We start from the raw sequence: 112,710 nt of genomic DNA, 5'->3' as shown, positions 1-112,710 counted from the left end.
ACCGAACCAATGGCCAACACGCGCCATTGCGGAATCGCGACCACCGGGCCTTCGAAGTTGAACTTCTGCTGGCGCGCGGCGTTGAACACGCCCCAGTAGGCGCCGACGGAACCTTCGTCGCTGGCTTTCCACGGCTGGTCAAACGCTTCGATCACGAAGTAGTTGAAGCCCTGGCGGTTGAGCTTGTTGACCAGGGTTCGCAGGTAGATCGCCTGGTCTGCCGGTGAGGCGTCGGCGCCACCGCGCATGCGGCCGTTGCTCGGCCAGCCCACTTCGGACAGCAGCAGCGGCTTTTTCGGGAACATTTTTTTCAGGTCGCGGGCACGGTCCAGAACGAACTGCTGTGCCTTGTCCACCGGGATAAATTCCCAATACGGGAGGACGTGCGCGGCGATCAGGTCGACGTGCTTGGCCAGTTCGGGGTGCTCTTCCCAGACGTGCCACTGTTCGGACGTGGTGACCGGTACTTTGACGGCGGCACGCACACGGTCGAGCAACACGCTGAGTTCGGCGGCGGTGATTTCCTTGCGGAAAATCGCTTCGTTGCCGACTACCACACGAACCACGCTGCGCGAGGAGTTGGCGATTTCAATGGCGCGGGTAATTTCCCGTTCGTTGCGCTCCTGGTCCGGGCTGATCCAGATCCCCAGGGTCACTCGCAAGCCGAACTCTTCCGCCAGTTTCGGGATGTTTTGCAGGGTGCCATCGACCGAGTAGATGCGGATGTTGTCCGTCAGCTTGCTCATGATCTCCAGGTCGCGACGCATTTGATCGTCGGTCGGATACTGGTCTTTCTGCGGGAACTGGCCCTGCTGGAATGGCGAGTACGAGAAGCCGGAGATCTGTTCAGGCCAGTTGGGGGCGGTGACCGGGCGGTTGATCAGCGCCCAGAAGCCGGTAAACAAGGCAGCGATGGCGAGCACCACGACCAGGTTGAGTCCAAATTTACGCGATGACATAGTTATTTCGGGTTCCAAAGACTGTGGAACGAAGGAACGGTTGGCGGTCGCCAAGGGGCGCGCATCCTACACCGGGCATTCTCTGGTCGTACAGCGGACAGGGAATTGCCGGACATTGGGCAATCCAAGTCGGTTTAAGTTCTTTCGTTAGAGCGTGTAAGGCAAATCTTTGTTCGACGTGGTTTTCGTGGATGTTGCCCGTTCATAGCGCAATGATGCTCTTGGGCGCCGACAGCCCTATAATGCGCGCCGGTTTTTGGGGTAATGGTCATGAGTACAGAAGATCCGCGGTTTGCTGGCATCGCCCGTTTGTATGGCATCGAAGGCCTTGAGCGCCTGAAAGCGGCCCATGTGGCGATCGTCGGCGTCGGTGGCGTCGGTTCCTGGGCGGCGGAAGCCATGGCTCGTTGTGGTGTGGGCGAGATTTCGTTGTTCGACCTCGATGACGTCTGCGTCAGCAACGCCAACCGCCAGTTGCACGCGCTGGACAGCACGGTGGGCAAGCCCAAGGTCGAGGTGATGGCCGAGCGTCTGCGCGGGATCAACCCGGACTGTACGGTGCACGCGGTGCCGGACTTCGTTACCCGCGACACCATGGCCGAGTACATCACGCCGAACATCGACTGCGTGATCGACTGCATCGACAGCGTCAACGCCAAGGCCGCGCTGATCGCCTGGTGCAAGCGCCGCAAGATCCAGATCATCACCACCGGCGGCGCGGGCGGGCAGATTGACCCGACGTTGATCCAGGTCTGCGACCTCAATCGCACGTTCAACGATCCGTTGGCGTCGAAAGTGCGTTCTACGCTGCGCCGCGACTACGGCTTCTCACGCACCGTGACCCGCCACTACAGCGTGCCGTGCGTGTTTTCCACCGAGCAACTGCGCTACCCGAAACCGGATGGCAGCATTTGCCTGCAGAAGAGTTTTGTCGGTGATGGGGTGAAGCTCGACTGTGCCGGCGGGTTTGGCGCGGTGATGATGGTGACGGCGACGTTTGGCATGGTCGCAGCGACCAAGGCTGTGGACAAGATTGTGGCGGGTGTGCGGCGGCCGGCGGAGCGGGTCAAACCGCAGGTCTGATCTGTAAGGCTGATGGCCCCATCGCGAGCAGGCTCGCTCCCACATTGGAATGCGTTCCCCTGTAGGAGCGAGCCTGCTCGCGATGGGCTGCGAAGCAGCCCCTTTATTGAGCCAACTCCCGCATCCGCTGAAGCACCGCATTCAAGCCATTGCTACGAGACTCGGACAACTGCCGCCCCAGCCCCAACTGATTGAACCAGTCCGGCAAATCCACCTGCTGCAACTCGGCTGCGGACAAGCCGTTGACCCGCGCCAGCAGCAACGCCACCAACCCGCGAATCAACCGTGCATCACTGTTGGCGCTGAATTGCCAGTGGCCATCGCGCAATTCGCCCACCAGCCACACCTGGCTTTCACAGCCATGCACCCGGTTTGCATCACACATCTGCGCATCACTCAAGGCCGGCAGGCGCTCGCCCCATTGCATCAACAGGCGTGCGCGCTGTTCCCAGCCGGCCGCTTTGTGAAAGGTGTCCAGTGCCGTCACAGCATCAGCAGGCAGGTTCATCGCAATAACTCCAGCGCCTGATCCAGGGCTTCAAAGAACCGCTCCAGGTCTTCGGAGTCGTTGTACAGCGCCAACGACACCCGAATCGCTCCGGCCAGCTCAAAGCGTTTGAGCAGCGGCATCGCGCAGTGATGGCCGGCACGCACCGCGATCCCTTGTTCAGTCAGCAAATGCGCAAGATCGGAGTTATGCACACCTTCGACGGTGAAACTGGCCAGTGCCACTTGTGGTTTGCCCAACAGGCGAATGCCATTGCGCGCCTCAAGGCCCTTGAGCAGGCAGGCATGCAGCGCCGCTTCATGGGCGGACACGGCGTTCTGATCGAGCCCGGCGAGGTAATCCAGGGTCGCTCCCAGGCCGATCACACTGGCAATCGGCGGCGTCCCGGCTTCGAAACCCAACGGTGCCGGGCGAAAGCGTGCGTCGTGGTAATTGGCATCGAGCACCATTTCGCCGCCGAACTGCCAGGGACGCAGCTGTTGCAGTGCTGTATTGCGCCCGAACAGCACGCCCAGGCCATCGGGGCCGTAGAGTTTGTGGCTGGAGAACACGTAAAAATCGCAGCCCAACGCTTGCACGTCGTGACGGCCATGGACCACGCCCTGGGCGCCGTCGATCACGGTCAGGGCGTTGTGCGCCTTGGCCAGTGCCAGTAATTCAGGCAGCGGCTGCCACGCACCAATCACGTTGGACAGTTGACTGACGGCCAGCAGACGCGTGCGTGGGCCGATCAAACCGGCGGCGGCTTCAAGGTCGATCACGCCGTCGGCATCCAGCGGCAGGATCACCAGTTTCAGGTCGCGACGGTGCACCAGTTGCTGCCAGGGCAGCAGGTTGGCGTGATGCTCCAGGGCGCTGATGACAATCTCGTCGCCCGGATTGAAAAGATGTTCCAGGCCGTAGGCCAGGAGATTCAGCGCGGACGTCGCGCCGTGGGTAAAGATGATCTGCCCGCAATCACCAGCATTGAGCCATTGTGCGACTTTGCGGCGGCTGTCCTCGAACGCCTGGGTGGCGTGGGCGCCGGGCAAATGCTGCGCCCGATGCACGTTGGCCGCGCCGTTGGCGTAGTAGTGCGCCAGGGCATCCAGCAGGGCTTGAGGTTTTTGCGTGGTGGCGGCGTTGTCCAGATAGGTCTGGTCTTGCCGTTGCAGGGCGGCGATGGCCGGAAAATCGGCACGCCATGGAGAGAGAATCATCATGTTGTTCGGCCCTGGTGAACATGGGCGGGCGTACGCCAGACCCCTGTAGGAGCGAGCTTGCTCGCGATGGACGTGAACGAAAACGCGCATTATCTGAATAACCGCGTTGCCCTTACGTTTTTCGCGAGCAAGCTCGCTCCTACACAGGTGATCGTGTAACGCTTAGTTGTGAGCGTGCAGCGCTTCGTTCAGTTCGATGGCCGATTTGTGGGTTTTGCATTCCACGGCACCGGTCTCCGAATTGCGACGGAACAGCAGGTCCGGCTGGCCAGCCAGTTCACGGGCCTTGACCACTTTGACCAGCTGATTGTTCTCGTCCAGCAGCGCCACTTTGGTACCAGCGGTCACGTACAGGCCCGACTCGACGGTGTTGCGGTCGCCCAACGGGATACCGATACCGGCGTTGGCGCCGATCAGGCAGCCTTCGCCAACCTTGATCACGATGTTGCCGCCGCCCGACAGGGTGCCCATGGTCGAGCAGCCGCCGCCCAGGTCCGAACCCTTGCCGACGAATACGCCAGCGGATACGCGGCCTTCGATCATGCCCGGGCCTTCGGTGCCGGCGTTGAAGTTGATGAAGCCTTCGTGCATCACGGTGGTACCTTCGCCCACGTAAGCGCCCAAGCGCAGGCGCGCAGCGTCAGCGATACGCACGCCGGCCGGAACCACGTAGTCGGTCATTTTCGGGAACTTGTCCACCGAGAACACTTCCAGCAGCTCGCCGCGCAGGCGGGCTTCGAGTTGCAGTTCGGCCAGTTCGCTCAGGTCGATCGCGCCCTGGCTGGTCCAGGCCACGTTTGGCAGCAGCGGGAAGATGCCGGCCAGGTTCAGGCCGTGCGGCTTGACCAGGCGATGGCTCAGCAGGTGCAGCTTGAGGTAGGCCTCAGGGGTGGACGACAGCTGGGCGTCTTCGGTCAGCAAGGTGGCAACCAGCGGCTTGTGGCTCTCGGCCAGGCGGGTCAGCAGGGCAGCCTGGGCAGCGTCGACGCTTTTCAGCGCTTCTGCCAGTTGCGAGGCCTGGGCGGTGCTGAACGCGATGGCCTGATTGCCTTCGGTGTAGCCCAGGATCGGTGCGATAGCGGCGAGGACTTCAGCCGATGGCTTGAGTACCGGGGCGGCGTAGAACACTTCCAGCCATGCGCCTTGACGGTTTTGAGTGCCGACGCCGAAGGCCAGGCTGAACAGGGTAGTGGACATGTGTATACCTCTAACAAAATTGAACGGGCTGCTTACTTGAGCGCGGCCGCGTAGATATCTGGCTTGAAGCCAATCAGGGTTCGGTCACCGAGATCGAGCACCGGGCGCTTGATCATCGAGGGTTGTGCGAGCATCAGTTCGATGGCTTTCGTCTGGTCGAGATCGGCTTTGCGTTCGTCGTCGAGCTTGCGAAAGGTCGTGCCTGCACGGTTCAACACCACTTCCCAACCGTGCTCGCTGCACCATTGGGTCAGGTGTTCACGGTCGATACCGACCGATTTGTAATCATGAAAGTCATAGCTGACAGCGTGTTCATCGAGCCAGGTGCGCGCCTTTTTCATGGTGTCGCAGGCTTTGATGCCGAAAAGGTGCAACGTTTTGCTTGAAACGGTCAAGGAATTGCCCCCTTTGCAGGTGCCGTAAATGTAAAGGTGACGGATTATGCCATGTGCATTGAGTTAAAACGCAAAACCTGTGGGAGCAAGCTCGCTCCCGCAGGGATTGGCGCGTTCAGGGTGCGACATAGGTGCAAGGGCCACCGGTAGTCTAAGCGGCTAATATGGCACTTCAATGCTGTCGATTGCCCGGGAATCCCGCTTTATGCAAACCGCCTACACCGTCCTGATCCTGTTGATGCTGGTCGGCGTTTCGCGCCTGATCGGACGGGTGGTTCCGCTGCCGTTGCCGTTGGTGCAGATTGCCGCCGGAGCCTTGCTTGCCTGGCCGACGCTCGGCCTGCATGTAGCCCTCGATCCCGAACTGTTCCTGTTTCTGTTCCTGCCGCCACTGTTGTTCTCCGACGGCTGGCGCATGCCCAAGCGCGAATTCTGGCACTTGCGCGGCCCGATCCTGACCCTGGCAGTGGGCCTGGTGCTGTTCACCGTGGTCGGCGCCGGGTATTTCATTCATTGGCTGCTGCCCGGTGTGCCGTTGCCGGTGGCGTTCGCCCTGGCGGCTGTGCTGTCACCGACGGATGCGGTGGCGGTGTCGGCCATTTCCCGCAATCGACTACCGACCCCGTTGATGCATATCTTGCAGGGCGAGGCGCTGATGAACGACGCATCAGGCCTGGTGACATTCAAGTTTGCCCTGGTGGCGGCGGTGACCGGCGTGTTCTCGCTGGCCAATGCCAGCCTGACGTTCGTACTGGTCGCGGTGGGTGGCCTGGCTGTCGGGGTGGCCCTGAGCTGGCTGGTCGGCCGTCTGCGGGCGTGGATGATCGCGCGGGGCTGGGATGATCCGGCGACGCATGTGGTGTTCATGTTGCTGCTGCCGTTTGCGGCCTATGTGCTGGCCGAGCGCATGGAAGTGTCGGGCATCCTGTCCGCGGTGGCGGCGGGGATGATGCAGAGCTGGCTCGACCTGCTGCCGCGCCAGACCAACACGCGCTTGCTCAATCGAAGTGTCTGGTCGCTGCTGGAGTTCGCCTTCAACGGTTTGATCTTCCTGCTGTTGGGTTTGCAGTTGCCGGACATCATCAAGGCGGTGGCAAGTCACGAAACCTCACTATGGCCGACGTTGCTGTATCGCGGGCTGGACGTGGTGGCGATTTTCCTGGTGCTGCTGGCTTTGCGGTTCGTCTGGGTGCAAAGCATCTGGCGGCTGTCCATTTTTGTGCGGCGTTGGCGTGGCAAGGCTGAGATAACCCGGGTGCCCAGCGCGCGTTCCTGTTGGTTACTGACTGTCGGCGGCGTGCGCGGGGCCGTGACGCTGGCGGGTGTGATGTCGGTGCCGATATTGATGGGCTCCGATGCATTTCCCGAACGCGACTTGCTGATCTTTATTGCTGCCGGGGTGATTCTGCTGTCGTTGATTGCGGCCTGCATCGCGCTGCCACTGTTGTTGCGTGGCATAGAAGCCAGCCCGGACGACAAGCGGCGCAATGAAGTGCGCGACGCCTGGCGCAAGACCGCCGAGGCGGCCATTCATGCGCTTGAGACAGAAGAGGTCAACCCGCAGGACGCAGCTCAATCCGCGCTGGCCGCTGAGCTCAAGGCGCGAATCATGTCCGAGTATCGGCATCAATTGGAGGTATTCAACGATTCCGCTGAGGCGCAAGCCCTGGCGTTTCAGATGGACTTGCTGGAACGGCGTTTGCGCTTGAAGGCGCTGCGGGCGCAACGCCTTGAGTTGTATAGCCTCAGTCGTCATCACCAGATTGGTGATGACGTGTTGCGTGAGGTGTTGGGGGAGCTGGATCTGAGTGAGGCCAAGCTTGGCCAGGTGAAGTAAACCTGGCTCTTACCGGCGCTGGATGAACGCGCGAATACGCTCGGCAGCCTCGACACATTCTGCCAGTGGCGCAACCAGTGCCATGCGCACACGCCCGGCTCCCGGATTGACGCCATCGACATCCCGCGACAGGTAAGAGCCCGGCACCACGGTCACATGTTCCTGCTCGAACAGGTCACGGCAGAACGCTGCGTCGTCACCGGCGACATTCGGCCACAGGTAGAAGCTGCCATCCGGACGCTGTACGTCCATGACCGGGCTGAGGATTTCCAGCACCGCATCGAACTTCTCGCGGTACAGCGCCCGATTGGCGCGCACATGCACTTCGTCATTCCACGCAGCAACGCTGGCCAGTTGGGTTTGAACCGGCATCGCGCAGCCATGGTAGGTGCGGTAGAGCAGGAAGCCCTTGAGGACGTCGGCATCACCGGCCACAAAGCCCGAGCGCAGGCCCGGCAGGTTCGAGCGCTTGGACAGGCTGTGGAACACCACGCAACGCTTGAAGTCCTTTCGACCCAGTTCCGCGCAGGCGCTGAGCAGGCCTGGTGGCGGGGTTTGTTCGTCGAAGTACAGTTCGCTGTAGCACTCATCGGCGGCAATCACGAAGTCGTATTCGTCGGCCAGGGCGATCAGCTTTTTCAAGGTTTCCACTGGAATCAAGGCGCCGGTCGGGTTGCCTGGCGAGCACAGGAACAGGATCTGGCAGCGTTTCCAGATGTCCGGCGACACGGCGTCGAAATCAGGGTTGAAGCCGTTTTCGTCCAGGCAAGGCAGGTAATGCGGCTTGGCCCCGGCGAGGAACGCCGCGCCTTCGTAGATCTGGTAGAACGGGTTCGGGCTGACCACCAGCGCGTCATCGCCACGGTTGACCACGGTCTGGGTGAAGGCGAACAGCGCCTCGCGGGTGCCGTTGACCGGCAGCACGTTGCGCGCCGGGTCGATCCAGCCCTTGGGGACATCGAAACGACGCTCGCACCAGGCCGCGATGGCTTCACGCAGCTCCGGGATACCGAGGGTGGTCGGGTACACGGCCATTTTTTCCAGATTGCTGGCCAGGGCCTCGGCGACAAAGCTTGGCGAACGGTGTTTCGGCTCGCCGATGGACAGCGCGATCGGACGCTTGTCCGGGTTCGGCGTCACGCTGCCGAGCAGGGCGCGGAGTTTCTCGAACGGGTAGGGCTGGAGCTGGGACAGAGCGTTGTTCATCGGGGGCCTCGTTCAATGTGGGAGCGGGCTTGTGGCGAGGGGGCTTGCCCCCGTTGGGCTGCGAAGCTGCCCCAAATTCTCTGATTTACCAAAGATCTTGTGAGTGCTAAGCACTTAAACGGGGGCAAGCCCCCTCGCCACAGGCGCTCCCACAGGGGGATATGTGTTGATTCAGATGCTGATGCGCGACAGTTTGATATCAGGTTCCTGGTTGACGCTCAGTTGTTCGACGATCGCGTCCTGCAGGCGGCTGCACAGCAGAGGGTCGGACAACGGCTGATTGTTGGCGTCGGTAATGAAGAACACGTCTTCCACGCGCTCGCCGAGGGTGGCGATCTTGGCGTTCTGCAACGACAGATCGAACTCCAGGAAAATCGTGCCAATCCGCGCCAGCAGGCCCGGGCGGTCGGGCGCCGTGAGTTCCAGAACCGTCACTGGGCGCTGGGCGTCGTTGTGGATCGTCACCTGTGGTGCAAAGGCGAAATGCTTGAGCTGACGCGGCACCCGACGCTGGATGATGGTCGGGTAGTCGTCCGGGTTGCGCAGGGCTTCAGTCAGGCCTTCGCGGATCTGTTTGACCCGCGCCGGATTATCGCCAATCGAGTCGCCGTCGGTGTCGAGCACGATATAGGTGTCGAGGGTGAACTGGCTGCTGGAGGTGATGACCCGGGCGTCGTGAATGTTCAGGTTGAGCTGGTCCATCGCGGCCACGGTCACGGCAAAGAAGTCGTGCTGGTCCGGGGCGTAGATGAAGATCTGTGTACCGCCTTCGAACTCGCGCTGGGTGGTTTCCTTGATCAGCACCAGTGGCCCGCCGTCGGCCGGTTGCTGGAGGATCGCGTCACTGTGCCATGCGACGTCGCCGGCGGTGTGACGCAGGAAATAGTCATCACCCAACTGCGCCCACAACTGCTCGACATCGTCCGGGTCGGTGCCGCCGCGCACCAGGATATCCAGGGCGGCGCTCTGTGTCTGGCGGATCTGCTCTTCGCGATCCACCGGGTTCTCCAGGCCGCGACGCAGGGCGCGCTTGGTCTCGGTGTAGAGCTGGCGCAGCAGGCTGGCGCGCCAGGAGTTCCACAGGGTCGGGTTGGTGGCGTTGATGTCGGAGACGGTCAGCACATACAGGTAGTCGAGGCGGGTTTCGTCGCCGACGATCTGGGCGAAATCGTGGATCACCTGCGGGTCGGACAAGTCCTTGCGCTGGGCGGTGGTCGACATCACCAGGTGGTTTTGCACCAGCCAAACGATCAGGCGGCTATCCCATGTGGGCAGTTGGTGTCGTTGGCAAAAGGCCTCGGCATCCACGGCGCCGATGTCCGAGTGATCGCCATGCCGGCCTTTGCCGATGTCGTGGTACAGGCCGGCCATGTAGATCAGCTCGGGTTTGGGCAGTTTGCCCATGGTTTTGCTGGCCAGCGGGAATTTTTCCGACACCTGGGTGTACTGCAACTTACGCAGGTGTTTGATCAGGTTCAGTGTGTGGGCATCGACCGTATAGATGTGGAACAGGTCGTGTTGCATCTGCCCGACGATGAATCCGAATTCGGGCAGATAGCGTCCAAGGATGCCGTAACGGTTCATTCGCCGCAGGTTGCGGTGGATGCCGATCTTGCATTTGAACAATTCAATAAACAGGCTGGTGTTGCGAATATCGTTACGGAAGTCGTCGTCGATCAGGTGGCGGTGTTCCCGCAGCAGACGAATGGTGTCGGCGCGCACGCCCTTGATTTCCGGCTGCTGGGCCATCAGCACGAAGATTTCGAGCATGGCGAAGGGGGTGCGGCGGAAGACGTTGTCGTTGCGTGCCTCGATGTAGCCGTCATGCAACTGGAAGCGCGAGTTGATCGGCTGCGGTGGTGATTCGTCTTCCGGTGCGAGGATGACTTCCTCGAAGTGCTGGATGATCAGGTCACTGAGCTGGGCGATGCTCATCACCACCCGATAATACTGTTGCATAAAGTTTTCGATGGCTTGCTTGGCGTCGTCGCCTTTGAAGCCCAGCAGCCCGGCAATGGTGCGCTGGTGATCGAACAGCAGTCGGTCTTCGGAGCGGCCGGCCAGCATGTGCAGGGCATAGCGAACCTTCCACAGGAACTCCTGGGAGGAGGCGAGCAGGGCGTTTTCACTCTCGACCAGGAATCCTTCGCCAGCCAGTGCCCGCAGGTTCAGGGTGCCGTACTCGCGACGGGCCACCCACAGTATCGTCTGGATATCCCGCAGGCCGCCGGGGGAGCCTTTGACGTTGGGTTCCAGGTTGTATTCGGTGTCGTTGTACTTGTGGTGGCGAGCCTTTTGTTCGGCACGCTTGGCCAGGAAGAAGTCCTTGCTCGGCCACATGTGCCCGGTGCCGGTGACGTCCAGCATGCGCTGGCGCAGATGCTCGGGGCCGGCGATGGTGCGGCTTTCCATCAGGTTGGTGACGACCGTCAGGTCGGCGCGGGCCTCGACGGCGCATTCATCGACTGAACGAACACTCTGACCGACCTCCAGGCCGATGTCCCACAACAGCGTCAGAAAACGCTCGATGGAATCGCGGAAAACCTCGTGGTCGGCGCTGTCCAGCAGGATCAGCAAATCGATATCGGAATAAGGGTGCAATTCGCCACGGCCGTAGCCACCGACCGCGACCAGCGCGATGTCGGCGTCCTCGCTCCAGCTGAACTGCTCCCAGGCCTTTTGCAGGATGTTGTCGACGAACCAGGCGCGATCCTCGATCAGTCGGCGAATGTCCCGGCCGTTGCGAAACCTCGTGTCGAGCACTTCGCGGGCCTGGCGGATCGCCTTCTTGAAGGCCGCGATCGGGCTTGCCTTCAGGGCCAGTTCAGCCTGGAACTGGCCGCGGTCGAAGAGTTCGGGATCCACCTGCGGCATCGATTGGCTTTCCTTTCTATAGGCGATGTACGGTAACGGGATCAGGCCGAAACGCGAGGGATGGTGTCATCGCTGCGCAGGGTGAAGATCTCGTAGCCGGTTTCGGTCACCAGCAGGGTGTGTTCCCACTGTGCCGAGAGCTTGCGGTCCTTGGTGATCGCGGTCCAGCCGTCACCCAGTACCTTGGTGTCGGCACGGCCCTGGTTGATCATCGGCTCGATGGTGAAGGTCATGCCAGCCTTGAGTTCCATGCCGGTGCCCGCGCGGCCGTAGTGCAGGATCTGCGGTTCTTCGTGGAATACCTTGCCGATACCATGGCCGCAGAATTCGCGAACCACCGAGAAACCGTTCTTTTCCGCGTGCTTCTGGATTATTTCGCCGATGTCGCCCAAGCGGCAGCCGGGTTTGACGATCTCGATCGCCTTGTACATGCATTCCTGGGTCACCTGGGACAGGCGTTCGGCCCAGACCGGCACGTTGCCGACGTGGAACATGCGGCTGGTGTCGCCGTGGAAACCGTCCTTGATGACGGTGACGTCGATGTTCAGGGTGTCGCCATCCTTGAGCGGCTTGTCGTTCGGGATGCCGTGGCAGACCACATGGTTGATCGAGGTGCAGATCGACTTCGGATAGCCCTTGTAGTTGAGCGGGGCAGGGATGGCTTTCTGCTCATTGACGATGTAGTCATGGCAGATCTGGTTCAGTTGATCGGTGGTAACGCCTGGCTTGACGTATTCGGCAATCATTTCCAGCACATCGGCGGCCAGTTTGCCGGCGATACGCATTTTGGCAATATCCTCGGGGGTTTTGAGGGTGACGGTCATACAGGCTCTCTCTGCGCCAGGCGGCGCTTTCTAAACGGAAAGGGCGTTTCGCGATGGATTTTCGCAGCCCTGAAAAATGCGATTCTACCAGACGATCAGTGCAAATCTGCGCCTGTGTGCATCGCTTCTCTCTATAGAATGGTGCATTCTTGGCGGATTCCAAGGGATGGAGCAAAACGCTCGCCAGGATTTCAGAATCCGGGTTCCGTTTTGCCCTGCCTTGTGGTATAAAATGCGCCGCTTTCCGGGGATGTCCCGTAAAGCCTAAATCCACACACGTGTCGACACGATGACCTGGGTGCCTTCAGCTGATGCTGCTGGTTGGTCATTGGGATACGTGGAGGCCAAACCCGACTTATTAAGGAACTATCATGTCCCAAGTCAACATGCGCGATATGCTGAAGGCCGGTGTGCACTTCGGTCACCAGACCCGTTACTGGAACCCGAAAATGGGCAAGTACATTTTCGGCGCGCGTAACAAGATTCACATCATCAACCTTGAAAAAACCCTGCCAATGTTCAACGAAGCTCTGACTTTCGTAGAGCGTCTGGCCCAGGGCAAAAACAAGATTCTGTTCGTCGGCACCAAGCGTTCCGCTGGCAAGATCGTTGCTGAAGAAGCAGCACGTTGCGGTTCGCCGTACGTCGATCACCGCTGGTTGGGCGGTATGCTGACCAACTTCAAAACCATCCGTGCTTCCATCAAGCGTCTGCGTGACCTTGAAGTTCAAGCCGAAGACGGTACTTTCGCCAAGCTGACCAAGAAAGAAGCGCTGATGCGCACTCGTGACCTGGAAAAGCTGGATCGTTCCCTGGGTGGTATCAAGGACATGGGCGGTCTGCCAGACGCTCTGTTCGTTATCGACGTTGATCACGAGCGCATCGCGATCACCGAAGCCAACAAGCTGGGCATCCCGGTTATCGGCGTAGTCGATACCAACAGCAGCCCGGAAGGCGTTGACTACATCATCCCAGGCAACGATGACGCAATCCGCGCTATCCAGCTGTACATGGGTTCGATGGCTGACGCTGTTATCCGTGGTCGCAACAATGTTGCCGGCGGCACTGTAGAGTTCGCAGCTGAAGAAACTCAGGCTGCAGCTGAGTAATTGACGCCTTGGCGTTGACTCAGTAAGCAAAAAGGGGGCTTGGCCCCCTTTTTGCCACCTCGAAAACCATTTGTCGGCGCCCACTGCTCTATCTGTAACGTGCGGCAGCTAACAAGGGTGGTTCGGGAAGAATTGATCGCCCGTTCGATCGGGTGGAATGGTTGAAAACCTATCCAAGAGGATTTTGAAATGGCAGAGATTACTGCAGCGTTGGTCAAAGAACTGCGCGAGCGTACTGGCGAAGGCATGATGGATTGCAAAAAGGCCTTGACCAAGGCTGGCGGCGACATCGAGAAAGCCATTGATGACATGCGTGCTTCGGGCGCCATCAAGGCCGCCAAGAAAGCCGGCAACGTTGCCGCTGAAGGCGCTATCGCCATCAAGGCTGACGACAAGGTAGCCGTGCTGCTGGAAGTCAACTCGCAGACCGACTTCCTGGCCCTGCAAGACGACTTCAAGAACTTCGTTGCTGCCAGCGTAGAAAAAGCCTTCGACGAAAAACTGACCGACGCAGCTCCGCTGATCGCCGCTCAGGAAACGGCTCGTGAAGCTCTGGTTGCCAAAGTAGGCGAGAACGTCAACATTCGTCGTCTGGTACGTGTAGAGGGTGACGTTGTCGGCACCTACCTGCACGGTAACAAGATCGGTGTTGCTGTTGTTCTCAAGGGCGGCGATGTTCAGCTGGCCAAAGAGATCGCCATGCACGTGGCGGCAAGCAACCCTGAATTCCTGCTGCCATCGCAGGTTTCGCCAGAAGCCATCGAGCGCGAGAAGGGCGTTTTCCTGACCCTGAACGAAGACAAGATGAAAGGCAAGCCAGCTGAAATCGTCGAGAAGATGATCGCCGGCCGCATCAGCAAGTTCCTGGCTGAAGCCAGCCTGGTTGAGCAAGCTTTCGTCATGAATCCGGAAGTCACCGTAGGTGCCCTGGCCAAGAAAGCCGGCGCTGAAATCGTTTCCTTCACTTACTTCAAAGTAGGCGAAGGCATCGAGAAGCCAGTGGACAACTTCGCAGAAGAAGTTGCTGCCCAGCTGGCTGCCGCCAAGCAATAAGACGGTTTTTGACTGTCGCCCAGAAGAGGCTGCCCGCTCACGCGCGCAGCCTCTTTTCAGATGGGGTATCAATTTTTATTTGGTTTCCCTTTGGAACTGGCTTACAAAGCCATGTTCCGATGGCGCTGAAGCAGCGCCAAGCTAGAGTGAGCGCCAGCTGTAAACAGCTCGCAAAGAATTTTTAAAATACGCCGCAGGAGAGATTCGCAATGGCTCAGCAGGGCAGTGGTTATCAGGCTCGCTATAAACGCATTCTACTCAAGCTTAGCGGCGAGGCCCTGATGGGCTCGGAAGAGTTCGGGATCGATCCGAAAGTTCTGGATCGCATGGCATTGGAAGTTGGCCAGCTGGTCGGCATCGGTGTTCAGGTCGGTCTGGTTATCGGTGGTGGCAATCTGTTCCGTGGTGAAGCGCTGAGCAAGGCTGGCATGGACCGTGTCACCGGCGACCACATGGGCATGCTGGCCACTGTGATGAACGCCCTGGCCATGCGCGACGCCCTCGAGCGCGCCAACATCTCGGCCATCGTGATGTCCGCTATTTCCATGGTTGGCGTGACCGATCACTACGATCGTCGCAAGGCAATGCGCCACTTGAATTCCAAGGACGTGGTGATTTTCGCGGCCGGTACCGGCAACCCGTTCTTTACGACGGATTCGGCAGCCTGCCTGCGTGCAATCGAAATCGATGCCGATGTCGTGCTCAAGGCGACCAAGGTCGATGGCGTCTACACCGCTGACCCGTTCAAAGACCCGCATGCCGAGAAGTTCGATCATCTGACCTACGATGAAGTGCTGGATCGCAAGCTGGGTGTGATGGATCTGACGGCCATTTGCCTGTGCCGCGACCACAAGATGCCGCTACGCGTATTTAACATGAACAAGCCCGGCGCCCTGCTGAACATCGTACATGGCGGCGCTGAAGGAACCCTGATCGAGGAAGGCCAACAATGATCAACGAAATCAAGAAAGACGCTCAAGAGCGCATGCAGAAGTCCGTGGAGTCGCTGGCGCACAACTTCGGCCGCATTCGTACTGGCCAGGCGCACCCGAGCATTCTGGAAGGCGTGATGGTGCCGTACTACGGCTCCGACACCCCGATCAAGCAAGTGGCCAACATCACCGTCAAGGACGCCCGTACCCTGCAAGTCGTTGCTTTCGAGCGCAACATGCTGGGTGCCGTCGACAAGGCGATCGGTAGCGCAGGTCTGAACCTGAACCCGACCAACCTCGGCGAGCTGCTGTTGATCTCCATGCCTGCCCTGACCGAAGAAACCCGCAAGGGCTTCACCAAGCAGGCTCGTGACGTCGCTGAAGATGCCCGTGTTGCCGTGCGCAACATCCGTCGCGATGCCAACAGCCAGCTCAAGGATCTGGTCAAGGAAAAAGAGATCAGCGAAGACGAAGAGCGTCGTGCGACTGGCGAGATCGACGATCTGACCAAGAAGTTCGTGGCTAAAATCGACGCGGACCTGGCGCAGAAAGAAAAAGACCTGATGGCCGTATAAGGGTCGCGTTTTCATGGAAAAGACCAAGCAGTCTGCACCGTCCGCGGTGCCGCGCCATGTCGCGATCATCATGGATGGTAACAATCGCTGGGCGAAAAAACGCTTTATGCCGGGTGTCGCCGGGCATAAAGCGGGCGTGGATGCGGTACGTGCCGTCATTGAAGTTTGTGCCGAGGCCAAGGTCGAAGTGCTGACTCTGTTCGCCTTTTCCAGCGAGAACTGGCAGCGTCCGGCCGATGAGGTCAGCGCTTTGATGGATCTGTTCTTCAAGGCGCTGCGTCGTGAGGCCAAGCGCCTCAACGACAACAACATCAGCCTGCGGATCATTGGGGACCGCTCGCGCTTTCATCCCGAGCTGCAGGCAGCCATGCGTGAAGCCGAGGCCATGACGGCCGGCGCCAATCGTTTTGTGCTGCAGATCGCCGCCAATTACGGCGGGCAGTGGGACATCGCGCAAGCTGCGCAGCGACTGGCACGAGAGGTCCAGGCCGGACACCTGCGTCCGGAAGACATTACGCCTGATCTGCTGCAGACCTGCCTGGCCACGGGCGACCTGCCGCTGCCGGACCTGTGTATCCGCACCGGTGGCGAGCACCGCATCAGCAATTTCCTGCTCTGGCAGCTGGCCTATGCCGAGCTGTATTTCTCCGACCTGTTCTGGCCGGACTTCAAACACGATGCCATGCGCAATGCGCTGGCCGATTACGCTTCCCGCCAGCGCCGCTTCGGTAAAACGAGCGAGCAGGTCGAGGCTGGAGCCCGGGTTTAATGCTTAAACAACGAATCATCACCGCACTGATCCTGCTACCGATTGCCCTGTGCGGGTTTTTCCTGCTCGAAGGTTCCGGTTTTGCACTGTTCATCGGGCTGGTCGTGACCCTTGGTGCCTGGGAATGGGCGCGTCTGGCGGGTTTCGCCGGTCAAGCGTTCCGCGTTGGCTATGCCGCTGTGGTCGCTTTGGCGCTGCTCCTCATGTACATCCTGCCCGGCCTCGCACCTTGGGTATTGGGTGCTTCAGTGTTGTGGTGGGCTGTGGCGACGTATCTGGTGCTGACCTATCCGCGTTCGAGCGAGCATTGGTCCACTGCGGCGACCAAATTGGTGATCGGCCTGTTGATTCTCCTGCCGGCCTGGCAAGGTCTGGTGCAGATCAAGCAACACCCGTTGGGTAACTGGCTGATCATGGCGGTGATGGTGTTGGTCTGGGGTGCCGATATTGGCGCCTACTTCTCCGGTCGTGCTTTCGGCAAGCGCAAGCTCGCACCGCAGGTCAGTCCGGGCAAAAGCTGGGAAGGCGTGTACGGTGGTCTGGCGCTGAGCCTGGTGATTACCACAATCGTTGCTCTGGTACGCGACTGGACGGTGGCCGAATTGTTCAAAGGGTTGATCGGTGCCGCGCTGATCGTGTTCATTTCGGTGGTGGGTGATCTCACTGAAAGCATGTTCAAGCGTCAATCCGGGATCAAGGACAGCAGCAATCTGCTTCCCGGTCACGGCGGCGTGCTGGATCGAATCGACAGCCTGACGGCAGCGATCCCGGTGTTTGCGGTGCTGCTGTGGATGGCGACCCCATGAGCCGCCCGCAACAGATTACCGTTCTGGGCGCGACCGGCTCGATTGGCCTGAGTACGCTCGACGTCATCGCTCGTCACCCTGATCGATATCAGGTCTTTGCCTTGACTGGCTTCACCCGCTTGAGTGAATTGCTGGCGCTCTGCGTGCGCCATGTGCCGCGATTTGCCGTAGTGCCTGAAGTCGCAGCTGCCCGCACCCTGCAGGATGATTTGCGCGCTGCGGGTCTTTCGACCCGTGTTCTGGTGGGTGAGGAAGGTTTGTGTCAGGTCGCTTCCGATCCGGAAGTCGATACAGTCATGGCGGCCATCGTCGGTGCAGCGGGATTGCGCCCGACACTGGCGGCAGTCGAGGCCGGCAAGAAGATTCTCCTGGCCAATAAAGAAGCGCTGGTCATGTCCGGTGCGCTGTTCATGCAGGCGGTGCGCAAGAGCGGTTCGGTATTGCTGCCGATCGATAGCGAGCACAACGCCATTTTCCAGTGCATGCCGCTGGATTATGCCCGTGGCCTTGAGGCAGTCGGCGTACGTCGGATTTTGCTGACGGCTTCCGGCGGTCCGTTCCGACAGACGCCAATGGCTGAGCTGGCGCATGTTTCTCCCGATCAGGCGTGTGCTCACCCGAACTGGTCCATGGGGCGAAAAATCTCCGTTGACTCGGCCAGCATGATGAACAAGGGACTTGAGTTGATCGAGGCCTGCTGGCTGTTTGATGCCAGGCCATCCCAGGTCGAGGTGGTGATTCACCCGCAAAGTGTGATCCATTCGCTGGTCGACTACGTCGATGGTTCTGTTCTGGCGCAGCTGGGTAATCCGGATATGCGCACGCCCATCGCCAATGCCCTGGCCTGGCCTGAGCGGATCGATTCTGGTGTGGCGCCGCTGGATCTGTTTGCCATTGCGCGGCTGGACTTCCAGGCGCCCGATGAAGAGCGTTTCCCTTGCCTGCGTCTGGCCCGTCAGGCGGCCGAAGCGGGTAACAGCGCGCCGGCCATGCTCAATGCGGCGAACGAAGTGGCGGTGGCAGCATTTCTCGACGAACGGGTTCGTTACCCGGAAATCGCGAGTATCATCGAAGAAGTACTGAGTCTGGAGCCCGTAGTGGCAGTGGATGATCTCGATGCAGTGTTCACGGCAGACGCGAAGGCGCGATTGCTGGCCGGACAATGGTTGAGCCGCCACGGGCGGTAAATGCTGCGGATAGTTGGCCCAGGCAGCAGCGGATAGGAATGCGGAGAAAGTAGATGAGCGCGCTCTATATGATTGTCGGCACCCTGGTCGCACTGGGTGTGCTGGTTACCTTCCACGAGTTCGGCCATTTTTGGGTCGCGCGTCGCTGTGGGGTCAAAGTACTGCGCTTCTCCGTAGGCTTCGGCATGCCTTTGCTGCGCTGGCACGACAAGCAGGGCACCGAATTTGTCGTCGCCGCCATTCCGTTGGGCGGCTACGTCAAAATGCTCGACGAGCGCGAAGGTGAAGTACCGCTCGATCAGCTTGATCAAGCCTTCAATCGTAAATCCGTTCGTCAGCGCATTGCCATCGTAGCAGCGGGGCCGATTGCCAACTTCCTGCTGGCATTCGCGTTCTTCTGGGTATTGGCGATGCTCGGCAGCGAGCAGGTGCGTCCGGTCATCGGCGCTGTCGAGTCCGGCAGTATTGCGGCCAAGGCAGGTTTGAGCCCCGGCCAGGAAATCGTGGCCATTGATGGCGAGGCAACTTCCGGCTGGGCGGCGGTGAACCTGCAGCTTGTGCGTCGCCTGGGCGAAAGCGGTTCGTTGCAGATAATGGTGCGCGAACAAGGTTCCACGGCCGATTCTCCTCGTGAACTTGCGCTGGACAAATGGCTCAAAGGGGCTGACGAGCCTGACCCTATCCATTCGTTGGGGATTCGTCCGTGGCGTCCGGCATTGCCGCCTGTCCTGGCCGAACTCGATCCAAAGGGGCCGGCTCAGGCTGCCGGCCTGAAGACCGGAGACCGGTTGCTGGCGCTCGATGGTCGTACGCTGGATGACTGGCAGCAGGTTGTCGATACCGTCCGTATGCATCCTGCTACCAAAATCATGCTGCGGGTTGAGCGCGACGGTGCTCAAATCGACGTCCCTGTGACGCTTGCCGCTCGCGGCGAGAGCAAGTCACCCAGCGGTTATTTGGGGGCTGGGGTGAAGGCGATCGACTGGCCACCGGAGATGATCCGCGAGGTCAGTTACGGGCCATTGGCAGCAATTGGCGAGGGGGCTCGACGCACCTGGACCATGAGCGTGCTGACCCTCGATTCACTGAAGAAAATGTTGTTCGGCGAGCTCTCGGTAAAAAACTTGAGTGGACCGATAACCATTGCTAAAGTGGCGGGCGCTTCGGCCCAGTCGGGTGTTGCTGATTTCCTGAATTTCCTTGCTTATCTGAGTATTAGCTTGGGCGTTCTGAATTTGTTGCCCATTCCGGTACTGGATGGGGGGCATTTGTTGTTTTATCTGATCGAGTGGGCGCGTGGTCGTCCCTTGTCAGATCGGGTGCAAGGTTGGGGGATACAGATCGGCATCAGTTTGGTGGTCGGGGTGATGTTGCTTGCTCTGGTCAATGATCTGGGTCGACTGTAACGCTTCGCTGAATTGCGAATCTGCCGCATTTTGCGGCAGTTTGTTTATTGCCAGTTGGAATAAGAAAGGACTTCATGAAACGTCTGCTGCTAACTGCGGTTCTCACCGTATTGATGATCGCCGAAGTTCACGCCGAGTCCTTCACTATCTCTGATATTCGCGTCAATGGCCTCCAGCGGGTCTCCGCGGGTAGCGTCTTTGGTGCTTTGCCGTTGAACGTCGGTGAACAGGCGGATGATCGTCGCCTGGTGGAATCCACTCGTGCGTTGTTCAAAACCGGTTTCTTTCAAGATATCCAGCTGGGCCGCGATGGCAACGTCCTGGTCATCACGGTAGTCGAGCGCCCGTCGGTCGCCAGTATCGAGATCGAAGGCAACAAGGCGATCTCTACCGAAGACCTGATGAAAGGCCTCAAGCAATCCGGTCTGGCCGAAGGCGAGATTTTCCAGCGTGCCACCCTTGAAGGTGTGCGTAACGAGCTGCAACGCCAGTACGTCGCCCAGGGTCGCTACTCGGCTACCGTCGACACCGAAGTGGTGCCACAGCCGCGTAACCGCGTCGGCCTGAAGGTCAACATCAACGAAGGCACCGTTGCGGCTATCCAGCACATCAACGTGGTGGGCAACACGGTCTTCCCTGATGAAGACCTGATCGACCTGTTCGAACTCAAGACCACCAACTGGTTGTCGTTCTTCAAGAACGACGACAAGTACGCCCGTGAAAAACTGTCCGGTGACCTGGAGCGTCTGCGTTCCTATTACCTGGATCGTGGCTATATCAACATGGATATCGCTTCGACCCAGGTCTCCATTACGCCAGACAAGAAGCACGTGTACATCACCGTCAACGTCAACGAAGGCGAGAAGTACACCGTTCGTGACGTCAAGCTCAGCGGTGACCTGAAAGTCCCTGAGGACCAGGTCAAGTCCCTGCTGCTGGTGCAAAAAGGCCAGGTGTTCTCGCGCAAGCTGATGACCACCACCTCCGAACTGATCACCCGTCGCCTGGGTAACGAAGGTTATACCTTCGCCAACGTCAACGGCGTGCCTCAACCGCACGATGAAGATCACACCGTAGACATCCTGTTCGCGGTCGATCCGGGCAAGCGTGCCTATGTGAACCGCATCAACTTCCGTGGCAACACCAAGTCCGAAGACGAAGTGCTGCGTCGTGAAATGCGTCAGATGGAAGGCGGCTGGGCTTCGACCTACCTGATCGACCAATCCAAGACCCGTCTGGAGCGTCTGGGCTTCTTCAAGGAAGTCAACGTTGAGACCCCGGCCGTGCCAGGTGTCGATGACCAGGTGGACGTCAACTACAGCGTTGAAGAACAAGCCTCCGGTTCGATTACCGCCAGCGTCGGTTTTGCCCAGAGCGCCGGTCTGATCCTTGGTGGTTCGATCACTCAGAACAACTTCCTGGGTACCGGTAACAAGGTCAGCGTCGGCTTGACCAAAAGCCAATACCAGACGCGTTACAACTTTGGTTTTGTCGACCCCTACTGGACGGCTGATGGCGTGAGCCTGGGTTACAACGCGTTCTACCGCACCACCGACTACAACGACCTCGACGTCGATGTAGCGAGCTATGCCGTGGACAGTCTGGGTGCAGGCGTGAGCGTCGGCTACCCGATCAGCGAGACTTCGCGTCTGACCTTCGGCCTGACTGCGCAAGAGGACAAGATCAAGACCGGTCAATACACCGTCGACGAAATTTTCGACTTCGTTAACCGTGAAGGCGATCAGTACCTGAACTTCAAGGCTTCGGCCGGCTGGTCCGAATCCACCCTGAACAAAGGTGTATTGGCGACCCGTGGTCATTCTCAAAGCGTGACGGCGGAAGTCACCGTACCGGGTAGCGACCTGTCGTTCTTCAAGCTCGATTACCGTGGCCAGCTGTTCCAGCCACTGAGCGAAAACTACACCATGCGCCTGCACACCGAATTGGGTTATGGCGACGGTTACGGTTCGACCGATGGCTTGCCATTCTATGAAAACTACTATGCTGGTGGTTTCAACTCGGTTCGTGGCTTCAAGGACAGTACATTGGGGCCGCGTAGTACTCCGAGCCGCGGCGTACTCAGTACTGGCAACCCGGGTACTCTTGCTGACCCGGACCAGGATCCACTGCCGTTCGGTGGTAACGTCCTGATTCAAGGTGGTGCTGAGATTCTGTTCCCGCTGCCATTCGTCAAGGATCAGCGCTCGCTGCGGACTTCGGTATTCTGGGACGTGGGTAACGTGTTCGACTCCAAGTGCACTCAGTTTTCCAACACTGACCCAACTTCGAAGTCCAATACGCAGTGTAACGATGTCAGTCTGAGCAACCTGGCCAGTTCCGTCGGTGTAGGTGTGACATGGGTCACCGCGCTGGGTCCTCTGAGCTTTGCGTTGGCCATGCCAGTAAAAGAACCGGATAACGCTGAAACCCAGGTGTTCCAATTCTCTCTTGGCCAGACGTTCTAAGCGTCTGTCCCAAAATAACGACAATGGCTTTTGTAGGAGTGCATCGTGCGTAAGTTGACTCAATTGGTTCTCCTGGCGACCGTACTGGTAGCAGGTCCGGCGTTCGCCGACATGAAAATTGCTGTTCTGAACTATCAGATGGCTTTGCTGGAGTCCGACGCGGCCAAGAAATACGCCGTGGATGCCGAGAAGAAGTTCGGTCCTCAGCTGACCAAGCTCAAGGCGCTGGAAACCAGCGCCAAGGGCATTCAGGACCGCCTGATGGCCGGTGGCGACAAAATGCAGCAGGGCGAGCGCGAGCGTCTGGAGCTTGAATTCAAGCAAAAGGCCCGTGACTTCCAGTTCCAGTCCAAGGAACTGAACGAAGCCAAAGCCGTTGCCGACCGTGAAATGCTGAAGCAGCTCAAGCCGAAACTGGACAGCGCTGTGGAAGAAGTCATCAAGAAAGGTGCTTTTGACCTGGTCTTCGAGCGTGGCGCAGTGATTGATGTCAAGCCTCAGTACGACATCACTCGCCAGGTTATCGAGCGCATGAATCAGCTGAAGTAACCCATGACCGTGACCATTAAGCTCGGCCAACTGGCCGAGTTCCTCGGCGCCACCCTACGTGGCGACCCCGAGAAAGCAATTACTGGGCTAGCCACCTTGCAGGAGGCTGGCCCAGCTCAGTTGAGCTTTCTTGCAAACCCCCAATACCGTAAGTACCTGGCAGGCAGTCAGGCTGCAGCCCTGTTGCTCAAAGCCGCTGACGCCGAAGGTCATTGCGGGGATGTGCTGGTGGTACCGGATCCGTACGCAGCCTACGCACGTGTTTCTCACCTGTTCGATCCCAAGCCCAAGGCCACAGTCGGGATTCATCCGACGGCGGTGATCGCGGCGGATGCGGTTGTCGACCCTGCGGCGAGTATCGGCGCTTTTGTGGTGATCGAAAGCGGAGCGCAGGTGGCAGCCGGTACGACTGTCGGCGCGCATTGCTTCATTGGTGCTCGCAGCGTGGTGGGTGAGGGTGGCTGGCTCGCGCCGCGGGTGACCTTGTATCACGACGTTCGCGTCGGCAAGCGGGTTGTCATTCAGTCGGGTGCAGTGCTCGGCGGCGAAGGCTTCGGCTTTGCCAATGAGAAGGGTATCTGGCAGAAAATCGCCCAGATCGGTGGTGTGCTGATCGGCGATGATGTTGAAATCGGCGTGAACACGGCTATAGATCGCGGTGCGTTGGCCGATACCGTCATCGGTAACGGCGTGAAGCTCGATAACCAGATTCAGATTGCCCACAACGTTCAAGTGGGGGATCACACCGCCATGGCGGCGTGCGTCGGGATCTCCGGCAGTACCAAAATCGGCAAGCATTGCATGCTCGCCGGTGGTGTAGGGCTGGTGGGACACATCGACATTTGTGACAACGTTTTCATTACCGGGATGACCATGGTGACCCACTCGATTACCGAGCCAGGCGCCTATTCTTCCGGTACAGCCATGCAGCCGGCTGCCGAGTGGCGCAAAAGCGCGGCACGTATTCGTCAGCTCGATGACATCGCGCGACGTCTGCGCCAGCTGGAAAAGCAAGTAGGGGAAGTGACCCCTGACGGTAATGCTTCATCAGATGGCTGATACCATTTCCATATCAAGTGTGCACAGCCGCTAGACTGCCTCCTTGATTTGCTAGAGGGGTGCGCGTCAGTCGCGCGCTCCCAATCTTTACATAGGCTTCCCCCCGAAATGATGGACATCAACGAGATTCGCGAATACCTGCCTCACCGTTACCCGTTCCTGCTGGTGGACCGTGTAGTGGAGCTGGATGTTGAAGGCAAGCGCATTCGTGCCTACAAGAATGTCAGCATCAACGAACCGTTCTTCAACGGTCACTTCCCTGCGCATCCAATCATGCCGGGCGTATTGATCATCGAGGCAATGGCTCAGGCTGCCGGGATCCTTGGTTTCAAAATGCTCGACGTGAAACCGGCCGACGGCACGCTCTATTACTTCGTCGGTTCCGACAAGCTGCGCTTCCGCCAGCCGGTATTGCCGGGCGATCAGTTGATCCTTGAAGCCAAGTTCATCAGCTGCAAGCGTCAGATCTGGAAATTCGAATGCCAGGCTTCGGTCGATGGCAAGCCTGTCTGCTCGGCTGAAATCATCTGTGCGGAACGCAAGCTATGAGTTTGATTGACCCTCGTGCAATCATCGATCCGACAGCCGTTCTGGCTGACGGCGTCGAGGTCGGCCCGTGGTCGATCGTCGGCGCAGGTGTGGAAATCGGCGAGGGGACAGTCATCGGGCCACACGTGATTCTCAAGGGCCCGACCCGAATAGGTAAGCACAATCGCATCTACCAGTTTTCCTCGGTGGGCGAAGACACACCCGACCTGAAGTACAAGGGCGAGGAAACCCGCCTGGTGATCGGTGATCACAACGTCATCCGTGAAGGCGTGACGATTCACCGTGGCACCATCCAGGACCGTTCGGAAACGACCCTGGGCGATCACAACCTAATCATGGCCTATGCCCACATCGGCCACGACAGCGTCATTGGCAACCACTGCATCCTGGTGAACAACACCGCACTGGCGGGCCATGTGCATGTGGAAGACTGGGCGATCCTCTCCGGTTTTACCCTGGTTCACCAGTATTGCCACATTGGCGCCCACAGCTTCTCAGGCATGGGTACGGCGATCGGCAAGGATGTTCCTGCGTATGTCACGGTGTTCGGTAACCCTGCCGAAGCCCGTAGCATGAACTTCGAGGGCATGCGCCGTCGGGGCTTTAGCGAAGATGCGATCCACGCGCTGCGTCGTGCCTACAAGGTGGTGTACCGCCAGGGCCTGACCGTGGAACAGGCGCTCGTCGAACTGGCCGAGCCTTCTGCGCAGTTCCCGGAAGTAGCGGTGTTCCGCGACTCCATCCAGTCTTCGACCCGCGGCATCACCCGCTAATCATGGCCAATCTGCGTATTGCGCTGGTAGCAGGTGAGGCTTCCGGTGACATTCTGGGTGCGGGTCTCATGCGCGCGCTCAAGGCTCGTCACCCTGCTGTCGAGTTCATCGGTGTTGGTGGTCCGTTGATGCAGGCTGAAGGCCTGACCCCGTATTTCCCGATGGAACGTCTGTCCGTCATGGGGCTGGTGGAAGTCCTGGGCCGCCTGCGCGAGTTGCTGGCGCGGCGCAAAAAACTGGTCGCGGACCTGATCGATGCGAAGCCTGATGTGTTCATCGGTATCGATGCGCCGGACTTCAACCTCAATATCGAACTCAAGCTGCGCCAGGCCGGGATCAAGACCGTGCATTACGTCAGCCCGTCAGTCTGGGCCTGGCGGCAGAAACGCGTGCTGAAGATTCGCGAAGGCTGCGACCTGATGCTCACGCTGTTCCCGTTCGAAGCCAGATTCTACGAAGAGAAAGGCGTGCCGGTGCGATTCGTCGGCCATACCCTGGCCGATGCCATTCCACTCCAGGCCGATCGCGCTGCTGCGCGGGCCGAACTCGGTTTGCCCGACGGGCCGCTGGTGGCGTTGATGCCCGGTAGCCGTGGCGGTGAAGTTGGCCGGCTCGGTGCGTTGTTTCTCGATACGGCCCAGCGCCTGCGGGCAATGCGTCCGGGTGTGCGGTTTGTCATGCCCTGCGCCAGTCCTCAGCGCCGGACCCAGATCGAAGAACTGTTGGCCGGTCGCGATCTGCCGCTGACCTTGCTCGATGGCAAATCTCATCTGGCCTTGGCCGCGTGCGATGCGGTGTTGATTGCCTCCGGCACCGCAACGCTTGAAGCGCTGTTGTACAAGCGACCGATGGTGGTCGCCTACCGCCTGGCGCCGCTGACGTTCTGGATTCTCAAACGCATGGTGAAAAGCCCCTACATTTCGTTGCCGAACCTGTTGGCCCAGCGTCTGTTGGTGCCCGAGCTATTGCAGGACGATGCGACGGTCGAAGCGCTGGCCCAGACCTTGTCGCCGCTGATCGACGGTGGGGAAGAGCAGACCCGCGGTTTTGACGAGATTCACCGGACCCTGCGTCTGGATGCCTCCAACCAGGCTGCGGACGCAGTGCTGAACCTGATCGGCCAAGTAAAATGAGTAAAACGAATATGCAGATGGGGCTGGATTTCACCTTGGTCGCTGAAGTCGAAGAGTTGGTTGCCGGCGTCGATGAAGTCGGTCGCGGCCCGCTCTGTGGCGCGGTGGTGACAGCGGCAGTGATCCTTGATCCGAGCCGCCCGATCCTCGGCCTGAACGACTCGAAGAAACTCACCGAAGCCCGCCGTGAAAAGCTCTACGACGAAATCTGCGAAAAAGCCCTGAGCTGGTGCATCGCTCGCGCTGAAGTCGAAGAAATCGACGAACTGAATATCCTGCACGCCACCATGCTGGCCATGCAGCGCGCGGTCGCGGGGCTGCACGTTCAGCCGAAGCTGGCGATGATTGACGGCAACCGTTGCCCGAAACTGCCGATGCGCTCCGAAGCCGTGGTCAAGGGCGATAGCAAGGTCCCCGCCATCGCTGCCGCATCGATTCTGGCCAAGGTCAGCCGTGATCGTGAAATGGCTGCGTTCGAGTTGATCTACCCGGGTTACGGCATCGGCGGGCATAAAGGCTATCCGACACCCGTTCATCTGGAAGCGCTCGCCCGTCTTGGGCCGACCCCGATTCACCGGCGTTCGTTTGCTCCGGTGCGTCTGGCGTATGAGGCGCGGGAAAGCCTGATCGAGAATTAGGGGGCGTTCTCAACTAGTTTCCCCACCGCGCCGGGCCTGCTCTTGTGCAGGGCAAGGCGCGAGAAGCGTAGTTTGGTCATTCCAAATAAGCTTCGAGCAACGCAGCCCTGCACAAGAGCAGGCCCGGCCCTTCGGGTTGTGCCTTAAAGCGGGCCAGGCTGCGTTGCAGGCCTTGGAAAGGGAGCAACCATTCCCAGCGGCCTGCGCCTTGCCTGGCCCGCTTTAAGGCGACAACGCGGTGGGGAAACTAGTTGAGAACGCCCCCTGATCGCGAGGCTGATTTTTTTTACCAAGGCCCGGTACAATCCGGGCCTTGTTGTCTTCATGTTTATAGACAGGATCACTATGCCGGCTTCATTCGTTCACCTACGCCTGCACACTGAATACTCCCTGGTCGACGGTCTGGTGCGGATCAAACCGCTGGTCAAGACCCTGGTCGGCATGAACATGCCTGCCGTAGCGGTCACCGACCAGAACAACATGTGTTCCCTGGTCAAATTCTATAAAAACGCCATGGGTGCCGGGATCAAGCCGATCTGCGGCGCCGACCTGTGGCTGTCGAACAAGGATCCGGACAACCCCCTGAGCCGGATCAGCCTGCTGGTGATGAACGCCGAAGGCTATCGCAACCTTACCGAGCTGATTTCCCGCGGCTTCATCGACGGTCAGCGTAACGGCGCGGTCATCATCGAACGCGAATGGGTTGCTGAAGCCAACTCAGGCTTGATCATGCTGTCGGCGGCCAAAGAAGGTGAGATCGGCCAGGCCATGCTCAGCGGCAACCCCGCCGAAGCCGAAACCCTGGCTCGCGAATGGATGGAAGTGTTTCCGGATCGTTTCTATCTGGAAATCCAGCGCACCAATCGCCCCAACGATGAAGAACAACTGCACGGCGCCGTGGCTCTGGCCGAGAAGCTCGGTGCGCCGCTGGTGGCGACCAACGATGTGCGCTTCATCAAGCAGGAAGACTTCGCCGCCCACGAAACCCGTGTGTGCATCGGTGAGGGCCGAGCCCTCGACGACCCGCGGCGCTCGAAGAATTACAGCGATCAGCAGTACCTCAAAAGCGCCGATGAAATGGCCGAGCTGTTCAGCGATATTCCCGAAGCGCTGGAAAACACCGTCGAAATCGCTAAGCGCTGCAACATCGAAGTGAAGCTGGGCACGCACTTCCTGCCCAACTTCCCGATCCCCGATGGCATGACCATCGACGAGTACTTCCGCAAGGTGTCCTTCGACGGTCTGGAGGAGCGGCTTAGCGTTCTGCTGCCCAAAGACACCACCGAAGACTACGAAGCCAAGCGTCAGGTCTATGTCGACCGGCTGAATTTCGAGCTGGGTATCATCATCCAGATGGGGTTCCCCGGTTACTTCCTGATCGTGATGGACTTTATTCAGTGGGCCAAGAGCAACGGCGTACCGGTGGGCCCTGGCCGTGGATCGGGTGCCGGATCGCTGGTGGCCTACGTACAGAAGATCACCGACCTCGATCCGCTGGAATATGACCTGCTGTTCGAACGATTCCTCAACCCGGAACGGGTATCCATGCCCGACTTCGACGTCGACTTCTGCATGGACGGTCGCGACCGGGTAATCGACTACGTGGCCGAGAAGTACGGCCGCAACGCCGTGAGCCAGATCATCACCTTCGGTTCCATGGCGGCAAAGGCTGTGGTCCGCGACGTGGCGCGGGTGCAGGGCAAGTCCTATGGCCTGGCGGATCGCCTGTCGAAGATGATTCCGTTCGAAGTCGGCATGACCCTGGAAAAGGCCTACGAGCAGGAAGAGATCCTGCGCGACTTCATCAAGGTCGATGAAGAGGCCGCGGAAATCTGGGAGATGGCCCGCAAGCTCGAAGGCGTTGTGCGTAACGTCGGCAAGCACGCCGGTGGTGTGGTTATCGCGCCGACCAAGCTGACCGACTTCTCGCCGATCTATTGCGACGAGGCCGGTGATGGCCTGGTAACCCAGTTCGACAAGGACGACGTCGAGGCGGCCGGCCTTGTGAAGTTCGACTTCCTCGGTCTGCGGACCCTGACGATCATTGACTGGGCGCTGAAAACCATCAACCGCGACCGCGCCAAGGTCAACGAACCGCCGCTGGATATCGCGTTCATCCCGCTGGATGACAAACCGACCTACACCTTGCTGCAAAAAGCCGAAACCACGGCGGTGTTCCAGCTTGAATCCCGGGGCATGAAGGAGCTGATCAAAAAGCTCAAGCCCGACTGCCTGGAAGACTTGATCGCACTGGTGGCACTGTTCCGTCCGGGCCCGCTGCAATCGGGCATGGTGGACGACTTCATCAACCGTAAGCACGGTCGTGCCGAGCTGGCGTATCCGCACTCGGACTACCAGTACGAAGGCCTCAAGCCGGTACTGGCACCGACTTACGGCATCATCCTGTATCAGGAACAGGTGATGCAGATTGCCCAGGTCATGGCCGGCTACACCCTCGGTGGTGCGGACATGCTGCGTCGAGCCATGGGTAAGAAAAAACCCGAGGAAATGGCCAAGCAGCGTGGCGGTTTCATTGAAGGTTGCGCCACCAACAATATCGATGCCGACCTCGCCGGTAACATTTTCGACCTGGTGGAAAAATTCGCCGGTTACGGCTTCAACAAATCCCACTCCGCCGCCTACGGCCTGGTGTCGTACCAGACCGCATGGCTGAAGGCGCACTACCCGGCGCCGTTCATGGCCGCGGTACTCTCGGCGGATATGCACAACACCGACAAGGTCGTGACCTTGATCGAAGAAGTGCGGACCATGAAGCTGCGTCTCGACGCGCCGGACGTGAACACGTCCGAATTCAAGTTCACGGTGAACGACGAAGGCCGGATCATTTACGGCCTGGGCGCCATCAAGGGCGTGGGTGAGGGCCCGGTCGAGGCGATCACCGAAGCGCGTCTGGCCGGTCCGTTCAAGGATCTGTTCGATTTTTGCGCACGGGTCGACCTCAAGCGCATCAACAAGCGCACCCTCGACGGTTTGATCCGCAGCGGTGCCCTGGATCGCCTCGGGCCGTATTTCCACGATGAGCAGAAAGCCTACCAGGCCAACATCGACCGCAATCGCGCGGTGCTGCTGACGGCCATGGAAGAAGCGATCAAGGCGGCCGAACAGACCGCGCGCACCCAGGACAGCGGTCACTCCGACCTGTTTGGCGGTCTGTTTGTCGAAGAAGACGCCGACGTCTACGCCAATCACCGCAAGGCCAAGGAGCTGACCCTCAAGGAGCGCCTGAAAGGGGAGAAAGATACCCTCGGCCTGTACCTGACCGGTCACCCGATTGACGAATACGAAGGTGAAATCCGTCGCTTCGCCCGCCAGCGCATCATCGATCTGAAACCGGCGCGTGATACCCAGACGGTTGCCGGGATGATCATCGCCTTGCGGGTGATGAAGAACAAAAAGGGCGACAAGATGGGGTTCATCACCCTCGACGACCGCTCCGGACGGATCGAGGCCTCGCTGTTTTCCGAGGCGTTCCATTCCGCGCAGTCGCTGTTGCAGACCGACGCGATGGTGGTGGTCGAAGGCGAAGTCAGCAACGACGACTTCTCCGGTGGCCTGAAATTGCGGGTCAAGCGGGTGATGAGCATGGAAGATGCGCGCACCAATCTGGCCGAAAGCCTGCGCCTGAAGTTGCATGCCAAGGACCTCAAGGGCGATCAGCTACGCTGGCTGGGTGAACTGTTGAAGCGTCACCGCGGCGCGTGCCCGGTCACCATGGACTACACCAGCCCCGATGCGAAGGCCATGTTGCAGTTCGGCGAAGGCTGGCGAATCGATCCGGCGGATGCGTTGATTCAAGCCCTGCGTGACCAGTTCGGGCGAGACAACGTCTTCCTCCAATACCGTTGACGGTCAGTGCTATCAGATTGCCCTGACCTTGACCTGAATTTTTAATCTCGACCTCAACGCGCCTGTCCCTTAAGGTAGGGCGCGAATAGACAACCGGCCGGCCCAAGAACCCTTGGGACTCGACCCAAGACGGACGCCTATGAACCCGAATTTTCTAGATTTCGAACAGCCGATCGCCGACCTGCAAGCCAAGATCGAAGAGTTGCGCTTGGTCGGTAATGACAATTCGCTGAATATCGGCGATGAGATCTCCCGCCTGCAGGACAAGAGCAAAACGCTGACCGAAGACATCTTCGGCAAGCTGACCAGCTGGCAGATCGCACGTCTGGCGCGTCACCCGAAACGTCCGTATACCCTGGACTACATCGAACATATTTTCACCGAGTTCGACGAACTGCACGGTGATCGTCACTTCTCGGACGACGCTGCCATCGTTGGCGGTATTGCCCGTCTGGACGACAAGCCGGTGATGATCATCGGTCACCAGAAAGGCCGTGAAGTGCGCGAGAAAGTTCGCCGCAACTTCGGCATGCCGCGTCCGGAAGGCTACCGCAAGGCTTGCCGCCTGATGGAAATGGCCGAACGTTTCAAAATGCCGATCCTGACCTTCATCGACACTCCGGGCGCTTACCCTGGCATCGACGCTGAAGAGCGTAACCAGAGCGAGGCGATCGCCTGGAACCTGCGTGTCATGGCCCGCCTGAAAACCCCAATCATCGCCACCGTGATCGGTGAGGGTGGTTCCGGTGGTGCGTTGGCGATCGGTGTCTGCGACCAGTTGAACATGCTGCAATACTCGACCTACGCGGTGATTTCGCCGGAAGGTTGCGCTTCGATTCTGTGGAAAACCGCCGAGAAAGCACCGGATGCCGCAGAAGCGATGGGCATCACCGCCGAGCGCCTCAAAGGCCTGGGCATCGTGGACAAGGTGATTGGCGAGCCACTGGGCGGCGCGCACCGCAACCCGGCCGCCACAGCCGCATCGATCCGTGCCGAGCTGAGCTCGCAACTGGCGATGCTGAAGAAGTTCGATAACGACGCGCTGCTCAAGCGCCGCTACGATCGGCTGATGAGCTACGGTCTCTAAGCCGAACACGCAGCGCCCATGTGGGAGCGAGCCTGCTCGCGAAAGCGGTATAACAGCCAACGATTGTGTTGAATGTTGAGCCGTCTTCGCGAGCAGGCTCGCTCCCACATTTGATTTGTGCAAGGTGATGGATATGAGACGGTCCAATATTGATCTGCCCGCCAGACTCTTGTTGAATCTTGTCTCGTGGCGCAATGCCGCCACTTGGCACATCGCCTTCTCCGGCGGCCTGGACTCCACTGTCCTGCTGCACCTTCTGGCAACACTCTCCAAAACCGAATCCCTGCCGGCGCTCAACGCCATCCATGTTCATCACGGCCTTCAGGCTGTGGCCGATGCGTGGCCGGAACATTGTCGTTCCGTGTGCGCTGCGCTGGGCGTTCCGCTGCAAGTGGTTCGTGTGCAGGTGCAACCGGGTGCCAGCCTTGAACGTGCGGCCCGGGATGCGCGGTATCACGCCTTCACTGAAGCCCTTCAGGCCAGCGAAGTGCTGCTGACGGCCCAGCACCGCGACGATCAGGCGGAAACCCTGTTGTTTCGTTTGTTGCGCGGAGCGGGCGTACGCGGATTGTCCGGGATGCCGCGTCAGCGCCCGTTGGGCAAGGGGCATTTGTTGCGGCCATTGCTTGATGTCACGCGGGCTGAACTGGAGGCTTATGCCAGTGCGCATGGCTTGAGCTGGATCGAAGATCCCTCGAACCAGGATCGGCAGTACTCGCGCAATTACCTGCGGCATCAAGTCTTGCCCGTACTGGTCCAGCGCTGGCCGCAAGCGGTGGCGACCATGGCCCGCAGTGCGGCGCATCTGACTGAAGCGCAGGGGCTGCTCGAAGAGCTGGCGGATATGGATTTGCGTGAGGCCAGCTCTGCCAGTGAGTTCGACTGGCTGGGCTTGCGATCCCTCGAGCTGGCACCGCTTGCGCAATTGTCTGATGCCCGGCAGCGCAATGCCTTGAGTCATTGGCTCGAACCGCTGACCCGCCTGCCGGATACTGACCATTGGTCGGGTTGGGATAATCTGCGCGACGCCACCGGCGATGCCTGCCCGGTATGGCGGTTGGCCGATGGCGAACTGCATCGGGCGGGCGGACGGATCTGGTGGCTGTCCGGCCGCTGGCTGCGGCCACTGCCCGGCGCCGGGGCGTGGCTGGATCCGGCGTCACCACTGTCTATCCCGGGCAACGGCGTGCTTTCGCTCACCGGGCAAATCCCCGATGGCCCGCTGCATATCCGCTATCGTGAAGGGGGAGAGGTCATGGCATTGCCAGGCCGCGGCCATCGGGACCTGAAACGTTTGCTCAATGAAAGCGCTGTACCGTCCTTCGTACGCGGCAGATTGCCGCTGCTCTACAAAGACGGGCAACTGCTGGCGGTAGCGAACCTCAAGGGGCTCGATGGCGGTGCGCTCGGCGACTGGCATTTGCATTGGCAGCCACTGAACGAAGATCAAGGTTTGAGCTGAAAGGGGCTTTCCGGTAGACTACGCTCCCTTCTTGATACAACTTCTGTGGATTCGCCTGAATTGCAGGAGTTGCCGATTACCAAGCAGTCTTTGCTGGGCGATTCCAAAAAATGTGTAGCGAGCAACGAACCGGTGTTTCATTTTCCGGTCTGTCACAACGCGGCGGTTTTTTTGAAAGGTGCACTGTGATTAATGCAGGTGATCGGGGGCTTCGGCCTTCCTTCGCTTTCCCCGGCGGCTCGGACCGCTTTAACGCAGACTTCTAGGGTTTTTCATGACGCGCTACATATTCGTCACGGGCGGTGTTGTTTCTTCATTGGGGAAAGGCATTGCATCGGCATCATTGGCGGCCATCCTGGAGGCGCGGGGACTTAAGGTCACCATGCTGAAGCTGGACCCGTACATCAACGTCGACCCGGGCACCATGAGCCCGTTCCAGCACGGTGAAGTGTTCGTCACTCACGACGGCGCCGAGACCGACCTGGACCTGGGCCACTACGAGCGGTTCATCCGCACGACCATGACCCAGAACAACAACTTCACCACCGGCCGTGTCTACGAACACGTCCTGCGCAAGGAGCGCCGTGGTGACTACCTGGGCGCAACCATCCAGGTGATCCCGCACATCACCGACGAAATCAAGCGCCGCATCATCAAGGGTGCTGGCGACGCTGACGTGGCAATGGTCGAGATCGGCGGCACCGTGGGTGACATCGAGTCGCAACCGTTCCTCGAAGCCATCCGCCAGCTGCGTTTCGAAGTCGGCGCCAAGCGCGCGATGCTGATGCACCTGACACTGGTGCCGTACATCGCCACTGCCGGCGAAACCAAGACCAAGCCAACCCAGCACTCGGTGAAGGAACTGCGTTCCATCGGCCTGCAACCGGACGTGCTGGTCTGCCGCTCCGATCACCCGATCGATATTTCCTCGCGTCGCAAGATCGCGCAGTTCACCAACGTTGAAGAACGTGCGGTGATCGCGCTGGAAGACGCCGATACCATCTACAAGATCCCGGGCATCCTGCACTCCCAGGGCCTGGACGATTTCGTCGTCGAGCGTTTCGGCCTGCAATGCGGCGGTGCCGATCTGTCCGAGTGGGAAGCCGTGGTCGACGCCAAGCTCAACCCTGAGCACGAAGTCACCATCGCCATGGTCGGCAAATACATGGAGCTGCTGGACGCCTACAAGTCGCTGATCGAAGCGATGAGTCACGCCGGCATCAGCAACCGTACCAAGGTCAACCTGCGCTACATCGATTCCGAAGACATCGAGAACCAGGGCACCGCGCTGCTGGAAGGCGTCGACGCTATCCTGGTACCAGGCGGCTTCGGTCTGCGTGGTGTTGAAGGCAAGATCACTGCCGTTCAATACGCTCGCGAAAACAAGGTTCCGTACCTGGGTATCTGCCTGGGCATGCAAGTGGCCGTTATCGAGTTCGCACGTAACGTGATGGGCTGGAAAGACGCCAACTCCACCGAGTTCGATCGTGCTAGCGGTCACCCGGTCGTGGGCCTGATCACCGAGTGGGAAGATGCCACCGGCGCAGTCGAAACCCGTACCGAAACCTCCGATCTGGGCGGCACCATGCGCCTCGGCGCTCAGGATTGTCTGCTTGAGCCAGGCTCTCTGGTGCACGATTGCTACGCCAAGGACGTGATCGTCGAGCGTCACCGTCATCGCTATGAAGTGAACAACAACCTGCTGCCGCAAATCATGGAAGCTGGTTTGAAAATCTCCGGTCGTTCCGGTGATGGCGCACTGGTTGAGGTGGTTGAAGCACCGGATCATCCATGGTTCGTCGCTTGCCAGTTCCACCCTGAGTTCACCTCGACGCCACGCGACGGTCACCCGCTGTTCAGCGGTTTCGTCAAGGCAGCGTTGACTCAACACCAGAAGAAGGCGTAACTCCGATGGCACAGAAGATCATCCGCGTCGGCGACATCGAGATTGCCAACGACAAGCCCATGGTGCTGTTCGGCGGCATGAACGTGCTGGAAAGCCGTGACATGGCCATGCAGGTTTGCGAAGAGTATGTGAAGGTCACCGAAAAGCTCGGTATCCCTTACGTGTTCAAGGCCAGTTTCGACAAGGCCAACCGGTCTTCTGTGACCTCGTATCGTGGTCCTGGCCTGGAAGAAGGCATGCGCATCTTCCAGGACATCAAGCAAGCCTTCGGCGTGCCGATCATCACCGACGTCCACGAACCTGATCAGGCCGCGGTTGTCGCTGAAGTCTGCGACATCATCCAGTTGCCGGCCTTCCTGTCGCGCCAGACCGACCTCGTGGTCGCTATGGCAAAGACCGGCGCTGTGATCAACATCAAGAAAGCCCAGTTCCTCGCACCTCATGAAATGAAACACATCCTGAGCAAATGCGTGGAAGCGGGTAACGATCAGTTGATCCTCTGCGAGCGTGGTTCGAGCTTCGGCTACAACAACCTGGTCGTCGACATGCTCGGCTTCGGCATCATGAAGCAGTTCGAATACCCGGTGTTCTTCGACGTGACCCACGCGCTGCAAATGCCTGGTGGTCGCTCCGATTCCGCCGGCGGTCGTCGCGCCCAGGTCACCGATCTGGCGAAGGCCGGCATGAGTCAGTCGCTGGCCGGCCTGTTCCTGGAAGCCCACCCGGATCCGGACAACGCCAAATGCGACGGTCCTTGCGCCCTGCGCCTGGACAAACTGGAGCCATTCCTGGCCCAGCTCAAGGCTTTGGACGAACTGGTGAAGAGTTTTCCGACGGTAGAAACCGCGTAATCCTCAATTCTCCGGTAAAGTACCGCACGATTTAACGCCCAGGCCCTCGGGCCTGAGCCTTGTCGTCTGCAAGACTGCCCGCTGCACCTCACTTGCCGACGATCAAAGATTTCCTACAGCTGCGTCGTTTTCGTCAACTTTGGAGTGTTTACAACAATGGCTAAAATCGTCGACATCAAAGGTCGTGAAGTTCTCGACTCCCGTGGCAATCCCACCGTGGAAGCGGACGTGCTTCTCGACAACGGCATCATCGGCAGTGCCTGCGCGCCGTCCGGTGCTTCCACTGGCTCGCGTGAAGCGCTCGAGCTGCGTGATGGCGACAAGAGCCGTTACCTGGGCAAGGGCGTTCTGAAGGCCGTAGGCAACATCAACGGTCCGATCCGCGACCTGTTGAAAGGCATGGACCCAAGCGACCAGAAAGCGCTCGATCTGGCAATGATCAAGCTCGACGGTACTGAAAACAAAGGTTCCCTGGGCGCCAACGCGATCCTCGCCGTTTCCCTGGCCGCGGCCAAGGCAGCAGCACAGGACCAGGACCTGCCGCTGTACGCTCACATCGCCAACCTGAACGGCACTCCGGGTGTCTACTCGATGCCGGTTCCGATGATGAACATCATCAACGGCGGCGAGCACGCCGATAACAACGTCGACATCCAGGAATTCATGGTTCAGCCGGTTGGCGCCAAGTCTTTCTCGGAAGGCCTGCGCATGGGCACCGAGATTTTCCATCACCTCAAAGCTGTGCTGAAGGCCCGTGGCCTGAGTACTGCCGTCGGTGACGAGGGTGGTTTCGCACCGAACCTGGCTTCCAACGAAGACGCTTTGAAAGTGATCTCCGAAGCCGTGGCCAACGCCGGTTACAAGCTGGGCACCGACGTGACCCTGGCACTGGACTGCGCAGCCAGCGAATTCTACGAAGACGGCAAGTACAACCTGTCCGGCGAAGGCCAGGTGTTCACCGCTGAAGGTTTCGCTGATTACCTGAAAGGCCTGACCGAGCGTTATCCGATCATCTCCATCGAAGATGGCCTGGACGAGTCCGACTGGGCTGGCTGGAAGATCCTCACCGACAAGATCGGCGAGAAGACCCAGCTGGTGGGCGACGACCTGTTCGTCACCAACACCAAGATCCTGAAAGAAGGCATCGACAAGAAGATCGCCAACTCGATCCTGATCAAGTTCAACCAGATCGGCACCCTGACCGAAACCCTGGAAGCCATCCAGATGGCCAAGGCTGCTGGTTACACTGCCGTGATCTCGCACCGCTCCGGCGAAACCGAAGATTCGACCATTGCCGACCTGGCCGTGGGCACCTCGGCTGGCCAGATCAAGACCGGCTCCCTGTGCCGTTCCGACCGCGTTTCCAAGTACAACCAACTGCTGCGTATCGAAGAGCAGTTGAACGGCAAAGCCAAGTACAACGGTCGCAGCGAGTTCCGCGGCTAAGCAGTACATGGTAAAAAAGACACCGGATTGTGTCGAAAAAATCGCTACAGCGACGTTTTTGCCACTAATCTGATGCCTTATATGCACAAGCCTGGTTCTTCCAGGCTTCGTGCTATCAGAAGCTTCACGTTTTGGCATGGCTGTCTTTTTTCACTGGATACCTGATATTCGATGCGCAGTCCCAATTGGTTGTTCCTCATCCTGCTTTTGCTGCTGGCTGGCTTGCAGTACCGCCTGTGGGTGGGAAATGGCAGCCTGGCGCAAGTGGCCGAGTTGACTCAGCAGATTGCCGATCAGCAAGCTGAGAACCAGGCCTTGCTGGAGCGCAACCGGGTGATGGACGCCGAAGTCAGTGAATTGAAAAAGGGCATGGAGACCGTTGAAGAGCGGGCTCGTCATGAGTTGGGCATGGTCAAGGACGGTGAAACCCTTTACCAGTTGGCCCAATGATTAATTCGTTACCGGCCTTCTGGGCCGTGATTCCTGCCGCGGGCGTCGGTGCCCGTATGGCCGCGGACCGTCCCAAGCAATACTTGCAACTGGGCGGGCGCACTATTCTCGAACACAGCCTTGGCTGTTTCCTTGATCATCCATGCCTGAAAGGCTTGGTGGTCAGTCTTGCTGTTGATGATCCTTATTGGCCGAACCTGGCATGTGCCAGTGATCCGCGTATTGCCCGGGTCGAGGGTGGTTCCGAACGTTCCGGGTCGGTGCTCAATGCCTTGCTGCACTTGCATGCGCAGGGCGCCGATGATGAGGATTGGGTACTGGTTCACGATGCCGCACGGCCGAACCTCAGTCGTGACGATCTGGACAAGCTGCTGGCTGAACTGGCTGACGATCCTGTTGGCGGACTGCTGGCTGTCCCGGCGCGGGATACGCTCAAGCGGGTCGATAAACACGGTCGCGTTGTCGAGACTGTGGACCGCAGTGTGATCTGGCAGGCCTACACGCCGCAGATGTTTCGCCTTGGAGCGTTGCATCGGGCTTTGGCGGACAGTCTGGTGGCGGATGCCGTTGTTACCGACGAAGCTTCGGCCATGGAGTGGGCCGGTTCGGCGCCGCGCCTGATCGAAGGGCGATCCGACAACCTCAAGGTTACGCGTCCTGAAGACCTTGAGTGGTTGAGACAGCGTTGGGCCAATCGTCACTAGAGGATCTTAAAACCTGTACTCCGGCCGTTCGGCCAACCCCTCTTTCAAGTAGTCCACCAACTTGCGCACCTTCGGCGACAGATGCCGCTGCTGCGGATACAACGCCCAAACGGCGGTATTCGGCGGTTGATGCGCCTCCAGCAACGAAATCAACGCGCCGCTATTCAAATGCTCCAGCACGTAATAGTCCGGCAACTGACACAGCCCTACGCCCTGTAGCGCTGCATCCAGTACGGCTTGCCCACTGTTGCAACGCCAGTTTCCCTGCACCCTTTGCGAAAATTCCCTCCCGTTCTGTTCCAGTTGCCAGAGGTCGGAGCTGCCGATAAGGCAGTTGTGGCGGCTCAGTTCCGACAGGCTGTGCGGGCGACCGTAGCGCTCAAGGTAGGCGGGCGATGCACAGAGAAACATACGCCGCGGTGCGAGGCGGGTGGCGACCAGCCGTGAATCCTGCAAGCGCCCGAGGCGAATCGCCAGGTCGAGGCCTTCGTGCACCAGGTCAAGCTGGCGATTTGTCAGTTCGATGTCGATACGCAGTTGCGGAAACAGCCCCATGAAGCGGGTCACCAGCGGCACGATGAAGCGCTCGCCGTAAGCCACTGCGCAGGTCATGCGCAGCATGCCCTTGGGTTCGCTGGTCAAGTCACCGACCGCACGCAGCGCTTCTTCGCGACCATCCTGCAAACGCTGGCAATGTTGCAGGAAGGTTTGTCCAGCCTCGGTCAACGCGACCCGACGGGTACTGCGGTAGAGCAGACGAGTCTGCAAACGCTCTTCCAGGCGTACGATTTGTCGACTGACGTGTGAGGAAGAAACGCCCAGCCGTTCCGCAGCAGCAGTGAACTGGCTGCATTCGGCAACGGCGACAAACTCGTCGATCCCTTCCCAGCGATTTTCGGACATCAATGATTATCCCTGTGCGGCAATAATATTTTGCATTTGCATCGATTATTCATCGTTGAGCCATGTATTACACTCCCTGTCTCGTTTTAATTCACTGGAGAGTCATCATGATCAAGTCGCGCGCCGCCGTTGCCTTCGAGGCCAAGAAGCCCCTCGAAATCGTTGAAGTCGATGTCGCCATGCCCAAGGCCGGCGAAGTCTTGCTGCGCGTGGTGGCCTCCGGTGTTTGCCATACCGATGCCTACACACTGTCTGGCGCTGATCCTGAAGGCATCTTCCCGTCGATCCTCGGCCACGAAGGTGGTGCGATTGTCGAGGCCATCGGCGAAGGCGTGACCTCCGTTGCGGTCGGTGATCATGTGATCCCGCTGTACACCCCTGAATGCCGTCAGTGCAAATTCTGCCTGTCAGGTAAAACCAACCTCTGCCAGGCGATTCGCGCGACCCAGGGCAAAGGCTTGATGCCGGACGGCACTTCGCGTTTTTCCTACAAGGGCCAGCCGATTTTCCACTACATGGGTACTTCCACTTTTTCGGAGTACACCGTGCTACCGGAAATCTCCGTGGCCAAGATTGCTAAAGAAGCGCCACTGGAAAAAGTCTGCCTGCTGGGCTGCGGTGTCACTACCGGTATCGGTGCAGTGCTCAACACCGCCAAGGTGAAACCGGGTGATACCGTGGCCATTTTCGGCCTCGGCGGCATCGGCCTGTCGGCTGTCATTGGCGCTGTCAAAGCCAAGGCTGCCCGCATCATCGCCATCGACATCAACCCGGCGAAATTCGAAATCGCAAAACAGCTGGGCGCAACCGATTGCGTGAACCCGAAAGACTTCGATCGTCCGATCCAGGAAGTCATCGTCGACATGACCGATGGCGGCGTGGACTTTTCCTTTGAGTGCATCGGCAACGTGCAACTGATGCGCGCTGCGCTGGAATGCTGCCACAAGGGCTGGGGCGAATCGGTCATCATCGGCGTTGCCGGTGCCGGTCAGGAAATCTCGACCCGTCCGTTCCAGTTGGTCACCGGCCGCGTCTGGCGCGGTTCGGCGTTCGGCGGCGTGCGCGGCCGTACCGAGTTGCCAAGCTATGTGGAAATGGCCGAGACCGGTGAGATTCCGCTGGATACCTTCATCACCCACACCATGGGCCTGGAAGATATCAACAAGGCGTTTGACCTGATGCATGAAGGAAAAAGCATCCGCTCCGTCATTCATTTCTGAGAAGCAGCTGCAAGCCACGAGCTTCAAGCGGCAAGCTGATTGAGTTGGCCTGGCGCTTGAGGTTTTGGTTTTCAGTGAGGAGTTTGCAATGAGTTTGGAAAACATCTCCTGCCAGAAAAGTTTTGGCGGCTGGCACAAGCGCTACCGCCATCGCTCGGAAGTGCTCGGTTGCGACATGGTGTTCGCCGTCTACCTGCCGCCGCAGGCGGAGCAGGGCGGCAAGTTGCCGGTGTTGTACTGGTTGTCCGGCCTGACCTGCACCGACGAGAACTTCATGCAAAAGGCCGGCGCCATGCGCATGGCCGCCGAGCTGGGGCTGATCATCGTCGCACCGGACACCAGCCCTCGCGGCGCCGATGTGCCGGGCGATCCGGATGGCGCCTGGGACTTCGGTCTCGGCGCCGGGTTTTACCTGAATGCCACTCAGGAGCCTTGGTCGCGCCACTATCGGATGCATGACTATGTCGTGCAGGAATTGCCGACATTGGTTGAAGCCCATTTCCCTGCGTCGGACAAGCGCGGCATCAGTGGTCACTCCATGGGCGGCCACGGTGCGCTGGTCTGCGCATTACGCAATCCGGGGCGCTATCTATCGGTGTCGGCGTTCTCGCCAATCAACAATCCGATGGATTGCCCGTGGGGGCAGAAAGCCTTCTCCCGCTATCTGGGAGAGGACCGTTCGAAATGGCGCGAATGGGATGCCTGCGCGTTGATTGCCGAGGCCGATGAAAAGCTGCCGCTGTTGGTCGACCAGGGTGATCGCGACGATTTCCTCGCCAACCAACTAAAGCCGGAAGCCTTGCAGCAGGCGGCCAAACTGGCAGGTCACCCGCTGACGTTGCGCCTGCAACCGGGCTATGACCACAGCTATTTCTTTATTGCCAGTTTCATCGATGAGCACTTACGGCATCACGCGCATGCTCTGGTTGGTTAATGCAGGTAGAATCACGCCCTGACAAAAATCGGGGCGTTTTTTTATGCGTATTGGCCACGGCTATGATGTGCACCGTTTCGCTGAAGGCGATTTCATCACTCTGGGCGGCGTGCGCATTGCACACAGCTTCGGGCTGCTCGCTCACTCTGACGGTGACGTCCTCTTGCACGCCTTGAGCGATGCCTTGCTCGGCGCTGCAGCGCTGGGCGACATCGGCAAGCATTTCCCGGATACCGACCCGAAATTCAAGGGCGCCGACAGCCGTGTGCTGTTGCGTCACGTCGTCGCACTGGTTCATGCCAAAGGCTGGAAAGTCGGCAACGTCGATAACACCATCGTCGCCCAGGCGCCGAAAATGGCCCCGCATATCGAATCGATGCGCGCGCTGATTGCCGCGGATCTTCAAGTAGAGTTGGATCAAGTGAACGTGAAAGCTACCACCACCGAAAAGCTCGGCTTTGTCGGTCGCGAAGAAGGCATTGCCGTGCACTCCGTTGCCTTGTTGTTGCGCGCATGAACGAACTGCAATTGCTCGGCCCGCGGGCTTACGGTGAAGCCCTCGGCACGGCGGTCCTGAAAGCGATCGCGGAAGATTTCCAGGTCGACGAAGTCCTCGACATTCCCCTCAGCGGCGAAGGCGAACACCTGTGGATCTGGGTGGAAAAGCGCGGCCTGAACACAGAAGAAGCAGCGCGACGGATTGCCAAGGCTGCCGGCGTGCCATTGCGCACCGTCAGTTATGCCGGGCTCAAGGACCGTCAGGCGTTGACTCGCCAGTGGTTCAGCGTGCAACTGCCGGGCAAGGCCGACCCTGATCTGTCAGTGGCAGAAAACGATACGCTGAAGATCCTCAAGACCGCCCGCCACAAGCGCAAACTGCAACGCGGTGCCCACTCGGCCAACGGCTTTACGTTGCGCCTTACGCAATTCGCCGGCGACAAGGCCGCGCTTGAAGAGCGTCTGCAACTGATCGCGAAACAAGGCATCCCCAATTATTTCGGTGCCCAGCGTTTCGGCCATGACGGCGGCAACGTCGTCGATGCTCGTGCCTGGGCCGCGCGCAAGGCGCTGCCGGAGCAGCGCAACGTGCGCTCGCGTCTGCTCTCCACGGCGCGCAGTTTTCTGTTCAATCAGGTGCTGGCCGCGCGTGTCACCGATGGCACCTGGCAGCGTGCCCAGGTGGGCGATCTGCTGGCGTTCACCGACAGCCGCAGCTTTTTCCCGGCAGGTGAAGCCGAGTGCAGCGACCCGCGCCTGGCGATTCTCGATCTGCACCCGACCGGTCCGCAGTGGGGCGAAGGTGACTCGCCGGCAGCGGGCGCTGTCCATGAACTGGAGCAGGCCATCGCCGCACGCGAAGCGGATTTGCGTGACTGGTTGATCAACGCCGGAATGAGCCACGAACGTCGCATCCTGCGGCTGCCCATTGGCGGGTTGACGTGGCATTATCCCGAGCCTGACATTCTGCAACTGGAATTCGTCCTGCCGGCCGGATGCTTCGCCACCGTATTGGTGCGCGAGCTTGTTGATCTGGTGCCGGTGGGGCAGACGGACAGCCCATGCGTATTCTGATTTCTAACGACGATGGGGTAACAGCACCCGGTCTCGCCGCGCTTTATGCTGCGCTGGCGGATTACACCGAGTGCGTGGTTATCGCCCCGGACCAGGACAAGAGCGGCGCCAGCAGTTCGCTGACGCTCGACCGTCCGTTGCACCCGCAAACCCTGGCCAACGGCTTTATCAGCCTCAACGGCACGCCAACCGATTGTGTGCACCTGGGCCTCAACGGCCTGCTGGAGCGCGAAGCGGACATGGTGGTTTCCGGTATCAACCTGGGCGCGAACCTGGGGGACGATGTCCTGTATTCCGGCACGGTGGCGGCGGCCCTCGAGGGGCGTTTCCTGAAACACCCTTCGTTTGCCTTTTCGCTGGTCTCACGCCAGGTAGAGAACCTTCCCACAGCTGCCCATTTCGCGCGCAAACTGGTTGAAGCCCATGCTGACTTGGATCTGCCACCGCGTACGGTACTGAATGTGAACATCCCCAATTTGCCGCTGGACCGTATCCGCGGTATCCAGCTGACTCGCCTGGGCCATCGCGCCCGGGCCGCGGCACCGATTAAAGTGGTGGATCCTCGGGGCAAGTCCGGTTACTGGATCGCGGCGGCCGGGGATGCCGAAGACGGCGGCCCGGGTACCGATTTCCATGCAGTAATGCAGGGTTATGTTTCGATCACGCCGCTGCAACTGGATCGCACCTTCAATGATGCCTTCAGAAGTCTGGACGGCTGGCTGGAGGGGCTGCGCTGATGGGTCGCGAACAAGACGATATCCTGCATCGCGGCATCGGCATGACCTCCCAGCGAACCCGGGAGCGGCTGATCCAGCGCCTTTACGAAGAAGGCATTTCCAACGCCAGGGTACTGGAGGTCATTCGCCGGACCCCGCGCCACCTGTTCGTCGACGAAGCGCTGGCACACCGCGCCTATGAAGACACCGCGCTGCCGATTGGTAACAACCAGACCATCTCCCAGCCTTATATGGTGGCGCGCATGAGCGAGCTGCTGCTGGAGGCCGGTCCCCTCGACAAGGTGCTGGAGATCGGCACCGGGTCGGGTTATCAGACGGCGGTGCTGTCGCAACTGGTCGAGCGTGTGTTCTCGGTCGAGCGCATCAAGGTTCTGCAGGATCGGGCAAAGGAACGTCTGGTCGAACTGAACCTGCGCAACGTGGTGTTCCGCTGGGGCGATGGCTGGGAAGGCTGGCCGGCACTGGCACCTTACAACGGGATTATCGTCACCGCAGTGGCGACCGACGTGCCCCAGGCACTGCTTGACCAGTTGGCGCCGGGAGGCCGAATGGTGATCCCGGTCGGGGCTGGCGAAGTCCAGCAATTGATGCTGATCGTTCGCGAGGAACAAGGTTTTTCCAGGCATGTCCTGGGGGCTGTGCGCTTCGTGCCATTGCTCAATGGGCCACTGGCCTGAGCATTTGTTTCGGCACGCTGAATTCTCTTCGATTGCCTTTGTCTTACAGCGGCATCGTTGTGTTAAACGGGATTCATCGTCAGGCAGCAAACGTGTGCGCGACACCGACTCGCTACATTAAAGGTAAAGCGTGCACGGCCCGTTATACTTGCGACAGTTCATTACCGGACTCCGGTATTTCACATTTTCAGCCACCACAGAGGGAGCGGCGGGTGAGTCTCACAGTCATTGCGCAGCGTATGAGTAAAACGAGCTTTCAGCGCCTGGTGACTGGCCTTGTCTTGAGCACGTTGCTGGTCGGTTGTTCCAGCAACAAATCCAGCGATGTTCGTGTCGTCGACCGCAACAACGCCGCACCCCAGCGTCCGGCCGTGACCACCGGACAATACGTCGTTCGGCCCAAGGACACCTTGTTCTCCATCGCCTTCCGTTACGGCTGGGACTACAAGGCCCTGGCGGCACGCAACAACATTCCTGCGCCTTACACCATCCGTCCGGGTCAGACGATTCGCTTTGATGGTCGTACCGATTCAACGTCCACGGCGGTGGTCAGTTCGTCCAGTTCAACGCCTTCGTCGTCGAGTAAAACCACGGTCATCCGTCGTTCGGCAAACGGTACGACCACCAGCACAACGACGGTTGTACCGTCCGTCGCGAGCAAGTCTGAACCCGCTCCATTGCCCCCTCCCGGACCAGCCCCGACCGGCTGGGGATGGCCATCTAATGGCATTCTTATTGGAAAATTCTCTTCAAACGGTAGTTTGAATAAAGGAATTGATATCGCCGGAGATTTGGGACAGCCTGTTTTAGCTGCGTCTGATGGGACGGTGGTATACGCCGGGAGTGGCTTAAGGGGCTACGGCGAATTAGTAATCATCAAGCACAGTGAAACCTACGTAAGCGCCTACGGACATAACCGCAGGCTGTTGGTTCGGGAGGGGCAGCAGGTCAAGGTCGGACAGACAATTGCCGAAATGGGGTCAACGGGTACAGACCGGGTGAAACTGCATTTTGAGATTCGCCGCCAAGGTAAACCTGTAGATCCGCTGCAATTCCTGCCACGTCGTTGATCGCTTACCAGCCTGTTCCGTCGCGTAGAGGGGACAGGCTCCAGCGTTGCCAGGGAGAAAGGCGCCGCTTGAGCTTGAGGTCGAACTCACCAAAGGACTATAACAATGGCTCTCAGTAAAGAAGTGCCGGAGTTTGACATCGACGATGAGGTTCTCCTGATGGAGAGCAGCATCGATACGGATTCGATGTCGAATGATGAAGGGGCGGCTCCACCTTCCGTTCGTGCCAAATCCAAACACTCCGCATCGTTGAAACAACACAAGTACATTGACTACACGCGGGCACTTGATGCCACGCAGCTGTATCTCAATGAAATTGGTTTCTCTCCCCTGCTATCACCCGAAGAAGAAGTTCATTTTGCGCGCCTGTCGCAAAGTGGCGATCCGGCCGGGCGCAAACGCATGATTGAAAGCAACCTGCGCCTGGTGGTGAAAATCGCCCGACGCTACGTCAATCGTGGGCTGTCGCTGCTGGACCTGATCGAAGAGGGCAACCTCGGCTTGATCCGGGCGGTGGAGAAGTTCGATCCGGAACGCGGCTTCCGCTTCTCGACCTACGCGACCTGGTGGATTCGCCAGACCATCGAACGCGCAATCATGAATCAGACCCGGACCATCCGGCTGCCGATCCATGTGGTCAAGGAGCTGAATGTGTACCTGCGGGCCGCGCGGGAGCTGACGCAAAAACTCGACCATGAACCCTCTCCCGAAGAAATCGCCAACCTGCTGGAAAAACCGGTGGGAGAGGTCAAGCGTATGCTCGGCCTAAATGAACGGGTTTCTTCGGTCGACGTCTCGCTGGGTCCGGATTCGGATAAAACCCTGCTCGATACCCTGACTGACGACCGTCCAACCGATCCATGCGAACTGTTGCAGGACGACGACCTGTCCCAGAGCATCGATCAATGGCTCTCGGAACTGACCGACAAGCAACGCGAAGTGGTTGTACGCCGCTTTGGCCTGCGCGGTCATGAAAGCAGCACCCTTGAAGACGTAGGCCTGGAAATCGGCCTGACCCGTGAACGAGTCAGACAGATTCAGGTGGAAGGCTTGAAGCGGCTGCGCGAGATCCTGGAAAAAAATGGTCTGTCGAGCGAGTCGCTGTTCCAATAAGGCACTCACTGCGATGGCATGAAAAACCCCGACTGGCTCGGGGTTTAATGAGATGGTCAGCCTGACCGAGAAGCCCTGCAGGTTTACGCTTGCAGGGCTTTTCTCGTTTTCGGGCGGAGGATCTCTCATGAACACGATGACACTTCTCGGTATCGACATTGGCAAACACAGTTTCCACCTGCATGGCCAGGACGCCAGAGGCCATCAGGTATTGCGCAAAAAAACCAACCGCAGCCAGTTGCTCAGCACATTGGCCCAACTGCCAGCCTGCACGGTGGTGATGGAGTCCTGCGGCGGCGCCCACTGGCTGGCTCGACAGATCGGTGCATTGGGCCACGAGGTGAAGCTGATCGCCCCGCAGTACGTCAAACCGTTCGTCAAAGGCAACAAAAACGACTTCATTGATGCCGAAGCGATTTGCGAGGCGGCGAGCCGCCCCGCGATGCGCTTCTGCTCGATCAAAACCGAAGAGCAGCAAACGCTTTCAGCCCTGCACCGTGTTCGTGATTCATTGATTGGCCATCGCACCGAGGCGACTAATCAGATCCACGGTTTTCTGTTGGAGTTCGGGATCAGCCTGCCTATTGGGGTCACTGCGTTGCACCGCGTGCCAGCGTTGCTGGATGACCCACAACACCCGGTTCCATTGCGCCTCAAGGGCCTGGTGATGCGCCTCTATTATCAAATCCAACAGCTTAATGATGAAATCAAGGACATCGAGTCCGACTTGAAGCAGCAGTTGGAAGAAGACGATGCCGCGCGTCGCTTGCAGAGTATTCCAGGCATCGGCCCGATTACTGCCAGCGCGCTGCTGGCGGATATAGGGGACGCATCGAATTATCGCAGTGGACGTGATTTCGCGGCTTCGTTGGGGTTGGTGCCGAAGCAGCATTCAACCGGCGGAAAGACAGTGCTGCTGGGGATTACAAAACGCGGCGATAAGCACATACGCCGGCTACTGGTGCAGGGTGCGCGGGCCATCATGCAACATATCGACAAGCGTGAAGACGCCCTTGGACCTTGGGTTCGAGAGCTGCTGACGCGTCGCCACTCCAATGTCGTCGCGTGCGCGCTGGCGAACAAACTGGCGCGAATCGTGTGGGCGGTACTGGCCAAAGGCGGCCAGTACGACCAACATCCGAACGCTTGAACGTACAGCTTTGCCACCGGCTTTTGCGACGTCACTGACTGATGACAGTAAACGGCAAACGGCCCGACTGAGAACCTGGCAATAAAATCAGCTTTAGAGGCTGAGGGTTTTTTCAGGACAGTCGGGAGCGGCTACTCATCGAGGGCCGAGCGTTGTTACAGCAACGCTCACAACGAGCCCGGATACATTAGCGCAAGCCAGCTTTACCGAAAACAGCCTATGGGGTTGCAGGAGATGGGCTGAGCATACATTTATTGCCTGGCCAGGAGGTCGAGTCCCCTCGGGATTTTGGTTCCGTGCTGTAAGCCTAGGCTTACTGTTGCGTAAGTGTTCGTTATTTTTACACCCTGGCAGTCGTCCATGCTGAGCGCTTTGTTACTATATCTTATTGATTTATATAGATATTTTTTATTATTAAAGACGTGTGACAGTTAGAGTTCGTACCAAGGGGCGATTGATCCCGCAGGGGAAAACTCTAATATTCAGCTTGTGTCGACGGACAGACACGTCCTTCATGGATGAAGGATATGGATATCGCAGGACGCGATTCATCAGGACGATGAAAAGGAACACAGGGAATAGGGAAAAAATGTGGGCGGGTCAAACCGCCCCTTTTTTTGCCTGCAGAAAAGCAAAAAGGCCCTTGTGGGGCCTTTTTCGCGAACGCGGGGGTAATCAGCGTTCGAGGTCTGCGATCTTGCTGCCTACAGATTTGTTGATGATGCGATCAAAGTCTTCTGCATCAGGCATCGAATCTTTCTTCTCGGTGATGTTCGGCCAGATATCGGCCAACTCAGCGTTCAGTTCGATGAAGTTCTCCATGCCGGCCGGAACCTCATCTTCGGAGAAGATAGCTACAGCAGGGCATTCAGGTTCGCACAGCGCGCAATCGATGCACTCATCCGGGTGGATCACCAGGAAATTCGGGCCTTCGTAAAAGCAGTCCACCGGACAGACTTCTACGCAGTCGGTGTACTTGCACTTGATGCAGTTGTCGGTGACGACGAAGGTCATTTCTAATTTTCTCCTCAGGCGCGGCTTGCTGCGCCCCTTCTCGTAGGGGTCGCCAGGTTCGGGAGCGATAGTCTGCTGGCCAGGCTATTAGCCAGCAGCATCCCAAACCGCGCGAGATTCTAACAGCTTGCAAGCCGCTGCGTTAGATCCGTGTCTTTAGTGTATAGAGCATTTCGAGAGCACGACGTGGCGTCATGTTGTCCAGGTCGAGCTTGGCCAAGTCATCCAGCACCGGGTGCGGCAGGCTGGCAAACAGATCGCTTTGCTGCGGAGCCGCCGGTTTGCCTTTGGCTGGTGCCGGTGTTTCATGGGGCAGGGCGGTGTCTTCCAGGCGGCTCAGATGCTCTCGAGCGCGGGTGATGACTTCGCTCGGTACGCCTGCCAGTTGCGCAACGGCCAGGCCATAACTCTGGCTGGCCGGCCCTGGCAGCACGTGGTGCAGGAACACGATGCGCTCGTTGTGCTCGGTGGCATTGAGGTGCACGTTGGCCACCAGCGGCTGTGCTTCCGGCAGGACGGTCAGTTCAAAGTAGTGGGTGGCGAACAGCGTGTATGCACGCAGATGCGCCAGGCGCTCGGCAGCGGCCCATGCCAGGGACAGACCGTCGAAGGTGCTGGTGCCGCGCCCGACTTCGTCCATCAGCACCAGGCTGCGCTCGGTGGCGTTGTGCAGGATGTTCGCGGTTTCGCTCATTTCCACCATGAAGGTCGAACGCCCGCCGGCCAGGTCATCGCTGGAGCCGATCCGGGTGAAGATGCGGTCGACCAACGACAGTTCGCAACTGGCTGCCGGCACGAAGCTGCCGATGTGGGCCAGGAGCACGATCAAGGCGGTCTGACGCATGTAGGTGGATTTACCGCCCATGTTCGGACCGGTGATCACCAGCATGCGGGTGTTGTCGTCCAGGCTCAGGTCGTTGGCCACGAACGGCGTGGTCAGCACTTGTTCGACCACCGGGTGGCGACCTTGAGTGATGCGCATGCACGGTTCACTGACGAAGCGCGGGCAGTTCAGGTCGAGGTTCAGCGCACGTTCGGCCAGGTTGCTCAAGACGTCCAGCTCGGCCAGGGCGCCGGCGGTGTCCTGCAGCGGTGGCAGCTGGCTGATCAGGTCTTCGAGCAGTGCTTCGTACAGCATCTTCTCGCGGGCCAGGGCACGGCTCTTGGCTGACAGTGCCTTGTCTTCGAACGCCTTGAGTTCCGGCGTAATGAAACGCTCGGCGCCTTTGAGCGTCTGGCGGCGAATGTAGTCGGCCGGTGCTGATTCCGCCTGCTTGCTTGGAAGCTCGATGAAGTAGCCGTGGATGCGGTTGTAACCGACCTTCAGGTGCGACAGGCCGGTGCGGGCCTTTTCCCGTGCTTCAAGGTCGATCAGGAATTGCCCGGCGTTTTCGCTCAGCGACTGCAGTTCGTCGAGTTCGCTGTCGTAGCCGGTTTTCAGCACGCCGCCATCACGAATGACGGCGGGCGGGTTGTCGATGATGGCTTTTTCCAGCAATGCCGCCAGTTCCGGGTAGGTGCTGGTGATGGTGGCGAGTTGCTGGAGATGCGGGGCTTCGAGCTCCGTCATTGCCACTTGCAATTCCGGCAGTGCGCCGAGGGCGTCACGCAAGCGGGCGAGGTCGCGGGGGCGGGCATTACGCAGGCCGATCCGCGCAAGAATTCGCTCGATGTCGCCGATTTCCTTGAGCTGCGGTTGCAGCCTTTCGAAGCGGTAACCGTCGAGCAGGCAAGTGATCGAAGTCTGACGCGCCAACAGCACCGTCAAATCGCGCAACGGGCGATTCAGCCAGCGGGTCAGCAAGCGGCTGCCCATGGCGGTCTGGCAGCGGTCCACCACCGATTGCAGGGTGTTGTCGCGCCCCCCGGCCAGGTTGGTGTCGAGCTCCAGGTTGCGACGGCTGGCGCCATCGAGCACCACGGTGTCGTCCAGGCGCTCATGACGCAGGCTGCGCAAATGAGGCAGGGCGGTGCGCTGGGTTTCCTTGGCGTAGGCCAGCAGGCAACCGGCGGAGCCGATCGCCAGGGTCAGGTTTTCGCAGCCAAAGCCCTTGAGATCCTGAGTCGAGAATTGCTGGCACAGGCTTTTGAGCGCCGAGTCGCGCTCGAAATCCCACGGCGCACGGCGACGCACACCACGGCGTTTTTCCGCCGGCAAGTCCTTGGGCCAGTCATCCGGGATCAGCAACTCCACCGGGTTGACCCGCTCCAGTTCCGCCAGCAGGTTTTCCCAACCCTTGATTTCCAGCACGCTGAAGTTGCCGCTGGTGATGTCCAGCACCGCCAGGCCGAACAGGCGCTCATCGCCCAGGACGGCGGCGATCAGGTTGTCCCGACGCTCGTCGAGCAACGCCTCGTCACTCACCGTCCCCGGCGTGATGATGCGCACGACCTGCCGCTCCACCGGCCCTTTGCTGGTGGCCGGGTCGCCGACCTGCTCGCAGATCACCACCGATTCGCCAAGCTTCACCAGCTTTGCCAGGTAACCCTCGGCGGCGTGGTAAGGAATCCCGCACATCGGAATCGCCTGGCCAGCCGACTGCCCGCGGGCCGTCAGGGTGATGTCCAGCAACTTGGCGGCCTTCTTCGCGTCTTCATAGAAGATCTCGTAGAAGTCGCCCATGCGGTAGAACATCAGCTGATCCGGGTGCTGGTTTTTCAGGCGCCAGTACTGCTGCATCATCGGGGTGTGGGAGGACAGGTCGGAGACGGCTTTATTCATCGGATTGTCGGGAAGCTCGTTGAAAGAGGTGGGGCAAAAGCGGGGCTACGGCCGGGCTTTTCCGCGATGGGCGCAAGGTTACCATGGGCGGTCTACCCAACGCAGGCGCCACGGCCGGGTGACATCTTTTACGATGCAAAAATCATGTTATGCACCGATTATGCAAATCGGCATTGTCTTCTTTGAGAAGACCAAGCACTATGCGGGTTATGCATAAACGCAACGTATCTACCGTATTAAGAGCATTGCTCGATCAGCACGGGATCTCCCCCACGGAGCTTCACCGTCGCACCGGCGTGCCTCAATCCACGCTCTCGCGCATTCTCAGCGGGAAGATCGTCGATCCTTCGGATAAACATATTTCGAAGATCGCCGAGTATTTCTCCTTGAGTACCGACCAGTTGCGTGGCCGCGCGGACGTCTCGTCTGCCGCTAATGCCGGGCGCGCTCCAGTGCATTCGGAACTCAAGGATATAAGTCTGTGGGATGACGATACCCCTGTCGATGACGACGAGGTGTCGGTCCCCTTTCTTCGCGAGGTTGAATTGGCTGCAGGATCAGGAAGATTCGTTATCGAGGAGAGCGAGCGCTCTAGCCTGCGCTTCGGCAAGCGAAGCCTGCGCCATAATGGCGTGCAGTTCGACCAGGCCAAGTGCGTGACAGTGCGGGGCAACAGCATGTTGCCGGTACTGCGCGATGGCGCCACGGTCGGGGTCAATGCCGGCAAGTGTGGCATTGGCGATATCGTTGATGGCGACCTTTATGCAATCAATCACAACGGCCAATTGCGGGTGAAGCAGCTGTATCGCCTGCCGACCGGGATTCGTTTGCGCAGCTTCAATCGTGATGAGCATCCGGACGAAGATTACACCTTTCAGGAAGTCCAGGAGGAGCCGATTGTTATCCTGGGGCATGTTTTCTGGTGGGGTATGTACGCCCGCTAACACTCCCTGCGTTCAGATAGAACCCGCTTCCCGAGCGGGTTTTTTTCGCGTGCTGAAAACATTGGATCATCTTTTCAATGCGTTAACGCATTGACTAAATATGCATTGATGCATAACCTGCTTGCCTATCTAGGCAAGAACGCGGTGTGACCGTTCACTCAAGGAGGCATGAAATGACCGCTGAGCAATATGCGTTGCTGGACATGCCTCTGTGGCTGGTCATCAGTCTGCCAATACTCGGTGGCGTTACTGGTGAAATGTGGCGTGCCGATAAAGAGGGCGTTCGTGGCTGGCTCCTTGTCCGACGCCTGAGCCTGCGATCTGGCTCCAGCATGATCTGCGGCGCCTCGGTCATCATGCTGCTGCACGCCGCCAATGTTTCCATTTGGGCTGCCTGTGCGGGTGGTTGTTTAGCGGCGATGGCCGGGACAGAAGTAGTTCTGGGGTTGTATGAGCGTTGGGTGGCCAAGCGTATGGGGGTCGGTCATGCCCCGTCCGGTGACGCCGAAGATTGATTCCCCGACAGGCCTTTTCCAGAGCCTTTGGTTCTTTACATTTTGATCGCTCCTGTTGCTTGCAAGTGCGGTCTGCTCGTGTACGGTTAACCTCATCCCGCCCGATCAGGAGATGACCGTGAACGAAATCACCCAGCTCGCCGCCGAACTCGGCAGACGCCTGCAGGTTCTCAATGCCCACGTCACCACGGCGGAGTCCTGCACCGGCGGAGGCATCGCCGAGGCAATCACCCGTATCCCCGGGAGTTCGGCCTGGTTCGAGGCCGGTTATGTCACCTACTCCAACCGGCAGAAAACCCTGCAACTGGATGTCCCGGTGGAATTGTTCACCACCGTGGGCGCGGTCAGTCGCGAGGTGGTCGAGGCCATGGTGCGGGGGGCGCAGAAGAAAAACAGCGCGTATTTCTCCGTGGCGGTCAGTGGCATCGCCGGGCCGGATGGTGGAACGGCGAACAAGCCGGTTGGCACGGTATGGCTGGCCTGGGGCGTTGGAGACCAGGTGTTCTGTGAGCGGCAGCACTTCCCGGGTAATCGCGACGACGTCCGCCGACAAACGGTGAGGGCCGCGCTAGAGGGGCTGCTGCGGTATGCCGCGGCAGAAATCTCAAATCAGGGGTAGGCGATCCGGAATCGCTGTGGAATAATACTGGCTACTTATACAGGTGTTGGCCGTCAGGCCTTATTGATTACGTGAGGACTTTAATGGACGACAACAAGAAGAAAGCCTTGGCTGCGGCCCTGGGTCAGATCGAACGTCAATTCGGCAAGGGTGCCGTAATGCGTATGGGCGATCAGGACCGTCAGGCGATCCCGGCCATCTCCACTGGCTCTCTGGGTCTGGACATTGCTCTCGGCATCGGCGGTCTGCCAAAAGGCCGTATCGTTGAAATCTACGGTCCTGAATCTTCCGGTAAAACGACGCTGACCTTGTCCGTGATCGCCCAGGCTCAAAAAGCCGGCGCGACCTGCGCATTCGTCGACGCCGAACACGCCCTCGACCCTGAGTACGCCGGCAAGCTGGGCGTCAACGTCGACGACCTGCTGGTTTCCCAGCCGGACACCGGCGAACAGGCCCTGGAAATCACCGACATGCTGGTGCGTTCCAACGCGGTTGACGTGATCATCGTCGACTCCGTGGCCGCCCTGGTGCCAAAGGCTGAAATCGAAGGCGAAATGGGTGACATGCATGTGGGCTTGCAAGCCCGTCTGATGTCCCAGGCGCTACGTAAAATCACCGGTAACATCAAGAACGCCAACTGCCTGGTGATCTTCATCAACCAGATCCGTATGAAAATCGGCGTGATGTTCGGTAGCCCGGAAACCACCACCGGTGGTAACGCACTGAAGTTCTACGCATCGGTTCGTCTGGACATCCGCCGCACTGGCGCGGTGAAAGAAGGTGATGAAGTCGTCGGTAGCGAAACCCGCGTCAAGGTTGTGAAGAACAAGGTGGCTTCGCCGTTCCGTCAGGCCGAGTTCCAGATTCTTTACGGCAAGGGCATCTACCTCAACGGTGAGATGATCGACCTGGGTGTTCTGCACGGTTTCGTCGAGAAGTCCGGTGCCTGGTATGCCTATGAAGGCACCAAGATCGGTCAGGGCAAGGCCAACTCGGCCAAGTTCCTGGCAGACAACCCGGAAGTCGCGGCAAAGCTGGAGAAGCAACTGCGTGACAAGCTGCTGTCCCCTTCGTCGGTAGCAGACGCCAAAGCTTCTGCGGTCAAAGAGACCGAAGACGACCTGGCTGACGCTGATATCTGATCGAAGCGATGACCGCCGTACTCGATACACTCGTCGCGGTGCGGCGAACTGCAATGGACCTGCTCGCACGGCGCGAGCACGGTCGTGTCGAGCTGACGCGTAAACTGCGTCAGCGCGGCGCCATTCCTGAAATGATCGAAACAGCACTCGACCGGTTGACGGAAGAGGGGTTGTTGTCCGAAAGCCGTTACCTCGAAAGTTTCGTTTCCTACCGCGCCCGTTCCGGTTATGGCCCTTTACGCATTCGTGAAGAGTTGGGCCAGCGCGGCCTGCAGCGCACCGATATTGAACTCGCCCTGCGTGAGAGCGGTTTCGACTGGCAGGAGCAATTGATCGATACCTGGCGGCGCAAGTTCTCCGGGCAATTGCCGGCAGACGCCCGGGAGCGAGCCAAGCAAGGCAGGTTCCTGGCGTATCGGGGATACTCCATGGAAATGATCAACCGCCTCTTCAGTGGTCGAGGAATGGATGATTGAACTGAAACGGCCCGCTATTTCGATAGCGGGCCGTTTTTTATGCCTCATGAAACCTTTGACGGTTCCCGGGTGCGTTGTTGTACTTGGGGTTTTGATTGTGCCCAGTTTTCCGGCAGGTTGATGTAGTCCACAAGCTCGCGCAGACGTCCATGATTGCGGGCGTTGAAGTTGAAGACTAGCCGCACCAGATGGCTGAACTCGGCTTCGTCATGTTCCTCACCACTGTAAGCGCGCTGATGGAAGTGATCGCTCAGGCACAGGTCGGCGAAAGCCTCCTGCATGTGTTCGAGTGCGTGGTCGCTGAGTGTGTGATTCATGCGAATCAGGAACTGATGCTTGAGCCAGCGACTGGAGTGGAAGTTGCTGTAGAACTGGTTGATATGCTCTACCGCTTCTTCGACGTTGTAGACCAGTTTCACCAGCTTCATGTCAGTGGGCAGGATGTAGTGGTTTTCCTCCAGTTGCTGGTGAATGAAGTCCAGTGCGCCTTGCCAGAACTTGCCGCCCGGCGCGTCGAGCAGCACCACGGGTACCAATGGGCTCTTGCCGGTCTGGATTAGCGTCAGCACTTCCAGTGCTTCATCCAGCGTACCGAAGCCACCCGGACACAGCACCAAGGCATCGGCTTCCTTGACGAAGAACAGCTTGCGGGTGAAGAAGAAGTGGAAGGGCAACAGGTTGGTCGTGCCATCGACAGTGGGGTTGGCATGCTGCTCGAAGGGCAGGGTGATGTTGAAGCCCAGGCTGTGTGTCAGGCCTGCGCCCTCATGGGCGGCGGCCATGATGCCGCCGCCGGCGCCAGTGATCACCATCATGTCCGAGCGCGCTAGCGCAGCGCCGAGTTCCCGGGCCATGCTGTAGAGCGGATGTTCCATGGGGGTACGGGCCGAGCCGAAAACAGTGACCTTGCGCCGCCCCTTGAATTGTTCGAGCACGCGGAAAGCCTGTTCCAGTTCGCGCAGGGCTTGTAGGGTGATTTTGGCATTCCAGCGATTGTGGTCTTCCTGGGCCATGCGCAGCACGGTCAGGACCATGTCGCGGTAGATCGGGATGTTCGGGCTGTTGGGTGAAATCAGCTTGAGTTGTTCTTCGACCTTGCTGATGAGGTCGTGGCCGCTTTCTTCAAAATGACGGCTCAGGAGGTCATTCGGTTGGTAAGGCATTCAACTTCTCCTTATGCACAGAACCCTCGGCCCGACAACGTAAGTCGGTGCCACGACACTTCATGTGTCGCTGTCTGCCCAGGCCCATGCCTGGGCGACCTACTTGACCCGAAAGGCATCGGATCATCCAAACAGGCTCTGTTTTCCCTTGGATAAAAGAAACGTTCGCATAACACGACAAGCGACGGCCAGCCCCTTTCCAGCCTTGAAGAAGTATAGGTGGATACCCTGAAATCTAGACCTTCACAGTGATTTGCGTTGCCTTGATCATTGCGCCACAAAGTCTTTCCTGGCAACCGCTTATTGACGATTTGCAAGGTGCTTTCACCGCTCGTCTGAACGCACGTCGCATGTGCTGCACTCTGATTTACTAAGTTACAGGTGTCACACGACAACTTTGCGTCAACGGCAAGGCGCACGGTACAAGCGGTTCAAGGATTTATCACTCAAACATGAGTGAAGTGCAGGGAGGCGGGAAACCATGGCCAAAGTCGTTCTGGAGATCGATACGCAACTGTATCGATTGCTGAAGTCATCAGCCGAGACCCATCATTTGAGTCTCGAAGAGGAGTGCTGCCGGCGTTTGCGCGGTGGCGAACGCCGTTCACATTACTTGCAGGCGCTGCTGGCAGAACTGCGCGCCGAAGATGAACAACGGCGCGCCAATACCAGGTGATTACTTTTTCTTCTTGGCCGGTTGCAGGCAATCCGATTCCTGGAAGCTTGCGGAGCCGACCGGGCGGTTGGTCTTCACCTCGGTGAAGTCGTAACGCATGATCGCGCCCTTGGCCATCAGCTTGCGAAACCCTTCGTTTCGGCAGACAGAAGCTCCCAACTGGAAGTACACGGCTTTCGGGTCTGAACGCATCTTGTCGGCGTGGCTGCTCTGCACGCTCAGATGGTTGATCAGCTGTTTGCCTTCAACGGTGTAGCCTTGATCAAGGATGTCTTCGTTGATCGCTCGAGGAGTGCCGACGCTGCTCTGGGTGGCGACGTTTTGCAGCATTTTGTTCAGTTCCGTGTCTTTCAAGGACGCAGCCTGGGCGCTGAAGGACGACGCCAGCAAAATGGCCGCGGTAGGAACGATAAGGCGCAGCATGAAACTCTCCTGGTTCAGTGATGGGGGTTGGACCCGTCACGTGGCTGTGCGTTCAGTGGCGGCGAATTATAGGGGAGGCGGGCTGGACGGTACAGGCTTGCGCCGGGCGGTCTGGTAAACTGCTGGCACTTTTTACCCTATCGAGTGTTTTTCGTGTCGATTTCCCTTCTCTGTGGGCGTTGCCCGCTATGAGTCATACCCCCGCGCGCTTTGCCTTGAATGCCGTAGCCCGCTTGCGCGATCAGCGTGAGGAGGAGGGCATCAAGCCGATTCAGGCCCGCGGCTGGCGCGCGACGCGCTGCCGTGACTGCCGGGTGATCGAGAGCCACTGCCTGTGCGCATGGCGCCCGCAGGTCGCTACCCGCTCCGGCGTGTGCCTGATCATGACCAATAAGGAAGTGTTCAAACCGAGCAACACCGGTTGGCTGATCGCCGACGTGGTACCTGACAACCATGCCTTCATCTGGTCCCGCACCGAGACCGATCCGAAGTTGCTGGCGCTGTTGTCCGACCCGCAATGGCAGCCTTACCTGGTGTTTCCGGGTGAGTACGTCGAACCTGAGCGCGTGACAAACAGCGTTGACGTCGATGGCACGAAGCGCCCGCTGTTCATTCTGCTGGATGCGACCTGGACCGAAGCGCGAAAGATCTTTCGCAAGAGCCCCTATTTCGATCGATTGCCGATCCTCAGCCTGCTGCCGGAGAAGCTCTCCCGCTACCGGTTGCGCCGCTCGACCCGCAGCGAGCATCTGTGCACCGCGGAAGTGGCGGCGCTGTGCCTCGACCTTGCAGGCGATGTCGCCGCCGCTTCGGCGCTGGACGCCTATTTCGATGTGTTCAGCCAGCATTACCTCGACGCCAAACACCAGTTGGACATGAACGTTTCGACCCCGGCGCACGCCGAGTTGATGCCCTATGTCCGGTCGGTCTCCCCATTGATGGACTGATTGTCGCGAATACTGCAATAAAGTGTACCGGCCATGCTGCTTGACCACCCCGGCTTCGCTGGGCATGCTTGGCGCCGATTAGGGTGCGGTCGGAATTTTCGACGCCGTTTTTTGCGTTGAGCGTGCCTTGTCAGTGCAGCTCCGTGGCTGTGTCTTGACTTGCTTTGGCGAGGTCCGAATTCATCGGGCGTCCCATGAAAAACAGGATCATTTGAAAAATGGCCACATACGAAATCCTGATTGCCGATGACCACCCACTTTTTCGTAGTGCCTTGCATCAAGCGCTGACCCTGGGCCTTGGCCCGGACGTCCGTCTGGTGGAAGTGGCGAGCATCGCCGAACTGGAAGTCCGCCTGACGGAAAAGTCCGACTGGGATCTGGTGCTGCTGGACCTGAACATGCCAGGGGCCTACGGTTTTTCCGGGCTGGTCCTGCTGCGCGGCCAGTACCCGCAGATTCCGGTGGTCATGGTCTCGGCCCAGGAAGAGGCGACCATCATGGTCAAGTCTCGTGAATTCGGCGCCAGTGGCTTCATTCCCAAATCCAGCGACTTGAGTGTGATCCAGAAGGCCGTGCGTGCAGTCCTTGACGGCGATGTGTTCTGGCCGCCGCAGGCGTTCGAAGCGGTCAGCGTCTCGGATGAGGCCAAGGCGGCCAGCGAAGGTCTTGCCAGCCTCACCCCGCAACAGTTCCGCGTGCTGACCATGGTCTGCGAAGGCTTGCTGAACAAGCAGATCGCCTACGAGCTGAGCGTTTCCGAGGCCACTATCAAGGCGCACGTGACCGCGATTTTCCGTAAACTGAATGTGCGGACCCGGACTCAGGCCGCGCTGCTCTTGCAACAACTTGAGTCAATTTCCAGCCATTAAAGGCTGGCAAATTCACGCTTTTTTGACTTTGGTTGAACTAGCTTTCCCACTTCTTTTTTGCCAGTTGCCCACTCTATGTCACCTTTCAAAGGCCAGACCGGCCTGAAACGTATTCTCAATGCTTCCGGTTATTCGCTGGACGGCCTGCGCGCAGCCTTCACCGGTGAAGCCGCCTTTCGGCAATTGGTGTTGCTCAACGTCATCCTGATTCCTTTGTCGTTCTTCCTGAATGTCAGCCGGGTCGAACGGGCGTTGTTGATCGCTGTATGCCTGTTGGCGTTGATCGTCGAGTTGCTCAACTCGGCGGTGGAAGCGGCCATCGATCGAATTTCCCTTGAGCGGCACCCGCTGTCCAAGAATGCCAAGGACATGGGCAGTGCCGCCCAGTTCGTGGCATTGAGCATGATTGCCCTGGTGTGGGCGGTGATTCTGCTCTAAGCGATCGTCGGCAGTACGATCTCGTCGCTGCGCTGAACCCCGGCAGTGAAGGCGCGGCACAGATCGAGAAACTCGCGCATCGCCGAGGTCTGATATTTTTGTTTATGCCAGATGAAATAAAACTGTCGCGCCAGATCCAGATCCGGCGTCTCGACAGGCACCAGGCTGCCACGGCGGAATGCGTCGCGCAAAGCCAGCCTGGAAATACAGCCAATCCCCAAACCTGATTCCACCGCGCGTTTGATCGCTTCGGTGTGCTCAAGCTCGAGGCGGATGTTTAACGAAGTGCGGTGATGGCGCATGGCTTGATCGAAGGTCAATCGCGTACCTGAGCCCTGTTCGCGCAAGATCCAGGCTTCGTGGCTCAACTCGTCCATGGTGGCCGTGCCACGTTTGGCCAACGGATGCTGAGGGGCGCAAAACACCACCAGTTCGTCCTCGACCCAGCTTTGCACTTCGATGTCCGGGTGGCTGCAGTCGCCTTCGATTAGACCCAGATCAATTTCATAGTGGGCCACTTGCTGCACGATATTGGCAGTATTCTGCACGTGCAGCTTCACTTGGCTTTCCGGGTGGCGCTGCATGAAACTGCCGATCAGCAAGGTGGCCAGGTAATTGCCGATGGTCAGGGTCGCGCCCACGGCCAGCGAGCCGAAACCGGACTTGCCGTTGAGCAGGTCTTCGATTTCCTTGGCCTGGTCCAGCAGCGCCACCGCTTGCGGCAACAGCTGTTTACCGAGGGCGTTCAGGCTCAACCGTTTGCCGGCACGGTCGAACAACTGGCAGCTACACTGGCGCTCCAGTTCGGTGATCGAGGTGCTCGCCGCCGATTGCGAGAGGTTGAGCAGGCCCGCGGCACGGGACACGCTTTCCTGCTGGGCGACGGCGACGAATACTTGAAGTTGACGGAGAGTAAATCGCATATCGATATAACCGATAACCCTTATCTTAATAATCCATTTAACAGATATTGTCTCTGCCTTTAGAATGCGATGCAATTGCGCAGAGCTGGCTTTTTTGCAGAGCAGGCGCCGAACACGCGCAGACAAATCTCCAGGAGTCCCACGTACATGAGCAACATGAACCACGAGCGTGTCCTCAGTGTTCATCACTGGAACGACACTCTGTTCAGCTTCAAGTGCACCCGTGATCCGGGCCTGCGCTTCGAGAACGGTCAGTTCGTGATGATCGGCCTGCAACAGCCCAACGGCCGCCCGCTTATGCGCGCTTACTCGATTGCCAGCCCGAACTGGGAAGAGCATCTCGAGTTCTTCAGCATCAAGGTGCCTGATGGTCCGCTGACTTCGCAGTTGCAGCATCTGAAGGAAGGCGACGAGATCATCATCAGCAAGAAGCCTACCGGCACGCTGGTACTGGATGACTTGAAGCCTGGCAAACATTTGTACCTGCTCAGCACCGGTACCGGCCTGGCGCCGTTCATGAGCGTCATCCAGGACCCGGAAACCTACGAGCGTTTCGAAAAAGTGATCCTGTGCCACGGCGTGCGTTACGTCAACGAAGTCGCTTACCGCGAGTTCATCACCGAGCACCTGCCGCAGAACGAGTTCTTCGGCGACGCGCTGCGTGACAAGTTGATCTACTACCCGACCGTGACCCGTGAGCCGTTCGAGAACGAAGGTCGCCTGACCGACCTGATGCGCAGCGGCAAGCTGTTCAGCGACATCGGTCTGCCACCGATCAACCCGCAGGACGACCGCGCCATGCTGTGCGGCAGCCCGAGCATGCTCGACGAGACCAGCGAAGTGCTGAACAGCTTCGGCCTGAAGGTTTCGCCGCGGATGCGCGAGCCGGGTGATTACCTGATCGAGCGTGCGTTCGTCGAAAAGTGACCGCAGGTCACGTGTAGGAACGAGCTTGCTCGCGATGGTCGTCGACGATAACGCGTGTTTACCGGTTAAACGCGGTGTATTCGAGTTCATCGCTGGCAAGCCAGCTCCTACAGTTGCTGCGTAGCACAAAGAAAGCCCGCGTGACCTGAGAAGGTGACGCGGGCTTTCTTGTTTCCGGGGTTCAGGTTTTCGCGGGAATGACTTCCAGCACGCGGATCAGCTCCGGTGTCGGATAGTGCCAGCGCACATCGACATCCCAGAACTGCGCGCCGTACTCCCGCTCCGGTGCAGGCGTTTGATAGGCCGGGCGTGGATCTTGCGCCAGGCATTGCTCGATCAACTCGACCAAGGGCTCTGCAAGGCGCTGGGCATGCTCGTGAGCCTGTTGCAGCGCTGTGTCCATCCACTGCACGGGAATCAGCTGTGGCGCAGCGCTGGCGATGCTGTTGGTGGCTGTATCGATGATGTCGGCGTAGGGCACGTAGGGTTTGATATCGAGAATCGGCGTGCCATCCAACAGATCGATGCCCGAGATCCACAACCGGCCGGCTTCGACCTTGTCCAGTTTCACCACCGACTGCCCGATGCCATTGGGGCGGTGGGTGGCGCGGGTGGCGAACACGCCCATGGATTTATTGCCGCCGAGGCGAGGAGGGCGAACCTTCAAGCGAGGTTTTTCCTCCAGGGCCTGGTGGAACAGGAATAGCAGCCACACGTGACTGACCTGCTCCAGGCCTTGCACCGCGTCCCCTTGATCGAATGGCGCCACCAGTTCCAGCACGCCACGGGCAGCCGGGGCCAGTTGGGGTTGGCGCGGAATGGCGAACTTCTCCTTGAAGCAGGAGCGCACGAAGCCGATGGGGGAAACGCTGTAGGTCATGGTTTGGGGTCGAGGCGGAATTAAGGCCGGCATGATAACCCACACGGCCTTTGGCTCGGTGGCGCCTGTCAGTCCGTCATCGCGGGCAAGCCACGCTCCCACAGGTTTTGTGATGGACACAAATTTTGTGTGCGCTCGAGAGCCCTTTGGGAGCGGCGGTGCGGCGATCCGACTTGCTCGCGAAGGCCGCACCGCCGATTTCAGAGACTGAACCCGCCATCCAGCGGAATGATGTTCCCGGTCATATAGGCTCCAGCGGTACTTGCCAGGCTGATCGCCAGCGCCGCCATCTCCTCCTCGCGACCCCAACGCTTCATCGGGATCAGCGCCGTGTCCTGCGCCAGCGCCTGTTCATCGTTGCCGATGTGCTGGGTCATCTTGCTCGGAAACCGTCCCGGAGCGATCACGTTGACGTTGATGTGCTGGCTGACCAGTTCGCGCGCCAGAATCCTCGACAGTTGGTGCAACGCAGCCTTGCTCGGCCCGTAGGCATACGCCTGCTCGCCGAAGGAGGAAATCCCGGCCACCGATCCGATGTTGATGATCCGCGCCGGATTCGCTTCGGAGCCGGCCTTGCGCAGCAGGGGCAGGAACTGCTGGATGCAGTTGAACACCGAGGTCACGTTGAGCTGCATGACCTTCTCCCAGCCCTTGATCGGGTAGCTCTCCAGCGGTGCGCCCCAGGTGGTGCCGGCATTGTTTACCAGAATGTCCAGATGAGTGATCTGCTCGCCCAGGCGGGTGGCCAGTTGCAGGACGCCTTCTTCGGTGGCGAGGTTGGCCGCGATGGCGCGGCAGCGGCCAAGTGCACCGAGTTCGTCAGCGGTTTGCAGGCAGGCTTCGACGTCGCGGGCGCAGACGTACACGGTGGCACCCGCCTCGACATAGGCCTTGGCGATCATCTTGCCGATACCACGGGTGCCGCCGGTCACCAGGGCGGTGCGGCCTTGCAGGGAGAAGTAGGGATGCATGGCGAATCCTGAGAACTGAGGTCTTTACACCCTAGTCGTCAGCTGCCAGAAGTGGAGCCACTATTTTTGCGCGGAATGAGGGGACATATGGCCCGACCTTGAGCTGCATGCATGCAGCTCAAGGCCAGCGGGCGTTTACTGCGGGCGAACGCGCAGGGTCAGGCCCTTGAGGAAATTGCGCAGCAGCTGGTCGCCGCACGGGCGATAGTTGGTGTGGCCGAACTTGCGGAACAGTGCGCTCAGCTCAGGCTTGGACACCGGGAACTCGGCGGCCTTGAGGATCGCGTGCATGTCGTCTTCTTTCAGCTCGAACGCTACCCGCAGCTTTTTCAGGATGATGTTGTTGGTCACTGGCACTTCGATCGGCTGCGGCGGACGGCTTTCGTCCTTGCCGCGCTTGAAGATCACCAGGCCGTCGAGGAAATGCGCCATGACTTCGTCCGGGCAACGTACGAAGCCTTCCTCGTCTTCCTCTTTTTTGTCGAGGTAGGTCAGCAGGTCCGGCAGGGTCACGTCCAGGCCGCCGAGCTTGATGATCTCGATGACTTTCTTGTCGCTGATGTCGAGCATGTAGCGCACGCTGCGCAGTACGTCGTTATGAATCATGTGGGCAGTCCTGATATTCAGCTGTGGGCGTCGCGGCCAGGCGCGGCGCCGAAATGTGTGGCGGCGAGAAAAGCCTTAGAACTTCTCTTTGCCGGACAGGTAGCGCCATTGCCCCACCGGCACTTTGCCGATGGACACGCCGCCGATGCGGATGCGACGGATGGCGATGACCTTGAGGCCGACCGCCTGGCAAAGCAGGGCGATGATGCCCGGCTGCGGGTTCTTCATGGCAAAGCGCAGGCGGTTCTCGTTCTGCCAGCTGGCCTTGACCGCCGGCAACTCTTTGCCCTTGTAGGTCAGGCCGTGGTTCAAGCGGTTCAGGCCGTGGGCCACCATCTCGCCTTCAACTTCGACCACATACTCTTGCTCGATCTTGCTGGAGTCGGCGGTGAGTTTGCGCAGGATTTTCCAGTCCTGGGTGAACACCAGCAGCCCGCTGGCGTTGGCCTGCAGGTCGGTGCTGGCGGTCAGGCGCAGGAAGTGTCCGCGCAACGGGCGCTTGCCGTAACGGTGCTCTTCGCTCAGCGTCTCGGCGCCGAGGGTGGCCATGGCGGTGTCTGCGTCCATGCCGGCGGGCACGTTGAGCAGCAGGGTCACAGGTTCCGGCGCGGTGGCCTTGGCTTCGGGATCAAGCTCGACTTTCTGGGTGTCGACCTTGAATTGCGGCTCGTCGATGACCACACCGTCGACGGTGACCCAGCCGCCCTCGATGAACAGCTCAGCCTCCCGACGGGAACAGCCGACGAGTTCGATGAGGCGTTTGGAGAGACGAATCGGGTCAGTCATGTCAGGGCCGTAACAAAAAGGGGGTGGGCATTGTACCTGCCTGGCGCCGGTTAATCCCGGTTCCATTTACGCTGTTTGGCTTTTGTGGGAGCGGGCTTGCTCGCGAAAGGGCCGGCAGACCCAACATAGATGTCGACTGACACACCGCTTTCGCGAGCAAGCCCGCTCCCACATTGGTCATGTGTTGTGTCAGCCATGTTGGGCGTGTTGTTGATCCTGACGCATCCGCATGTGCAACAACGGATACGGCTGCCCCATGCCATCGACCTCCGAGCGTCCAATCACCTCGAAGCCCTGTTTGAAGTAAAAGCCGAGGGCTTGGGGGTTCTGTTCGTTGACGTCCAGCTCATTGGCGTTCAGGTGTTCCAGGGCATAGCGCAGCAATTTCTTGCCCAGGCCCTGGCCGCGATGGTCGGGGGCGATGAAGAGCATTTCGATCTTGCCGGCCGCGACGCCGGCGAACCCGGTGATGCGCTGGCTCGAATCCTTGGTGCAGATCAGCATCACCGAGTCGAGGTAGCGGGTCAGCACCAGGTTTTTCAGCAGTTCGATGTAGCTGTCCGGCAGAAAGTCGTGGGTGGCGCGTACCGAGGCCTCCCAGACCCGGGTCAGTTCTTCGTAGTCGCCGAGTTTCGGCGTGTGGATGACCGAATGCTGCCGCATGCCCGTCTGCCTCTTATGCGTTGGTTGATAGGAATCCCTCCATGTGCAAACGATAGCCGTAAAAAAGCCCCGCATCTCGTCAAGAGAGCGGGGCTTTGCGTATTTTTTGCGTTTAGATCTGTTCAGCCCACAGGTCGTATTCGTCGGCGTCAGTCACTTTACACCAGACCTTGTCGCCCGGCTTGAGGTTGCTGCCGTTGTCGATGAATACGTTGCCGTCGATTTCCGGGGCATCGAAGAAGCAGCGGCCCACCGCGCCTTGCTCGTCGACTTCATCGACCAGCACTTCGATCTCGCGGCCGATGCGCATTTGCAGGCGCGCCGAGCTGATGGCCTGCTGGTGCGCCATGAAGCGGTCCCAACGGTCCTGCTTGACGTCGTCCGGGACGACTTCCAGGTCCAGGTCATTGGCCGGTGCGCCTTCTACCGGCGAGTACTGGAAGCAGCCGACGCGGTCGAGCTGGGCTTCGGTCAGCCAGTTCAGCAGGTACTGGAAGTCTTCTTCGGTCTCGCCCGGGAAGCCGACGATGAAGGTCGAACGGATGATCAGGTCCGGGCAGATTTCGCGCCAGTTCTTGATACGGGCCAGGGTCTTGTCTTCGAAGGCCGGGCGTTTCATCGACTTCAGCACTTTCGGGCTGGCGTGCTGGAACGGGATGTCCAGGTACGGCAGGATCTTGCCGGCGGCCATCAACGGGATCAGCTCGTCAACGTGCGGGTACGGGTAAACGTAGTGCAGGCGAACCCAGACGCCGAGGGTGCTCAGGGCTTCGCAGAGTTCGGTCATGCGGGTTTTCACCGGCGCGCCGTTCCAGAAACCGGTGCGGTACTTCACGTCGACGCCATAGGCGCTGGTGTCCTGGGAGATCACCAACAGCTCTTTGACACCGGACTTGACCAGGCGCTGGGCCTCGTCGAGCACGTCGCCCACCGGACGGCTGACCAGTTTGCCGCGCATCGACGGGATGATGCAGAAGCTGCAGCTGTGGTTGCAGCCTTCGGAAATCTTCAGATAGGCATAGTGGCGCGGGGTCAGCTTGATGCCTTGTGGTGGCACCAGGTCGATCAGCGGGTTGTGGTCCTGGCGTGGCGGCACGACTTCGTGCACGGCGTTGACCACTTGCTCGTACTGCTGCGGACCGGTCACGGCCAGCACGCTCGGGTGTACGTTGCGAATGTTGCCTTCTTCGACGCCCATGCAGCCGGTCACGATGACCTTGCCGTTTTCCTTGATGGCTTCGCCGATCACTTCCAGGGACTCGGCCTTGGCCGAGTCGATGAAGCCGCACGTGTTGACTACCACGACGTCGGCGTCCTGGTAGGTGGACACCACGTCATAGCCTTCCATGCGCAGCTGGGTAAGGATGCGCTCGGAGTCGACCAGTGCTTTGGGGCAACCCAGGGATACGAAGCCAACCTTTGGATTGGCCGGCGCAGGAGTGGTGGACATGTCTAACCTCGGTATTTTGTGACGCCGCTTGCCGGGCAGGGCAAAACCGACGGACGGGCGCTTGAACTGCGCCTCTGATCAAAAAGTGCGCAATTCTAGCGATGAGTCGTTCACTTGACCAGCTTTATGCAGGGAAATACGACGAGTGCTGCGCTATGCTTCGCGCCGTTACGCTTTACTGATTTTTTACAGTCAACAAAACGTCTGTAACGTGAAGTAAAACAGCGCATGCTGCACGACAAAGCATAGTGCTTCTTTCAAAGAAGCCCGGGTCTGAGAAGTAGGAGTGGTGGATGGGTCAGGCAAGTAGTCAGGCTGCAGGTGCCGAGCATTCGGCGGTCAAGCCGATCGGCATGCTGGTCGCGGCAGTCGGGGTGGTTTATGGCGATATCGGCACCAGTCCGTTGTACACCCTCAAGGAAGTGTTTTCCGGAGGCTACGGCGTACCGGTCAACCATGACGGGGTGCTGGGGATTCTGGCACTCATTTTCTGGTCGCTGATCTGGGTCGTGTCGATCAAGTACATGATGTTTGTACTGCGCGCCGACAACCAGGGCGAAGGCGGGATCATGGCCTTGACCGCACTGGCCCGGCGGGCGGCGGCGGGGCACGCCAAGTTGCGCACGTTGCTGGTGGTCTGCGGACTGATCGGTGCGGCGTTGTTCTATGGCGACAGCATGATCACCCCGGCGATTTCCGTGCTGTCGGCGATTGAAGGCCTGGGGCTGGCCTTCGAAGGCATCGACCATTGGGTCGTGCCGCTGTCGCTGGTGGTGCTGGTCGCGCTGTTTCTGATCCAGCGTCACGGCACGGCGCGCATCGGCATTCTGTTCGGGCCGATCATGGTCACCTGGTTCCTTGTGCTGGGTGCATTGGGCGTCTATGGCATCAGCCAGCATCCAGAGGTCCTGGAAGCGATGAACCCGGTGTGGGGCGTGCGCTTCTTCATCGACCACCCGGGCATGGGCGTGACAATTCTCGGCGCTGTAGTACTGGCATTGACCGGTGCCGAAGCGCTGTACGCGGACATGGGCCACTTCGGGCGCAAGCCGATTGCTCGCGCTTGGTTTCTCCTGGTGCTGCCGGCGCTGGTGCTCAATTATTTTGGTCAAGGTGCCTTGTTGCTGGGTGACCCGGAAGCAGCCCGTAACCCGTTCTACCTGCTTGCACCCAGCTGGGCATTGATCCCGCTGGTCGGCTTGTCGACCCTGGCTACGGTGATTGCCTCGCAAGCGGTGATTTCCGGTGCGTTCTCCCTGACCCGTCAGGCGATCCAGCTCGGTTACATTCCGCGCATGCACATCCGGCACACCTCCAGTGCCGAACAGGGCCAGATCTACATCGGCGCGGTGAATTGGGCGCTGATGGTCGGCGTGGTGCTGTTGGTGCTGGGTTTCGAATCCTCCGGTGCCCTGGCCTCAGCCTACGGTGTGGCGGTGACCGGGACCATGCTGATGACCACCATCCTGGTGTCGGCCGTGATATTGCTGTTGTGGAAATGGCCACCGCTTTTCGCCGTTCCGCTGCTGCTCGGTTTTCTGCTGGTGGACGGCCTGTACTTTGCCGCCAACGTGCCGAAAATCGTCCAGGGCGGGGCTTTCCCGGTGATCGCCGGTATTGTGCTGTTTGTGTTGATGACTACCTGGAAGCGCGGCAAACAGTTGCTTGTCGAGCGCATCGATGAGGGTGGATTGCCGCTGCCGATCTTCATCAGCAGCATTGCCGTACAACCGCCCCATCGAGTTCAGGGCACCGCTGTGTTCCTGACAGCGCGGGCGGATGCCGTGCCCCATGCGTTGTTGCACAACCTGCTGCATAATCAAGTGTTGCACGAGCAAGTGGTGTTGCTGACGGTGGTGTACGAAGACATCCCGCGGGTGCCACTACAACGGCGCTTCGAGGTCGACTCCTACGGCGAAGGTTTCTTCCGCGTAATCCTGCATTTCGGATTCACCGATGAGCCGGATGTACCGCAGGCACTGAAACTGTGCCACCTCGATGAACTGGATTTCAGTCCGATGCGTACCACCTACTTCCTCAGCCGCGAGACGGTCATTGCCTCCAAGCTCGAAGGCATGGCCCGTTGGCGCGAAGGGTTGTTTGCCTTCATGTTGCAGAACGCCAACGGCAATTTGCGTTTCTTCAATCTGCCGTTAAACCGGGTGATTGAGCTGGGGACGCAGGTGGAGATGTAAACCTCATCAAAAAGCCCCCGTTGCCATTGCGGCAGCGGGGGCTTTTTTGTGGTCAATGCATTTTCTGGAGCCAGTGAAGATCCCTTGTAGGAGCGAGCCTGCTCGCGATGGCAGCGCCACATTCAACAGTGATGTTGCCTGGTCTACCGCCATCGCGAGCAAGCTCGCTCCCACAGGGGGGGCGTTGATTGGTCGAATGTAAAAAGCCCCCGCTACCGTGAGGTAACGAGGGCTTTTTTCGGCTGGCTCAGATCACTCTGTAGCAGCCGTTTCCTTCGCCTGACGTTTCTCGATCACATCCACCAGGCGCTTGGCCAGCGCCGGGTAGTTCTCGTCGAAGTGGTGGCCGCCAGGCAGCTTGATGGCTTCGCCCACCGCTGTCTTGTCGGTGCAGCCACTCTCGTCGGTTTCTTCCTCGCCGTAGATGCACACCACTTTGGCCGCTGGCAGCTTGGCCATTTCCGGGCCGGTGGCGGCTTCCTTGCCGGCGTTGCCGAGCCAGCCTTCGACTTCGATCTCGAAGCTGCCGGTACGGGCGAAGGCCAGCAGGATGATCGCGTCGACGCGTTGCTGTTCCGATTCGGCCAGGCGGTTGTAGATCGCCGGCAGTACGTCGGCGCCGAACGAGTAGCCGGTCAGGATGAAGCGCTTGGTGCCCCATTTCTGCCGGTAGTGTTGCATCAGTTCAGCCAGGTCCAGCGCGCTTTGCTCGGGGCTCTTGTGCTGCCAGTAGTAGCGCAGGGTGTCGATACCAACCACTGGGTAGCCGATCTTGGCCATCTCGCCCGCCACGTCGCGGTCGAGGTCGCGCCAGCCGCCGTCACCGGACAGGAACAGGGTCACGGTGTCCCTGGCCTGGCCTGCCGGCACTTCGACCACCGGGATCTGCAGGCCGCCAGCGGCTTTGTCGCCACCGACGAGGATCTTGCGCAGTTCGTTGTTCAGCACTTGCGGCAGGTTGATGTCGTAGTCGCTGATGCTGGTCTCGGCGTTCGGTTGATCACGCACGAAGCCGGCACTGGTGTCGTCCGGGTTGTCGTTCCACGCCGCCAGCCAGTGGCCGTGGGCGGCGCTTTTCGGCAACAGGTGCGTGCAGCCACCCTTTTCCAGGGCCAGGTCGACCGAGACGGCGTAGGCCTTGTCGTCCTTTTGCTCGGACAACCAGCGCCAGGCCAGCACGGCGCCAGGGCCGATGCCGCTGACCAGGGTCGCCGGGCCTTTGAGTTCCCGCAGACCTGATTGCAGGGCGCGGCTTTGCAGCAGGCAGTCCTTTGGCAGGATCACCTGGACAATTTGTGCCGCGCCGCTACGGCTCAGGGTGATCAATTGCTTGTCGCTGAGTTTCTGGTCTTCGTTGACCGCCACCAGCACCTGGGCGCGTGGCGTGGTGCCGGGGATGACACGGGTCATCGCCGCACCATCGGCCGGGGTCAGCAATTCGAGGGTCGGTTCCGGTGCCGGGCGTTTCAGGTACCAGTAACCGCCACCGAGAATCAGGGCCACTATCACCAGTGTGCCCAATACATACCGCAAGGAGCGTTGAATCATCAGCGTTTCACCAATCCGGTCAAGCCGCCCGCGATCAGGGCGGCGGTGTCGGCCAGCGCAACCAGCGGATCGAGTCCGGCGGGCACGGCCATATAACGGGGTTCCCAATCAGGCTGGAACTTGTCTTTGAAGCGTCGCAAGCCCTGGAAGTTGTACAGCTGCTCACCGCGGCGGAATACCATCGAGCCCAGGCGCTGGGTCAATGGCGCGCCGCGACGGGGTTGCAACCCCGACAACGGCACCATGCCCAGGCTGAAACGCGCGTATCCATGGTTTTTATAATGTTGAATCAGGCCGACCATCATGAACTCCATGGTCAGCTTCGGGGCATCCGGGTGCGCGCGCATCAGATCAAGGCTGGCCAGGTCATGGCCGTAGGTCTCGAGCAGGTTGGCGAACGCCACCGGGCGACCTTCGAAACGAATCACCGCGATGCGGAAATGCTTGAGGTAGTCATCGCTGAAGCGGCCCAGCGAGAAGCCTTTCTCCCGGACGTTCTTGCCGGTCAGCCAGGCATCGGAAATCACCTTGAGCTCATCCATCGGCGCGTGGCCCGGCTCATGGATTTCCAGGGACAGGCCGTCACGGGTGCCACGGTTCCAGGTGTAGCGCAGGTCCTTCATCTCTTTGCCCTTGGCTTCGAGATCAAAACGCTTGAGATCGACCCGGGCTTCTTCGCCGAGCTTGATCGCGGTCAGGCCGATGTCCATGTAGTACGGCAGGTTCTCGGCGCGCACTTGATAGAACACGGGACGGGCGTGGTGGATGTCGCACAGGTCGCGGAACTGCCAGATCATTTCCGCCCGTTGCTGGCCCGGGCCGATCGGGTCATACAGCGCCACCAGGCTGCGGCCGCGACGGGCGTACATCAGGAACGCTTCGTCATTGGTGTGAAACAGCAGCGCCTTGTCACCGGTCAGGGCCAGGCCGCCATCCGGTTGAGCCGATGCCATGAGGATCTTGCTGGCGCGCTCCAGTTCATCGGGCGTGGGCAGGTGAATGACCGGACGTGCAGTGCGCAGCAGCCAGGTCAGGGACACCACCACCAGCAGCACAGCGGCGCCGAGCAGCGAGCGCAGGCCGCGAGGGGCGTCGGCGTCGAGGGTGAACTGCCACCAGAGTTGGTGGCTGTAGGGAACGTCCTGATAGGCGAACAGCAGCAACCAGATCGACGCCCCGAGCACGCACAGGCTGGCCACCAGGTACAGCGGCGAGAACGGTACTTCGGTCAGGCGGCTGGGGCGATAGAACGAGCGGCGGAATACCCCGAGCAGGCTCGCCGTCAGCACCATCAGGCTGGCTTCTTCCCAGTCGAAGCCTTTGAGCAGCGAGAGCAGGGCACCGACCAGCAGCAGAATGGTGGTCAGCATCCACGCGGCCGACAGCCGGCGACGCAGTCCTTGGGCCAGCAACAGGCAAAGCACGCCGACCAGGCTGGCACCGAAGTGCGAGGCATCGACCAGTCGATGGGGGATCAGAAAGCCGATGTGTTCCAGGCGGGTATCGATTTCCGGGGTGGCGCCGGAGAACAGCAGGACAACGCCGGACAGGAATACCAGCACCGCCAGTATCGGAGCCGCCAGGCCCGAGGCCGCGCGCAACGTCTGGCGTGTCTGGAACAGGCGCTGGCCTTCATTGATCAGCAACAGCAGGCAGGCCACCAGCAAGGGCAGGACCACGTAGATCAAGCGATAGAGCAGCAGGGCGGCCGCCAATGGCGCAGCGCCAAGGGTGTCGGAAAACGCCGCCAGCAATATTGCCTCGAACACCCCGACACCGCCCGGCACATGGCTGAGTACGCCAGCGGCCAGGGCCAGCAGGTAAACCAGAAGGAACGCGCCGAAGGGTGGTGTTTCCGGCAGCAGCAGATAGAGCACGGTCGCGGCGGCCGCTACGTCCAGGGCGGTGATGATCAATTGCAGGAATGTCAGGCGACGCCCGGGCAGGCGCAAGGTGCGACGCCCGACCCTGACCAGCAGGTTGTCCGGGTATGGCTGCTCCGGCAGCCGACGACGGTAGATACCGATGGCCAGCACCGAAAACAGCACGAGCACGGCGCTCGCCACCACGCCCAGCAATGTCTCGGAGAGCCCCAGGGCGGTGGATGCGGCTGGCAGGTCGCTGAGCGTCGCCAGGGCGGCCAGCGGCGGCAGGGCGCAACCCAGCGAGAGACTGGCGAACAACGTCATGCGGGCGACTTCAGCCGCTCCCAGGCCATGACGGGCATAGAGGCGATAGCGAACCGAACCGCCCGACAACATTGAAAGACCGATGGCGTTGCCGATGGCAAAGGCCGTGAAACCACCCAGCGCCAAAGTGCGCGGTGTCAGGCTCACCCCGGCATAGCGGCTGGCCGACCATTCGTAGCCGAGCAGAATGATGAAACCCACAACGGTTGCAGCCAGTGCGCCCATCAAGGCAGGTTTGGGAACGTCAAGGATTGAGTCGTGCAGCGCGTAAAGGTCGAGCTCGCTCAACAGGTGGCGACAGGCAATCAGCGCAATCGCGAACAATAGCAGGGTGACCGCCAGGCCAATGGGTTGACGGTATTTGCTCAACCGATCAAGCAGGCGCAAGCGCTCGGCATTGATCGGTTGTGTCGCTGTGACAGTGTCTTGTGAATCAGACGAGTTGGCGCGCATCAATCACCTCTTGGATTGTGCGCGACAGGATGGAGGTATCCAGCCAAGTTACCAATCCCTGTAGAAAAAAATAATCACAAATATTAACGCCTATCACCGGGCAACGGGGACGGCGCGTCATCAGTCGTGAAGGCTTCAGCCTGCAATAGAGCATAGTCTGAACCCGGCGCATGGGTGCTTCCCAAACGACTTGCTACACAGTGACAGGTCATTGTTGCGAAAGGACTTTTTCAACAGATACAAAAAAGGCCACTCTTTCGAGTAGCCTTTTTTGATGTTTGGTTGCGGGAGCCGGATTTGAACCGACGACCTTCGGGTTATGAGCCCGACGAGCTACCAGACTGCTCCATCCCGCGTCTGTGTGGCGGCATTCTATAGAGATACGCCGGGGTGTCAACCGTTAATCCTGAAGCAGGTCAAATAAACGTTGAATCGCGTCAAACGGTCGCAGGGATGGCCTAAGTTTCGGAATCAGAACGATTTCCGATTTCGGTCTCGTTGAGCGTCCAGGCCGTGTTTCGGCGTTCGATGCTACAAAATGAGCACGCACAAAAAAGGCCACTCTTTCGAGTAGCCTTTTTTGATGTTTGGTTGCGGGAGCCGGATTTGAACCGACGACCTTCGGGTTATGAGCCCGACGAGCTACCAGACTGCTCCATCCCGCGTCTGTGTGGCTCATTCTATAGAGATGCGCTCGGGTGTCAACCTCAATTTCCGATAAAACCTCTTCCCGTTCAATCGGTTAGCGTTCAAAAGGGGAGGCCGATCGGTCTGTGAGGCAGGCAGGGCAAGGCCTGTGGGTCTATTGAAAGCAACTTTTCGATTGAAAAAACAAATTCACAATCGACTCTTCCTACGATTGGAAAAGAACATTCAGACTACTGGTGCTATATACAGGTGTCGGTGAGATACTGTTTATCCGGCACGCCATGACGCCTTTTCTTTGCCATGAACACGGCTTTGCTATGACTCAACGCAAGATCATCCACGTCGATTGTGACTGTTTCTATGCAGCCATCGAGATGCGCGACGACCCACGCCTCGCCGGTAAACCACTGGCGGTAGGTGGGTCGGCGGACCGGCGCGGGGTGATCGCCACCTGCAATTATGAGGCGCGGGCGTACGGGGTGCGTTCGGCGATGTCCTCCGGGCATGCCTTGAAGCTGTGCCCCGACCTGACCATCGTCAAGCCACGCATGGATGCCTATAGAGAAGCGTCCAGGGAAATCCACACGATCTTTCGCGATTACACCGAGATCATCGAGCCGCTCTCGCTCGATGAGGCGTACCTCGATGTGTCGGACAGTGCGCATTTCGGTGGCAGTGCAACGCGAATCGCCCAGGACATCCGGCGTCGGGTCTCCAACCAGTTGCATATCACCGTGTCGGCGGGCGTGGCGCCGAACAAGTTTCTGGCCAAGATCGCCAGTGACTGGAAAAAGCCCAATGGCCTGTTTGTCATCACTCCGGACCAGGTCGAGGACTTTGTCAGCGGTTTGCCCGTGAACAAGTTGCACGGGGTCGGCAAAGTCACCGCCGACAAGCTCGGCAAGCTGGGGATCACCGATTGCCTCCAATTGCGCGAGTGGGACAAGTTGGCGCTGGTGCGTGAGTTCGGCAGCTTTGGCGAGCGACTCTGGAGCCTTGCCCGTGGGATCGATGACCGTGTGGTGCACAACGACAGTCGTCGTCAGTCGATCAGTGTTGAAAATACCTACGACGTTGATCTGCCGGACCTGAAGAGCTGCCTGGACAAGTTGCCCGAGCTGCTGGAGACCCTGGCGGGTCGCATGGCGCGAATCGACAGCAGCTATCGTCCGGGCAAGCCATTCGTCAAAGTGAAGTTCCACGACTTCACCCAGACTACATTGGAGCAGGCCGGGGCAGGGCGGGATCTGGGGAGTTATCAGTTGATGCTGACCCAGGCCTTCAATCGCGGCGGTAAACCGGTGCGGTTGTTGGGGGTCGGTGTGCGGCTGGAGGACTTGCGGGGCGGGTTCGAGCAGATGGAGTTGTTTGAGCGGTAGCGGAAGATAGAGGTTTGGTGGTGAATGTCAGGCCGCCTTCGCGAGCAGGCTCGCGAAGGCTTCTGGCTTTTTAGTTCAGCCCCGGATTCGCCACCAGTCGCTCGCCATTCCGGGTCAGCGATTTCAGGAATTCGGTCTGCAATTCGGGATCATTGCGCGTCAGTTCGATCAGGCTCTGTTCCAGTTCGCTGGCTTCTTCTTCAAGACCCAGCTCCGACAAGCGCTTGACCCGGTGGACCCACTGATTGACTTCGTCGCCTTCGAGATCGTCATAAATCAGCCCGTGGGCCTCATAGAGCTTGCTGCGCAAGGTGCTGCTGACGGCTAGCGAGGAGTCGGTGTGTACGTCGTCCTGGGCATCCTCGACACGAATCAGCAATCGGCTCAGATGATTGATGTCATGTTCGGCGAACGGATTGTCCAACAGATTCAGGCGCAACACGCCGTTTTTGTCGGTGGTCAGTTCGAAGGTTTCCTTGCCGGCCTTGACCTCGACCGGGCGCTCGCTCCAGGGCAGGCTTGAGTACTCCGTGCGCTTGTCGCGCTGGACTTCATCAATACCGGCCAGGTTCTGCTGCGCGCGACCGTGGGACTGCGTGTTCATGAACGGGTTGAGCCCGGCGAAACCGTAGCTCAGCCAGTCCTTGGTCACGCTGTCCGGCAGATTGCCGAGGGCGAACACATTGACCACGTTGGCACCGACACCCGCCACCACGGCCACCGCGCCCAGCGGGATTTCGTAGATCTCCCGCCAGGGTTGGTACGGCGTATAGCGGTCGTAGTGACGCGTGACTTCGTATTCAGTGACTTCGAAAGTCTTCTGCTCGTGGATTTTCACCCGCCGTTGCGGCAGCTCAAGCACCTTGGGCTCACCGACATCGATCTGCAGGCTGTGATCGAGCAATTTGCGCTCGACCCGTTCCTCTTGCTCGCTGCGTTGCGACATGTGGTTGGCACAGCCGCTGACCAGCAGGGCGCCGCACAAGGCGGCACCACCGAGGCCTAAGGTGTTTCGCTTGAACATGACGTCTCTATATCTGCTATCAGCGGCGGATGCGGGCCTGAAGGAAGGACAGCACGTCGGCGACCGGTAGCGCTTGTGCGTCGGCCTCGGTACGGCTCTTGTATTCCAGGTTGCCTTCGGCCAGGCCGCGGTCGCTGACCACGATCCGGTGTGGAATGCCGATCAGTTCCATGTCTGCGAACTTGATGCCCGGGCTGGTTTTCTTGTCGCGGTCGTCCAGCAGCACTTCGAAGCCGGCAGCGGTGAGTTCCGCGTACAGCTTGTCGGTGGCTTTGCGAACCTGCTCGGTCTCGTAGCGCAGCGGCACCAGGGCAATCTGGAATGGCGCGAGGGTGTCGCTCCAGATGATCCCTTTTTCGTCGTTGTTCTGCTCGATGGCAGCCGCCACCACGCGGGACACGCCGATACCGTAGCAGCCCATTTCCAGGGTGACCGGCTTGCCGTTCTCGCCCAGCACTTCGCATTTCATCGCTTTGCTGTACTTGTTGCCCAGCTGGAAGATGTGCCCGACTTCGATGCCGCGCTTGATCTCCAGGGTGCCCTTGCCGTCCGGGCTCGGGTCGCCGGCCACGACGTTGCGCAGGTCGGCAACGGTTGGAACAGGCAGGTCGCGCTCCCAGTTCACACCGAAGTAGTGTTTGTCATCGATGTTGGCACCGATGCCGAAGTCGCTCATCAGCTCGACCGAACGGTCGATGATGATCGGCAGCGGCAGGTTCAACGGGCCGAGGGAACCGGCACCAGCGCCGATGGCGTCGCGTAGTTCGCTTTCCGATGCCATGACCAGAGGGCTGGCAACGCCTGGCTGGTTGGCAGCCTTGATTTCGTTCAGCTCATGGTCGCCACGGATGATCAGGGCAATCAGCTTGCCTTTCTCTTCAGCGTGCACCACGAGGGTCTTGATGGTTTTCTCGATCGGCAGGTTGAAGCCTTCGACCAGTTGCGCGATGGTCTTGGCGTTCGGCGTGTCGACCAGGCGCAGTTCTTCGGTCGCAGCGGCACGCGAGGTTTCGCGCGGCACGGCTTCGGCTTTTTCGATGTTGGCGGCGTAGTCGGAGCCGTTGCTGAAAACGATATCGTCTTCACCGGACTCGGCCAGCACGTGGAACTCGTGGGAACCGGCGCCGCCAATGGAGCCGTTGTCGGCTTCAACAGGGCGGAACTTCAGACCCAGGCGAGTGAACACGTTGCAGTAAGCCTGGTGCATGCGGTCGTAGGTAACCTGCAGCGAAGGCTGGTCAGCGTGGAACGAGTAGGCGTCCTTCATGATGAATTCGCGGCCGCGCATCAAGCCGAAACGTGGGCGGATTTCGTCACGGAATTTGGTCTGGATCTGGTACAGGTTGATCGGCAGCTGCTTGTAGCTGCTCAGTTCGTTGCGCATCAGATCGGTGATGACTTCTTCGTGGGTCGGGCCTGCGCAGAAGTCGCGACCGTGGCGATCCTTGAAGCGCAGCAATTCAGGGCCGTACTCTTCCCAGCGCCCGGATTCCTGCCACAGCTCAGCCGGTTGCGTGCTCGGCATCAACACTTCGAGAGAGCCGGCGGCGTTCATTTCTTCACGAACGACGGCTTCGACCTTGCGCATTACCCGCAAGCCCATCGGCAGCCAGGTGTACAGGCCCGAGGCGAGTTTACGGATCATGCCGGCGCGCAGCATCAGCTGGTGGCTGATCACGACCGCGTCGGAAGGCGTTTCTTTTTGTGTGGCGAGCAAAAATTGACTGGTGCGCATGGTTGGCCGTTATCGATTGCTGATGACGAGAAATGACGGAGCATTGTACGGGCGAGATCCGCTGGCGTACAGGCGTGCGGTCGGTAGTGTGGCAGGAGGGCGGGATTCACTCCTCCCTCCGCGACTCTTCCTGCGTAAAGAGCCTACGATTCTTCGGCGACCGGGGTCTGTACTGGTTCCGGTGTCGGAGTCGGGCCTGCGCGGCGGTTCTCCTGGAACCAGTGCAAGGCGATCAACAGCAGGGTCGGGACGCCTAGCAGGGCGGTGATCAGGAAGAAGTTGTGGTAACCGAATTTTTCCACCATGACCCCGGAGTAGCCGCCGATCAGGCGTGGCAGCAACAGCATGATCGAGCTGAGAAGGGCGTATTGGGTGGCGGAGAACTTGAGGTTGGTCAGGCTCGACAGGTAGGCGACGAACGCCGAGGTCGCCAGGCCCGAGCTGAAGTTGTCCAGGGAGATGGTCAGCACCAGCATGTTCAGGTTGGGGCCCATGTCGGCGAGCATCAGGAACAGGATGTTGGTCGCCGCGGATGCGACACCACCGATGAACAGGATCGGCAGGATGCCGAAACGCACGATCAGCAGGCCGCCCATGCCGGCACCCACCAGGGTCATGATCAGGCCGAAGATTTTGCTGACGCTGGCGATCTGGTCCTTGGTGAAGCCCTGGTCGATGTAGAACACGTTGGCCATCACGCCCATGACCGTATCGGACATCCGATAGGTAGCGATCAAGCCGAGCAGCAGAAGCGCTTGCCAGCGGTATCGCAGAATGAAGTCGTTGACCGGTGTAAGCACTGGCGCCAGGCCACGACGGCCCATGGCCGAGAGGCACAGGGCGGTGAGGGTGGTGTAGAGGATCGCGCGCAGGAAAGCGCGGTCTTCGAGCAGCAGGTCAAGCAGGCTCACGCCCTGGAACAGCACGCTGGCGAAGTCGGTGTTGTAGAGCTGGGTGAACATGGCCGGCACCGAAACCAGCAGCACGATCAGCACGAACACCGACGCCAGTTGGTGCGCGAAGCTGTAGCGCCCGGCCTGCAGTTGCGTGCGCAACGGTACTGGCGGTTCGCGCATGAACAGACTGGTCAGCAGTGCCGGGACCATCAGGGCACCGAACAGGATGTAAGTGCCAGCCCAGGCCGAATGCTTGTAGTTGAAGCCGGTGGAGCCAAAGCCTTCGGCGAAGAAGAGCGCGCCTGCGGTAGCCAGCAGCGCAGCGACCCGGTAACCGGACATGTAGCTGGCGGCGAGCGCGGCCTGGCGGTTGTCTTCGGCGATTTCCAGGCGGTAGGCGTCGACCGCGATGTCCTGCGTCGCTGATGCGAAAGCGACGATGACGGCAATGGCGATCAGCCAGGACAAATGCTTTTGCGGGTCGCAGAAACCCATCCCGATCAGGCCAAGGATGACCAGTGCCTGAGACAGCACGAGCCAGGATCGTCGTCGACCGAGTTTGCCGAGCAATGGCAGTCGCCATTGGTCGAGCAAGGGTGACCAGACCCATTTGAAGGCATACGCCAGGCCGATCAGGCTTGCATAGCCAATGGTTTCACGAGCCACGCCAGCTTCACGCAGCCAGACTGAAAGTGTCGAAAACACCAGCATGTAGGGCAGGCCGGCGGCGAAACCAAGCAGCAACAGCACGAGTGTCGAGGGGCTGGCATAAGCGGCGAGCGCGGCGCGCCAGGTTTTACGGGGCATGGGCTGGAGTCTGCCTCAAGAAATACGGAAACAAAGCGCGCACTCTAACCGCTGTGCTCTACCGGACGCCAGCCATGGCGCTGAATATCAGCACGATTGTTCAGGATACTGATGCCCTCCATGCGTAATCGTGCGCGCTGCTCATCACCCGAAGGGCTGCCCGCCGGCAGGCTGATACGCCCGTTTGCGCCTAGAACACGGTGCCAGGGCAACTTGCTGTCGCCGGGCAGTTGACTGAGGGTGCGCCCGACCCAGCGGGCGGCGCGACCCAGTCCTGCAAGCTCGGCCAGTTGGCCGTAGCTGACGACTTTGCCCTCGGGGACTTGTGCCAGTGTCAAATACAACGCCGTGCGTCGGATTTGCGCTGCGCTCTCGGGTTCATCGGTTGGATCGGTCACGTCCGTCAGTCCTGAAGAAATGTGCTTTACCGTCTGTAGAGTAATTCCCGCACAGGAAGTTGAGAAATGAACTCAACAGAAATAGTCGGGTCGGTCCTTGTCAGGGCTTTGTTCCTACGGATAATGCGGACTTTTCTTGCAAGCCTGAGCCCGTATTTTGCTTATGTTGTCCAGATCCCTGCTGTGTCTCGCCGTCCTTGGTGCTTCCACTCCCTCGCTAGCCGATACCGTGTGGTTGAAGAACGGTGACAAGCTGAGCGGCAAGATTACGCTGTTCGATGGCGGCAAGCTGCTGATCCAGACCGAATACGCCGGTGCGGTGACGATCGACTGGAAACAGGTCAAGACCCTGGACAGCGATCAGGAGTTGCTGGTCAAGCAGGATGCCTACAGTGGCGAGAAAGCCAAATCGCTGAAGGCGGCGGACGACGGCAAGGTCACGCTGGCCAACGGCGAGGCACCGAAGACGGTCGAACTGGCGAGCATCCAGCAGATTCTCAAGCCAAAACCGGTGGTCGAGGATCTGGTGTGGAAAGGCAACGTCGATGTCGCGCTGGATTATCAGCGGGCGGAAAACGACACCGATGACTACGACATCGATTTCAAGACCAGTGCGCGACACGGGCGCTGGCGGCACACCGCTGAAGGTGAATACAACCGTGAGTTCCAGGACGACGTGGTGACCACGGACAACTGGCGGGCGGAATACTCCATCGACCGATTCCTGACCGAACAATGGTTCTGGCAGGGGCGCCTGGTCTACAAACGCGACAAGATCGAAGGCCTTTCCCGGCAACGCACGGTCGGTACCGGTCCCGGCTATCAGTTCTGGGATAACGAGCTCGGGGCGTTCTCCCTGGGCTCGCTGATCAACCGTACGGACTATGAATTTTCCGATGGCGGCAAAGACAACTTCTACGCCCTGGCCATGAAGTGGGACTACAACCGCTACCTGGTCGGCAAGCGCGTCGAGTTCTTTACCAATGGCGAGGTTGGTAAGCCGCTGTCGGGTGTGGCCGACTACGCGCTCGATGCCGAGATGGGGTTGCGCTACAAGGTGACTGACTGGGCTTCGCTGAACCTGAAGGCGGAGCGCGATATCATCAGCGGCACTGACGATGCGGATCTGGACAAGACACGCTACACCGCAGGGTTTGGCGTGACCTGGTAAGAGCAAAAAAAGATAGCCGCCTTCGACAGTTCCCGCAGGGTCAACCCCGGAGCTGTCGAAGGCGGCTATCTTTTTTGGCGTGGACAAAACACCCGCCCACAAAAAAGCCCCGCTGTTGAGGGCGGGGCTTTTTACTAAAGCAAGTACAAGTTAGATAACTTGAACTTCTTCAGCTTGCATGCCTTTCTGACCGCGGGTAGCGATGAAAGAAACCTGTTGGCCTTCTTTCAGGCTTTTGAAGCCGTCGGACTGGATAGCTTTGAAGTGAACGAACAGGTCGTCACCGGATTGTGGAGTGATGAAGCCGAAGCCTTTTTCATCGTTGAACCACTTAACGGTACCGGTTTGGCGATTAGACATGGTGTAACTCCTTGAACAAAGATAACTGCGACTCAGGAAGAACCCTGGCCGAGACTGAGTGCAAAGAGCAGGAAAAATTCTTGTAGATGGTTGGATCGAAATTCAACATATCGTGTAGAGATTCTCAGTGACACAAGCAGCACAGTGACGCCACCTTAACCCTTTTTCCGGAACGTGCCAATGCTTCTTGCACAGGTTTCTCTGTTTTAAGGATCGGCGGTGTGACGGTTCGTCGCCAGAGCAGGTAATTCCTGCCTGTTCGGCGAGAAATGCACCGCGGACTTTGAACCCGGCGGCGCGCCCGGTAAGATGCCGGACAGAATTTTTCGACCTCGCTATTCAGGACACCCGCCATGAGCATCAAATCGGACAAGTGGATTCGCCGCATGGCGCAGGAACACGGCATGATCGAGCCTTTCGTCGAGCGCCAGATGCGCGGCAGCGACGATAGCCGTGTGATCTCCTACGGCGTGTCGAGCTACGGCTACGATGTGCGTTGCACCAATCATTTCAAGGTGTTCACCAACATCAATTCGGCCATCGTCGACCCGAAGAACTTCGATGCCGGCAGCTTCGTCGACATCCACAGCGACGTGTGCATCATTCCGCCGAACTCGTTCGCCCTGGCCAGCACCGTCGAATACTTCCGCATTCCGCGTAACGTTTTGACCATTTGCCTGGGTAAAAGCACCTACGCGCGCTGCGGCATCATCGTCAACGTCACGCCGCTCGAGCCTGAGTGGGAAGGCCACGTGACCCTGGAGTTCTCCAACACCACCAATCTGCCGGCGAAAATCTACGCGAACGAAGGCGTGGCGCAGATGCTGTTCCTTGAGTCTGACGAAGAGTGTGAAGTGTCCTACAAGGACCGTGGCGGCAAGTATCAGGGCCAGCGTGGCGTGACCCTGCCGCGCACCTGAGTCAACCGTCTGACAAATGTCGGGAATTCCTGAGCGAGCGTACACTCTATGGGGTGTACTGTTCCGATCCGCGCAAGGCGGGTCGGGCCATCGCTCAGGAGTGCCGAATGAAGATCGATCCGCGAATCAGTGCCGAACTGGCAAGGCTTGAACCCAATCAGGTTGGCGTTCTGGCCTGGTCCTTGTTGGCACATCCGCCCGTCAGCATGGCAGGGGGTATTCCCGGCCAGCCTGATCCTGATACCCCGAATGAACAGCCCAATGAACCGGGCGAGCCCACGCTGCCGGATGAGCCGCCGCCTGCTCCTGTTGTCTGATTACCAGTTACTACAGATCAAAATAATGTGGGAGCGAGCCTGCTCGCGATAGCGGTCGATCAGTCAACATCAATGCCGGCTGTACCACCGCTATCGCGAGCAAGCTCGCTCCCACAGGTTTTGCAGTAGACGTTACTTCAGGTTGCCGCTGAGGAACTGCTTCAACCGCTCGCTTTTCGGCTTGCCCAGCACGTCTTCCGGCGCGCCTTCTTCCTCAACCAGGCCGTGGTGCAGAAACAGCACTTGGCTGGACACTTTGCGGGCGAAGCTCATTTCGTGGGTCACCATGATCATGGTCCGGCCTTCTTCGGCCAGGCCCTGGATCACCTTGAGCACTTCACCCACCAGTTCCGGATCCAGCGCCGAGGTCGGTTCGTCGAACAGCATGACCTCCGGCTCCATGGCCAGTGCGCGGGCAATCGCTACCCGTTGTTGCTGACCACCGGACAGGAAGGCCGGGTATTGGTCCGCCACACGGGAGGCCAGCCCCACCTTGTCGAGGTAACGCCGGGCGCGGTCCTCGGCTTCTTTCCTGTCGCAGCCCAGCACCCGGCGCGGCGCCATGGTGATGTTTTCCAGCACTGTCATGTGGCTCCACAGGTTGAAATGCTGGAACACCATGGCCAGGCGGGTGCGAATCCGCTGCAGTTCATCGGCGTCGGCCACGTGCATGCCGTGACGATCCTTGATCATGCGGATGTTCTGCCCGTCGAGGCTCATGGCGCCGTCGTTGGGTTGTTCCAGGAAGTTGATGCAGCGCAGAAAGGTACTTTTACCCGAGCCGCTGGCGCCGATCAGGCTGATGACGTCGCCGGTCTTGGCCTTGAGCGAAACACCTTTGAGGACTTCATGGTCGCCGTAGCTTTTATGCAGGCCTTCGATGGTCAGTTTGTACATGGGGCGTGCATCCTCAAGGCGAAAGTAGATAGCCGCTGCGATAGGCTTCGGTGCCCGCGACGTGGGCGATCACCATGCCGGCAGTGGCCATGCGGCGCAGCGAGCGGGCGTACATCAGCCCGGCTGTGGCGCAATGAACGGGAGTGACCAGATCGTTGACCGGATCAATGATCTCGGCGATCAGTTGCCCTGCTTCCAGGTACTCACCCGGCAACGCGGTGAACACCAGCAGCCCGCCCACCGGCGTGGCCACCGGCTCAACACCGGCCAGCGGAGTCGCCGGGTAGGGCAGGTCGGGCAGGGGCGCGGGTTCGCCGGCGATTGCGCCGAAATGGATCAGGTAGTCGATCAGCGCCTGGCAGTCGAGGCTCGCCAGCGGGTGATTGACGTCGCCCTGACCGCGCAGTTCGACGGTCACCGAAAAACTGCCTGGCGGAATGTCGAAGTGCTCGCCGAAGCGCTCCTTCAACTGCCACCAGAGCAGGGTGAAGCATTCGTCGAACGACTGACCACCGGAATCGGTTGCCAGCAGGCTGGCTTCGGCGCCGATATAACGGGCCAGCGGCTCGACCTGCGGCCAGGCATCCGGCGTGGTGTAGAGGTGAGCGACCGCTTCGAAATCGCAATGCAGGTCTAGCACCATGTCGGCGTCGCAGGCCAATCGTTGCAGGGTCAGGCGCTGGGATTGCAATTGGGTGGCGGCGGTCTGCCGGGCCAGCGCATCGCGCAGGTTGCTGCGGATCAGTTGCAGGTTGTGCTGCGGATCGTCACCGAGCTTGCCTTCGATCGCGTTGCCGACTTCCTCACTGAGGTCGACGAACCAGCGGTTGAAGTTCTGGCCGCTTTCCAGCTCGTAGCGACCCAGCGGCACATCCATCAGTACCTGTTCCAGGCCCACCGGGTTGGCGACGGGTACCAGCACGATTTCGCTGCGCAGGCGACCGGCGGCTTCCAGCTCCGCCAGGCGTTGCTTGAGGTGCCAGGCCACCAGCATGCCGGGCATTTCGTCGGCGTGCAGGGAGGCCTGGATGTAGATCTTGCCGTTGGCCGGTTGGGGGCCGAAGTGAAAGCTGTGGATCTGTCGTGCGGTCCCCGGCAGCGGGGCCAGCAGGTCATGTTTCTGGTGGCGCATCTGTTGTTTCCTGAAGCTGGTTGAGACCTAGTGGGTCGGGCCGAGGAAGGCCAGCCATCGGCGTTCGGCAAGGCGGAACAGGCCGACCAGCGCAAAAGTGACGGTCAGGTAGATCAGCGCGGCGATGCCGAACGACTGGAAGGTCAGGAAGGTCGCCGAGTTGGCGTCGCGCGCGACTTTCAGGATGTCCGGGATGGTCGCGGTGAAGGCCACGGTGGTCGAGTGCAGCATCAGGATCACTTCGTTGCTGTAGTACGGCAACGAGCGACGCAAGGCCGATGGCATGATCACGTAGGCATACAGTTTCCAGCCAGTCAGGCCATAAGCCTTGGCCGCTTCGACTTCGCCGTGGTTCATGCTGCGAATGGCCCCGGCGAAGATCTCCGTGGTGTAGGCACAGGTGTTCAGGGCGAAGGCCAGGATCGTGCAGTTCATCGCATCGCGAAAGAATGCGTCCAGTACTGGCTGAGCTCGAATGGCGGCCAGACTGTAGATCCCCGTGTAACAGATCAATAGCTGAATATAGAGCGGCGTGCCACGGAACAGGTAGGTATAGAACTGCACCGGCCAACGGATGTAGAAGCGCGGCGATACACGGGCGATGGACAGCGGGATCGACACGATAAAACCGAAGAAGATCGACGCGCTGAGCAGCCACATGGTCATGGCCAGGCCAGTGATGTTGTTGCCGTCGCTATAGAGGAAGGGTTTCCAGTATTCCTGCAGAAGTTCGATCATCGTACGGCCTCCCGGGTACCGGCGGAGTAACGACGTTCGAGCCAGCGCAGAATGAAGTTGGACGCGCTGGTGATCACCAGATAGATCAGCGCTGCAATTACCAGGAAGTAAAACAGCCGATAGCTGCTTTTACCGGCGTCCTGGGCAGCCTTGACCAGGTCGGCGAGGCCGATGATCGACACCAGCGCGGTGGCCTTGAGCATCACCATCCAGTTGTTACCGATACCCGGCAGGGCATAACGCATCATCTGCGGGAACACCACGATCCAGAAACGCTGGCCGCGCTTGAGGCCATAGGCGGTGGCCGCTTCGACCTGACCCCGTGGGACGGCGAGAATCGCGCCACGGAAGGTTTCAGTGAAATACGCACCGTAGATGAAACCCAGGGTGATGACCCCGGCACTGAACGGGTTGATCTCGATGTATTCCCATTCCATGTAATCGGTAAAAGAAGTCAGCCAGGTTTGCAGGCTGTAGAAGATCAACAGCATCAGGACCAGGTCCGGAACGCCGCGAATGAGTGTGGTGTAGAGCTGGGCAGGCACGCGCATCAGTTTGACTTTTGACAGCTTGGCACTGGCGCCGAGCAGCCCGAGCAACACGGCTACCAACAGCGACAACGCCGACAACTTGATCGTCATCCAGGTGCCTTGCATCAGCAACGGACCGAAGCCCTTGAGGCTGAAGGCAGAGAGCCCCAGATTTTCTAATAGGTTTTCGAACATAAATCAGCAACCTGATCGGATGAAAAAAGCGCCCATCGAGAGATGGGCGCCGGGCATTATTTGCCGCTGTACAGGTTCAGATCGCCAAAGTGTTTCTTCTGAATGGTGGCGTAGGTGCCATCATCGTGTAACGCTTTGATACCTTTATCCAAAAGTGCTTTCAGCTCGGTGTTACCTTTCTTAATGCCAACGGCCGTTTTGGCTGGCAGCAAAGCGTTGTCGACCGGCTTGGTGACATCGTAGTCGGCACCCTGTGGAGACTTCAGGAAGCCCAGTTCGGCTTGCAGCATGTCCTGGATCCCTGCATCGAGACGACCCGAAGTCAGGTCGGCGTAGACCTGATCCTGGTTGGCGTAAGCCTGGGTTTTCACCCCGGCCTTGTCCAGAACGGCCTTGGCATAGGCTTCCTGAATGGTGCCTTGTTCGTAACCGACGGTTTTGCCCTTGAGCGAGGCAACGTCTTCAGTCACGCCGGAACCTTTCTTGAACACGTAGGCGGTAGGGCCGGAGAACAACTCGCTGGAGAAGTCGATGGCTTTTTCGCGGGCTTCAGTAACGGTCATCGACGAGATCACACCGTCGAATTTATTGGCTTTCAGACCCGGAATCATGCCGTCGAAATCGCTTTCGACCCACTTGCACTTGACCTTCAGTTCGGCGCAGATCGCGTTCCCCAGATCGATGTCAAAGCCTACCAGGCTGCCATCGGCCGCTTTCGACTCGAACGGTGCGTAGGAAGGGTCAACGCCGAAACGCAGTTCTTTGTACTCCTTCGCCATGGCGGAGCCAGCAGCCATGCACAACGCCAGTGCAGAAAGGGTCAGCAATGCTTTTTTCATTATTCAATCCCTAAAAACCAATATGAGCGCTTGTGGCGCAGAATTATTGTTACTGGAAAGCGTAAGACCTGTTGAAAGTAGCAATTTCCGAACCAGAGTGCCGAACAAGCGTTTTAAAAGGTACTTGGAAATGGCCGGAAACAGATTTATGCACGAAAACGGGCGCAGGGAAATGGGTGCACCAAATCATCTCGCCACAAAAAACGGTTTGACTGAGCCGGGTCACCAGGCTCCTTACCTCGTCGACACGACTTGTCCTTGCGTCAGCGCAATGGCGATGGTGATAGCGATTCAACATTCAACCTCTATTTTGAATGTTGAATCGCTATCGTCGGAACGCCGCCCGGAGCCGGCTCGCTCCCACAGGTAAAGGGCGGGGTTACTTTCCTGGGGTCAGCGTCAACCGCGCCTTGCCATAGGCGTTGTCGAAGTTCTGCGGCTGCATCGGCAGGCTCATGTACTGGCCTTTGAGCCACGGTTCGATGCTGTTGAGGTAGTTCGGGCTGGCCGGGTTGCCGGATTGGCCGGTGCCGTTTTGTGCCATCAGCGGTTCGGACTGGCCGAAGTCGACGATAAAGCGCATGGCTGGCGCCAGCGTGGTGTTGAAGTCCTGGCCCCAGGCGAAGGCAGTGGTGTTGAGTGTGGTGTGATCGCCACCGGCCGGCAGCGGTCCGCGTACGGTCTGGCCGCTGCTGTTTTTCCATTCATAGCGATGCAGTTTGCCCCACTGCCAGGCTTTGTGATCACCGCCCAACTGGCTGTCGCCTGCGCTGATCGCGGCGGCGAGGCTGCGAGCGAGGATCGCCGGTTTGTCTTCTTTCTGTGCGGTGCGCACGTCATCCCAGAACGGGCTGTCTTCACGCCCGAGCAAGTGATCGGCCTGGGCCGCGTAGGACAGCTTGCCGTCGGCGACAAAGGCTTTCCACGCCGGGCTGCTTTCCGGGCCCAGTTCATCGAGGAAGATCTGCCGTGTGCTTTCCTGCAGGAACAACTCGTAGATGGCCGCATCGGTGGAGGTCGGGCTGAGCTTGCCGTCGAACGCCATCAGGCGGCTGTAGGCTTCGTGTGCCTTGGCGCGATCGGCCGGCGCCAAGGCGTCCATGGCTTGTTTGAGCGGCTGGGCCATGCCCGGCGCCTCGAACATTTTCTTCAGCTTGGCAGCGAAGGTGGTGGTCTGGTCGTATTGCATGGCGATCAGGCTGCGGCTGTCGTGTTTGCCTGCACCAGCCAGTTCGGCCAGGCGCTCGCCACGTTCCGGTGCCGCCCATGAGTTGGACAACTGCATGCCGTAGCCATGGGGAATGACCCGCTGGTTGGCGGTGCCGAGCCAGCCTTGGGCCGGGTCCTGGTCGTACGGGTGCAGCATCGGATCGGCATAACCGTCCCAATCGTAACGACCTTCCCAGCCCGGCGAGGGCAGCAGACCTTCGCCTTCGCGGCGGTTCGGGTAACGGCCGGTGACCTGCCAGCCGATGTGACTGGCGTCGGCGAACACCAGGTTCAGCGCGATGGCGCGGATTTCGCGGCTGGCATCCGAAGCTTTCTCGACGCTCTGGGCGCGGGACAGGTCGAAGAACGCGTCCAGGGTCTTGTCGTCGGTGAAGTTCGGCGTCTGCAAGGCCAGGCCGAAACCATTGGCCAGCGTGGTGCCTTGGGCGCTGTTGAGCAGCGGGCCATGGCGGGTTTCGTACACGGCTTCGCGAATCGAGCGCTGGCCTTTGACGAAGTAGGTTTCGTTACGCACGATCGCCGGCTGCCACTTCCCGGCGTTTTCGTAGGTGAGCCCGTTGCCCTGGCGCTTGATCTTCTCCAGGAACAGGTCCTGGTTGTCGCCCATCACGGACGTCATGCTCCACGCCACTTTGCCGTTGAAACCGCCAAGCACCATCGGCAGGCCCGCGATGGTCACGCCGGAAGCCTGATACTTCGGCGCGCGAATCTGCACGTAGCTGAACAACGAAGGCACGCCCAGCGGGCCGTGACTGTCACTGGCCAGCAGGCTCTTGCCGCTGCGACTGCGTTGCGGGGCGATGGCCCAGTTGTTCGACGAGGTGGCGCCCAGCAGGTTGAGATCAGACAGTTGGCCCGTGGCTTTGCTGAGTTCGGCCAGCCCCGGTACTTGCCCGTTGAGCTTGAGGCCTTGCAGTTTTTCGCTTTCGGTGGCCGGCAGTTTTTCGTCGGGAGCCGACGGCGTCAGCCACGCCAGTTTGTCGGTGGTGACGGTCTGGGCCAGCACCAGCGAGGAAATTTCTTCCGGCAGGTTAGTCGACTGGCTGAAGTTCAGCAGGCAGAAAATCAGCGCCGAATCTTCCGGCTGCCAGTATTCAGGCTTGTAGCCGGTGGCTGCCAGATCCGCCGGCAGTTTGTCGCGGTAGCGGAACAGGTAGGCGTTGACCCCCCGCGCATAGACTTCGAAGAAACGCTTGAGGCGCGGCGAAGAAGCCTTGTACAACTCGCCAGCACTTTTCTTCAGGTTGACCGCCCGCATGTAGCGGTCGGCATCCAGCAGGTCGGCACCGTGCATCTCGGCCAAACGGCCCTGGGCCAGCAGGCGCAGGGTGACCATCTGGGTGATGCGGTCGCTGGCATGCACGTAACCGAGGGTGAACAGCGCGTCGTGGAAGCTGTTGCTTTCGATCAACGGCATGCCCATGGCATTACGGCGCACCGAAACGCTCTGCGCCAGGCCCTTGAGTGGTTGTACGCCGGAGGTCGGCGGGAGGGTGTCCTGGGCGTTGAAGTTCTGACAACCGGTCAGGCTCAACACACCGGCCACTGCTGCGGCAACGCCGAACCGGGGTAGAAAATGAGTAAGGGCTGGCGAGGCCATGGCAAAGCTCCTGCGGGGGTAGAGGCGGCGCGAAATAAAGGCGCTACGTTAGTGAGCGGGAGGTGGCCGCGCAAGCGGGGTACAAGGTTATTTCGGGATTTGTCTGATAAACCGGAAAGATCGCAGTCTTGCCAGTCGCAATGGGGGATGTTGAAGTGCGACACGCTCAACAATTCTGGAGAAAAGTCGGCATGGAGCTCAAGGCAAACGCGGCACTGATCATCATCGATCAACAAAAAGGCATCCTGCATCCCAGGCTCGGCCGCAGGAATAATCCCGAGGCCGAAGCGCGCATGCTGGAAATGCTCGGCCATTGGCGGCGCACCGCCCGGCCGGTGGTCCATGTGCAGCACCTGTCCCGCTCGGAGGACTCGGTATTCTGGCCGCAGCAGTCGGGGGTGGAGTTTCAGGAACGGTTTCAGCCAATGGCCGGTGAACGCTTGATCCAGAAGCAGGTGCCGGATGCGTTTTGTTCGACTGGGCTGGAGGCGCAGTTGCGCGAGGCGGGGATCGGGCAGTTGGTCATCGTCGGCGTCGCGACCCACAACTCGGTGGAATCCACGGCGCGTACCGCGGGCAACCTGGGGTTTGATACGTGGGTGGCCGAGGATGCGTGCTTTACCTTCGACAAGGCTGATTTTTTCGGCCATGCCCATAGCGCCGAAGAGGTGCATGGGATGTCGCTGGGGAATTTGCACGGTGAGTATGCGACGGTGGTCAGCAGTGCACAGATTCTGTCAGCCGACTAAGTACCTGTGGGAGCGAGCTTGCTCCGGGCGGCATTCTGACGATGGCAGTCTGACTGACACACTCATGATGAATGTGCTGCCGTCATCGCGAGCAGGCTCGCTCCCACAGGAGGGGGTGGTGATTCAACAGGCGAAGCAAGCCTTCGCCCGAAGCATCAAGCGCCGTGGCACTTCTTGAATTTCTTGCCGTTGCCGCACGGGCACGGATCGTTGCGGCCGACATCTTTCAGGGCATTGCGCACCGGTTCCTGGTGAGCGTGGCCGCAGTTCGGACCGTGGACATGGCCGTGGTCGTGATCATGGTGGTGATGGTCATGATCATGATCGTGGTTGCAGTCAGGGCCGTGGACATGGGGTTGCTGGGTCATCGGTGTTGCTCCGGAATTAAATCGGCGGCGATTATCACGCCATTGCGCGCCAGGTGCACGTAGTGGGCGATGAATATACCGGTTTCCAGTTCACCTTCCAGACGATAGGGGATGGGTTGATCGGCTTTTTTCAGCAGTTTGGCCATTTCACGGACCTTGGACCACAGATTGGTGCGGATCGGCACCTTGAAGTAAGCGCTGTGCATGGGGCTGATGGTGAACCAGTGTTCGTACTCGCCGTCGGCCAGCAGTATGTCACCCAGGTGAACGCGATACTCCAGACTGCGCACCGTCAGGTCGCTGTCGTTGGGGTTGTCGATGCGAAAGTGCAGGAGGAATTTCTGTTCCAGCAGTTTGGCGCTGACCACCTCGACCTTCACCAGATGGACCTCGGGGTCCGGCAAGTCGTCGTCGAACCACGACGCACAGCCGCCGAGTCCCAGTGTCAGGAACAACGTGAGCAGACAGAGTGCGCCGCGGCGGATGATCATCGTGGTGTTTCTCCCTTGAGCCCAGTCTAGACCCAAAAGATCGCAGCCTTCGACCGCTCTTGCGCGGTGGACAGTCACTCCATGTCCTAGCTGCTGAAATACCCTGCACAACACTTCTTGAACTTCTGCCCGCTCGCGCACGGGCAGGCGTCATTGCGTCCAGTCTTGAGTGGCACGGTCGGGTCGATGAAGTACCAGCGACCGGTGTTTTGCACAAATGACGAACGCTCTCGATGACTGTGCTCGCCATTGCTGTCGTGCCAACGCGCGGTGAAGGTCACGAAAGCGTGTTCAGGCTGGCCACCCAGCACTTCGGAGCTTTCCACCTCAAGGCCAAGCCACGTGCTTTGCGCGCTCCAGTCGCTGATCGATTGACGATCCAGGCCGGCCTGTTGGGCGGGCAGGGTGGTGGCCACCAGATAGTCGACCAACCCCAGCACGTAGGCGCTGTAGCGCGAGCGCATCAAGGCTTCCGCGCACGGTGCCGGGTGTCCTTCATGGTAGTGACCGCAGCAGGCGTCGAGCAGGGTGCCGCTGCCGCATGGGCAAATGGATGTACTCATTGCATTACCACCAGTATTTCCCGAAGTTTTCCGGATTGGCCCAGAAGCGCGAATTGAGCCAGTCGGGGACTTGTTTGTATTCAAGCAGATCATAGGTGAACAGGGTCAGGACCTGTTCGTCCCGCTGAAAGCGTTCGCTGGCTTGCAGAGCCAGGGAGAAAAAGTCCGTTTCCTGCCAGCCGCAGGCCGGCAGATCCGCCAGCACTGCGATGCGGCTGGCGTTGAGGTTGCGGATGCCGCCCAGCAGGTTCAGGCCGTCGCGCTTGGGCAAATGCTCCAGGCAATCGACCACCAGGGCCAGGTCGAAACGGCGGGCAGCCAGCTCGGCGGGCAATGGCCCGGGGGCAGCGAAAGCGACGCAGCTGTCCGGGTGAGCGAGCTTGAAAGCCTCCAGTGCCGGGAATTCGCTGGCGCCGATCAACAACAGGCGTGCGGGGGCATATCGGTCAAGTAACGCGGCCAGTGCCTGTTGTGGCGTGCGTAAAGAAATACCTGCAATCATCGAAGATCCTCAATCAGATCTGCCAAGACTAGCCTGCCCTAACGTTCGGGCCTAGAGCGCCCTGACGACAAAAGCGCCAACCTGCCGTTAATACGCGAATAAACAGCATGGCCTATTGCTGGCGGAGTTTAAAACTCGGGTCTTTACTACCTGAATCGGTTCTAAGCCGATCCAACAGGAGAAAACTAGATGAGCATAGTTCGGACAGCATTACCCTTGGTTCTGTTAACCAGTGTCTTGACTGGTTGCGCAGGTTTGCAGAAAACCGACTGGCCGACCTGTGCGGCGGTTGGTGGTGTCGTGGGGGCGGGCCTCGGTGCGACCGAAAGCTCGGCATGGGCAGGGTATGGTGCTCTGCTCGTCGGCGGTACGGCAGCGGCTTATTGCTGGGTACACGGTGATGGCGACGAAGACGGCGATGGCGTGCCGGATAGTCGCGACAAGTGCCCAGGCACGCCAAAAGGCGTTCAGGTCGATGCCAACGGTTGCCCTCCTCCAGCACCTGTGGTCGAAGAGGCGGTTGTGGTCAAGGAAGAAACCATCGTCATTCGCGATGTCCACTTCCAGTTTGATAAAGCCACGCTTACCTCGTCCGACAAACAGGTACTCGACAAGATTGCCACTCGCTTGAAAGCCGAAGCCCCTACCGCTCAACTGACCGTGACCGGCCATACCGACAGCGTGGGCAGTGACACCTACAACCAGAAACTGTCGGATAAACGCGCCCACTCGGTGGTTGAATACCTCATCGAGCAAGGCGTACCTCGCAGCAACTTCGTGTCGGTTGTCGGTGCCGGTGAAAGCCAACCGGTTGCTGACAACAAAACCGCTGACGGTCGTGCTCAGAACCGTCGCACCGAAATCAAAATCCAGCGTTAAGCCCCCCTCGCATCCGCGCCTTGTGCAGTCGCGGATGCGGGTCTTTACTCCTGTGTAACCGGTATGGGCCGGTACACAGGAGCTTTCAATATGATCGTTCTCACAAGGACCGTCTTGCCGGTTCTGCTACTTGGCAGCCTCTTGACCGGCTGCGCGACCCACAGTGATGGCACTGCCCCCCTAAATCAACGCACCTGGCCAATTTGCAGCCTCATCGGCGGCCTGGTCGGTGGTGGTCTGGGCGCAATCGAGAGTGGTGCCTGGGCCGCGGGTGGGGCTGCACTGGGTGTCTTGTCCGGCGGCTTGATCTGCTATGCCCAGGATGGCGACGAAGACGGTGACGGCGTTTTCGACCGGCGCGACCGTTGCGCTGATACTCCTGCCAATACCCCGGTCGACCATCGCGGTTGCCCGGCGCCGCAGTACCCGGACAGCGTCCAGGCCGAGCCTGCGCAATCCGAAGTCATTACGCTGAGCGATGTACTGTTTGTCTTCAATCAATCCGACCTGACCCCGACGGCGAAGAGTCAACTGGACGCGTTGATGAGCAAGTTCGAGGATGCCGATGTGGTCAGCATCAAGGTGGTCGGCCATACCGACAGCGTCGGTTCGGATGCCTATAACCAGACCTTGTCGGAGCGGCGTGCCAGCAGCGTGGCGGAATACCTGTTGAGCCAGGGTGTGGCGCCGAACAAAGTCACCAGCGAAGGCAAGGGCAAGAGCCAACCGATTGCTGACAACGAAACAGAAGAGGGCCGTGCGAAAAACCGTCGCGTGGAGCTGCATATAAACCGCTGAGCCAAGAGATAGAGCCGTCGGGCGACGGGTGTGATCGCTGCGACGGCCGTTTGGCGGCCTTCATGAAGATTTTTCCGTTGCCCTCTGGCTTATCCCGCGTGGAAGCCGTTACTGTGCGCGCAAACAATAATTCTCATCGGGGGCGCGTATGAAAGTCATATGGGGACTGGGGCGGTTACTGACCTTGCTGTTCTGGGCGGTAGTGCTGGTCAATCTGCTTACACCGTTTGTCTTTCCGCTGCACCCGTTGGTCAACCTGGCCGGTGGCCTGTTGGGAGTCATCCATCTTCTGGAAGCGTTGCTGTGCTATCGCAGCCTTCGAGGTCGCGCACATCCCTGGCTTGACCGCCTGAAGATCGTCATTTTTGGCGTATTCCATCTGCAAACCATTCCAGCCCCCACCGCTTCGAAGGCTTCCCATGCGTAAACTCTGTCTGCTCGCCGCACTCATCAGCCCATTGGCCAGCGCTCAGGTGGTGAGTGTCGAAACCAACTCGCTGATGCGCTTGCCCAACACCGCCAGCGCCCTGCAACTGGAACGCCTGGAAGTGGCCGATTACGGCACCTTGCTGATTCCTTCAAACGTCACGGAAGTCACCGTGGGTGAATTGCATCTGGGGCGTGAAGCGCGCATTGCCATCGTGCCGGGAGAACAGGCGCTGGCCCTGAAGGTCCGTCGCGCTGATTTGTCCGAAGGCAGCCAGATCACCTCCCGTGGCGCCCCCGGGACTTACCAGAAGGCCGCTCGATCCGGGCGCAACCTTGATTTGCAGATCAAGGCACTGAACGCAGCGCAATTGATCGTTGATGCTCGCGGTGGTGCGGGCGCACCGGGGTTCGTTGGACTTGATGGGGGCAACGGCCAGGAACCGGGCTGCACCTGGGGTCAGGCGGGGCGCGGTGCCGATGGCAGTGATGGTAGCAATGGCCAGCCGGGAGCACCGGGGGCGCTGGTCAAGCTGGCAGTACCGCACGACTTCCCGGCAGACCGGATCAAGGTTCAGGTAGCCGGCGGTGCCGGTGGCCTGGCCGGCCCTGGCGGCAAACCGGGTGCGGGTGGCAAGGCCAAGGGCTGCCTGATCTACAAGGCCGATGGCGGCAAGAGCGGTAAACCCGGGGTTGATGGTCAGCCTGGGCCGGAAGGCGCGGCGGGTTTGGTGACCGTGCAGCGGTTGTAAGCAACACCGAGAGCCCTGTGGCGAGGGGGCTCGCCCCCGTTCGGCTGCGAAGCAGTCGTAAAACCAGACACCGCTAACCTTCAGCAGTATTGCGATTGCCGGAATTGGGGCCGCTTCGCAACCCAACGGGGCGATGCGGCGTTCCGACAAGCCCCCTCGCCACAAAAGCTCGGCAGATTCAAAACATCGGCCGAGCCGCAGCAATCGCCACCAAAGCCAACCCCACCAACAGATTGATCCCCACCAACCGACGAATCCGCCCCAGTATCGCTGCACCGGCTGGCCAATCCTGTTCTGCCACGGCGGTGCGCAGTTCCGGCAGCATCAGCGCCTGAATGCGGATAAACAGCGCGGTCATCACCACATACAGGCCCATCATCACCTGCACATAACGCGGCGCGGCTTCAAAACCATTGAAATGCATATGCAGCATGCCCACGCCGCTGACTGGCAACAGCACCACCGCCACCCAGACCCAGCGGAAAAAACCTTGAAACACCTCTACCCACAGCTTCAGCCGGGCAGGGCCTTCAAGTGCCTTGATCGCGGCGGGGCGCAGGACCATCCAGGCGAAAAACATGCCGCCGACCCAGACCAGGGCCGCCAGTACATGCAGGCTATAAATGAGGCTAAAAGGTGTCATTGGGTTACTCCGTTCTGCGCGGGATTCATTAGCGGGGTATGATAGCGGCCGATTCAGGGGGCGTTCTCAGTTAGTTTTCGGCGTGGAAACTAACTGAGAACGCCCTCTCAAACTACTGAAAATTTATCCAGCGTTTTTTGCGCCCGACAATCCATGATCAGCACTGAACTCAAAACCACGATCCAGGGCGCCTACTCGCGTTTTCTCGAAGCCAAGAGCCTCAAGCCGCGCTACGGCCAACGCCTGATGATCGCCGAAGTCGCCAAGGTCCTGGGTGATATCGACACCGACGACGAAGGCCGGCGCAGTGGCGACCCCGCGATTGTCGCGGTGGAGGCCGGCACCGGTACCGGCAAGACCGTGGCCTACAGTCTGGCAGCGATTCCCACGGCGAAGGCCGCGGGCAAACGCCTGGTGATCGCCACGGCCACCGTGGCCCTGCAGGAGCAGATCGTCTACAAGGACTTGCCTGACCTGATGCGCAACAGCGGGCTGAATTTCAGCTTTGCACTGGCCAAGGGACGCGGGCGCTACATGTGCCTTTCCAAGCTCGACATGTTGCTCCAGGAAGGTCACGCGCAAACCGCCACGGCGCAGTTGTTCGAAGAAGAAGGTTTCAAGATCGAGGTCGATGAGGCCAGTCAGAAGCTGTTCACCAGCATGATCGAGAAGCTCGCCGGCAATAAGTGGGACGGCGACCGCGACAGTTGGTCTACCGCCCTGGAAGACGCCGACTGGGCGCGCCTGACCACCGACCACAGCCAGTGCACCAACCGTCATTGCCCGAACTTCGGCCAGTGCGCCTTCTACAAGGCCCGCGAAGGCATGGGCAAGGTCGACGTGATCGTCACCAACCACGACATGGTGCTGGCCGACCTGGCCCTGGGCGGCGGCGCCGTGCTGCCGGACCCGCGCGACACCATCTACGTGTTCGACGAAGGCCATCACCTGCCGGACAAGGCCATCGGCCACTTCGCCCATTACACGCGCCTGCGCTCCACTGCCGACTGGCTGGAAACCACCGCCAAGAACCTCACCAAGCTTCTGGCCCAGCACCCGCTGCCGGGGGACCTGGGCAAGTTGATCGAACAGGTGCCGGAGCTGGCGCGGGAGATCAAGACCCAGCAGCAGTTCATGTTCACCGCCTGCGAGCAGATTGCCGATTTCAAACCCGGCGAAGACGTCGAAGGCCGCGAGCGCCCGCGTCACCGTTTCGTCGGCGGGGTGATTCCCGAGCACATGCGTGAAATGGGCATCGAACTGAAGAAAGGCTTCGCCCGCCTGACCGATTTGTTCACCCGCCTGACCGAGTTGCTCAAGGAAGGCATGGACGGCGAGGTCAACATCGGCATCGCCAGCAACCAGGCCGAAGAGTGGTATCCGCTGTTCGGCAGTCTGTTGTCGCGTTCTTCCGGCAACTGGGAGCTGTGGACCGCCTTCACCGTCGAAGACCCGGAAGACAACCCGCCGATGGCGCGCTGGCTGACCCTGGCCGAAAGCGGTTCGCTGTTCGATATCGAGGTCAATGCAAGCCCCATCCTCGCGGCGGAAATGCTTCGCCGCAACCTGTGGAACGTGGCGTATGGCTGCCTGGTGACGTCAGCGACCTTGACGGCCCTCGGCACTTTCGACCGCTTCCGCATGCGCGCCGGTCTGCCGAAAAAGGCCGTGACGGCAGTAGTGCCAAGCCCGTTCCATCATGCGGACGCCGGTGTGCTGCGGGTGCCGAACCTGAACGCCGATCCCCGTGATGCAGCTGCGCATACCGCCGCGATCATTCGTGATCTGCCGGAGTTGGTCGAAGGCTCGCGGGGCACGCTGGTGCTGTTTTCCTCGCGTAAACAGATGCAGGACGTGTTCGACGGCCTGGACCGCGACTGGCGCAAGCAAGTGTTCATCCAGGGCAACCTGTCGAAACAGGAAACCCTGAACAAGCACAAGGCGCGGGTCGATGGCGGGGATTCCAGCGTGTTGTTCGGCCTGGCGAGCTTCGCCGAAGGGGTCGACTTGCCCGGTGCCTATTGCGAGCACGTAGTGATCGCGAAGATTCCGTTTTCGGTACCCGATGATCCGGTCGAGGCCGCACTGGCCGAGTGGATCGAAGCCCGTGGCGGCAATCCGTTCATGGAAATCTCCGTGCCGGACGCCTCGCTGAAGCTGGTCCAGGCCTGCGGCCGCTTGCTGCGCACCGAAGAAGACCGCGGCACCATCACCTTGCTCGACCGGCGCCTGGTGACTCAGCGCTATGGCAAAGCCATCCTCAATGCGTTGCCGCCGTTCCGTCGAGAAATTTCCTGAAGCACCGGTGGGCAGTTTTGCCCGCCGCGTTGTCTATCTCTCTGCCATCGCTTTTCCACTGGCCCATTGAAGGTCGTTAGGGAGAATTTCGTTCTCATGATTTGCCGTTCGTTGCCTGCTGTTTTTGCCCTGATGTTCGCAACACCGCTATTGGCCGCCCCCGCCAGCCAGCAGACGCTGTTCAACTTTGTGCGCCCCGCTGACGTGGTCCAGGTGGTGACTCAGGACGCCAGCCTGCCGCAATCCAACGCCGAGCAAACCCCCGAGGGCGAAGTGCTGCGCCGGGTGACGTTCAACCCGGTCGCCCGGCCGACTTTGCGCCTGACCCCGCAAACAGGCGCCTGGGACTGGTCGCAGTCGGGCGTCATGAGCCTGCGGATCCAGAGCGCGATGAACTGGGCCTTGACCCTGTATGTGACTATCCAGAGCAACGATGGCAAGACACTGGTCAGCCGCGTTGATTTGCCGGCGGGGCCTGCGCAAACCCTGTTGGTGCCTTTGCAAGCGACATCACCGCTGAGCCAGGGCATGAAGGCTGGTCCACCGATGCCGATGACCGTCGAGGGCCAGCGTGTGTTGTTGGCCAGTAGCGCCGGCGAACTGGATCGCAGCCAGGTGGTGTCGGTGAGCTTGTCGATGGACCAGCCCAAAGCCGCGCAAAGCATCTTGCTGGAACGCTTTGGTGTGCAGGACGGCGAGTCGGTCACCCAGGCCGTGTATGGCGGGTTGGTGGATGCTTACGGCCAGTCGAGCCGGGCCAAATGGCCGGAAAAAATCAGCAGCGACGAACAACTGAAAAGTGCCGCGAGCAAGGAGCAGCAGCAACTGAAAACCTGGCTGGTCGAGCGCGAAAAGTCCTCCCTGGACAAGTTCGGTGGTTTGACCAAAGGCCCGTCATTCAAGGCCAGTGGCTTTTTCCGCACCGAGAAACGTGACGGACGCTGGTATCTGGTGACGCCGCAAGGCCATCCGTTTTATTCGCTCGGGGTTAACACCGTCGCTGCAGACGTCAACCCGACCTACGTTGCCGGTCGCGAGTGGATGTTCGAATCCCTGCCCAAAGCAGATGACGCACTCGCCAGCCACTACGGCGAAGGTGACAACCGTGGCGGCAACGGTGCCGATCAAGGGCGTGGCTACAATGCCGGGCGCTGGTACGACTTCTACGGTGCCAACCTGCAGCGTTTGTATGGCGATCCGTGCGTGAAGGGTGGCGATACCAAGGCGGATGCGATTGAAGCGACGGTAGCGCAAGCCGCTGAGCAAAAACCTGCCGAACTGTGCAAGGCGCTGTTCGACGAACAGCGCTGGGCCAGTCACACCCTTGATCGCTTGCAGGCCTGGGGTTTCAACACTATCGGCAACTGGAGCGCACCCGTACTGGGCGACGCTGATCGCTTGCCCTACACCTTGCCGCTGTCGATCGTCGGTGACTACGCCAGCATCAGCACCGGCACCGACTGGTGGGGCGGCATGCCCGACCCGTTCGACCCGCGTTTCGCCATGGCCACCGAGCGTGCAGTGGCGATTGCTGCCCGCGACCATCGTGACGATCCGTGGCTGATCGGTTACTACGCAGACAACGAACTGGCCTGGGCCGGTCCCGGCGACGACCCGAAAGCCCGTTATGCGCTGGCCTACGGCACCTTGAAAATGACCACTGACGTGCCGGCCAAGCGCGCATTTCTCAAGCAACTGCGTGACAAGTACCGCAATCAGGCCGGCCTGTCGAAGGCCTGGGGCATTGATCTGCCAGCCTGGGAGCTGATGGAAGATCCAGGGTTCGAGCCACCGCTCCCGAGCGCCGAGCACCCGGAAATCGAAGCCGACTTCAAATACTTCCAGAAGGTCTTTGCCGACACTTACTTCAAGACCATCTCCGACTCACTCAAGTGGCACGCGCCGAACCAGTTGCTGCTCGGTGGCCGTTTCGCGATCAGCACGCCGGAAGCGGTGGAGTCCTGCGCCCAGTATTGCGATGTGTTGAGCTTCAACATGTACACCCTGCAACCCCAGGATGGTTACGACTTCACCAAGCTGCGCAGTCTCGACAAACCGGTGCTGATCACCGAGTTCAATTTCGGTTCGTCTGATCGTGGCCCGTTCTGGGGGGGCGTCACGCCATTGGCCAAGGAGGAAGACCGCGGTCCGGCGTACGCCAACTTCCTCAAGCAGGCATTGAGCGAGCCGTCGATTGTCGGCGTGCATTGGTTCCAGTATCTCGATCAACCGGTCACCGGGCGCCTGCTTGACGGTGAAAACGGCCACTTCGGGTTGGTGGGCATCACTGATCTGCCGTTCCAGGGATTTGTCGACAGCGTGCGCAAGAGCAACCTGGCGACAGTCGAGCAATTGGGCAAAGAGGCCGAGAAGGCTGCGGCCGCCGCCGACAAAGCCAGCCACGACGCCGAGGGCGGCCGCAAGGCCGAAGCCGGCAAGGGGCCGGGGAAGGGCGCTGGCGGGCATTCTGGCAAAGGCCATTAATCCCTCGCCACAAAAGCTTGGTGGCAAGACAACCATCCGGCCCAACCCTGTTCCCAAAACCCTCAAGGGCTGGAACAATGCCGACCACTTTGTAGAGCGTTAATCCGGGGAGTTGCGGGTGCAGATTCAGGGTCATTACGAGCTTAAGTTCGAAGCGGTGCGAGAGGCGTTCGCGGCGCTGTTCGACGATCCCCAGGAGCGTGGCGCAGCGTTATGCATCCAGGTCGGCGGCGAAACCGTCGTCGATCTGTGGGCCGGCACTGCGGACAAGGACGGGGCCGAGGCCTGGCACAGCGACACCATCGCCAACCTGTTCTCCTGCACCAAGACCTTTGCCGCCGTCACCGCGCTGCAACTGGTGGCCGAAGGCAAGCTGCAACTGGATGCCCCGGTTGCGCGCTACTGGCCCGAATTTGCCGCTGCCGGCAAAGAGTCCGTCACCCTGCGTCAACTGCTCTGCCATCAGGCCGGGCTTCCGGCATTGCGCGAGTTGCTGGCCCCCGAAGCCCTTTACGACTGGCAAACCATGGTCGACGCCCTGGCCGCCGAAGCGCCATGGTGGACGCCGGGCGAAGGCCACGGTTATGCGGCGATCACCTATGGCTGGCTGATCGGCGAATTGCTGCGCCGTGCCGACGGTCGCGGGCCGGGTGAATCCATCGTTGCGCGGGTCGCCAAGCCGCTGGGCCTGGACTTCCATGTCGGCCTGGCCGACGAAGAGTTCTATCGCGTGGCCCACATTGCGCGGGGCAAGGGCAATGTCGGCGATGCCGCCGCTCAGCGCCTGCTGCAAGTGACCATGCGTGAGCCAACGGCCATGACGACCCGGGCGTTCACTAACCCACCGTCGATCATGACCAGCACCAACAAACCCGAGTGGCGACGCATGCAACAGCCAGCCGCCAATGGTCATGGCAACGCCCGCAGCCTGGCCGGCTTCTACGCCGGCCTGCTGGACGGCAGCCTGCTGGAAAGCGAAATGCTCGATGAATTGACCCGCGAGCACAGCCTCGGCGAGGACAAGACTTTACTGACCCGGACCCGTTTCGGCCTGGGCTGCATGCTCGATCAACCGGACGTTGCCAATGCTACCTTCGGCCTTGGTCCGCGGGCGTTTGGTCATCCGGGTGCCGGCGGTTCCATCGGTTTTGCCGACCCGGAGCACGATGTGGCTTTTGGATTTGTGACAAATACCCTGGGGCCGTACGTCTTGATGGACCCGCGCGCGCAAAAGCTGGTGCGGGTTCTGGCCACTTGTCTGTAAAAACGACTATCGGGTGCCAGGGCTGGAACCCGATAGCCATTCCAGTTTCAAACTGTCTGCTTCTACCGGCCAATGTGGCCTGATTTTTTGACTTCATTTTTGTGGATATCCAATGTCATCCAATAAAACCCTCGCTTTGGCCCTGTGCTTCGCTATTACCGGTTGCGCACAGACTCCACAGAAAGACGTGACGGCACCTGTCGCCAAGACTGAAAGCGCCAGCCACTGGTACTGGCCGTTCGGTTCCGACGACAGCGCCGGCAAGCCCGTGGCCAAGCCGGAGGTGAAACCCGTAGTCAAACCCGTTGCGGTGGCCAAGGCCGAAACCGATAGCGGCAACAAGTGGTGGTGGCCGTTCGGCGGTCGTGAGCAGAGCACCGCCAAGGCTGTGCCGATGCCAGACCCGAAAGTCACCCAAGCCTGGCTTGACGACTACGAACCGCGTCTGCGCGAGGCGGTCAAGGGCAGCAACATGCAGCTCGAGCGTCGCGAAAACGTGCTGGTGGTGACGGCGCCGGTCGAAGGCTCGTTCAACCCGGATCGTCCGGCCATGCTGCTGCCGGTCACGCTCGGTCCGTTCACCCGCGTTGCCAAGATCCTTGAAGCCGATCCAAAGACCGCTGTGTTGATCCTTGGCCACAGCGATACGTCCGGCGCTGCGCCTGCCAACGTCAAGCTGAGCCAGGAGCGTGCCCAGGCCGTTGCGGCGATTTTCCGTCTCAGTGGTTTGCAGCGTGATCGCTTGATGCTGCGTGGCCTGGGCGGTGATGCGCCGCGTGCCGCCAATGACAGCGTGCAAGGCCGTGCGTTGAACCGCCGCGTGGAACTGCTGGTGACCCCGCAAAACACCATGGTCGCGCTGCTGAGCAAGTACAATATGCCGGCTCCGGCACCTGTGACCATGGTTGCTGCCGCGGACGCCAAGCCGGTCGCCAAGCCTGTGACACCGGCCCCTGCGACTAAAAAGGCTGCGGTTCCAGCGACGAAAAAAGCCCCCGCGAAAAAAGCGCCGGCCAAGAAAGCACCTGCGAAAACTGCAACGCCAGCGAAGAAAACCACGCCAGCCAAAGCCTCCACGGCTGACAAGAAAGTCGCCGCCACTGATACTGCAAAGCAGTGATTCGTTAACCAAAAGGAATGCGCCATGACCCAGGGCCTGGCTGATATGCGTCGTGACTACACCCGTGATGGCCTGACCGAGGCACAAGCGCCGGCCGAGCCGTTTGCGCTGTTCCACCAGTGGTTCGCCGACGCGGTGAAAACCGAACAGGCGCCGGTGGAAGCCAACGCCATGACCCTGGCCACCGTCGACCAGGACGGTCGACCGCACTGTCGCATTCTGTTGCTCAAGGGCCTGGACGAGCAGGGTTTCACCTTTTTTACCAACTACGAAAGCGCCAAGGGCCAGCAACTGACTGCGAATCCGTTCGCGGCCATGACGTTTTTCTGGCCGGCGCTGGAGCGCCAGGTGCGCATCGAAGGGCGGGTGGTGAAGGTGACGCCTGAAGAGTCCGACGCTTATTATCAGGTCCGTCCGCTGGGCAGTCGCCTGGGGGCCTGGGCATCGCCGCAGAGCCGGGTGATCGCCGATCGTGGCGAACTCGAAGCGCTGCTCAAGGACACCGAGCAACGTTTCAGCGACACCCAGCCGCATTGCCCGGAACACTGGGGCGGTTATCGCCTGCTGCCGGAGCGCATCGAATTCTGGCAGGGTCGCCCAAGCCGCCTGCACGACCGCCTCAATTACCGCCAGCAGGGCGCCGACTGGATGCTTGAACGTCTGGCACCCTGAGCAGTCTACCGATCGGGATAGCCTGCCGCAGCGGCCTCCAGCCACTTCGGCAGGTCTCGACGCTTGATCTTCTGCGCCTGAGCACTCGCCAATCGTTCGAGCATGAAGGCTTTTTTCTGCTCGTCCTTGCCCGCCAGCGCTAGCGCCAGGTCGCGGTCCATCCAGCGTTTGATCCGCACGTACAGCCACCAATGGAAGTACAAACCGGCAACAGTCGTGACGACGATGATAAAGTAGTCCATTGAAATCCTTGGCCAGTGGGGCAGCTTTGCGAATTTGCCGCTACTGTGTGAGTTCGTGGAGGCGCCTTAACGGAGCCTGAATCAAACCAATTTTACCCGGGCGATGCCGTGACAGGCGTCAAGCTGCGGAGTTTAATGAACAACTGTTTCTTTGGAGTTGATGCTATGCGTAAGTCTGTTCTGCTGGTTGCTTCCTTTTCCACGATGGCGATGTTGCTCACTGGTTGCCAATCGAGCCTGACCGGTGACTCCTATTCCCGTGACGAGGCGCGTCGTGTGCAGACCGTTCGCATGGGCACCATCGAAGCATTGCGTCCGGTGAAAATCGAAGGCACCAAAACCCCGATCGGCGGCGCTGCAGGCGCAGTGGTCGGCGGCGTTGGCGGCAGCTCCATTGGTGGCGGCAAAGGCAGCGTCGTTGCTGCCGTCATCGGTGCTGTGGCCGGCGGTCTGCTCGGTTCGGCCGCTGAAGAAGGCCTGACCCGCACCCAGGGCGTGGAAATCACCGTGCGCGAAGACGATGGCAGCATGCGCGCCTACGTTCAGGAAGTTCAGCCGAACGAAGTGTTCCGTGTTGGCGAGCGTGTGCGCATCGCAAGTGTGAATGGCACCAGCCGCGTTTCGCACTAAGCGCAAACACCGGATAAACAAAAAACCCGATCAGGCGACTGATCGGGTTTTTTGTTGTTCAGCTCAGGCGAGTCTTGATTGGCGCCAGGCGTTATCGCGGTTTATCAGGAGGCCAGTGTGGTGTTCTTGCGGCTCGCCATCGCCGTCACTACATAACCGATCAGCGCCGCCAGAATCGAACCGGTCAAGATCCCCATGCGGTCCATCCCGGCGAAATCACTCACGCCCGGCTCGAAGGCCAGCGAGCCGACAAACAGACTCATCGTGAAACCAATGCCGCAGAGAATTGCCACGCCCAGTATCTGGCCCCAATTGGCGCCTTGGGGCAGGGTGGCGATACCGGTTTTCACGGCCAGCCAGGTCAGGCCGAAGACGCCGACGGTCTTGCCCAGCAGCAGCCCGATGGCGATGCCCATGGGAACGTGGTGAGTGAAGCTTTCGACGGTGACACCGCTCAGGGACAGGCCGGCATTGGCAAAAGCGAACAGCGGCAGGATGCCATAGGCCACCCACGGATGCAGGGCGTGTTCCAGGGCCAGCAATGGCGAAGGCTCGGCATTTTTCGTGCGCAGCGGAATGCAGAAAGCCAGGGTCACGCCGGCCAGGGTGGCGTGGACACCGCTCTTGAGCACGCAGACCCAGAGGATCAAGCCAATGATCATGTACGGTCCGAGCTTGACCACGCCGAGCCGGTTCATCCCGATCAGCGCCGCAATGCAGGTCGCGGCCAGCGCCAGGGACAGGGTCGACAGCGCGCCGGAATAGAAGATCGCAATGATGATGATCGCGCCGAGGTCGTCGATGATAGCCAGGGTCATCAGGAACAGTTTCAGCGACACCGGAACCCGCTTGCCCAGCAGCGCCAGCACGCCAAGGGCGAAGGCGATGTCGGTGGCGGTCGGAATTGCCCAGCCGTTCAGGGCGGCTGGCGTGTCGCGATTGAGGTACCAGTAGATCAGCGCCGGCACCACCATGCCACCAATGGCGGCGGCACCGGGCAGGACGATTTGCGACGGATTGGACAACTGGCCGTCGAGGACTTCGCGCTTCACTTCCAGACCGATCAGCAGGAAAAACAGTGCCATCAGGCCGTCGTTGATCCATAGCAACGCCGGTTTGGCGATTTTCAGCGCGCCGATCTGGGCCACCACGGGGGTGTCCAGCAGGCCGTTGTACAGCCACGATAGCGGCGAGTTGTTGATAATCAGAGCCAGAACGGCAGCGGCGATCAGTAACAGACCGCTGGCAGCTTCCAACTGAAAGAAACGCGTGAAAGTGCTACGCAGAGGCAAGGTCGCTCTCCATCTGTGAGTTCAAAAGGTGTTACACCCTAACAAGTACTGTTAGTTGTTAAAACAAAAGTTATATTCTTTTTTGTTATATGTCGTTACAGACTGATCCCTCAGCACCGACCAGAGCCTAGCAGTTGCCGGGCGTATTGGATTTCATCTGTACCTGTGCTGGACGCAGGTTTTTTCCTAAGCTTGTCGGATGAGCCTTGTTAAAAGGCCGACTCCTGCCCGATACAACGAGAAAACCATCATGAGCGACAACCGACAGTGGTCCCGCGAAGCGATCCGGATCATCGAAGCCGATTTCCAGCGCAGCGCCGACACCCACTTGATCCCCTTGCCGCTGCCGGGTTTTCCGGGCATCGAGTTGTACTTCAAGGATGAATCCAGCCACCCCACGGGTAGCCTCAAGCATCGCTTGGCCCGTTCGCTGTTCCTGTATGCGCTGTGTAATGGCTGGCTCAAACCCGGTGCGCCGGTCATTGAAGCTTCCAGCGGTTCCACGGCGATTTCCGAAGCGTACTTCGCTCGCATGCTGGGCTTGCCGTTCATTGCGGTGATGCCGGCGACCACGTCCAAGGAGAAGATTGCGCAGATCGCCTTCTACGGTGGCCGAAGCCACCTGGTGGACGATCCGACCCAGATCTACGCCGAGTCCGAGCGCCTGGCTCGTGAACACGATGGACACTTCATCGACCAGTTCACCTACGCCGAGCGCGCCACCGACTGGCGAGCGAACAACAACATTGCCGAGTCGATCTTTCAGCAGATGCGTTTCGAGCAGCATCCCGAACCGAGCTGGCTGATTTCCAGCCCCGGTACCGGCGGCACCACGGCCACCCTGGGCCGATACGTGCGTTATCGCCAGCATGGCACCCGCGTGCTGTGTGCCGATGCCGAGCGTTCGGTGTTCTTCGATTACTACCAAACCGGCGATGCCAGCCTGCGACTGGACCACGGCTCGCGTATCGAAGGCATCGGCCGGCCGCGCGTGGAAGCGTCGTTTCTGCCCAAGGTGATCGACGCGATGGTCAAGGTGCCGGATGCCTTGTCACTGGCGGCCATGCACTATCTGGCGGAGCGTCTGGGACGGCATGTGGGCGGGTCGAGCGGTACCAACCTGATTGGCGCACTGATGGCTGCCCAGCACATGAAGGCGGCGGGGGAGACGGGGTCGATGGTGGCGATTCTGTGTGACAGCGGCGAGCGCTATGCTACGACCTATTACGATCAGGACTGGCTCAAGACTCAGGGGTATGAGTTGAGCGGGTTGATGGCTGCGGTGGCGGCGACGGTGGAGCGGGGTGAGCCGTTGCCGGCGAGCGTGCTGCGCGCCAATATCTAAGGCGCTGAATACCAATGTGGGAGCGAGCTTGCTCGCGATGGCGGCGTCACATTCAACACTTATGTTGATTGATCTACCGCTATCGCGAGCAAGCTCGCTCCCACAGGTTCTTGCATTGTTTCCGGTATCGCGTATCAGGCTTCCAGGCCAAGGATATCCCGAGCCACAGCTTCTGCAATCCGAATCCCGTCAACACCCGCCGACAGAATCCCACCCGCATATCCGGCACCTTCACCGGCCGGGAACAGGCCCTTCACGTTCAGGCTCTGCAGCGACTCGTTACGGGTAATGCGCAGCGGCGACGAGGTGCGGGTCTCGATCCCGGTCAACACGGCGTCGTGCAGCGAGTAACCACGAATTTGCTTCTCGAATGCCGGCAAGGCTTCGCGAATTGCTTCGATGGCGAACGCCGGCAGCGCCAGCGCCAGATCACCCAGGGCTACGCCCGGCTTGTAGGACGGCTCGACGCTGCCCAGTTCGGTGGACGGTTTGCCCGCGATAAAATCGCCGACCAACTGCGCCGGGGCTTCGTAGTTGCTGCCGCCCAGCACGAAGGCGTGGGACTCCAGGCGTTCCTGCAACTCGATACCTGCCAGCGGGCCGCCCGGATAATCGACTTCCGGGGTGATGCCGACGACGATACCGGAGTTGGCATTGCGCTCGTTACGCGAGTACTGGCTCATGCCGTTGGTGACCACGCGGTTCGGCTCGGACGTCGCCGCCACCACGGTGCCGCCCGGGCACATGCAGAAGCTGTAGACCGAACGGCCGTTCTTGGCGTGGTGCACCAGTTTGTAGTCGGCGGCGCCCAGTTTCGGGTGGCCGGCGTACTTGCCCAGGCGCGCACGGTCGATCAGCGACTGCGGGTGTTCGATGCGGAAACCCACCGAGAACGGCTTGGCTTCCATGAACACGCCACGGCCGTGGAGCATGCGGAAGGTGTCGCGGGCGCTGTGGCCGAGGGCCAGGATCACGTGTCTGGAGTGGATCTGCTCACCGCCATTGAGCTCGACGCCGACCAGTTGACCGTCTTCGATCAGCACGTCGGTGACACGCTGCTGGAAGCGCACTTCACCGCCCAGGGCGCGAATCTGCTCACGCATGTTTTCCACAACGCCGGTCAGACGGAACGTACCGATGTGCGGCTTGCTGACGTAGAGGATTTCTTCCGGGGCACCGGCCTTGACGAATTCGTGCAGGACTTTACGACCGAGGAATTTCGGGTCCTTGATCTGGCTGTAGAGCTTGCCGTCGGAGAATGTCCCCGCGCCGCCCTCGCCGAACTGCACGTTGGATTCCGGGTTGAGCACGCTTTTGCGCCACAGGCCCCAAGTGTCCTTGGTGCGCTGGCGTACTTCGGTGCCGCGTTCGAGGATGATCGGCTTGAAGCCCATTTGCGCCAGCAGCAGCCCGGCGAAAATCCCGCACGGACCGAAGCCGACGACGATCGGCCGCGCACTCAAATCGACCGGCGCCTGGCCAACCTCTTTGTAGCTGACATCTGGCGCCACGCTGACGTTACGGTCATCGGCGAACTTGTGCAGCACCGCCGCCTCATCGCGAACTTCAAGGTCGATGGTGTAGATGAAGCACAGTTCGGAGGACTTTTTGCGCGCATCGTAGCTGCGCTTGAACAAGGTGAAATCGAGCAGGTCATCGCTGGCAAGCCCTAAGCGCTGCACGATGGCAGGGCGCAGGTCTTCTTCGGGATGGTCGATTGGCAACTTGAGTTCGGTGATTCGTAACATGGCGGGATCCGGTTCGCGGGGCGCACAACTGCGCCAGGGCGTTTGAAGCCCGCGATTATAAGCCTCAAAGGCGCAGCCCCGTGAGGCTTAAACGATCAGTCGTCGCGCGATCCGCCGAAATACCCACAGCCGCGCTGTACCTGGCCGTCGATGCGCAGTTCGGCACTCATGTGCTGGATGCTGCCGGTGCTGCTGTCGACGCAACGTTGCGGTGCAACCCACAGTTCGATGTGCTGGTTGTTGGCTTCGGTGCTGAGGTTGAAACGGCCATCGCCCAGTTGCTCCTCGACGTAAGGCACGGCCAACGGCGGCTGGCCGGCCCGGTCGAGGACCATGCCTTTGCCGCTGACTTTCACGCTCCACTCCGGTGTGTGGCCGGCGGCGCGCAGGATCAGCAGTTTGAAATTCGGATCATCGCACGCAGTGCCCGAGCGCTCGACGCGGTACAGCTGCTCCAGATCGAGCTGGCCGTCACCACCGCTGCCAGCCACAACCCGCCCGCGCACGTCGGCAAACAGCTTGCCTTGCTTGTCCGCCAGGTTTGCGGCCTGTTGCAGGACGCTGGTGCCGCCCGTGTCGTTAACCACGTAGCGGTTTGTCTGGTTGCACGGCTGGAACAGCAGTTTGCCATCCGCCGCAGTCAACTCGCCTTGCATGCGTGTCTGGCCGACATGGGAGGCGCTCTGCCGTTCACCGTCGAACAACTGGCAAGCGGCGAACAGCGGAAGCAGGGCAACGAGGACTAGGGAACGGGCAACACGCATCTTGGGGTCTCCTGACAGGTGCCGCCACGTTACTCAGCCTGACCGTTCATCACAACCCGTTATCGTCTCCACTTTGTATTGGCGCTGACGCAGGTTGCGATTTTTCACTTTCAGATGTGAAAGGTCTGACCTGTTTGCAGGCCTTCCACGCTTTTGGCGTAGGCCAATGCCACATCCGCCGCAGGAACCGGCTTGAAGCCACGGAAGTACGGCGCGTATTTACCCATGGCTTCGACCAGGACATTCGGGCTGATCGAATTCACTCGCAGGCCGCGCGGCAGTTCGATGGCGGCGGCCCGGACGAAGCTGTCCAGTGCACCGTTGACCAGTGCTGCCGAGGCACCGCTGTATATCGGATCGTGGCTGAGTACGCCGGTGGTGAAGGTGAACGAAGCGCCGTCGTTGGCGAACTCGCGGCCAATCAGCAGCAAATTGACCTGGCCCATGAGCTTGTCTTTCAGGCCCAGGGCAAAGCTCTCTTCGGTCATCTCGTTGAGCGGTGCAAAGGTCACGTTGCCGGCGGCACACACCAGTGCATCGAATTTGCCGGTCTGCTCGAACAGTTTGCGAATCGAGGCGCTGTCACTGATGTCCACCTGAAAGTCGCCGCTGGTGCGACCGATGCGGATGATTTCGTGGCGTTGCGACAGTTCCTTGTCGACGGCCGAACCGATGGTGCCGCCTGCGCCGATCAAAAGAATTTTCATGGGAGCTTGTCCTCGTGTGGGTTGAACGAGGTATCAGTTTAGGGTGGTTTTTTCTCTAGATAAGCGCACTAATAGGCAACCTTTGGTTTTCAAATGGAAACAATCCATGAGCGAGATGGATGATCTGGCCGCGTTCGCGGTGTTGATCGAAGCGGGGAGTTTTACCCTGGCGGCGCAGCAGCTTGGTTGCAGCAAAGGCCAGCTGTCCAAGCGCATCAGCCAGTTGGAAGCGCAGTTTTCCGTGGTGTTGTTGCAACGTACCACCCGCCGCTTGAGCCTGACCGCCGCTGGCGCTGCGTTGTTGCCGCAGGCCCAGGCGCTGGTGGTGCAAGTCGAACGGGCACGCCAGGCCCTGGCGCGCCTGAAAGACGACATGGCCGGCCCGGTGCGGATGACGGTGCCGGTGTCGCTAGGGGAAACCTTCTTCGATGGCCTGCTGCTGGAGTTCTCGGCCAAGTATCCCCAGGTGCAGATCGAGTTGGAGCTCAACAACAGCTACCGTGAACTGTCTCGCGACGGCTTCGATCTGGCGATTCGTTCCGACGTGGCCATTGACCAGCGACTGGTGGCGCGTCCACTACTGGCGTGGCAGGAACTGACCTGTGCCAGCCCGGCTTACCTGGAGCAATACGGTGAACCGCAAACTCCCCAGGCGTTGGCCGAGCATCGCTGCCTGCTCAACAGTCATTACAGTGGCCGCGAAGAATGGCTGTATCACCAGCAACATGAGTTGTTGCGGGTGCGGGTGTCGGGGCCGTTCGCCAGCAACCACTACAACCTGTTGAAGAAAGCCGCGCTGGTCGGCGCCGGTATTGCACGCCTGCCGTCCTACTGTTTGCCAACGGAGTTGGCGGACGGGCGATTGCGATGGCTCCTGCGCGATTATCAGACCCGCAGCATGCCGATGTATCTGGTGCATCCGTATCAGGGCGGTTTGCCCAAGCGCACGCAGGTGCTGGCGGATTATCTGATCGGGTGGTTCAAGCGCAGCGGCGAGGTGTTGGATCGGCTCTAAATCATCACTCGAACCTCTATAGGAGTGAGCCTGCTCGCGATAGCAATTTCACGTTCAAAAGAGATGTTACCTGACCCACCGCAATCGCGAGCAGGCTCACTCCTACAGGGTTCTGTGTTGTTGGTGAGGTTGTGCCAGACATAAAAAACGGCCCGAAGGCTAATGCCGATCAGTTAAGCCTCATTGCTTGACCTTTGGCCGCAAGAAATCAAAATCCGATGCCTGAATAGGCATCGGATTTTTTTATGCGTCTGGCTCGGGCACTGGAACTGACCCACAACTTCGTCTCGACTCCCAATTCCCTCGAGGGATTGGACTCGTTGCTTGATCCATCGCTGGTCGAACAGGCCTTGGAACAAGCCGGTG

The 112,710-nt window shown here is 59.7% G+C and carries 105 protein-coding genes and 2 tRNA genes (1 of these 107 only partly in view); 62 read left to right on the top strand and 45 right to left on the bottom strand.

Annotated features, from left to right (window positions below; all coding sequences use genetic code 11):
- Positions 1–959: the start of a glycosyltransferase gene (locus KGA96_RS05265; RefSeq protein ID WP_223511910.1), read on the bottom strand. The gene continues 1,633 nt to the left of window position 1, outside the view; 959 of the gene's 2,592 nt are visible here — the first part of the coding sequence; its start codon is at positions 957–959; its stop codon lies off the left edge, out of view.
- A gap of 264 nt (positions 960–1,223) precedes the next feature.
- Between KGA96_RS05265 and tcdA the strand changes: the two genes are divergently transcribed.
- The gene (tcdA, locus tag KGA96_RS05260) at positions 1,224–2,042 is read left to right on the top strand and encodes a tRNA cyclic N6-threonylcarbamoyladenosine(37) synthase TcdA (protein WP_046041104.1); all 819 of its coding nucleotides are present in this window, start codon (positions 1,224–1,226) and stop codon (positions 2,040–2,042) included.
- A 103-nt stretch (positions 2,043–2,145) separates the two neighbouring features.
- Here tcdA and KGA96_RS05255 read toward each other — a convergent pair whose 3' ends face one another.
- From KGA96_RS05255 to KGA96_RS05240, 4 genes are all read right to left on the bottom strand, one after another.
- The gene (locus KGA96_RS05255; RefSeq protein ID WP_223511908.1) at positions 2,146–2,550 is read right to left on the bottom strand and encodes a SufE family protein; all 405 of its coding nucleotides are present in this window, start codon (positions 2,548–2,550) and stop codon (positions 2,146–2,148) included.
- Positions 2,547–3,752, bottom strand: a complete 1,206-nt coding sequence (locus tag KGA96_RS05250; RefSeq protein WP_046041109.1) for an aminotransferase class V-fold PLP-dependent enzyme — start codon at positions 3,750–3,752, stop codon at positions 2,547–2,549. The genes KGA96_RS05255 and KGA96_RS05250 overlap by 4 nt, the downstream gene beginning before the upstream one ends.
- Positions 3,753–3,914: 162 nt before the next feature.
- Positions 3,915–4,949 carry a 2,3,4,5-tetrahydropyridine-2,6-dicarboxylate N-succinyltransferase gene (gene dapD, locus KGA96_RS05245; protein WP_046041111.1) on the bottom strand — a complete coding sequence of 345 codons (1,035 nt, stop codon included), beginning with the start codon at positions 4,947–4,949 and terminating at the stop codon, positions 3,915–3,917.
- Positions 4,950–4,981: 32 nt separating this feature from the next.
- Complete coding sequence (locus KGA96_RS05240; RefSeq protein WP_259674438.1) at positions 4,982–5,290, bottom strand: arsenate reductase; 309 nt, start codon at positions 5,288–5,290, stop codon at positions 4,982–4,984.
- Positions 5,291–5,549: 259 nt separating this feature from the next.
- Between KGA96_RS05240 and KGA96_RS05235 the strand changes: the two genes are divergently transcribed.
- Entirely contained in the window at positions 5,550–7,181 is a 1,632-nt protein-coding gene (locus tag KGA96_RS05235) for a Na+/H+ antiporter (protein ID WP_046041282.1), read from the top strand.
- A 9-nt stretch (positions 7,182–7,190) separates the two neighbouring features.
- Here the strand turns inward: KGA96_RS05235 and dapC are convergent, their stop codons facing one another.
- From dapC to map, 3 genes are all read right to left on the bottom strand, one after another.
- Entirely contained in the window at positions 7,191–8,387 is a 1,197-nt protein-coding gene (gene dapC, locus KGA96_RS05230) for a succinyldiaminopimelate transaminase (RefSeq protein WP_046041114.1), read from the bottom strand.
- 171 nt (positions 8,388–8,558) lie between these two features.
- Positions 8,559–11,261, bottom strand: coding sequence for a [protein-PII] uridylyltransferase (locus tag KGA96_RS05225; protein WP_223466573.1), 2,703 nt, complete (start codon positions 11,259–11,261; stop codon positions 8,559–8,561).
- Between the two features lie 41 nt (positions 11,262–11,302).
- The gene (gene map, locus KGA96_RS05220; RefSeq protein WP_057716174.1) at positions 11,303–12,085 is read right to left on the bottom strand and encodes a type I methionyl aminopeptidase; all 783 of its coding nucleotides are present in this window, start codon (positions 12,083–12,085) and stop codon (positions 11,303–11,305) included.
- A 371-nt stretch (positions 12,086–12,456) separates the two neighbouring features.
- Here map and rpsB point away from each other — a divergent pair, with 371 nt between their 5' ends.
- The 23 genes from rpsB to ispD all read left to right on the top strand — a co-directional run bounded on the left by rpsB (position 12,457) and on the right by ispD (position 38,861).
- Positions 12,457–13,194 carry a 30S ribosomal protein S2 gene (rpsB, locus tag KGA96_RS05215; RefSeq protein ID WP_008052780.1) on the top strand — a complete coding sequence of 246 codons (738 nt, stop codon included), beginning with the start codon at positions 12,457–12,459 and terminating at the stop codon, positions 13,192–13,194.
- A 189-nt stretch (positions 13,195–13,383) separates the two neighbouring features.
- Positions 13,384–14,247 carry a translation elongation factor Ts gene (gene tsf, locus KGA96_RS05210; RefSeq protein WP_046041122.1) on the top strand — a complete coding sequence of 288 codons (864 nt, stop codon included), beginning with the start codon at positions 13,384–13,386 and terminating at the stop codon, positions 14,245–14,247.
- Between the two features lie 209 nt (positions 14,248–14,456).
- Complete coding sequence (pyrH, locus tag KGA96_RS05205) at positions 14,457–15,200, top strand: UMP kinase (RefSeq protein ID WP_003222124.1); 744 nt, start codon at positions 14,457–14,459, stop codon at positions 15,198–15,200.
- Positions 15,197–15,754, top strand: a complete 558-nt coding sequence (gene frr / locus KGA96_RS05200) for a ribosome recycling factor (protein ID WP_008000041.1) — start codon at positions 15,197–15,199, stop codon at positions 15,752–15,754. Before pyrH ends, frr begins: the two co-directional genes overlap by 4 nt.
- Positions 15,755–15,767: 13 nt before the next feature.
- Positions 15,768–16,523: a polyprenyl diphosphate synthase gene (uppS, locus tag KGA96_RS05195; RefSeq protein ID WP_046041127.1), complete on the top strand. Its 756-nt coding sequence runs from the start codon at positions 15,768–15,770 to the stop codon at positions 16,521–16,523.
- Positions 16,523–17,329, top strand: a complete 807-nt coding sequence (locus tag KGA96_RS05190) for a phosphatidate cytidylyltransferase (RefSeq protein ID WP_046041129.1) — start codon at positions 16,523–16,525, stop codon at positions 17,327–17,329. Before uppS ends, KGA96_RS05190 begins: the two co-directional genes overlap by 1 nt.
- The gene (ispC, locus tag KGA96_RS05185) at positions 17,326–18,516 is read left to right on the top strand and encodes a 1-deoxy-D-xylulose-5-phosphate reductoisomerase (protein ID WP_046041130.1); all 1,191 of its coding nucleotides are present in this window, start codon (positions 17,326–17,328) and stop codon (positions 18,514–18,516) included. The genes KGA96_RS05190 and ispC overlap by 4 nt, the downstream gene beginning before the upstream one ends.
- 53 nt (positions 18,517–18,569) lie before the next feature.
- Positions 18,570–19,922, top strand: coding sequence for a sigma E protease regulator RseP (gene rseP, locus KGA96_RS05180; protein WP_046041133.1), 1,353 nt, complete (start codon positions 18,570–18,572; stop codon positions 19,920–19,922).
- Positions 19,923–19,996: 74 nt separating this feature from the next.
- A complete protein-coding gene (gene bamA / locus KGA96_RS05175; RefSeq protein ID WP_046041135.1) occupies positions 19,997–22,387 on the top strand; it encodes an outer membrane protein assembly factor BamA in 2,391 nt (796 codons plus the stop codon).
- A gap of 45 nt (positions 22,388–22,432) precedes the next feature.
- On the top strand, positions 22,433–22,936 hold the full coding sequence (locus KGA96_RS05170) for an OmpH family outer membrane protein (RefSeq protein ID WP_046041136.1): 504 nt from the start codon (positions 22,433–22,435) through the stop codon (positions 22,934–22,936).
- Positions 22,937–22,939: 3 nt separating this feature from the next.
- On the top strand, positions 22,940–23,995 hold the full coding sequence (gene lpxD, locus KGA96_RS05165) for a UDP-3-O-(3-hydroxymyristoyl)glucosamine N-acyltransferase (RefSeq protein WP_046041137.1): 1,056 nt from the start codon (positions 22,940–22,942) through the stop codon (positions 23,993–23,995).
- Positions 23,996–24,103: 108 nt separating this feature from the next.
- Positions 24,104–24,544, top strand: coding sequence for a 3-hydroxyacyl-ACP dehydratase FabZ (fabZ, locus tag KGA96_RS05160; protein WP_007978374.1), 441 nt, complete (start codon positions 24,104–24,106; stop codon positions 24,542–24,544).
- Positions 24,541–25,317 carry an acyl-ACP--UDP-N-acetylglucosamine O-acyltransferase gene (lpxA, locus tag KGA96_RS05155; RefSeq protein WP_046041139.1) on the top strand — a complete coding sequence of 259 codons (777 nt, stop codon included), beginning with the start codon at positions 24,541–24,543 and terminating at the stop codon, positions 25,315–25,317. Before fabZ ends, lpxA begins: the two co-directional genes overlap by 4 nt.
- Positions 25,318–25,319: 2 nt before the next feature.
- Positions 25,320–26,450, top strand: coding sequence for a lipid-A-disaccharide synthase (lpxB, locus tag KGA96_RS05150; protein WP_223511906.1), 1,131 nt, complete (start codon positions 25,320–25,322; stop codon positions 26,448–26,450).
- An 11-nt stretch (positions 26,451–26,461) separates the two neighbouring features.
- Positions 26,462–27,088 (top strand): ribonuclease HII, encoded by a 627-nt coding sequence (gene rnhB / locus KGA96_RS05145; RefSeq protein WP_046041144.1) that lies wholly within the window; start codon positions 26,462–26,464, stop codon positions 27,086–27,088.
- 345 nt (positions 27,089–27,433) lie between these two features.
- Entirely contained in the window at positions 27,434–30,955 is a 3,522-nt protein-coding gene (gene dnaE / locus KGA96_RS05140) for a DNA polymerase III subunit alpha (RefSeq protein ID WP_046041145.1), read from the top strand.
- A 139-nt stretch (positions 30,956–31,094) separates the two neighbouring features.
- Entirely contained in the window at positions 31,095–32,042 is a 948-nt protein-coding gene (locus KGA96_RS05135; RefSeq protein WP_223511904.1) for an acetyl-CoA carboxylase carboxyltransferase subunit alpha, read from the top strand.
- Positions 32,043–32,175: 133 nt separating this feature from the next.
- Positions 32,176–33,504, top strand: a complete 1,329-nt coding sequence (tilS, locus tag KGA96_RS05130; protein WP_223511902.1) for a tRNA lysidine(34) synthetase TilS — start codon at positions 32,176–32,178, stop codon at positions 33,502–33,504.
- A gap of 274 nt (positions 33,505–33,778) precedes the next feature.
- On the top strand, positions 33,779–35,410 hold the full coding sequence (locus KGA96_RS05125; RefSeq protein ID WP_046041149.1) for a CTP synthase: 1,632 nt from the start codon (positions 33,779–33,781) through the stop codon (positions 35,408–35,410).
- 5 nt (positions 35,411–35,415) lie between these two features.
- Positions 35,416–36,261 carry a 3-deoxy-8-phosphooctulonate synthase gene (gene kdsA, locus KGA96_RS05120; protein WP_007949350.1) on the top strand — a complete coding sequence of 282 codons (846 nt, stop codon included), beginning with the start codon at positions 35,416–35,418 and terminating at the stop codon, positions 36,259–36,261.
- Positions 36,262–36,417: 156 nt separating this feature from the next.
- Positions 36,418–37,707, top strand: a complete 1,290-nt coding sequence (gene eno / locus KGA96_RS05115; protein WP_046041152.1) for a phosphopyruvate hydratase — start codon at positions 36,418–36,420, stop codon at positions 37,705–37,707.
- Between the two features lie 171 nt (positions 37,708–37,878).
- Entirely contained in the window at positions 37,879–38,157 is a 279-nt protein-coding gene (ftsB, locus tag KGA96_RS05110; protein WP_007970710.1) for a cell division protein FtsB, read from the top strand.
- A complete protein-coding gene (ispD, locus tag KGA96_RS05105) occupies positions 38,154–38,861 on the top strand; it encodes a 2-C-methyl-D-erythritol 4-phosphate cytidylyltransferase (protein ID WP_046041154.1) in 708 nt (235 codons plus the stop codon). Before ftsB ends, ispD begins: the two co-directional genes overlap by 4 nt.
- Before the next feature lie 6 nt (positions 38,862–38,867).
- On the opposite strand, the gene KGA96_RS05100 is transcribed toward ispD, so the two are convergent.
- Positions 38,868–39,764, bottom strand: coding sequence for a LysR substrate-binding domain-containing protein (locus KGA96_RS05100; protein ID WP_046041156.1), 897 nt, complete (start codon positions 39,762–39,764; stop codon positions 38,868–38,870).
- A gap of 107 nt (positions 39,765–39,871) precedes the next feature.
- On the opposite strand from KGA96_RS05100, the gene KGA96_RS05095 reads away from it, so the two are divergent.
- The 9 genes from KGA96_RS05095 to KGA96_RS05055 all read left to right on the top strand — a co-directional run bounded on the left by KGA96_RS05095 (position 39,872) and on the right by KGA96_RS05055 (position 48,237).
- Positions 39,872–40,984: an S-(hydroxymethyl)glutathione dehydrogenase/class III alcohol dehydrogenase gene (locus KGA96_RS05095; protein WP_008054058.1), complete on the top strand. Its 1,113-nt coding sequence runs from the start codon at positions 39,872–39,874 to the stop codon at positions 40,982–40,984.
- Between the two features lie 88 nt (positions 40,985–41,072).
- Positions 41,073–41,918 (top strand): S-formylglutathione hydrolase, encoded by an 846-nt coding sequence (fghA, locus tag KGA96_RS05090; protein ID WP_046041157.1) that lies wholly within the window; start codon positions 41,073–41,075, stop codon positions 41,916–41,918.
- A 43-nt stretch (positions 41,919–41,961) separates the two neighbouring features.
- Positions 41,962–42,435 carry a 2-C-methyl-D-erythritol 2,4-cyclodiphosphate synthase gene (gene ispF, locus KGA96_RS05085; RefSeq protein WP_046041158.1) on the top strand — a complete coding sequence of 158 codons (474 nt, stop codon included), beginning with the start codon at positions 41,962–41,964 and terminating at the stop codon, positions 42,433–42,435.
- A complete protein-coding gene (gene truD, locus KGA96_RS05080; RefSeq protein ID WP_046041159.1) occupies positions 42,432–43,490 on the top strand; it encodes a tRNA pseudouridine(13) synthase TruD in 1,059 nt (352 codons plus the stop codon). The genes ispF and truD overlap by 4 nt, the downstream gene beginning before the upstream one ends.
- Positions 43,478–44,227, top strand: coding sequence for a 5'/3'-nucleotidase SurE (gene surE / locus KGA96_RS05075; RefSeq protein WP_015093781.1), 750 nt, complete (start codon positions 43,478–43,480; stop codon positions 44,225–44,227). Before truD ends, surE begins: the two co-directional genes overlap by 13 nt.
- 41 nt (positions 44,228–44,268) lie before the next feature.
- On the top strand, positions 44,269–44,904 hold the full coding sequence (locus KGA96_RS05070; RefSeq protein ID WP_185754794.1) for a protein-L-isoaspartate(D-aspartate) O-methyltransferase: 636 nt from the start codon (positions 44,269–44,271) through the stop codon (positions 44,902–44,904).
- A gap of 212 nt (positions 44,905–45,116) precedes the next feature.
- A complete protein-coding gene (locus KGA96_RS05065; RefSeq protein WP_046041162.1) occupies positions 45,117–45,974 on the top strand; it encodes a peptidoglycan DD-metalloendopeptidase family protein in 858 nt (285 codons plus the stop codon).
- A gap of 105 nt (positions 45,975–46,079) precedes the next feature.
- Positions 46,080–47,087, top strand: coding sequence for an RNA polymerase sigma factor RpoS (rpoS, locus tag KGA96_RS05060; RefSeq protein WP_007990225.1), 1,008 nt, complete (start codon positions 46,080–46,082; stop codon positions 47,085–47,087).
- Positions 47,088–47,214: 127 nt separating this feature from the next.
- Positions 47,215–48,237: an IS110 family transposase gene (locus KGA96_RS05055; RefSeq protein WP_223512026.1), complete on the top strand. Its 1,023-nt coding sequence runs from the start codon at positions 47,215–47,217 to the stop codon at positions 48,235–48,237.
- 675 nt (positions 48,238–48,912) lie between these two features.
- Here KGA96_RS05055 and fdxA read toward each other — a convergent pair.
- Both fdxA and mutS read right to left on the bottom strand, forming a co-directional pair.
- Positions 48,913–49,251: a ferredoxin FdxA gene (gene fdxA / locus KGA96_RS05050; protein WP_046041167.1), complete on the bottom strand. Its 339-nt coding sequence runs from the start codon at positions 49,249–49,251 to the stop codon at positions 48,913–48,915.
- A gap of 142 nt (positions 49,252–49,393) precedes the next feature.
- On the bottom strand, positions 49,394–51,973 hold the full coding sequence (gene mutS / locus KGA96_RS05045) for a DNA mismatch repair protein MutS (RefSeq protein WP_223511900.1): 2,580 nt from the start codon (positions 51,971–51,973) through the stop codon (positions 49,394–49,396).
- A 209-nt stretch (positions 51,974–52,182) separates the two neighbouring features.
- Here mutS and KGA96_RS05040 point away from each other — a divergent pair, with 209 nt between their 5' ends.
- The 5 genes from KGA96_RS05040 to recX all read left to right on the top strand — a co-directional run bounded on the left by KGA96_RS05040 (position 52,183) and on the right by recX (position 55,669).
- Positions 52,183–52,917, top strand: coding sequence for a helix-turn-helix transcriptional regulator (locus tag KGA96_RS05040; protein ID WP_046041284.1), 735 nt, complete (start codon positions 52,183–52,185; stop codon positions 52,915–52,917).
- 173 nt (positions 52,918–53,090) lie between these two features.
- Positions 53,091–53,432, top strand: a complete 342-nt coding sequence (locus KGA96_RS05035) for a phage holin family protein (protein ID WP_046041171.1) — start codon at positions 53,091–53,093, stop codon at positions 53,430–53,432.
- Positions 53,433–53,550: 118 nt separating this feature from the next.
- Positions 53,551–54,051, top strand: a complete 501-nt coding sequence (locus tag KGA96_RS05030; RefSeq protein ID WP_046041286.1) for a CinA family protein — start codon at positions 53,551–53,553, stop codon at positions 54,049–54,051.
- Positions 54,052–54,134: 83 nt separating this feature from the next.
- The gene (gene recA, locus KGA96_RS05025; RefSeq protein ID WP_046041172.1) at positions 54,135–55,193 is read left to right on the top strand and encodes a recombinase RecA; all 1,059 of its coding nucleotides are present in this window, start codon (positions 54,135–54,137) and stop codon (positions 55,191–55,193) included.
- 8 nt (positions 55,194–55,201) lie between these two features.
- The gene (gene recX, locus KGA96_RS05020; protein ID WP_046041173.1) at positions 55,202–55,669 is read left to right on the top strand and encodes a recombination regulator RecX; all 468 of its coding nucleotides are present in this window, start codon (positions 55,202–55,204) and stop codon (positions 55,667–55,669) included.
- A 44-nt stretch (positions 55,670–55,713) separates the two neighbouring features.
- Here recX and KGA96_RS05015 read toward each other — a convergent pair whose 3' ends face one another.
- The gene (locus KGA96_RS05015; protein ID WP_223511898.1) at positions 55,714–56,832 is read right to left on the bottom strand and encodes a TIGR00730 family Rossman fold protein; all 1,119 of its coding nucleotides are present in this window, start codon (positions 56,830–56,832) and stop codon (positions 55,714–55,716) included.
- A 481-nt stretch (positions 56,833–57,313) separates the two neighbouring features.
- Between KGA96_RS05015 and KGA96_RS05010 the strand changes: the two genes are divergently transcribed.
- Positions 57,314–57,508 carry a hypothetical protein gene (locus KGA96_RS05010; RefSeq protein ID WP_223466560.1) on the top strand — a complete coding sequence of 65 codons (195 nt, stop codon included), beginning with the start codon at positions 57,314–57,316 and terminating at the stop codon, positions 57,506–57,508.
- On the opposite strand, the gene KGA96_RS05005 is transcribed toward KGA96_RS05010, so the two are convergent.
- Positions 57,509–57,931, bottom strand: a complete 423-nt coding sequence (locus KGA96_RS05005) for a PA3611 family quorum-sensing-regulated virulence factor (RefSeq protein WP_046041178.1) — start codon at positions 57,929–57,931, stop codon at positions 57,509–57,511.
- 188 nt (positions 57,932–58,119) lie between these two features.
- Here KGA96_RS05005 and KGA96_RS05000 point away from each other — a divergent pair, with 188 nt between their 5' ends.
- The 3 genes from KGA96_RS05000 (at position 58,120) to KGA96_RS04990 (ending at position 60,185) form a co-directional block, all read left to right on the top strand.
- Positions 58,120–58,878 (top strand): tRNA-uridine aminocarboxypropyltransferase, encoded by a 759-nt coding sequence (locus tag KGA96_RS05000; RefSeq protein WP_046041179.1) that lies wholly within the window; start codon positions 58,120–58,122, stop codon positions 58,876–58,878.
- A 218-nt stretch (positions 58,879–59,096) separates the two neighbouring features.
- Positions 59,097–59,747: a response regulator transcription factor ErdR gene (gene erdR / locus KGA96_RS04995; RefSeq protein ID WP_046041180.1), complete on the top strand. Its 651-nt coding sequence runs from the start codon at positions 59,097–59,099 to the stop codon at positions 59,745–59,747.
- 75 nt (positions 59,748–59,822) lie between these two features.
- On the top strand, positions 59,823–60,185 hold the full coding sequence (locus KGA96_RS04990) for a diacylglycerol kinase (protein ID WP_007996906.1): 363 nt from the start codon (positions 59,823–59,825) through the stop codon (positions 60,183–60,185).
- Here the strand turns inward: KGA96_RS04990 and KGA96_RS04985 are convergent.
- Positions 60,182–61,108 (bottom strand): LysR family transcriptional regulator, encoded by a 927-nt coding sequence (locus tag KGA96_RS04985; RefSeq protein ID WP_046041182.1) that lies wholly within the window; start codon positions 61,106–61,108, stop codon positions 60,182–60,184. The genes KGA96_RS04990 and KGA96_RS04985 overlap by 4 nt on opposite strands.
- A 147-nt stretch (positions 61,109–61,255) precedes the next feature.
- Between KGA96_RS04985 and fpr the strand changes: the two genes are divergently transcribed.
- On the top strand, positions 61,256–62,035 hold the full coding sequence (gene fpr / locus KGA96_RS04980; RefSeq protein ID WP_008054100.1) for a ferredoxin-NADP reductase: 780 nt from the start codon (positions 61,256–61,258) through the stop codon (positions 62,033–62,035).
- A gap of 181 nt (positions 62,036–62,216) precedes the next feature.
- Here fpr and tsaA read toward each other — a convergent pair whose 3' ends face one another.
- The 6 genes from tsaA to rimO form a co-directional block, all read right to left on the bottom strand.
- Complete coding sequence (gene tsaA / locus KGA96_RS04975; protein ID WP_046041184.1) at positions 62,217–62,915, bottom strand: tRNA (N6-threonylcarbamoyladenosine(37)-N6)-methyltransferase TrmO; 699 nt, start codon at positions 62,913–62,915, stop codon at positions 62,217–62,219.
- A gap of 200 nt (positions 62,916–63,115) precedes the next feature.
- Positions 63,116–63,886 (bottom strand): SDR family oxidoreductase, encoded by a 771-nt coding sequence (locus KGA96_RS04970; RefSeq protein WP_008054102.1) that lies wholly within the window; start codon positions 63,884–63,886, stop codon positions 63,116–63,118.
- Between the two features lie 135 nt (positions 63,887–64,021).
- A complete protein-coding gene (locus KGA96_RS04965; protein ID WP_046041186.1) occupies positions 64,022–64,492 on the bottom strand; it encodes a DUF1456 family protein in 471 nt (156 codons plus the stop codon).
- Positions 64,493–64,567: 75 nt separating this feature from the next.
- Complete coding sequence (locus KGA96_RS04960) at positions 64,568–65,278, bottom strand: rRNA pseudouridine synthase (protein ID WP_046041187.1); 711 nt, start codon at positions 65,276–65,278, stop codon at positions 64,568–64,570.
- A 189-nt stretch (positions 65,279–65,467) separates the two neighbouring features.
- On the bottom strand, positions 65,468–65,941 hold the full coding sequence (locus KGA96_RS04955; RefSeq protein WP_046041188.1) for a GNAT family N-acetyltransferase: 474 nt from the start codon (positions 65,939–65,941) through the stop codon (positions 65,468–65,470).
- 112 nt (positions 65,942–66,053) lie between these two features.
- Complete coding sequence (gene rimO, locus KGA96_RS04950) at positions 66,054–67,391, bottom strand: 30S ribosomal protein S12 methylthiotransferase RimO (protein ID WP_034146797.1); 1,338 nt, start codon at positions 67,389–67,391, stop codon at positions 66,054–66,056.
- Positions 67,392–67,684: 293 nt separating this feature from the next.
- Between rimO and KGA96_RS04945 the strand changes: the two genes are divergently transcribed.
- A complete protein-coding gene (locus KGA96_RS04945; protein WP_046041189.1) occupies positions 67,685–69,586 on the top strand; it encodes a potassium transporter Kup in 1,902 nt (633 codons plus the stop codon).
- A gap of 252 nt (positions 69,587–69,838) precedes the next feature.
- Here KGA96_RS04945 and KGA96_RS04940 read toward each other — a convergent pair whose 3' ends face one another.
- From KGA96_RS04940 to KGA96_RS04925, 4 genes are all read right to left on the bottom strand, one after another.
- Positions 69,839–71,134 carry a virulence factor family protein gene (locus KGA96_RS04940; RefSeq protein ID WP_046041190.1) on the bottom strand — a complete coding sequence of 432 codons (1,296 nt, stop codon included), beginning with the start codon at positions 71,132–71,134 and terminating at the stop codon, positions 69,839–69,841.
- A complete protein-coding gene (mprF, locus tag KGA96_RS04935) occupies positions 71,134–73,776 on the bottom strand; it encodes a bifunctional lysylphosphatidylglycerol flippase/synthetase MprF (RefSeq protein WP_223466554.1) in 2,643 nt (880 codons plus the stop codon). Before mprF ends, KGA96_RS04940 begins: the two co-directional genes overlap by 1 nt.
- A gap of 279 nt (positions 73,777–74,055) precedes the next feature.
- A tRNA-Met gene (locus KGA96_RS04930) sits at positions 74,056–74,132 on the bottom strand.
- A gap of 232 nt (positions 74,133–74,364) precedes the next feature.
- A tRNA-Met gene (locus tag KGA96_RS04925) sits at positions 74,365–74,441 on the bottom strand.
- Between the two features lie 300 nt (positions 74,442–74,741).
- Between KGA96_RS04925 and dinB the strand changes: the two genes are divergently transcribed.
- Positions 74,742–75,803: a DNA polymerase IV gene (gene dinB / locus KGA96_RS04920; RefSeq protein ID WP_046041192.1), complete on the top strand. Its 1,062-nt coding sequence runs from the start codon at positions 74,742–74,744 to the stop codon at positions 75,801–75,803.
- Between the two features lie 70 nt (positions 75,804–75,873).
- Here dinB and KGA96_RS04915 read toward each other — a convergent pair whose 3' ends face one another.
- From KGA96_RS04915 to KGA96_RS04900, 4 genes are all read right to left on the bottom strand, one after another.
- Positions 75,874–76,827: a hypothetical protein gene (locus KGA96_RS04915; RefSeq protein ID WP_046041194.1), complete on the bottom strand. Its 954-nt coding sequence runs from the start codon at positions 76,825–76,827 to the stop codon at positions 75,874–75,876.
- 19 nt (positions 76,828–76,846) lie between these two features.
- Positions 76,847–78,562, bottom strand: a complete 1,716-nt coding sequence (locus KGA96_RS04910) for a proline--tRNA ligase (protein WP_223511896.1) — start codon at positions 78,560–78,562, stop codon at positions 76,847–76,849.
- A gap of 143 nt (positions 78,563–78,705) precedes the next feature.
- Complete coding sequence (locus KGA96_RS04905; protein WP_223511894.1) at positions 78,706–80,265, bottom strand: AmpG family muropeptide MFS transporter; 1,560 nt, start codon at positions 80,263–80,265, stop codon at positions 78,706–78,708.
- A gap of 44 nt (positions 80,266–80,309) precedes the next feature.
- On the bottom strand, positions 80,310–80,663 hold the full coding sequence (locus KGA96_RS04900) for an MGMT family protein (RefSeq protein WP_223511891.1): 354 nt from the start codon (positions 80,661–80,663) through the stop codon (positions 80,310–80,312).
- 163 nt (positions 80,664–80,826) lie between these two features.
- On the opposite strand from KGA96_RS04900, the gene KGA96_RS04895 reads away from it, so the two are divergent.
- Positions 80,827–81,834: a DUF481 domain-containing protein gene (locus KGA96_RS04895; RefSeq protein ID WP_223465598.1), complete on the top strand. Its 1,008-nt coding sequence runs from the start codon at positions 80,827–80,829 to the stop codon at positions 81,832–81,834.
- A 150-nt stretch (positions 81,835–81,984) separates the two neighbouring features.
- On the opposite strand, the gene KGA96_RS04890 is transcribed toward KGA96_RS04895, so the two are convergent.
- Entirely contained in the window at positions 81,985–82,194 is a 210-nt protein-coding gene (locus tag KGA96_RS04890) for a cold-shock protein (protein WP_002554837.1), read from the bottom strand.
- 353 nt (positions 82,195–82,547) lie between these two features.
- On the opposite strand from KGA96_RS04890, the gene dcd reads away from it, so the two are divergent.
- Together dcd and KGA96_RS04880 are read left to right on the top strand one after the other, a co-directional pair.
- Positions 82,548–83,114: a dCTP deaminase gene (gene dcd / locus KGA96_RS04885; RefSeq protein ID WP_007940589.1), complete on the top strand. Its 567-nt coding sequence runs from the start codon at positions 82,548–82,550 to the stop codon at positions 83,112–83,114.
- A 107-nt stretch (positions 83,115–83,221) separates the two neighbouring features.
- A complete protein-coding gene (locus tag KGA96_RS04880) occupies positions 83,222–83,431 on the top strand; it encodes a hypothetical protein (protein ID WP_008052149.1) in 210 nt (69 codons plus the stop codon).
- A 132-nt stretch (positions 83,432–83,563) separates the two neighbouring features.
- On the opposite strand, the gene KGA96_RS04875 is transcribed toward KGA96_RS04880, so the two are convergent.
- The 6 genes from KGA96_RS04875 to KGA96_RS04850 form a co-directional block, all read right to left on the bottom strand.
- Positions 83,564–84,328: an ABC transporter ATP-binding protein gene (locus KGA96_RS04875; RefSeq protein ID WP_046041204.1), complete on the bottom strand. Its 765-nt coding sequence runs from the start codon at positions 84,326–84,328 to the stop codon at positions 83,564–83,566.
- A 13-nt stretch (positions 84,329–84,341) separates the two neighbouring features.
- The gene (locus KGA96_RS04870; RefSeq protein ID WP_046041205.1) at positions 84,342–85,460 is read right to left on the bottom strand and encodes a succinylglutamate desuccinylase/aspartoacylase family protein; all 1,119 of its coding nucleotides are present in this window, start codon (positions 85,458–85,460) and stop codon (positions 84,342–84,344) included.
- Positions 85,461–85,487: 27 nt separating this feature from the next.
- Complete coding sequence (locus KGA96_RS04865) at positions 85,488–86,198, bottom strand: ABC transporter permease (protein WP_027925663.1); 711 nt, start codon at positions 86,196–86,198, stop codon at positions 85,488–85,490.
- Positions 86,195–86,923 carry an ABC transporter permease gene (locus KGA96_RS04860; protein WP_223465597.1) on the bottom strand — a complete coding sequence of 243 codons (729 nt, stop codon included), beginning with the start codon at positions 86,921–86,923 and terminating at the stop codon, positions 86,195–86,197. Before KGA96_RS04860 ends, KGA96_RS04865 begins: the two co-directional genes overlap by 4 nt.
- Before the next feature lie 56 nt (positions 86,924–86,979).
- Positions 86,980–87,762 (bottom strand): transporter substrate-binding domain-containing protein, encoded by a 783-nt coding sequence (locus KGA96_RS04855; protein ID WP_046041211.1) that lies wholly within the window; start codon positions 87,760–87,762, stop codon positions 86,980–86,982.
- Between the two features lie 379 nt (positions 87,763–88,141).
- Positions 88,142–90,592 (bottom strand): penicillin acylase family protein, encoded by a 2,451-nt coding sequence (locus KGA96_RS04850; protein WP_223511889.1) that lies wholly within the window; start codon positions 90,590–90,592, stop codon positions 88,142–88,144.
- A gap of 191 nt (positions 90,593–90,783) precedes the next feature.
- Here KGA96_RS04850 and KGA96_RS04845 point away from each other — a divergent pair, with 191 nt between their 5' ends.
- The gene (locus tag KGA96_RS04845) at positions 90,784–91,341 is read left to right on the top strand and encodes a cysteine hydrolase family protein (protein WP_046041215.1); all 558 of its coding nucleotides are present in this window, start codon (positions 90,784–90,786) and stop codon (positions 91,339–91,341) included.
- A gap of 155 nt (positions 91,342–91,496) precedes the next feature.
- On the opposite strand, the gene KGA96_RS04840 is transcribed toward KGA96_RS04845, so the two are convergent.
- From KGA96_RS04840 to KGA96_RS04825, 4 genes are all read right to left on the bottom strand, one after another.
- A complete protein-coding gene (locus KGA96_RS04840; protein ID WP_015093814.1) occupies positions 91,497–91,709 on the bottom strand; it encodes an SEC-C metal-binding domain-containing protein in 213 nt (70 codons plus the stop codon).
- The gene (locus tag KGA96_RS04835) at positions 91,706–92,200 is read right to left on the bottom strand and encodes an LEA type 2 family protein (protein WP_046041217.1); all 495 of its coding nucleotides are present in this window, start codon (positions 92,198–92,200) and stop codon (positions 91,706–91,708) included. The genes KGA96_RS04840 and KGA96_RS04835 overlap by 4 nt, the downstream gene beginning before the upstream one ends.
- An 86-nt stretch (positions 92,201–92,286) precedes the next feature.
- On the bottom strand, positions 92,287–92,763 hold the full coding sequence (locus KGA96_RS04830; protein WP_223465594.1) for a YchJ family protein: 477 nt from the start codon (positions 92,761–92,763) through the stop codon (positions 92,287–92,289).
- Between the two features lie 4 nt (positions 92,764–92,767).
- Positions 92,768–93,265: a DUF6231 family protein gene (locus KGA96_RS04825; protein WP_223511887.1), complete on the bottom strand. Its 498-nt coding sequence runs from the start codon at positions 93,263–93,265 to the stop codon at positions 92,768–92,770.
- Positions 93,266–93,454: 189 nt separating this feature from the next.
- Here KGA96_RS04825 and KGA96_RS04820 point away from each other — a divergent pair, with 189 nt between their 5' ends.
- The 4 genes from KGA96_RS04820 (at position 93,455) to KGA96_RS04805 (ending at position 96,120) form a co-directional block, all read left to right on the top strand.
- Positions 93,455–94,144 (top strand): OmpA family protein, encoded by a 690-nt coding sequence (locus KGA96_RS04820; RefSeq protein WP_046041243.1) that lies wholly within the window; start codon positions 93,455–93,457, stop codon positions 94,142–94,144.
- Between the two features lie 90 nt (positions 94,145–94,234).
- Positions 94,235–94,942, top strand: coding sequence for an OmpA family protein (locus KGA96_RS04815; protein ID WP_223511884.1), 708 nt, complete (start codon positions 94,235–94,237; stop codon positions 94,940–94,942).
- Positions 94,943–95,090: 148 nt separating this feature from the next.
- Positions 95,091–95,369 (top strand): DUF1145 domain-containing protein, encoded by a 279-nt coding sequence (locus KGA96_RS04810; RefSeq protein ID WP_080925321.1) that lies wholly within the window; start codon positions 95,091–95,093, stop codon positions 95,367–95,369.
- Entirely contained in the window at positions 95,362–96,120 is a 759-nt protein-coding gene (locus tag KGA96_RS04805; RefSeq protein WP_046041247.1) for a hypothetical protein, read from the top strand. Before KGA96_RS04810 ends, KGA96_RS04805 begins: the two co-directional genes overlap by 8 nt.
- 178 nt (positions 96,121–96,298) lie before the next feature.
- Here KGA96_RS04805 and KGA96_RS04800 read toward each other — a convergent pair whose 3' ends face one another.
- Positions 96,299–96,763 carry a CopD family protein gene (locus KGA96_RS04800; RefSeq protein ID WP_223465593.1) on the bottom strand — a complete coding sequence of 155 codons (465 nt, stop codon included), beginning with the start codon at positions 96,761–96,763 and terminating at the stop codon, positions 96,299–96,301.
- A 153-nt stretch (positions 96,764–96,916) separates the two neighbouring features.
- Between KGA96_RS04800 and dinG the strand changes: the two genes are divergently transcribed.
- The 5 genes from dinG (at position 96,917) to pdxH (ending at position 104,601) form a co-directional block, all read left to right on the top strand.
- Positions 96,917–99,061, top strand: a complete 2,145-nt coding sequence (gene dinG, locus KGA96_RS04795) for an ATP-dependent DNA helicase DinG (protein WP_007992389.1) — start codon at positions 96,917–96,919, stop codon at positions 99,059–99,061.
- Between the two features lie 96 nt (positions 99,062–99,157).
- A complete protein-coding gene (locus KGA96_RS04790) occupies positions 99,158–101,545 on the top strand; it encodes a beta-galactosidase (protein ID WP_046041252.1) in 2,388 nt (795 codons plus the stop codon).
- Between the two features lie 118 nt (positions 101,546–101,663).
- Entirely contained in the window at positions 101,664–102,809 is a 1,146-nt protein-coding gene (locus KGA96_RS04785; protein WP_046041254.1) for an EstA family serine hydrolase, read from the top strand.
- A 112-nt stretch (positions 102,810–102,921) separates the two neighbouring features.
- Positions 102,922–103,929, top strand: coding sequence for an OmpA family protein (locus tag KGA96_RS04780; RefSeq protein ID WP_046041255.1), 1,008 nt, complete (start codon positions 102,922–102,924; stop codon positions 103,927–103,929).
- 24 nt (positions 103,930–103,953) lie between these two features.
- On the top strand, positions 103,954–104,601 hold the full coding sequence (pdxH, locus tag KGA96_RS04775) for a pyridoxamine 5'-phosphate oxidase (protein WP_046041256.1): 648 nt from the start codon (positions 103,954–103,956) through the stop codon (positions 104,599–104,601).
- Between the two features lie 5 nt (positions 104,602–104,606).
- Here pdxH and KGA96_RS04770 read toward each other — a convergent pair whose 3' ends face one another.
- Entirely contained in the window at positions 104,607–104,843 is a 237-nt protein-coding gene (locus tag KGA96_RS04770; RefSeq protein ID WP_046041257.1) for a hypothetical protein, read from the bottom strand.
- A gap of 165 nt (positions 104,844–105,008) precedes the next feature.
- Between KGA96_RS04770 and KGA96_RS04765 the strand changes: the two genes are divergently transcribed.
- The gene (locus tag KGA96_RS04765) at positions 105,009–105,473 is read left to right on the top strand and encodes a glycine zipper 2TM domain-containing protein (protein ID WP_007992400.1); all 465 of its coding nucleotides are present in this window, start codon (positions 105,009–105,011) and stop codon (positions 105,471–105,473) included.
- 104 nt (positions 105,474–105,577) lie between these two features.
- Here KGA96_RS04765 and nhaA read toward each other — a convergent pair whose 3' ends face one another.
- Positions 105,578–106,765 carry a Na+/H+ antiporter NhaA gene (gene nhaA / locus KGA96_RS04760; protein ID WP_046041260.1) on the bottom strand — a complete coding sequence of 396 codons (1,188 nt, stop codon included), beginning with the start codon at positions 106,763–106,765 and terminating at the stop codon, positions 105,578–105,580.
- A gap of 247 nt (positions 106,766–107,012) precedes the next feature.
- Between nhaA and KGA96_RS04755 the strand changes: the two genes are divergently transcribed.
- Positions 107,013–108,110: a PLP-dependent cysteine synthase family protein gene (locus KGA96_RS04755; protein ID WP_223512024.1), complete on the top strand. Its 1,098-nt coding sequence runs from the start codon at positions 107,013–107,015 to the stop codon at positions 108,108–108,110.
- Positions 108,111–108,244: 134 nt separating this feature from the next.
- On the opposite strand, the gene KGA96_RS04750 is transcribed toward KGA96_RS04755, so the two are convergent.
- From KGA96_RS04750 to KGA96_RS04740, 3 genes are all read right to left on the bottom strand, one after another.
- Complete coding sequence (locus tag KGA96_RS04750) at positions 108,245–109,858, bottom strand: NAD(P)/FAD-dependent oxidoreductase (RefSeq protein WP_046041263.1); 1,614 nt, start codon at positions 109,856–109,858, stop codon at positions 108,245–108,247.
- 95 nt (positions 109,859–109,953) lie between these two features.
- Positions 109,954–110,622 carry a COG3650 family protein gene (locus KGA96_RS04745; protein WP_046041264.1) on the bottom strand — a complete coding sequence of 223 codons (669 nt, stop codon included), beginning with the start codon at positions 110,620–110,622 and terminating at the stop codon, positions 109,954–109,956.
- 110 nt (positions 110,623–110,732) lie between these two features.
- Positions 110,733–111,329 (bottom strand): short chain dehydrogenase, encoded by a 597-nt coding sequence (locus KGA96_RS04740; RefSeq protein ID WP_046041265.1) that lies wholly within the window; start codon positions 111,327–111,329, stop codon positions 110,733–110,735.
- 106 nt (positions 111,330–111,435) lie between these two features.
- Between KGA96_RS04740 and KGA96_RS04735 the strand changes: the two genes are divergently transcribed.
- The gene (locus tag KGA96_RS04735; protein ID WP_046041267.1) at positions 111,436–112,344 is read left to right on the top strand and encodes a LysR family transcriptional regulator; all 909 of its coding nucleotides are present in this window, start codon (positions 111,436–111,438) and stop codon (positions 112,342–112,344) included.
- The last annotated feature ends 366 nt before the right edge of the window (positions 112,345–112,710 follow it).

Origin of the sequence: Pseudomonas sp. GL-R-26, from assembly GCF_019947365.1 — a bacterium.
In the GTDB taxonomy this organism is placed as follows: Bacteria; Pseudomonadota; Gammaproteobacteria; order Pseudomonadales; family Pseudomonadaceae; genus Aquipseudomonas.
This window is presented reverse-complemented; position numbering and strand designations above follow the sequence as displayed.

What these genes read in the sequence shown, in the direction of transcription:
- rnhB (WP_046041144.1), top strand. Translation starts at nt 26,462, where the DNA reads ATGCAGATGGGGCTGGATTTCACCTTGGTCGCTGAAGTCGAAGAGTTG.
- surE (WP_015093781.1), top strand. Translation starts at nt 43,478, where the DNA reads ATGCGTATTCTGATTTCTAACGACGATGGGGTAACAGCACCCGGTCTC.
- KGA96_RS04815 (WP_223511884.1), top strand. Translation starts at nt 94,235, where the DNA reads ATGATCGTTCTCACAAGGACCGTCTTGCCGGTTCTGCTACTTGGCAGC.
- frr (WP_008000041.1), top strand. Translation starts at nt 15,197, where the DNA reads ATGATCAACGAAATCAAGAAAGACGCTCAAGAGCGCATGCAGAAGTCC.
- bamA (WP_046041135.1), top strand. Translation starts at nt 19,997, where the DNA reads ATGAAACGTCTGCTGCTAACTGCGGTTCTCACCGTATTGATGATCGCC.
- pdxH (WP_046041256.1), top strand. Translation starts at nt 103,954, where the DNA reads ATGACCCAGGGCCTGGCTGATATGCGTCGTGACTACACCCGTGATGGC.
- KGA96_RS05095 (WP_008054058.1), top strand. Translation starts at nt 39,872, where the DNA reads ATGATCAAGTCGCGCGCCGCCGTTGCCTTCGAGGCCAAGAAGCCCCTC.
- pyrH (WP_003222124.1), top strand. Translation starts at nt 14,457, where the DNA reads ATGGCTCAGCAGGGCAGTGGTTATCAGGCTCGCTATAAACGCATTCTA.
- KGA96_RS04750 (WP_046041263.1), bottom strand. Translation starts at nt 109,858, where the DNA reads ATGTTACGAATCACCGAACTCAAGTTGCCAATCGACCATCCCGAAGAA.
- tsf (WP_046041122.1), top strand. Translation starts at nt 13,384, where the DNA reads ATGGCAGAGATTACTGCAGCGTTGGTCAAAGAACTGCGCGAGCGTACT.
- tcdA (WP_046041104.1), top strand. Translation starts at nt 1,224, where the DNA reads ATGGTCATGAGTACAGAAGATCCGCGGTTTGCTGGCATCGCCCGTTTG.
- KGA96_RS04845 (WP_046041215.1), top strand. Translation starts at nt 90,784, where the DNA reads ATGGAGCTCAAGGCAAACGCGGCACTGATCATCATCGATCAACAAAAA.
- KGA96_RS04990 (WP_007996906.1), top strand. Translation starts at nt 59,823, where the DNA reads ATGTCACCTTTCAAAGGCCAGACCGGCCTGAAACGTATTCTCAATGCT.
- KGA96_RS04745 (WP_046041264.1), bottom strand. Translation starts at nt 110,622, where the DNA reads ATGCGTGTTGCCCGTTCCCTAGTCCTCGTTGCCCTGCTTCCGCTGTTC.
- lpxD (WP_046041137.1), top strand. Translation starts at nt 22,940, where the DNA reads ATGACCGTGACCATTAAGCTCGGCCAACTGGCCGAGTTCCTCGGCGCC.
- KGA96_RS05125 (WP_046041149.1), top strand. Translation starts at nt 33,779, where the DNA reads ATGACGCGCTACATATTCGTCACGGGCGGTGTTGTTTCTTCATTGGGG.
- recA (WP_046041172.1), top strand. Translation starts at nt 54,135, where the DNA reads ATGGACGACAACAAGAAGAAAGCCTTGGCTGCGGCCCTGGGTCAGATC.
- truD (WP_046041159.1), top strand. Translation starts at nt 42,432, where the DNA reads ATGAACGAACTGCAATTGCTCGGCCCGCGGGCTTACGGTGAAGCCCTC.
- dapC (WP_046041114.1), bottom strand. Translation starts at nt 8,387, where the DNA reads ATGAACAACGCTCTGTCCCAGCTCCAGCCCTACCCGTTCGAGAAACTC.
- KGA96_RS04945 (WP_046041189.1), top strand. Translation starts at nt 67,685, where the DNA reads ATGGGTCAGGCAAGTAGTCAGGCTGCAGGTGCCGAGCATTCGGCGGTC.
- KGA96_RS04940 (WP_046041190.1), bottom strand. Translation starts at nt 71,134, where the DNA reads ATGATTCAACGCTCCTTGCGGTATGTATTGGGCACACTGGTGATAGTG.
- lpxB (WP_223511906.1), top strand. Translation starts at nt 25,320, where the DNA reads ATGGCCAATCTGCGTATTGCGCTGGTAGCAGGTGAGGCTTCCGGTGAC.
- rseP (WP_046041133.1), top strand. Translation starts at nt 18,570, where the DNA reads ATGAGCGCGCTCTATATGATTGTCGGCACCCTGGTCGCACTGGGTGTG.
- KGA96_RS04855 (WP_046041211.1), bottom strand. Translation starts at nt 87,762, where the DNA reads ATGAAAAAAGCATTGCTGACCCTTTCTGCACTGGCGTTGTGCATGGCT.
- KGA96_RS04825 (WP_223511887.1), bottom strand. Translation starts at nt 93,265, where the DNA reads ATGATTGCAGGTATTTCTTTACGCACGCCACAACAGGCACTGGCCGCG.
- ispD (WP_046041154.1), top strand. Translation starts at nt 38,154, where the DNA reads ATGATTAATTCGTTACCGGCCTTCTGGGCCGTGATTCCTGCCGCGGGC.
- KGA96_RS04735 (WP_046041267.1), top strand. Translation starts at nt 111,436, where the DNA reads ATGAGCGAGATGGATGATCTGGCCGCGTTCGCGGTGTTGATCGAAGCG.
- KGA96_RS04820 (WP_046041243.1), top strand. Translation starts at nt 93,455, where the DNA reads ATGAGCATAGTTCGGACAGCATTACCCTTGGTTCTGTTAACCAGTGTC.
- KGA96_RS04800 (WP_223465593.1), bottom strand. Translation starts at nt 96,763, where the DNA reads ATGACACCTTTTAGCCTCATTTATAGCCTGCATGTACTGGCGGCCCTG.
- ispF (WP_046041158.1), top strand. Translation starts at nt 41,962, where the DNA reads ATGCGTATTGGCCACGGCTATGATGTGCACCGTTTCGCTGAAGGCGAT.
- KGA96_RS04805 (WP_046041247.1), top strand. Translation starts at nt 95,362, where the DNA reads ATGCGTAAACTCTGTCTGCTCGCCGCACTCATCAGCCCATTGGCCAGC.
- recX (WP_046041173.1), top strand. Translation starts at nt 55,202, where the DNA reads ATGACCGCCGTACTCGATACACTCGTCGCGGTGCGGCGAACTGCAATG.
- KGA96_RS05240 (WP_259674438.1), bottom strand. Translation starts at nt 5,290, where the DNA reads ATGAAAAAGGCGCGCACCTGGCTCGATGAACACGCTGTCAGCTATGAC.
- KGA96_RS05035 (WP_046041171.1), top strand. Translation starts at nt 53,091, where the DNA reads ATGACCGCTGAGCAATATGCGTTGCTGGACATGCCTCTGTGGCTGGTC.
- KGA96_RS04840 (WP_015093814.1), bottom strand. Translation starts at nt 91,709, where the DNA reads ATGACCCAGCAACCCCATGTCCACGGCCCTGACTGCAACCACGATCAT.
- tilS (WP_223511902.1), top strand. Translation starts at nt 32,176, where the DNA reads ATGAGACGGTCCAATATTGATCTGCCCGCCAGACTCTTGTTGAATCTT.
- KGA96_RS04915 (WP_046041194.1), bottom strand. Translation starts at nt 76,827, where the DNA reads ATGTTCAAGCGAAACACCTTAGGCCTCGGTGGTGCCGCCTTGTGCGGC.
- KGA96_RS05010 (WP_223466560.1), top strand. Translation starts at nt 57,314, where the DNA reads ATGGCCAAAGTCGTTCTGGAGATCGATACGCAACTGTATCGATTGCTG.
- fghA (WP_046041157.1), top strand. Translation starts at nt 41,073, where the DNA reads ATGAGTTTGGAAAACATCTCCTGCCAGAAAAGTTTTGGCGGCTGGCAC.
- KGA96_RS05135 (WP_223511904.1), top strand. Translation starts at nt 31,095, where the DNA reads ATGAACCCGAATTTTCTAGATTTCGAACAGCCGATCGCCGACCTGCAA.
- KGA96_RS04850 (WP_223511889.1), bottom strand. Translation starts at nt 90,592, where the DNA reads ATGGCCTCGCCAGCCCTTACTCATTTTCTACCCCGGTTCGGCGTTGCC.
- tsaA (WP_046041184.1), bottom strand. Translation starts at nt 62,915, where the DNA reads ATGACCTACAGCGTTTCCCCCATCGGCTTCGTGCGCTCCTGCTTCAAG.
- dapD (WP_046041111.1), bottom strand. Translation starts at nt 4,949, where the DNA reads ATGTCCACTACCCTGTTCAGCCTGGCCTTCGGCGTCGGCACTCAAAAC.
- mprF (WP_223466554.1), bottom strand. Translation starts at nt 73,776, where the DNA reads ATGCGCGCCAACTCGTCTGATTCACAAGACACTGTCACAGCGACACAA.
- kdsA (WP_007949350.1), top strand. Translation starts at nt 35,416, where the DNA reads ATGGCACAGAAGATCATCCGCGTCGGCGACATCGAGATTGCCAACGAC.
- KGA96_RS04765 (WP_007992400.1), top strand. Translation starts at nt 105,009, where the DNA reads ATGCGTAAGTCTGTTCTGCTGGTTGCTTCCTTTTCCACGATGGCGATG.
- rpoS (WP_007990225.1), top strand. Translation starts at nt 46,080, where the DNA reads ATGGCTCTCAGTAAAGAAGTGCCGGAGTTTGACATCGACGATGAGGTT.
- dnaE (WP_046041145.1), top strand. Translation starts at nt 27,434, where the DNA reads ATGCCGGCTTCATTCGTTCACCTACGCCTGCACACTGAATACTCCCTG.
- KGA96_RS04895 (WP_223465598.1), top strand. Translation starts at nt 80,827, where the DNA reads ATGTTGTCCAGATCCCTGCTGTGTCTCGCCGTCCTTGGTGCTTCCACT.
- KGA96_RS05100 (WP_046041156.1), bottom strand. Translation starts at nt 39,764, where the DNA reads ATGTCCGAAAATCGCTGGGAAGGGATCGACGAGTTTGTCGCCGTTGCC.
- KGA96_RS05015 (WP_223511898.1), bottom strand. Translation starts at nt 56,832, where the DNA reads ATGCCTTACCAACCGAATGACCTCCTGAGCCGTCATTTTGAAGAAAGC.
- KGA96_RS04865 (WP_027925663.1), bottom strand. Translation starts at nt 86,198, where the DNA reads ATGATCGAACTTCTGCAGGAATACTGGAAACCCTTCCTCTATAGCGAC.
- KGA96_RS05005 (WP_046041178.1), bottom strand. Translation starts at nt 57,931, where the DNA reads ATGCTGCGCCTTATCGTTCCTACCGCGGCCATTTTGCTGGCGTCGTCC.
- KGA96_RS05225 (WP_223466573.1), bottom strand. Translation starts at nt 11,261, where the DNA reads ATGCCGCAGGTGGATCCCGAACTCTTCGACCGCGGCCAGTTCCAGGCT.
- KGA96_RS05190 (WP_046041129.1), top strand. Translation starts at nt 16,523, where the DNA reads ATGCTTAAACAACGAATCATCACCGCACTGATCCTGCTACCGATTGCC.
- dcd (WP_007940589.1), top strand. Translation starts at nt 82,548, where the DNA reads ATGAGCATCAAATCGGACAAGTGGATTCGCCGCATGGCGCAGGAACAC.
- rimO (WP_034146797.1), bottom strand. Translation starts at nt 67,391, where the DNA reads ATGTCCACCACTCCTGCGCCGGCCAATCCAAAGGTTGGCTTCGTATCC.
- KGA96_RS04875 (WP_046041204.1), bottom strand. Translation starts at nt 84,328, where the DNA reads ATGTACAAACTGACCATCGAAGGCCTGCATAAAAGCTACGGCGACCAT.
- KGA96_RS04905 (WP_223511894.1), bottom strand. Translation starts at nt 80,265, where the DNA reads ATGCCCCGTAAAACCTGGCGCGCCGCGCTCGCCGCTTATGCCAGCCCC.
- fpr (WP_008054100.1), top strand. Translation starts at nt 61,256, where the DNA reads ATGAGCAACATGAACCACGAGCGTGTCCTCAGTGTTCATCACTGGAAC.
- dinG (WP_007992389.1), top strand. Translation starts at nt 96,917, where the DNA reads ATGATCAGCACTGAACTCAAAACCACGATCCAGGGCGCCTACTCGCGT.
- mutS (WP_223511900.1), bottom strand. Translation starts at nt 51,973, where the DNA reads ATGAATAAAGCCGTCTCCGACCTGTCCTCCCACACCCCGATGATGCAG.
- KGA96_RS05235 (WP_046041282.1), top strand. Translation starts at nt 5,550, where the DNA reads ATGCAAACCGCCTACACCGTCCTGATCCTGTTGATGCTGGTCGGCGTT.
- KGA96_RS05250 (WP_046041109.1), bottom strand. Translation starts at nt 3,752, where the DNA reads ATGATGATTCTCTCTCCATGGCGTGCCGATTTTCCGGCCATCGCCGCC.
- KGA96_RS04770 (WP_046041257.1), bottom strand. Translation starts at nt 104,843, where the DNA reads ATGGACTACTTTATCATCGTCGTCACGACTGTTGCCGGTTTGTACTTC.
- KGA96_RS04965 (WP_046041186.1), bottom strand. Translation starts at nt 64,492, where the DNA reads ATGATTCATAACGACGTACTGCGCAGCGTGCGCTACATGCTCGACATC.
- KGA96_RS04985 (WP_046041182.1), bottom strand. Translation starts at nt 61,108, where the DNA reads ATGCGATTTACTCTCCGTCAACTTCAAGTATTCGTCGCCGTCGCCCAG.
- KGA96_RS05055 (WP_223512026.1), top strand. Translation starts at nt 47,215, where the DNA reads ATGAACACGATGACACTTCTCGGTATCGACATTGGCAAACACAGTTTC.
- KGA96_RS04910 (WP_223511896.1), bottom strand. Translation starts at nt 78,562, where the DNA reads ATGCGCACCAGTCAATTTTTGCTCGCCACACAAAAAGAAACGCCTTCC.
- KGA96_RS04740 (WP_046041265.1), bottom strand. Translation starts at nt 111,329, where the DNA reads ATGAAAATTCTTTTGATCGGCGCAGGCGGCACCATCGGTTCGGCCGTC.
- KGA96_RS04870 (WP_046041205.1), bottom strand. Translation starts at nt 85,460, where the DNA reads ATGCGCCACCAGAAACATGACCTGCTGGCCCCGCTGCCGGGGACCGCA.
- uppS (WP_046041127.1), top strand. Translation starts at nt 15,768, where the DNA reads ATGGAAAAGACCAAGCAGTCTGCACCGTCCGCGGTGCCGCGCCATGTC.
- fabZ (WP_007978374.1), top strand. Translation starts at nt 24,104, where the DNA reads ATGATGGACATCAACGAGATTCGCGAATACCTGCCTCACCGTTACCCG.
- ispC (WP_046041130.1), top strand. Translation starts at nt 17,326, where the DNA reads ATGAGCCGCCCGCAACAGATTACCGTTCTGGGCGCGACCGGCTCGATT.
- eno (WP_046041152.1), top strand. Translation starts at nt 36,418, where the DNA reads ATGGCTAAAATCGTCGACATCAAAGGTCGTGAAGTTCTCGACTCCCGT.
- KGA96_RS04790 (WP_046041252.1), top strand. Translation starts at nt 99,158, where the DNA reads ATGATTTGCCGTTCGTTGCCTGCTGTTTTTGCCCTGATGTTCGCAACA.
- dinB (WP_046041192.1), top strand. Translation starts at nt 74,742, where the DNA reads ATGACTCAACGCAAGATCATCCACGTCGATTGTGACTGTTTCTATGCA.
- KGA96_RS04960 (WP_046041187.1), bottom strand. Translation starts at nt 65,278, where the DNA reads ATGACTGACCCGATTCGTCTCTCCAAACGCCTCATCGAACTCGTCGGC.
- KGA96_RS04955 (WP_046041188.1), bottom strand. Translation starts at nt 65,941, where the DNA reads ATGCGGCAGCATTCGGTCATCCACACGCCGAAACTCGGCGACTACGAA.
- ftsB (WP_007970710.1), top strand. Translation starts at nt 37,879, where the DNA reads ATGCGCAGTCCCAATTGGTTGTTCCTCATCCTGCTTTTGCTGCTGGCT.
- KGA96_RS04860 (WP_223465597.1), bottom strand. Translation starts at nt 86,923, where the DNA reads ATGTTCGAAAACCTATTAGAAAATCTGGGGCTCTCTGCCTTCAGCCTC.
- KGA96_RS05040 (WP_046041284.1), top strand. Translation starts at nt 52,183, where the DNA reads ATGCATAAACGCAACGTATCTACCGTATTAAGAGCATTGCTCGATCAG.
- fdxA (WP_046041167.1), bottom strand. Translation starts at nt 49,251, where the DNA reads ATGACCTTCGTCGTCACCGACAACTGCATCAAGTGCAAGTACACCGAC.
- KGA96_RS04830 (WP_223465594.1), bottom strand. Translation starts at nt 92,763, where the DNA reads ATGAGTACATCCATTTGCCCATGCGGCAGCGGCACCCTGCTCGACGCC.
- KGA96_RS04810 (WP_080925321.1), top strand. Translation starts at nt 95,091, where the DNA reads ATGAAAGTCATATGGGGACTGGGGCGGTTACTGACCTTGCTGTTCTGG.
- KGA96_RS05255 (WP_223511908.1), bottom strand. Translation starts at nt 2,550, where the DNA reads ATGAACCTGCCTGCTGATGCTGTGACGGCACTGGACACCTTTCACAAA.
- KGA96_RS05070 (WP_185754794.1), top strand. Translation starts at nt 44,269, where the DNA reads ATGACCTCCCAGCGAACCCGGGAGCGGCTGATCCAGCGCCTTTACGAA.
- lpxA (WP_046041139.1), top strand. Translation starts at nt 24,541, where the DNA reads ATGAGTTTGATTGACCCTCGTGCAATCATCGATCCGACAGCCGTTCTG.
- erdR (WP_046041180.1), top strand. Translation starts at nt 59,097, where the DNA reads ATGGCCACATACGAAATCCTGATTGCCGATGACCACCCACTTTTTCGT.
- KGA96_RS04890 (WP_002554837.1), bottom strand. Translation starts at nt 82,194, where the DNA reads ATGTCTAATCGCCAAACCGGTACCGTTAAGTGGTTCAACGATGAAAAA.
- KGA96_RS04835 (WP_046041217.1), bottom strand. Translation starts at nt 92,200, where the DNA reads ATGATCATCCGCCGCGGCGCACTCTGTCTGCTCACGTTGTTCCTGACA.
- KGA96_RS05000 (WP_046041179.1), top strand. Translation starts at nt 58,120, where the DNA reads ATGAGTCATACCCCCGCGCGCTTTGCCTTGAATGCCGTAGCCCGCTTG.
- KGA96_RS04780 (WP_046041255.1), top strand. Translation starts at nt 102,922, where the DNA reads ATGTCATCCAATAAAACCCTCGCTTTGGCCCTGTGCTTCGCTATTACC.
- rpsB (WP_008052780.1), top strand. Translation starts at nt 12,457, where the DNA reads ATGTCCCAAGTCAACATGCGCGATATGCTGAAGGCCGGTGTGCACTTC.
- KGA96_RS04970 (WP_008054102.1), bottom strand. Translation starts at nt 63,886, where the DNA reads ATGCATCCCTACTTCTCCCTGCAAGGCCGCACCGCCCTGGTGACCGGC.
- KGA96_RS04880 (WP_008052149.1), top strand. Translation starts at nt 83,222, where the DNA reads ATGAAGATCGATCCGCGAATCAGTGCCGAACTGGCAAGGCTTGAACCC.
- map (WP_057716174.1), bottom strand. Translation starts at nt 12,085, where the DNA reads ATGACCGTCACCCTCAAAACCCCCGAGGATATTGCCAAAATGCGTATC.